The organism is Sungkyunkwania multivorans, assembly GCF_042675645.1.
Taxonomy (GTDB): domain Bacteria; phylum Bacteroidota; class Bacteroidia; order Flavobacteriales; family Flavobacteriaceae; genus Sungkyunkwania; species Sungkyunkwania multivorans.
The window spans coordinates 1-115,343 of sequence record NZ_JBHTJH010000017.1 but is presented as its reverse complement, the minus strand read 5'-3'; the positions used below and the strand labels follow the sequence as shown (position 1 = coordinate 115,343).

Genomic DNA, 115,343 nt, shown 5'->3' with positions numbered 1-115,343 from the left:
AGTGCTTTGATGTCTGTTCGATGATTTCGTGCCAGTTCTAAGAAATCAGAGATATCATTATCCTCAGAGAATTGAGACGCTAGGATGGTTGGAAAGTCGTCTATCGGGTCGTTGATGCTTTTACTTTCGGCTTCCTTAATTCCAATGACCCTACCTAGGTTGAGCCTTGCGTTGTATAGATTTTGTTTTGCGACAGTGGTTTGGCGTTCTTGCTCGGCGAGATCGGCTTTTATTTGAAAGAGGTCACTGGCTGGTTTTTTATCGGCTTTTACCAATTCTTCGGTTATTTCCAATACATGGCGAACGCGATCTTCATTTTCTTTGAAGACCTCTAGGTTTTTAAAGGCGGCCAGGTATTGCCAATAAGCGTTGCCCATTTGTAATACTTCAAATGCGCTATTCAATTTGAAATTCTCATTGGCACTCTTTATGTCTAAGGCTGCTGCCTTTTCAAAGGCAGTGGTCACCTTAAGGCCATTTCCGCGCAATAGGGGTTGTGTTAAGGAAAGTGTTGCGGACGTGGCATGTTCTGGGATGTTTGCCTCTACGTTTTCATTGAACCTATTTAGGGGGAGATTATCTGAACGTTTAGAATAATCTGTACTGATATTTGCGATGAGGCCGGTTCGGAATTTTTTTTGTAACCCTAATGAAATCCCAGTGTTATTTGTCTCCAATCTGCTAGAAAGAAGTTGTTTTCGGGGATCGGCATCAAAAAGTGTAAGCCTATCTTTCCTTACGTTTACTCCCGAAGAGAGTTGGTAATCAAAAGAGCTTTGCTGCGCTCTGAAATTTGCCATTGAACGGTCAATTTGTAATCTATTGGATCTTATGATCGGGCTTTCTTCAATGGTCAATATCGAAAGTGCTTCCAGTGTGCCACTAATGTGGTTTTGTCCAAATGAATTAAAAATGGCCAAAAAGAAGCTTAAAAATAAATAAGAAAGAGTGTTTTCTTTAGCTCTCATATTGTACGTTGCTTATACTTCAGAGAATTTCTTTAGAATTTGGCTGAATCGTGCTCCAGCTCGTGCGACCCCATCCAATACGTTGATATCAATGAGGTCTGTTTCTTCTGGGGTACCAAAACCCAACTGATCCGTTGTCTTACGTAGCCTATTAGAAAGAAATAGGGCCATGGCATAATAGAAATTGGCTTTAAATTGAAGGTCCATTTGCATACGATTTGTAATCAGTGCCTTGGAGATCACATAAATCTCACAAACTTCTGTTGCGATGACGGATACGGAGGGGGGCCTTGCCTCTAAGAAAGACATTTCTCCCAAGACTTCACCTGGGCCTACAGAAGCAATTTCATTGATGTTGGTAATGCCATCTCTAATAGAAAGTTCCCCAGACAGAATGATATAAAGATTCTCTATTTCTTCATCCCTGTGGATCAAAACATCACCTTTTTTTATGGTTTCTTTATGTCCGTTATTCATCATCCACTCGATATCCATATCATTGAGATGCCCTAGTAAAAAGAGTACACGTTTCATGGGTTTATGGTTTTTTTGGTTATTACTTTCTTATTTTGATACTGCTCAAAACTAGTTAAGGGATGAAACCTAAAAATGACAAGAAAGCGGTGAAAACTGACCAGAGGGGTGTATGATGAATATCTAGTGAGGCTTTGTAGGAAGGTTGAAAAAAATGATATTGGAATTAGATTGGTCTTCTACCTTTATTCGCATCCCTTTTGGGAAATGACTCGGTTTCCCGGTCACCTTTTCGATGGTCTTTATGGGGTTCTCGATCAATTTCTTTTTGAATCTGGGATTTTCCCAGCAGTTTTTTATCAAATGCGAGATAATGTGTTGTGCTTGGCGTTGTTGTCTTGTTAATTTCAAGGGATTGGTGTATTATCTATAAGACAAAAATACTTTTGCATGGAATGATGCAAATGCCAAAAAGTCTGATGTATTGAAAACTTCTATACAGGAAGAAGGTCTTTTGGCATGCTGCCATATTGCTTATAGAAGAGGTTAGAGAAATAATGGGCATCACTAAAGCCTACGGCATAGGCTACTTCAGAAATGGTGCGGTATGTGTAGTCTTCTATAAGTTTCCTTGCTTTGTAAAGCTTAAGGATGCGAATGTACTTATTGGGTGTTAGAGATAAAAACTTTTTGATGTTTCTATGCAATTGTCGCTCACTTACGGACACCTCAAATGCCAAAGCAAATAGACTTAGTTGATTTGGCTGGGTTTCATTAAAGACGATATCCTCTACATTTACCAACCATTCGATATCTGTTTTTGAGATCTTTTTTGGGTCAATGGCTCCATTGCACATGGCTTGTATCTGCGGATTTTTTCTGTAAAGCTCAAAGATTACAGGCTGTTTTGGTTTGGTGGCTTTTTCAGCGGCCTTTTTTATGACCTCCTCGACCAGTGCTGCTATCTTCTTGCTATTTTCCAAAGTTATTTGTGCAGTTTGCTCGTTGGAGGTGTTGCCATTGGCAGCAATGATGGTATCGAGTGGATTTTTGATACCGTTGGCCAGCTCCAACAAGAAATCTGGAGAATTCCAGTCTATGATGTTGGTTTGCGTATTCATGGATAACGATATCGGTTTTTGTTTTGGTCTCTTATCACTGTAAAACTAGCCTGCACAACTAGTATAGAACTGCCAATGAAGGTGTAAAAACTGCCAATCCTAATTACAAACCAAGATAGGGTCGTAGGTTGCAGAAAGCTTGCAAAGTAGTAAGGGATTGGAGGGATTTATGAATTGTTGTGAGAAGATATATACTTACTGGTACTTTTTTAAACCTGTAAAGTATATTGCCAGCCTAGAGAAAGTTATTATGTACATACGGGACACTTATCATAAAACAAAAAGATTGAACCCACTGGTGGTTCAACCTTTATGTTAAGTCCGAGTCGAAATTAATGACCAGACCCTTTGTATCAGTCCTGGTTCTTCTAATACTCTGCGATCATACCTACAACAAATCCAGCTGCGAATGCTGCGGCGAGACTTACCCATCCTCCAGCGACCAACTCTAACTCTTCTTCAGTTAACTCAAGATTGTCAAAATTTACTTTTGCCGGGATGTTTAGATATACGATATTCGAATCTGTTTGGTCAGATACTTCAATACGGCTCTTTCCGCTATCTAGTTGAAGTGTTCTTCCAAGGTGTTCCTTGATACTATCCAAAGGATTTTGTTTTAACGCTTCAATAAAGCTAGGGTCTTCCCATGCTTTTTTATACAATATGCCCAAGAAATCTTGGTTCTCTTTAAGTTGATGCATTGTAACTCCCATAATTCTAAGAATTTAAAGTTTTGTTTTAAAATATCTTTTTAAGAATAGCCATAAAAGCAGCTCCTGACGCTATTCCAGATGCAAATGCGCCAGCATGGGCTCCAAAATCTCCTCCGGCTATAAGTTCTAATTGCTCTTCACTTAATTCTAAGTTTTCTAAACTAACCTTTTTAGGAATGTTAAGATAGATAGTAGCACTATCGGTTTGGTCTTCTACAACAAAGTGTGGCATATCGGTGGCATCGATACTTTTCCCTAAAAATTGTTCAATAGCTTGTACAGGTTTCTCAATTAAAGTTTTCTTAAAAGCACTATCTTTCCATGCTTTAGATATAACTGACATATATAATTCTTGTCCTTCTTTTAATTCTTCTGATGTGATTTTCATATTATTTGTTTTTAATTTGGACTTTTTCTTAACTTTTCGGATTGTAGATTGGCAATGGATAGGTGGGTAGTGTAGGAATAATGATTGGTAATCCTACAGGAAAGATCTGCAATCCCCCAGCAACGGCTTCTAATTGTTCCTCGTTGAGTTCCACATCATCTGTCCTTTGTTCTACCGGGATGTTGATATAGACGGTAGCGGCATCGGTCTGGTCGCGCACCACCAAGGTCTTTCCTTCGGGAAGGTTTAAACGCTCTCCGGTTAGTTTTTCGATGGCCGCTGCAGGGTCTTTTAAGAGCTCGGCTTTAAAATCTTCGTTCTCCCATGCCTCATTGACGATGGTCTGATACAATTGTTGTTCTTTAGATAGTTCCATTATTTGTAATTTGGTTTATACTCTGAATAGGTCTTTCAATATGTCAATAATTGATGGGCCGTTATAGCATCCTCCGGCAACGGCTTCCAATTGCTCTTCATTTAGTTCTACATCCTCCATCTCGGGTTTTGCCGGAATATTGATATAGACGGTAGCGGCATCGGTCTGGTCTCTTACTACCAATTTTTTGCCTTCTGGGATGTTAAGCTTTTCACCAGTTAACTTTTCGATGGCTGAAACAGGGTTTTCTATAAGGTCAGCCTTGAAGGTTTCATTTTCCCATGCCTCGTTGACAATGGTTTCAAATAATTGTTGTTCTCTAGTTGTTTCCATAAGAATTTTGTTTTGATTTTTACGAATTAATTTATTTATTGTTAGAGTGTTCCCATGGGCCCTTTAGGAAATGTTGGTAACTTGGGATATGGGAAAAACGGATAATCGGTCAAAGGGATTCGTAATCCGCCGGCTACCGCCTCTAATTGTTCCTCGTTGAGTTCTACATCATCTGTCCTTTGTTCTGCTGGGATGTTGATATAGACGGTAGCGGCATCGGTCTGGTCGCGCACCACCAAGGTCTTTCCTTCGGGAAGGTTTAGACGCTCTCCGGTTAGTTTTTCGATGGCCGCTGCAGGGTCTTTTAAGAGCTCGGCTTTAAAATCTTCGTTCTCCCATGCCTCATTGACGATGGTCTGATACAATTGTTGTTCTTTAGATAGTTCCATATTTTTGATTTGAAATAGTTTAGATATGTTGAGTAAAAATATCTTCGATAGGGGGGATAAAAGCGCCAAAAAGACTGATAAAAACAATCTTTTAGCTTTTGGTCATTTAGGCTTTGCAATAATGATGTCTGGGATACAACCGCCCTCGTCGACACCTCCATATATTTTTATAGATTCTTTTTTTGTCAGCGTCATATTCTCAAATGCATAGCGCATTGTTTGTCTTGTTGATTTTTGGCTATTTGTAAATTCCATGATTCTTTTTGTTTGATTAATTTGTTGTTGTAAAACTAGGCGTACGATTATTGATAAAAATGCCAAACAGGCTGCCATTTCAGGCATATTTATTATAAGAAGGTTATCGAGGTTAGAGGATATGGGATATCAAATCAATAATGGCATCTATTGCAATAGCAACGATACTTTTTCTCATGTAATGGCTTCTAGCTGTTTCTCGCTGAGTTTGAGATTATCGATTTCTGGTTTTGCTTGAATATTGAGGTATATCTTGTCACCATTAGTTCGGTCACGTATCACTAATTCTATTCTATATGGCAATCTAACTTTTGTTCCGGTCAATTTTTCAATGGTAGTGCCAAGGTCCTTTAATAATTCAGCTTTAACGATTCGTTGTCCCATGTCTTGTTGGTCATAGTTGGATAAGTCCATTGTTCTGATTGATCCGTAATTACTTGGTAATAATATTCGTGATGAAGTATAGAGAAATGCCAAAATGTTGATGAGAAACTTGCAATAACTCCTAGGTTCTTACATTCTTGTTTAGAGACTTTACCTTATCGCAGTATGATCCCTATCCTCTGACAAGGATTATTGGTTAGATGCTTCTCGGCCCTATGATTTGATCGCATTGCTACTGATCATTCTATTGTGAATTCTATTATTGTGGATATTCCTCCGGCTACTTTTTCTAACTGATATTGGTTCAATTCTCCATCCTGACGGATAGCATCTTTTGCTGGTAGAGTGAAATATATTTTTGTCTCATCCTCGTCATCTATAATTGCCAATTCTTTTGCTTCTGAAAATTCTAAAGTTCCTCTTGCTAGTTTCTCATTAGCTTTGATCTGGTTTGAGATGAACTCTTTTTTTTGAATTGCGAACCTTCAAATGCCCTCAATGTATATGCTCTAAACGATTTTTGGTCTTTCATAAGCTCCAGAATTGTCGAAAAAAAAATACCAAAAAGACTATGGCATTTTCTTGAAATTCTCCTCAGAGGTCTGGTGTCCTTGTCCTATGGTAGATATTTAGTATTCGGGGATTGTCTTAGGATTTTGAACCTTATTGTTTACAGGGTCCATCGAATTTTGCTTGAGCAATTTTAGATGGTTCTAAATTAAGAACACTAACCTTATTATCAACAAAATACATATCCATAGCCCCTTTTCCTTTGACAGCTCCTTTTCCACGATATTCAAAAGAAAGATTTTTTTCGTTCTTAATTATCTGGTAGACGTCTTCACTAATATTCACCTTACCAATTACCCCATTGCTTTCCATTCGGCTTGCGATATTTACGGTATCTCCCCAGATATCGTATTGAAACTTCTTCACCCCAACGATACCAGCCACTATTGGTCCCACATGAATACCAACGCGCATGTCAAAAGCTGGTTTATCTACTAATTCATTTTCTGATTTTCTTTTAGTAATAAATTCTTGCATTTCGATACCTGCCAAAATGGTTTTTTTTACCGAACTGGTGTCTGGCTTGGGCAATCCACCAGCGGCCATATAGGCATCGCCAATAGTTTTGATTTTTTCAATGCCGTAATGGTCTATAATGGCGTCAAATGCCTTAAAACAAATATTGATTTCTTCCACTAATTCTTGAGGACTAAGGCGGGAGGCTGTTTCTGTAAAGGATTTAAAATCTGTAAAGAGAATAGAGGCAGTATCAAAATCTTGCGCATCAACATAGCCTTTTTGCTTTAGTTCTTCTGCTATCTCTTCAGGAAGAATGTTACGGAGTAAATGTTCGGACCGATCTTTCTCTATTTGCAATATGGCCTTTGATTTTCTAACATAACTTAATCGACTTAAAAGACCAATGGCAAGTATTGATACGATAAGGCCTAGACCAAAACCTATATTTCGCTGCGTTTCTTTTTCATGTAACACCTGCTTATGTTCGATTTTTAGTTGATGTCTCTTTTCGACATGGGCAATACTATCTAAGAGCAGTTGTTTTTCGAACTCCATATTTAGGACGTCCTTAGCTGTTTCTTTCGCACGTAAACTATCTTTAAGTTGAATTGCCTGTTCATAATATATCAAAGCGGCAGCTTCATTATGTATAGATTTATATACATCGTATAAACAATTACATCCATCTTTTTGAACTGACACGGTATTGATCTCTTTGGCTATGTTCAATCCTTTTTTACAATCGTTAATTGCCAATCGATTCTTACCCATTTTATAGTTTACCGACCCTATCGCTATCAATGAAAGGCTTTGGTATAGCAAATTTTTCAGTTCTTCGGCAAGTTTTAAGGAAAGGTCGTAATAGTAGAGTGATTTTTTATACTCTTTTTTGGAACTGCTGAGTTTACCAAGATTAAATGTTGGTTCTAGTATTCTTTGTTTATCGCCAACTTCTTTTGCTAGACTTAGGGCTTTTTCAAAATGGACCAAGGCATCAGAAAATTCCTGCTGCCTCAAATAGATTTCTCCAATCCCATTTAGAACTTGAGACAGTGCTTTTTTATCTGAAGTACTTTCATATGTTTTTTTTGCAATTTGAAAATGCTTCATCGCATTGGCATGATCGTTTAGTTCTAGATATATCCCCCCTATATTTTGAATAGTGGCGGCCGTCTGTTTTTTGTCATTTAGATTTTCGTTTAATTTAGCGGCGCTCTTGTATTGATGTAATGCTTTCGGATAATTCCCCAAATAATAATAAATAGCTCCTTTATTATTTACTGACGAAGCCACGCCTTTTTTAAAATCTTCTTTGTCATAAGAGCATATACTTTTATCAAAATAGGCAAGTGCCGTGTTATAGTTGCCCTGAAAATAATGTATAGACGCTATTTTATTATAACAATGCCCTATAGCTTTGTGGTCGGCAAGTGTTGTATATAAATTCAATGCTTGCTGAACGCTACTTAGCGCTTCACGGAAATCTCCTTTTTTTATATGTGCATTTGCATAGTCAAAAAGGCTGTCAGCTAGTTTTTTGTCTGTAGGTTTTTGCGGCTTTGAAGCTGATGCCATTTTTTGGGTAATGCTGAGCGAAAAATGATTGACCGTTTTAATGATTTTTATATTTGTCATGCCCAAAGCAATACCCGCATGCAAAACAAAAAAGAGAAGCATACTTACTTTAAGATACCTCTCTTTTTCTATGCGATACTGTTCATGCATGCTATTAGGTCCATTTTTCAATTTGCTATACGTTAGTGCATTATCGATGAAGTTATTTACTTTATCAATTTTTTTTCAATAGTATCGCTAAACGAGAAGAAGGGTCTGTAATAACAGGGTCTGTAAGTTTTCCACCTCCGGCAATGACTTCTAATTGCGCTTCATTTAATTCTATATCATCCATATTGGGCTCCGCGGGGATATTGATATATATAGTTGACGGGTCGGTTTGGTCTCGCACTATCAATTGTTTGCCTTCTGGCATGTAAAGCTTTTCGCCAGTAAGTTCTTCAATAGCTTCAACAGGATTCTCTATTAAAGCATGCTTAAAGGCATCATTTCCCCAAGCCTCATTGATAATGGTTTGGAATAGTTGTTGTTCTCTGGTCGTTTTCATATGGATTTGTATTTTAGCAATTAAATCTCCAACGCATCTCTAATGGCCTCTAAAGTGTCTAAGACAAGATCAGTGATGATGCCATGTCCGCCAGCAACCATTTCTAACTGTCCTTCATTTAGTTCTTTATCGTCATAAACATTGTAAAGAGCGTGGTAAGTGTCGAAAGTGGTTTCAACATGGTCGCGTCTCTTCAATGGCCTTTCGTTTGAAATGTGCAATGTTTCCGAAGTAAGTTCTTTGATAGCTTTTGAAGGATTGCTGATCAATGACAATTTGAAAAGCTCATTGTTTTTTGCTTCATTGACGATATTCTTATAAAGCTGTTCCTTTGATAACCTCATGATTCAAATGATTATTGGCTTGAGGTAAAAATATTTACGATTACTTGGACAGAAATGCCAAAAACCCTGAGAAGATTAACGTTTTCTATATGGTATATTTCTGATAATAAAATTGATATTATCAATCACGATATTTTTTGCAACCAAAAAAAACTGCTAGGATGATACTTCCTACAATAAGGCTCAGAAGAAATTGAGGTTGAATTTTTAATAATTGGATCAAAGATAAATCCTCGAAGAGTACTTTTATGAGTATTCCATTTATAAAAGTCATGGTAATCAAGTACAAAAAGAACCTTATGATAAGACATCGTATATTCATAGCTGCTATATATAACTTCCCCCAAAAATTTCCATGGCAGTATTTTTATTTCTAACAGAAACGGAGATGTTCACTTCAAATTGAAAGTCATCTTTGTAGTAATAGGTTTTTCGTCCTCTATCATACAAAATTGCTGCATTGAAATCTTTTAGTTGTTCCATTAGGCTGTAGACAAGACGCTGACTTATGTGCATTCTACGGGCTAATTCTAACGAGCCTCCAGTTTGTTCTTTTTCAATAAGGGAATGTAATTGTTGCAAGCGTTCTAAATTTTTAATGGATTTCATTTTCTTATTTTCACAGGTTATTGAACAGTACAAACATATACATGCAAGTACGCTTGTAAAAGTGTTCATTGTTTCAATTCATGAATAGTAATGGTGCAATTCATGAATTGTGCAGTGGGCATTTTCAAAGAAAAGATGATAGTAGAAGTAAAGGATATCGACAAGTTCAGTAATTGGAAATAGGCTATCCTTTTCTCTAATTATTAGGTCATAAAACAGAAAAACCTTGATTTTTAAAATAAGATTCATAATTTCACCTTCCCAGCCTAGAAAGCCAAAGATTTAGATTCTATGAAAAGAATATTTTTGTTTTTAGTGCTGATCGCCCTCAATACTTCATGGGGATATGGTATAATTCAATTAGATAGTCTTGGTCAATATTCATTTGAACAATTAGAGCAGAAGATCAATGCCAATAAAGAAAAAAATGAAATTGAGCTGGCTAATGTCTATGCCTTAGCATATATAAATAAAGCCAGGAACACGGGAAAGGATGGATTGTTGGTAAAAGGCTATTATTTTATTGTCGACATTGATTCTAAGGTTCAGAAAGTAGGAACTAAAGAAACAAGCATTTTATATTCTGATAGCATTATTGCTCTTTCTAAAGCCAAAGATCATGGCTTTTTTACAGCTTATGCTTATTATATTAGAGGAAAAGAGTCGTATAAAGAACGTCATTTCAAGAAAGCACTAAATGATCTGATCATTGCCGATAAGATAATAAGTGATAAGGATAGCTTGGAGGTGAAATATTGGATAAAGCAGGCTATGGGAATTCTTAAACACAGAACCGGGGACAATGATGGCGCTTTAAGAGAGATGTATACTTCTTTGGCATATTATAAAAAACAAAAAAAATGGAGTTCTTATGGTTTAACAGCATTTTCTCTTTCGCAAGTTTATATAAAGAAACGAGAATTGGATTCTGCAAAATATCATATAGATACTGCCAAAGAATATCTAAAAGGGACGGACCATTTTATTTCCAATCACCTTCATATGGGTTCTGGAATGCTCGAATATTACAAGGCTAATTATGGTAATGCAATTAAAATATTTGAAGAGGCAAATAGTGGAATGAAACGGATCAAAGACCTTTCTAACCAAGCTTTTTGTGAATATTTTTTAGGTGAATCTAAACTTAAGTTGGGTGACACCGCCATAGCGGTTAACCATTTTAAGAGAGTGGATACAATTTACCATGAACAACATTATATCAATCCAGAGCTGAGAGGTGCTTATACATCGCTAATAGCATACTACAGGAAGAAAAAGCAATACGAAAAAGAACTTTATTATGTAAAGAACCTTTTAAAAATAGATAGTTTAACTAAAGATTATAGTTCTTACCTACAATCCAATATCATTAAAGAATATGATGTTCCAAAATTATTGGAAAGGAAAGAGAAACTGATCAACATCTATAAATCAAACGAGAAAAAATGGAGTATTGCTATTGTGATTTTATCTGTTTTTATGGTATTACTTGCATTTACATTTTTTAGACATCGGAGAAATGAATTTAAGAAAAATGAAAAATACGAACAGATTATAGCAGAATTTACAAAAGAAAAAAATAACGACCCACCAAAGCAGGTTCGATCTAGTAAGATACCTGAGAAAGATGTAGAAAAGATAAAGGCCGCTTTTGAAAGCTATGAAGAAAAGCGTACCTATGCCAAAAGTACCTTTAATAAGGATTTCATTCGGAAGGACACAGGAATCAATGATCATTATATTACCGATTATTTAAGGGAATATATTGGGAGTAGTCTAACAACCTACATCAATGATAAAAGGATCGCATTGTCAGTAAAAAAAATTATAGAAGATAAGAATTATAGGAAATATACCATGCAAGCTATGGCTGAAGCAGTAGGGTATAATAATGAAAGCACCTATAAGAGGGCTTTCAGAGAACGTATTGGGATGAGACCTTTGGAATTTATCGATAAGAGGAAAAAGGAGGAGGGGTCTAATTCATGAATTACCCTACGTAGCTGCGTGTAAGGTTGAGTTTCATCGATTATTTGTCTTACTTTTATTACATCAAAATCATTTTATTACTAACGCTTTCATAAATATTAATAGAAGATGAAAAAGAGAAACCTAAGCAAGACTAAAAAAGGAATAAGCGAACTTAAAACTTTTACCATTACTAAATTAAATAATCCCAATACCATCTTTGGAGGTTGGGCTGGTGATACAATTTGGGACACTACAAGTAAAAATATATCAAAATAAATATATCATCTTAAAACCAATAGCCAATATTATGAAAAAAAGAAATGTCAAGAACGCAGAGCAGGGAATAAGTAAGCTAAACACTTTTACCATTGCTAAATTAAATAACCCAAAAGTTATTTACGGGGGAACTTCAGATACAATTATAGATACTGCTACTAATAAGAAGATGTCAAATTAACTTTCTTAGATATTTAAAACAAGGGTTAAGGCAAAAGTAAAATAAACAAAGATAGTTCAATTATAGAATTTTGCTCTTGCTAATTTTGACACTATGCAGCATATTGTTGCTGGATCTCTCGATCATAATAATCTTATTGCAGTATCTGATAATGATATCATTCCTACTATTGGAGATATAGTAATGACAACCACATGTCTACCAAGAGATCATCTAGCACTTTGATTAGATTATTTAGGTTATACCCGAAATGGATACTTTCTATTGCCGTAGTAGCAACAAATGGGAAATCAATTTATAAAAGAAATGCAGGTTGAAAAACCTGCATATTTTAATTATAGACCTTAAGGGTTAGTTCGTTAAATTACAAGATCCATCACCATTTATTCTTATTCGTTTCGAGTAAAGTTTCAAAATTGATCCTAAAAGAAGTTTGGTGGCAATACTTGCACTCTCTAATGTGGCAACTTACCCCTCAAAGCCCCATATAAATAGGTTCCAAGTACAGCAAAAAGGATCACGATCAAGATAGGCCAGAAGCCAGCACCTACCAAGGTGAACATCGGTCCGGGACAGGCGCCTGCCAAGGCCCAACCAAGACCAAAGATGGTACCGCCTAGCATATAGCGATAGAAACTTTTGTCTTTGGGGGCAAAGGTGATCAACTCGCCATGGATAGATTTGACCTTTCCTCTTTTGATAAGTTGCACCATGATCACGCCAATGACCAGTGCCGACCCGATGATGCCATACATGTGAAAGGCCTTGAACTGAAACATCTCGTAGATGCGGAACCAAGAGGCTGCCTCCGATTTGAACATGGTGATTCCGAATAGGATTCCAATGAGTAAGTATGATAAAAATCGCATGGTCTAAAAGATTAAAGGAAATAAAACATGAATCATAAAAAGGCCTCCGGCAAAGAAACCGATCACAGCGATCAACGAAGGTAACTGCAAATTGCTCAATCCTGAGATGGCATGCCCAGAGGTGCAACCACCTGCGTATCGCGCACCAAAACCAACCAATAGCCCGCCAATCGCTAAGATGGCTAGACTCTTCATGTCCGTAAAGGCACTATTGTCAAAAAGTTTTGTGGGCAAATAGGCTTTCCCTGCACTTTCAAAGCCCAATTCGTTGAGGTTGGCCACCACATCTGGGTTGATAGCCACTGCGGTATCCGTTGACAAAAATTGAGAGGCAATAAAACCACCGATGATGGCGCCGAGTACCACAACAAGATTCCAGCGTTGTGCCTTCCAGTTGAATTTGAAGAAATCCACGTTCCGCCCTGCACCACAAATGGTACACATGGTCCGGAGATTTGAGGACATCCCAAAGTTTTTTCCAACCATTAGCAATAGAAACATGACCAAGGCGATCATGGGGCCGGCAATGTACCAAGGCCAGGGTTCGTATAGTATTTTCATGGTATTTTATGTTTTAGATGCAAATTAACGATTTCTGCCACAAGCGCTAAGTAACCTTGGTTACAATGGCTTGTAAGTTATTTAAGTTCTTCCAATAGTTAATGAGCATTTGACTTTTTTGAAGTTTCAAACCAATAACTGATACCCAGCGAAATAAAGAAGGCGTTCTCTAAATCCTCTTCGAAAATGACATCCTCTGCTGTAATGATGGCGGGATTTTGTGGAAGCGAAACGACCGGATTTAACGAAAAAATATATTGATCGTGATAATAATAGATGGGCAAGCTCAGGTCAAGACTCAATATAGAAAAGTCGGTGGACTGTGCAATCGCTATAGTGGACAGGTCAGTACCTCCAGAACCTTGTCCCTTTCGATTGCCCAATCGATTGTTTCGATAATATTCTTCATAGAAATTTTGAGATCCTGCGTTAAGATCTATTGTTGGGATGATGTGAAGATTGTTTTTAAAGGCTTCGATCTGTTTTTCGAGTGAGAGCGATAAGAAAAAGTCGTTTTTGCTTTCTTGAGTGAAGTAAGTGATGGCCGATAGTTTTGCTTGAAGAATATCAAAATCATATCCCAAGCTTGCCGTTAGATCCGCATTCACTTCAGATTGTACATTATAACTTTCATCATTATAAAAATAGGCCGTAGCAGACATATCTCCATTCAGTTTTTTAGCATTATAGCGATAGCCGACAGTTAGCAACATAAGGTCGACTCTTTTTTCTTCAGTACCTACGAGATATGAAAGAGAGGCATCCGCATAGATCCCTGAGCGATCATAATACCCTATGGAGGGTATTATGTAAGGAGCGGCAATAGAGTCGCGACGACCCATAAATACCGCATCGCTAATGTAGGTTACATCTGCTAAAAAATAGGAGGCTGACTCTTGTTTGGTCGCTTGCGCATGTGTGGGCTGTTGTGCTATAAGTATCTTAGACAGCAGGCAAAGCAACCCAAATAGGATGGCGCTTGTATTCTTCATCGTTCTATGTTTTAAAAATTAAAGGCCTTGCTTTAATAGCAAGGCCAAATAATTTAAATGATCAGCTACCAACCTTACCCTTCTTGTTGGATACTTTCTTCTTTACCTTTTTATTCATCTTTTTCTTATTGGCTTTCATATGCTTTTTAACATACTCTTTTCGATATTGATGCTGGTTTTGAAATAGTTTCCCATCCATATTCAAACATTGCCCATCCTTCAATCTTACCTGCTGTCGTTCTCTGGTCTGGTAGGAACCATCGGGGTTCACTACCGTCCCGTCGTTGAGACTCATAGGTTGTTGCAGGCGTTGCTGCATCTGATTTCGAATTTGAAAGGCTTCGCCATCGACCATCATCACATGATACCTATTCCGATTGCGTTCTCGTATCTGTGATTGATTTAGCCCTTTGTTCTCTTGTTGCACCTTGTAACGATACTGATATTCGTTGCGATACTTAATGCCGTCCATATCCAAACATTCACCGTCTTTAAGTCGTAGACGTTTTTGATTGGGTGTTTGATAGCTACCATTGTTATAGACTTGCGTGCCATCGTTGAGCTCCAATCGATTTTGGATTCGAAGTTGTTCTCTATCTCTAAGTTGAAGAAGATCTCCATCTACCATCATCAATCGTGTCTGGTCTCGTTCCTGTGACCTTACTTGGTCTTGATCCTGTGCCGATAGCGCCAAGGTTCCGAGAACCAGAAACGCTGAAATTAACATTACTCTTTTCATGGTCATTGGTATTTAAGATGCTTTTTAAGCATTTGGTTTATTATTGGTCTCCGTGCATTCACAGCTTTGAGTTGAGCCATGGTACTTAGCGGGACAGCTGTCTCTTAAAAGCTCTCAAATGATTGTTTGAGGCCCTTATTAAGTTGGAGAACACCATTTGTGCATATCCATTATTTGTTTGGCTTAAAGCTGCCTTCAAATCTTGAATGTCCTTTTCCTCTATCAAAATGCCAACTTTGAAGGCCTCTTGACGAGATATAGAACCTTTGCTGATGAATTCGTCGTATAGTGATTGGAGTTCTTTATTAGTAAAAGTGCCTTTACTGTCACTTATCTCGAATTCAATTCGATTTGCGTCCAGTAGGTTGCGTAAAACATCCATATGCCGTTGCTCACTTTGCTTAATGTTATGAAATACTCGTAGCTCCCACTTTTCGTCTAAATAGGTATAGACATCACGAGCTAACTTTTCCTCTTCTAACAGATACTTTAGGTTTTTAGCGGTCTCAGTTTCTAATTTTTGGTCTTGACCAAGAATCAGCATATTATTCACCACCAATAGCAGCAAGCTTATTTTCAGTGTAGTTTTCATCATGCGTCTTTTTAGGATACTTCTATAAAGTTCTGAAATAAATTACCGCTACACAGCCACTTTGGTTACAGATGGGCATAAAAAAGAAAATTCTAAAGGAGTAATTCAATGAGCTTTTACCGTTGCTCTTCTAAATGCGCAAAATAGAAAGCTCTGAATGCTGCCAGAAGGTGTCTTGTGATCTACCTTGAGGCAATGTATTTTTTCGAAGAATCTTTTCATGCGGTCGGTCAATGAGGCTTCAGAATACTGTTTGATCTCAATGCCACTGCATTTGGTAGGGCCATCTTCGGAAAAGGTGCCCATTATTAAGATACCATCAGGACTCAAACTACGATAAGCGGTTTCGATGTACTTCTCGATTTCTTTTTCCTCCGTCAGAAAATGAAAGGCGGCACGATCATGCCATACTTCATAGGTGTCTTCGGGCATAAAATCAGCAATATCTGTTACAAGCCAATTCACTAGATCAGCTCGTTCGCCTAGGCGTTGTTTTGCCTTTTCAATTGCGACTTCGGAGATGTCAAGAACAGTAAGGTTCCTATAGCCTATGTCAAGTAAATGATCTACCAAAGAACTATCGCCGCCACCCACATCGATAATGTTGGACTTTAGTGGGATATCTAATTGTTGAAAGAAGTTGAGAGTGATTTCGGGTGTTGGCTGATACCAACTAACCTCGTGGAGACTTTTTGTTGAATAGATATGTTCCCAATGTTGCTTCCTGTCAAAGTCGTTCATTTGTCAATGCTTCTTTACGAATTAATGCGTAAGTCTTATTTGGCGCTGATCTTTGGTAAAAAACGTCCAGTTGTTTTCATATAGCCTTCGTAATCTGGAAACTTCAGCTTCAACTTTTTCTCTTCGTACTTCGATTTAAAATAAAAGAGGGTCAACAACAATAAAAAGATCAACAATTTAAATGAAGATCCAATAAAAAAGGCATAGCTGAGCGCTGCCAGCAATATTCCAGTGTAGATAGGGTGCCTTATATACTTGTAAAGTCCTGTTTGTACGAGCTGTGCATCCGATTTTGGGGTAGGAAATGGTGAAAGGTTTTTGTTCAATTGTGCCATGGCCATAATTCCGATGAGTATTCCGACCCAGATCATCGCAAGTGCCACCCAAAAAATTATTGGAGACGTAGGCATTTCGAAAAGTGGCCAATCTGCAAGATACAAGACCAGCAATCCGCCTTGGGCGATCACATATAGATAGTCTTTCAGTAACGGCTTCATATCATTTCCAAAAAAGGAAAGGTGAATCTTTAGAGATTACACCTTTCGTTCAACAAATCATCTAGGTCAAACATTTTTCCCTTTCAGCATCTTATTCCAGTATAGATAGGGCAACATGTATTTCTTCAACATCCACAATCTCCAATGCTCTTTAGAGCTGTCGAAGATCAACATTTGTTTCAGTTTTGGGTCTGGCGTAAAGTTGCTATCGTAATCGAACTCACCTAGTACCATTTTGCCATAGGCAGTGACCAACGGGCAAGAAGAATAGCCATTATACGAACGATTGCTGGCTTCTTTGTGTTGTTTAAGCAAGAGAATGTTTTCTACGACTACGGGAACCTGTTTTCTGATAGCAGCTCCGGTTTTTGCTGTTGGTAAGGCAGCAACATCCCCAATACCAAAGATATTCTTGTATTTGTTGTGTTGCATGGAATGATGGTCCACGTCCAGCCAGCCGGCCTCATTGACCAAAGAGGATTCTTTAACAAACTTTGGTGCCGTTTGTGGCGGTGCTAAATGAAGCATATCAAAAGGCATTTCAATAACATCGTCTGCAGTAAGTTTTTCACCTAAAACATTGTCTGATTCTATGGTAGCGCGCTTTTCCGCAGGCGCTGTATATTTAAAATAGATGATCTGTTTGTCTGCATCAATTTTAAACGGAGCATAGAAAGGTTTGAAATGCATATCGTAACGTTTGATGACCTTTTCTAAGGTCTCTCTGATGGGCTTTACTCCAAATATGACTGAGCCAGGAGTAGCGAAGACCACATTGGTCTTGTCCTTTAGACCATGTTTCCTAAAATAATCGGCAGCCAAATAGGCGGTCTTCTGTGGAGCGCCACCACATTTTATGGGAGTGGTCGGTTGTGTAAACACAGCATTACCACCTTTAAAATTTTGCATCACCTTCCAAGTATGTTCTGGATCGGTGTAATTGCTGCAAACGACTCCTTTGTCCAGAGCTTCAGGAAGCCCTTCTATCAAGGATGGGTCCATGACGAGTCCTGGTGAGACCACCAAATAGTCGTAGGTGACGTCACCACTTGCTTTGGTGGCTACTGAATTCTTTTCTGGGTCAAATCCAGTAGCATGATCCTTTATCCATTTAACACCATTTGGTATAACGGATGCCATAGGCCTGGCCGTCTTTTTATAATTATAGGTGCCTGCGCCTACTAAGGTCCATGCAGGTTGGTAGTAATGGGTGTCGGCAGGTTCGATGATAGCAATATCAAGGCTCTGGTCCTTTTTAAGTAGTTGAGCGGCTGTCATAATACCTCCAGTACCTCCTCCAATGATAAGTATTTGATGATTTGTTTTCATTTTTAGATCAGGTTTTGTATTCCTTAAAGGTAATCTTCAACCGAGAAACTTACAGTAACTTTTGTTACGATCAAAGCAATGGATCATTACTTTCAATGCCTAGGGTCAACGTCATCTTCGATGAGGGCTATTATTGCTTCACTTTACAGGTATTCAAACCTACCAGTGTATATAGTGGACAAAAACTCACGAAACTTGTGAATAAAAATACAGCGCTTAACCCTAGTAGTACATAGCCCAAGGTGCCTCCAATAACTTCAAAATAGTAGAGAGCAATCACGACTGCGGCTACCAAGAATCGAATAATGCGGTCCATGCCGCCCATGTTTTTTTTCATCTCAATTAATTTAATTTAATAACTAAATGTTTCTATTAACAAAACCACCCCTGTTACCAGGCAAATACAAATGACACAGACAATGATCAGTTTTTTTATGCTATCTCTTTTCAACGGTCAATATTTTTTGTCAAGTGTTTGGGATGCATTTTTTTGAATTTAAACTACTCAAATGTAACAGGTCTTTGTTTAAAAACCTGTGACATTTGTCACATGTCATCTTCAAAAATTATTCTGATTATTGAATGAATGTTCACGAAGGAAGGGCTTCCTATAGCAACATCATTCTCGCCACGTAGCTTGTTTTCTCTAACGGTAATGAAAGTGTGCCTAAAGTGTGTTATTCTTCGGTCTTTAAAATTTTGATGGCCCCTTGTTTTAAGGACACAATACCTTCGTTTTCTAGTTTTTTTAGAAGTCGTGATATTACTTCGCGAGAAGAACCAAGTTCATAGGCGATTTGCTGATGGGTAGTCTGTAAGATGGTATTTCCTTTCAATTTCGCTTCTTTCTTTAAATAGTCAAGCAGACGTTTATCTTTATTCGAAAAGGTAAGCGTCTCGATGGTCGTAAGCAATTCCTCAAATTTTAAATTGAAAAGGTCATAGATAAATTCATTCCATTGTGACTGGGTTTTAGCAATTTCCAATGCTTTGTTAGATGGAAGGACCACCACTTCGGCATCCTGTTCAACAATGGCTTTTATACTGCTGGTCTCTCTTCTCATTAGTGTCGTTACAGACATCACGCAACTTTCCCCAGGTTTTATGTAGTATAAAAGCAACTCATTGCCGTTTTCTTCCTCTTTATAGACTTTGATAAGTCCGGATATCACCAATGGGATGAGTTTGATGTAGGCTCCTGTTCTAAGAATGGTGGTTCCTTTTTCTAGCTTTATGAGCTGGCAAGCAGCGGCCAGTTCTTTTTTCAGGGCGGGCGATTTAGATAACTGAGGGAAATACTCTTCTAATGCTTGAACGATCACGAAATACTTTTTTATAAAGATATAGAAATGCAATTTAGAAAAGCGTTCCTTATCATTGGCACCATAGTTTTTTTGGAAGTGGTATATCATACAATCTCACACGGAATATCATATTGTAACCTATGTTACAAAAATTGCAGGCGAAAACGGCTAACTTTATAAACTGTAGGTTATACATATGCAGCAATGAAGAGACGAAGTTTTGTTAAGAAAGCGGTTCTAGGATCAATGGCAATGGCCATTGGTACTGATATCGTTTTTGGAGCGACGATGCCAAAGGGCTATCGTCCTTTGGTCTTACAAGATCCCGACCCCTATAAGTTGTTTGGTAAAGACAAGGAAATGGTCGTACTAAACGATAAACCATGGAATATAGAGGCCAAGGCGCACTTATTGGATGATAAGATCACCCCCAACAAATACATGTTTATAAGGAATAACGGTCTTATCCCTGAAAATATTGATGTCACCAAGTGGACATTGACAATAGATGGCGAGTCCGTTAAACAGAAAAAAACCTATACACTTGCTGAATTGAAATCCAACTTCAAACAATATACGTACCAACTTACGCTCGAATGCGGTGGTAATGGCCGTAGTGAATTTGATCCACCGGCAAAAGGGAATCAATGGACGGTGGGAGCAGTATCATGTGCCAAGTGGACAGGGGTGCGTTTACGGGATGTATTGGAGGATGCAGGTATTAAGAGCGATGCCGTTTATATTGGATATCATGCCGCAGATGTGCATTTAAGTCGGGACCCTAACAAAGAGCCGATATCGCGCGGTGCGCCGATCTCCAAAGCCTTACAGGATGAGACCTTATTGGCCTTCAAAATGAATGGAGAGGACATTCCGTTAGCACATGGGTACCCATTACGGCTTGTCGCTGGTGGTTGGCCAGCCTCTGTCTCAGGAAAATGGATTACCAGAATTAGCATACGCGACAAAGTGCATGATGGGCCCAAAATGACCGGTACGGCCTATCGCGTACCCTGCAACCCCGTAGCACCAGGAGAAAAGGTCAAAGATGAAGAGATGTGCATCATAGAATCGATGCCAGTAAAATCGTTGATCACCTATCCAAAATCGGGAGCCACCATCAAAAAAGGAAAAAGGCTTAATATTCGCGGACATGCTTGGGCTGGAGAATTGGAAGTGGCAAAAATGGAATATTCCATAGACTTCGGGGCCACTTGGAATGAATGTTCCATTGAGAAACCAGTGAACCGTTTGGCATGGCAGCATTTTTCAGCAACGGTAGATTTCCCAAGGAAAGGATATTATGAAGTTTGGGCACGTGCCACAGATAGTCAAGGTAGCAGTCAGCCGATGCTATTACCCGGTTGGAATCCCAAGGGATATTTGAACAATGCATGTCACAGAATTGCAGTTAAAGTCGTCTGACCATGGATAAGCACGAAGAATTCAGAAAGAGTGTTCGACAAATTCGTCGTCTTTTTGTCCTTTTATTCACGGTATTCGGGCTTATTTCGGGGGGAGTCTTATACCTTATGATGGACCCAGATCTTTCGATATTCAAAAAAACTTCTTCCGACCCGACTTTTGTCGTCATTCCAGAAGAAGATGAGGATCGTATTGAAAATGGCATTCATGTTCGTACTGGTTTGAAAGATGCCGAGGGCTTGATGGTCGTGGTTTATAATTGTACCAATTGTCATTCGGCAAAATTGGTCACTCAGAATAGAATGAATAAAGAGCGGTGGGCTGCCACCATCGATTGGATGCAAGAAACACAGAATCTTTGGGATTTAGGAAGTAACGAAGAGGTGATCATCAATTATCTCGTAACGAATTATCCACCAAGGGAGAAGGGAAGAAGAGAGCGCTTAATAAACATAGCATGGTATGACCTGGAACAATAGTTACATACTGATCCCTCTCTTATTGTTTTCCTGTAAAAACGATACGATAAAGCAAGAAGCGAAGGATATTCCGGCAGTTGTTTTGAACAACAGGCCAGGGAACTATGTTAATGATTTTCATCTCATAGAGGCAGAGGAGCTTCAAAGGATCTTAGATTCTGATCGTATCAAAATCATTGATTTTAGAAAAAGGGAAGCATATGATAAAGGGCACATCGAGGGAGCGATCCATGTATATCGGTCCGATATCGAGGACGATTCCTATCCTTACAAAGGAATGATGGCAACGAAGGAGACCATCGAGCGATTGTTCAGCAAGTTAGGAATTAGAAATGACGATACCTTGGTGATCTATGACGATAAAGGGGCAAGTGATGCCGCTCGTTTGTGGTGGGTATTGCAGAATTATGATTTTGACGCAGTAAGGCTCCTAAATGGTGGTTTATCCACATGGAGATATCAAGGCGGGTCCCTAAGTGTAGAAGTGAATGCGGCGGTAAGTTCCGATTTCAAGTTGAATGATAACCCTTCATTAAGGTATTATATCAATAAAGAACAGCTTATAGATCAAGTCAGCGCAAACCCTGAGACCGTTTTGCTAGATACTAGAAATAGAGATGAGTTTAGTGGAAAGCGCAGGAAAAAGGGTGCTGTAAGAGGGGGGAGAATACCCAATAGCGTATTGATCGATTGGGCAGATGCCATTGATTATCACGGCACCAAGAAGTTTAAGACATTCAATGCCTTACAGAAACGATATGGGACATTAGGCGTTCCCAAATCGCACCCGATCATCACCTATTGTCACTCTGGGGTTCGATCTGCTCACACTACTTTTGTGCTCACACAGTTGTTGGGCTATGAAAATGTAAAGAACTATGACGGCTCTTGGACAGAATGGAGCTATTTTGAGAACCTGCCTTTTGAGCAGGATAGCATAACTACGATTAATGAATGACTATGGAAAAATATATTGACGCATTTGTAAACGCTTTTATGGGAACCGTACAATGGACCTGGAAGTCGATCATTTTTGAAGTGCCATGGTATACCAACTATTTTTGGGGCCTTGTGGCAATCTCGCTTTTTGTTTGGGGGTTAGAGATCCTATTCCCGTGGCGTAAGGAGCAATCTATTTTTAGAAGGGATTTTTGGTTAGATGCATTTTATATGTTCTTCAACTTCTTCATCTTTGCCATCGTTATCAGTGGGGTGTATAAAATATTGGGGCTCCTGTTTGGTGAGTTTGGGCTCACCGCGAAATCATTCGCCATTGTTGATATTGCGGCATGGCCTATGTGGGCGCAATTGGTCGTCTTTTTCATCCTATTGGATTTTGTACAATGGTTTACGCATGTACTTCTGCACAAGTATCGCTTTCTATGGCGATTTCACAAAGTACACCATTCTGTGAAGGAAATGGGCTTTGCGGCACATCTGCGCTACCACTGGATGGAGAATATCTTCTATAAACCATTAAAGACATTTGGGGTATTGATCTTGGGAGGGTTTGAACCCGAACAGGCTTATATTGTTCACTTTGCGGCGGTTGCTATCGGGCATTTGAATCATGCCAATATCAAGATCACTTGGGGTCCACTAAAGTATATCTTCAACAATCCTGTGATGCATTTGTATCATCACTCGTATGTGCTTCCAAAAGGGAGCTACGGCGTAAATTTTGGTATTAGTCTTAGCATTTGGGATTATATTTTTAAGACCAACTATATTCCCGAAGATAGCGGCACGATAACGATAGGCTATCCTGGTGACGAGAAAATGCCCAAAGGATTTTTGAGACAGCTTATTTATGGTTTTAAGAATGATAAAAGATAATTAGATATTCTTCTTCATGATAAACGGGTCAAATAATTGATATCCTTGGGATAATTTGTCTTCATATCTTTAAAATACATAAGGTCATCTCCCCCTGTTTTTAAAAGAATTAAAATGGACAAAAAAGCGCGATATTTCTAGCATTTTTGATGATAAAGGTCATATGTTAAGACCGATTTGGCTAGTAATTTAGAGTAGCTTTTGAGCTATGATCTAGTGGTAAATATCCTTGGTTTTACAACCATTTTGCCATTAGAATCGATCATTGTTAATCTAAATTTACAGTTATGAGAAAAGCTTTAGTTAAGTGCACTTTTTTACTTGCTACCGCGATGACCTTTGCACAGGCGGGTCACATCATGCAAGGTGTAGGTTCAGTCAATATGTCCATGGGAGGTGCTGCAACGGCTCAGCCCTTAGATATTTCTGGAGCCTTGCAATGGAACCCTGCAACAATATCATCTTTCGATGGAACCATCTTGAAGCTAGATGCGGGATTCTTCTTTTCTTCTCCAGAATTGAGTGCTACAGTGCCAGAATTCGATAACACAGGACAACCGACAGGGAATTTCTTTAGTGGTACTACCAAGGATGACCGCGGGGTTTCTATTCTTCCGGCACTTTCTTTGGTATGGGGGAAGGAAGAAAGCAATCATACCTTTGGTGCTTCTGCATTTGGTATCAGTGGTTTTGGTGTAACGTTTCCCGAGAACATGAGCAATCCGATCAACGCGCCACAAAGCATGGGTGGGTTTGGTAGAATTGAATCAGATTATGCGCTATTACAGGTGGGATTTACATGGGCATATAAGGTATCCGACAAGTTTTCGATAGGTGTGGCACCAACTTTCAATTATGCCAGCTTAGAGTTAATACCAAATCCCACAGCGAATCCCAATCAATCGGGATACCCCACTACAGATAAGGCTTCAGCTCTAGGTTTTGGAACACAATTTGGGGCCTTCTTTGATTCAGGATCTGGCATAAAGGCAGGTGTTTCGTATAAGACAAAACAATCTTTCAGTGATTTTGAATTGGAAAATACGTATTTGGATAATTCAACTTCGACAAATGATTTCAATATAGAATATCCTGCAATTTTATCTTTAGGAATGGGATATTCAAAAGGAAACTTTGATCTAGCAATAGATTATCGTACCGTATTCTATGAAAATGCTAATGGATTTTCAACAACAGGATGGACACAAACTGCTTCGGTGGCAGGTTTTGGTTGGAAGAATATTTCAATTCTTTCCGCAGGCCTTCAATTTAAAGGAATAGACAAGCTGCCTTTGCGTTTGGGGTATACTTACAGTACGAATCCTATAGATGAGGAGGTCACGTTCTTCAATATTCCGGCTACTGCAATTATCGAAAATGCATTTCAATTGGGCGTAAGCTACGAAGTAAATGATAGATTTTCTCTAGATGGTGTTTTTCACTATGGGATGAGCAATGGCAGTACCACTGGCCCCGTACTTAACCCAGCGTTTATACAGAATTCACCACCTTATGGGGCCATTCCAGGAAGTAGTGTGTCCTATGACATGACCACATCGATGATAATGGTAGGAATAACTTATAATTTTGCAAAAGAAGGAGATAAATAATGATGCTCTTTGCCTAAATTGAAGTTAAGTTTTAAATCTAAGCACAGAAGCTGCTATAACATACTAATGTATTCAATGTGGTTTTTGTGCTTGGTGTAGATAGAAATATATTTTCTATAGCTGATGGTCATGAAGATGACCTAAGATAAATTCTACCGCCATTTTAGCGTGAAGGTCCGTAGTGGCAAACATGGGAATATCAAAGTCGTTCTTGGAGATAAGGATTGGCAACTCTGTGCACCCCAAAACGATTCCTTCAGCTCCTTTGCGTTTTAGCAACTGGATTTGTTTAATAAAGAAGTCTTTAGCTTCTGAAGTGAATTTACCTTGCGTGAGTTCTTTGGACACATAATGATGCGCCACATCCAAGTGTTCTTCATCGGGAATTATGGTATCGATTGAATAGTTCAATGAAAGATGTGTTTGTATAAACCCTTTGGTCATTGTGGGTTTGTTTCCCAATAGTCCCAATCTTGAAACCCCTCTCTTAGAAGCTTCTATGCCCGTGGCATCCGCAATATGAAGAATGGGAATATCAATTTTGGGTTGCACGAAATCATAGACCTTATGCGGGGTATTGGCACAAATAATGAGCGCCTCTGCACCAGCTTGCTCAATTTTGTTGGCGACCTCTAAATACGTTTTATTGATCTTTTCCCAATTTTGCGAGCGCATCAACTCGATATTGATGCTATGTAGTATTAACGGAGGGTTCCCCTGCGTCCCTATTTCCTTGCCGACCAGTTCATTGATCAATCGGTAATAGACTATGGTCGAGTGCCAAGAGGTGCCGCCAATCATTCCCAGTGTTTTCATCGTGTATGTTAATTAAGCGTTATTTTTAAGAAGAAAGTGGCTAAGATGTGCAACCACCAGCCACTTTCTAAAAAAACAATCAACCTCGGTTGGGGATTAGCCAACCAATTCTTTTTTTGCCAAGTAAAAATCAACCTTCTCAATCGAATCATCTTCGATCCTTGCATTCATTTCTTTTAAGGTTTTGGGCGGAGGTATGATGACTTTATCTCCCTTTTTCCAATCGAGTGGAAGGGCCACTTTATATTTATCAGAGATCTGTAGGCCTTCTAAAGCCCTTAGGATCTCGTTCATATTCCTACCTACATTTAACGGATAGTACATGATCAATCTTATTTTTCTTTCTGGATCGATAAAGAAGACCGCACGTACCGCTGCTGTTTCACTTTCGTTAGGCTGAAGCATTCCATACAGTTTGGCAACTTTCATATCGATGTCTGCAATAATGGGGAAGTCGAAATATACTCCCGTTTTTTCTCGAACATTGTTCACCCAACCGAGATGTGCATGAACACTATCGATGCTTAAACCGATGAGTTGGGTGTTCAGAGCATCGAATTCGGATTTGCGAGTTGCAAATCCGCTCATTTCTGTAGTACAAACTGGTGTAAAATCGGCGGGATGCGAAAATAATAGCACCCACTTATCACTTGCGATCTCCGAGAATTTGATGTTGCCCATAGTGGTATTGGCTTCAAAATCGGGCGCGGTATCACCAATTCTAGGCATGGTGTTAAAACTCTTATCAATGGTTTCCATGGTTATAGGTTTTTAAAGGTTGTCCAAAGTTACCTATAATCACGACCGAAGACAGTAACCCTTGTTACATAGTGAGTTAATGTAATCACAAAAAAGGAGCAGCTTTTTAGCTACTCCTTTTAAGATCAAAACGAATTTTTATTTTCTGTCGATGCTTATTTCAAAGTGGAAGGACAAACATAGTCCGTTACTGGGGCCCCTGCCTCTTTGATCGCTTTAAAGCCTCCTGCTACATCGATGAGATTGTGAATACCTCTGCTTTTTAAGATTGAAGCAGCGATCATGGAACGATAGCCTCCTGCGCAATGCACATAGAAGGTATCATCGCTTGGAAATTCGGCCAAATGGTCGTTGATGAAACTAAGAGGAGTATTTGCCGCTTTATCAACATGTTCTGAGACAAACTCACTTTCTTTGCGTACATCAAAGACTGGAACTTTTCCTTCTGATAGTGCTTTCTTAAAAGCATTAGCCGATACGGAAGTTACAGTGTCATAGTCCTTCCCTGCTTTTTTCCATGCGTCAAAACCACCTTTGAGATACCCAAGGGTATTGTCAAACCCTACTCTCGATAGTCTGGTAACGGCCTCTTCTTCTTTGCCTTCTGGAGCGATCAGAAGAATTGGTTGTTGTACATCGGCGATCAATGCTCCAACCCAAGGTGCAAAATCTCCCGATAATCCAATAAATATCGATCTTGGTACATGTCCTTTTACAAAATCATCTTGATGGCGAACATCCAGCACCACTGCACCAGTTTCATTCGCGGCCGCCTCAAAGGCCTCCGGTGAAAGCGGTTGTGTGCCACGCTCCAAGATCGTATCGATATCTTCGTAACCTTCCTTGTTCATTTTTACATTTAGAGGGAAGTATTGAGGTGGTGGAAGTAGACCTTCCGTCACCTCTTTCACAAATTCTTTCTGAGTCATATCTGCCCTCAGGGCATAATTCATTTTCTTTTGATTACCTAAGGTATCGACGGTTTCTTTCATCATGTTCTTTCCACAGGCCGAACCCGCGCCGTGAGCTGGATATACGATGACATCATCGGCAAGCGGCATGATCTTGGTACGCAAACTGTCGTACAATGTCGCTGCCAATTGTTCTTGGGTCATATCTGCTGCTTTCTGTGCCAAATCAGGGCGGCCTACATCTCCTAAGAACAATGTGTCACCGGTAAAAATAGCATGGTCCTTACCTTTTTCGTCTCGTAAGAGATAGGTAGTGCTTTCCATGGTATGTCCTGGTGTGTGCAGTGCAACTATGGTGATGTCACCTAACTTAAACTCTTGGCCATCTTTGGCGATTATAGCATCGAATGAAGGATTGGCATTCGGACCAAAGACGATCGGCGCCCCTGTTTCCTTAGAAAGTGTGAGGTGCCCACTTACAAAGTCGGCATGAAAGTGTGTTTCAAAGACGTACTTGATCTTGGCATTTTCCCCCGCTGCCTTTTCCATATACGGCTTTACCTCACGCAATGGATCGATGATAGCCACTTCTCCATTACTTTCAATATAATAGGCTCCCTGGGCGAGACATCCTGTGTATATTTGTTCAATTTTCATCTTTTCAAGGTTTTAATTCGGCAGTAAAATTAGAATTATTTAGAGGTCTTTACAGTAACATTTGTCACAAATGTCATTTGGTAGGAGAATGTAATGATATCGGCTTTAAAAAGCAAAAGTCTCGAAATGGATTCTCGAGACTTTTTTTATCAATCGGCTCCTTAATGCTTATAGCATGGATGTTGGCTCTACGAACTCAGACCTCGGTATATCTGTTTCTTTGATGGCATTAAAACCTTCGATCACATCCACAAAATTATCCCATCCACGTTGCTTTAGGATTGATGCGGCGATCATACTTCGATATCCACCTTCGCAGTGTAGCACAAAAGATCCTTCTTTTGGAAATTGCGCTAAATGTTGGTTGATCTCATTTAAAGGAACATTAACCGCATCGACAGCGTGTTCAGAATCAAATTCGCTCTTCTTGCGCACGTCAAATATCAAGTGCTTTTTCCCCTTCTGGATTTGCTCCAAGTCCGAGGCGGTGATTCTATCGATGCTATCAATTTCTTTATTGGCCTTCTTCCAACTTTCAAACCCACCTTCCAAGTATCCTATCGTATTGTCATAGCCTACTCTAGAAAGTCTGGTAATCGCTTCTTCTTCTTTTCCTGGATAAGTGATCAAAAGAATATGTTGTTTTACGTCTGGGATCATCTCGCCTACCCATTGTGCAAAATTTCCTTCTAGACCAATGTTTATGCTGTTAGGAATAAATCCTTTAGAAAAATCTTGGGCCTTACGTGTGTCTATCATTAGCGCATGGGTCTCATTTGAAGCAGCTTCAAAGGCATCAGGTGATAATGGTTGTTGACCTCTTTCCATGATGGTATCGAGACTTTCGTACCCTTTGATATTCATAAGTACATTTTGAGGAAAATATCCAGGAGGTGCTGTCAATCCGGTAAGTAACTCTTTGATAAATTCTTCCTTGGTCATATCTGCACGAAGTGCGTAGTTGGTCTTTTTTTGATGCCCCAAGGTATCGCTGGTCTCTTTGCTCATTTTCTTTCCGCAAGCCGACCCTGCTCCGTGATTGGGATATACGATGATATCATCACTCAGCGGCATGATCTTGTTCCGCAACGAATCGTAGAGATGCGCTGCTAATTTTTCTTCGGTCAATTCAGAGATCACATGTTGAGCGAGGTCTGGGCGTCCTACGTCACCGATAAACAAGGTATCTCCTGTAATGATCCCGTGTTCTTTTCCTTTCTCATCTATAAGGAGATAGGTGGTACTTTCCATGGTATGTCCAGGGGTATGGATCACCTTTACCTTATAATTCCCAACCTTGAAGATCTGTCCGTCCTCAGCTACGGTTGCTTCATATGCAGGTTTTGCTAAAGGCCCAAAAACGATCTCTGCGCCAGCCTTTTTCTTAAGATCTAGATGGCCGCTCACAAAATCGGCATGGAAGTGTGTTTCAAAAACATACTTGATCTTCGCATTGTCCTTTTTTGCGCGTTCCAAATAAGGTTCAACTTCTCGTAAAGGGTCAAAAACTGCAGCTTCGCCATTGCTTTCAACATAGTAGGCGGCGTGTGCCAAACATCCGGTATATATCTGTTCTACTTTCATAATTATATGTTTAAAACTTTTGGTGTCATAAATGTATCAATGGTCAAATACATCTACAGCAACCTAGGTTACAAAACTCGTTGATAATTAAGAAAGCGCTACTGACAAATATCAGTCAACGGGTCGTGAAGGAGGTTTTTTGTTTGTTGTGCTATTCTCTTTTGAATCTCACTTTTGGATACCTTTCCGTCGAAATGCGCGACTGCCTCATAGGTCTTCACAAAAAGATTTTCAGCCCCTAGGAGTTGAATGAGATCACTACTAAAGATGATATCGCGTGTCGGGCCGATAGCGCCTGCAATCATAAAACGAAGGCCCCTCGCATTTAATTCTTTAATGATGTGTTGTAGTTGTAGCGCTGCGCTACTGTCGATATAGTTAATGGCCTCGGCATTAAGAATGATTCCCTTCAGACCTTTTCCTTTCTTTTCAATTTGCTTGAAAAGCTGATTTTTAAAATAGTCCTTATTTCCAAAGAACAATTGGGCATCAAAACGCAAAATAAGCAGATCGGCTCTTTCTTCAACTTCCTTATTGAAGCGGTCGATATTTTTGAAATATTCCGTTCCTTTTATTCTACCGAGAATGGCGATATGAGGTTTTGAAGCTCTGTATACCATCAATAGCAATGAGATGAGCACTCCAAGAAGGATCCCCTCTTTTATACCGATGACCAACGTAATGAGAAATGTAAGAATGAGCAACACAAATTCGTCCTTTCTATATTTGAATAGTTTTATAGGGTATTTTAAATCGATAAGCCCAAAGACGGCCACCATGATGATCGCTGCTAGCACGGCATTTGGTAGATAATGGAACAGGGGTGTTAAAAAGAGCAATGTCAACCCCACAATAAGCGCACTAATGATTGCTGCAACTCCAGTTTTTGCTCCAGCCTGCTCGTTGACTGCTGTTCTCGAGAAACCGCCGGTAGTAGGGTAGGATTGAAAAAATGCACCGATGATATTGGAAGTTCCCAAAGCAACCAATTCCTGATTGGCATCCACCTCGTAATCGGTATGTTTTTCCTCAACGGCCTTTGCTACCGAAATGGCTTCCATAAAGGCGATGAGAGCCAAGGTCAACGCTATAGGAAGAAGTTCTGAGATACGACTACCATTGATCGAGGGTATTTGAAACTCTGGGAGACCTTTTGGTACGGCACCTACGATCTTTACGCCAAAATCTTGCCACCCACCCAGATAGACGATCAAGATGCCCAGCACAACGACCAGAAGAGCCGCTGGAAATTTCTTATTGAGCCGTTTTAATCCAATGATCAGCAAAATAGCGACCAATCCAATGCCGAGCGCGTATCCGTTCGTCTCGGAAATGGTATTGAGAACATTTCTCAATAAAAAATGAATTTGGTTGCTTTGAGCGATTTCGGCTCCTATGAGGTGTTTTAATTGACTAAGCCCTATAATGATGGCCGCCGCCGAGGTAAATCCACTGATGACGGGTTTTGAGAGAAAATTCACTAAAAACCCCATTCTCAAAAGGCCTAACAGCAATTGGATCACACCCATGAATAACGCCAGGAAAATGGCCATGCCTATATATTCCTCAATTCCCGATAGGGACAAAGCTCCTAAGCCTGCGGCAACCAACAAGGAATCCATAGCCACAGGTCCAACGGCAAGCTGTCGGGAGGTTCCCATCATTGCATAGATGATCTGCGGAATCAATGCGGCATACAATCCAAATACTGGTGGCAGCCCAGCGATCATCGCATAGGCCATCCCCTGTGGAACCAGCATAATACCCACAGTAAGACCTGCTACAAGATCTCCACTGAGATAAGATCTCTTATAAGCAGGAAGCCATGTAAATATGGGAAAGACTTTTTTGAGCATCGCAAAGTTTTAATGCAAAAGTAGTATGATGAAGGTTAAAGGTAAGTAACCTAAGTTACAGCTCCAGTAAATTGATGTGATTTCGATGCAATTCGATCTTCCCGAGATTCTCTAGTTTTTTTAACAGTCTAGAAATGACCACCCTCGAAGTATGCAGGTCATACGCAATCTCTTGATGCGTGTTTCTAATGACCATTTCATTATTTACTCTAGACTTTTCCTTTAAGTACTTAAGTAAGCGATCGTCCATTTTTAAAAAGGCGATGTTATCGATGGTCTCTAGCATCTCATTGAGGCGTAGATGATAGCTTTCTATCACAAAATTTCTCCAACTTTTGTATTTCATCATCCATTCATCCATTTTTTGTACAGGCACCATGATCAATTTGGTATCCATTTCGGCAATGGCTCTGATCTCGCTACGTGTTTGTCCCAAACAGCAGGTGAGGGTCATAGCGCAAGTGTCGCCAGGTTCTAAAAAATAGAGCAGCAGCTCGTCACCATCCTTATCTTCTCGTAAGATCTTAATGGCTCCTGAAACCAACAATGGCATCGAACGAATATAATCCCCGATTTCCAATAATTTAAAGCCTGCTGGAATTTCTTTGAAAGTGCCCACCTGATTGATCTCTTGTAACAATTCAGATTCAAATAGATTTCCGTATCGATCTTTTAGTTCTTGAATCATATGACAGCTTAGTGGTTTTTGAAAGTAAGTTTTTAGATATATCCATTTTTTGCCAGGAACCTCGACCTGATAGCATCAAAAGATCAAACCTAGTCTAGAACAATAGCAACAAATGCAACTAAAGTTACATAAAAGATAGAAGATTAGCTGTGTATAAGCTGGTCTAAAAGACCTAGAATTGAAGAAGTCGAAGGAGTGGATTAAAGTATTCCTAGTTTTTCTAGCACCCAATTGCTTGCGTGGTTCAGGTTAACGAAAGACTTAATATTCCCACTAAAAAAGATGTTCTCTATGTCAATATTTAGTAATTGAACCTCATCGTAGGCTACAACTGCAAACGCCTCGAGATTTGGAAAAGTTTCCTTTAAGGACAAATAATCGGTTGGTACGACCGAATAGGAGTTGATGCGGTGGGAGATGTATCCAAAAGACCTTCCTTTAAAATGTGTGTGCACGAGTTTTGTCAATTCTTTAGCCGTTCTGAAGCCAAAACAAGTACCTTCGGCAATTTCTGTGATAAGGTAATTTTCGTAGAAAAAGACTTTTCCCACATCAAGGTTGTATTGCTTGATCAAGCGTTCTTGTGTTATGATATTCTGCACTTTAAGCATATGGTTAAGGGGGCACTAAAGACAAAGATAGGACAAGAAAATAGCCCTCCGAGGAGTTTTCGTCCAAACATCAATTTGTCTCGATAAGAGGTTGATAATTCAAAAATAACCAAAGTGATGCGTAAAGAGCACCGTTCATAATATGAACTGATAACGATACGCAAGATCTCAACGCAAGTGTTAGGGATTTTTCAGAAAAACTATACAGCACCTATACGATCTTTTTAAAAAGAAAGACTCATTTAACTTGAAACTGATATCTTTATAGGAATCAACTAAACTAAATACATTATGATTGGAATTCTTTCCTTTGTCGGGTTTACGGCCTTGGTGGGCATTATTTCCTATTATGCCACCCGAAAGACCGACGAGAAATCTTCAGATGGTTATTTTTTAGGGGGACGTAGCTTAACAGCTGGTGTTATTGCCGGTTCCTTGTTGCTTACCAATCTATCAACCGAACAAATTGTTGGACTTAACGGAAATGCATATTCCGAAGGAATATTGGTCATGGCTTGGGAAACACTAGCGGCTATTGCCATGGTGGTCACTGCGGTATTTCTGCTTCCTAGATATCTCAAAGGAGGCTTGACAACCGTGCCCCAGTTTTTGGCAAGTCGATTTGATGTGAGTACCAAGACCATCACGTCAGCACTTTTTCTAACAGGATATGTGGTGGTATTATTACCAACCATCTTATATTCGGGGTCGATCGCCATAAGCGGGATGTTCAATGTGCCAGAAATGTTGCAAGTGAGCGAATTACAGGCGCTGGTCATCTGTGTATGGGGAATTGGAATTATTGGATCGATCTATGCGGTATTTGGTGGCCTTAAAGCTGTTGCCGTATCGGATAGTATCAATGCCATAGGTCTATTGATCGGCGGAATCCTTATTCCTGTCTTTGGATTGATGACAATAGGAGATGGAAGTATTTTTGAAGGGTTGAACATTCTTACGCGTGAAAACCCAGAAAAATTTGATTCCATTGGAAAAGTCACGGATTCCGTTCCATTTGCAACCATCTTTACTGGAATGATGTTGGTTCAGCTTTTTTATTGGGGCACCAACCAACAGATCATTCAGCGGGCCTTAGGGGCGAAAAACCTTCAGGAAGGGCAAAAAGGACTGCTTTTGGGGTCCTTTATCAAAATTTTAGGGCCGCTTATCGTCGTACTTCCAGGAATTATCGCATGGCATCTTTTTGAAGGAGGCTTGGAAAATGCAGACGAGGCCTATCCCAGATTGGTCAATGAGGTGCTGCCACCATATTTGATCGGATTTTTTGCTGCCGTGTTGTTTGGAGCTATTCTCAGTTCCTTCAATAGTGTGCTAAACAGTTCCGTTACCCTATTTGGAATCGATATCTACAAGCAGCATATCAACAAAGAGGCCAACGAGCGGACCACCGTCAAGTATGGGAAAATATTCGGGATCATTCTGGCAGTGGCAGCCATGCTTATCGCACCGCTCATTGCTAATGCTGGAAGTCTGTTCGAGTACTTGCAAGAAGTGAATGGTATTTACAGTATTCCTATTCTTACGATCATAGTAGTTGGTTATCTCACCAAGCGAGTACCTGCTATCGCAGCGAAGATCGGAGTGGTCTCTGGATCGGCATTGTATATTCTAAGTCAGTTTATCATGAAGCCATATTTTGTAGAAAACGCATTGAAGGAGGCTTCTGCGAACGGGATAACAGACCAGGCTGCTTTGTCATTGGTAGAGGCCGAGGCCTATCCACACTTCTTGCATGTTATGGCGATCCTCTTTGTGGCAAATGTGCTGATCATGTTGATCATCGGGGCGATAAGGCCGCGAAAAGAAGCATATGTTCAGGAATATACCCAGCAGGTAGACATCACGCCTTGGAAATACACCAAGATAGCAGGTCTTGCGATTTGCGCAATTGTCATCGCAGTATATATTTACTTCTCTTGATGTAATAAGAGTTTATGTATAAATATTTCACCATTTTCATTTTGTGTCTTTGCGGATTTCTCAAAGCACAAGAATATCCTCCAATCTTAAACTACACCACCGAGGAATACGGCGGTGAAAATCAGAATTGGATGATCTCTCAGCATGTTGATGGTACCGTCTATATTGCCAATAATAAAAGTCTTTTGTCATTCGATGGTGCGCGTTGGCTTTTAGAACCATCCCCAAACGAAACCATCATACGTTCGGTAAAGGTGGTAGAGGACCGTATCTATACTGGCGCCTACATGGAATTTGGATTTTGGCAAAAGGACAAACTCGGAAAACTTCGCTATACGTCGCTGAGCAAAGCTTTGGATATTCCGATGGTAGAAGATGAGGAATTTTGGAATATTCTAACACATGAGGAATGGATGCTCTTCCAATCGCTAGACCGCATTTATCTATACAACCGAAAGACCAAGAGCTTTAACAGCATCTCATCAGAAAATGTGATCACCAAAGCTTTCAAAGTGGGAGAAGAGATTCTTTTTCAAGTTTTGGGAGAGGGACTTTATAAAATAGAAAGTGGAGAGCGCAAATTGATAGCCTCCAACGATCTATTGAAGAACGAGCGGATCATCAATATATTCTCCAAGAATGGTGACAAGCTGATCTTAACACAGAGCAAGGGATTTCATTATCTTAAGGAAGACGGTCTTGAACAATGGGATATTTTGTCCAATAGTAAATTGCGGTTTGCAAGTATTTATAGCGCAATCGCATTAAGAGAGGGCGGATATCTTTTAGGAACTATTTCGAACGGTATATTTTATATAGATGATGACGGCGATCTGTCATATGAATTAGACCGAAAGAATGGCCTTAGCAATAATACGGTGCTGTCCCTATTCCAAGATGTAAACGATAATCTATGGTTGGGATTGGATAATGGTATCGACTGTATCAACAACGCCTCCCCGCTAAGGATCTATTATGACAAGAATGGAGAATTGGGAAGTGTCTACGCTGCTGCGATACAAAATGGTAATCTCTACCTGGGTACCAATCAGGGCTTATTCTATAGGCGAATGACAAGCAATGAAACCTTTACGTTCATTCAAGGGACAAAAGGGCAGGTGTGGTATCTGGGGATTCATAACGATCAGTTGATCTGTGGTCATGATTCTGGGACATTCGTCATAGAGAAGGATCGTGCCGAGAATATGGTCGATATCGCCGGCACATGGTCTGTGAATAACTTCCCAGGTGATAAAAATGTCTTGATACAGGGAACATACAACGGACTTTATATCTTAGAGCAGTACGACAAAGGATTGAGACTTAGAAATAAGATCGCAGGGTTTGATAATTCGTCAAGATTTGTTGAGGTAGGACCAACAAATGAAATCTTCGTTTCTCATGAATATAAGGGTGTCTTTAGAATTTTGCCCAATGAATCCTTATCCGAAGCCAAAAGCGTATATAAAGATTCGATAGTAAGAAAGGGAGCGAACTCTTCACTTGTGAGCTTCTATGATAAGATATACTACGCCTCTAGGGATGGTATTTTCGTGTATAACAATACCACTTTAGCTTTTGAACTGGATAGTATAGCAAGCAGCGTCATTAGAAGTGATGCATATACTTCAGGAAAATTGATCGCGGATAAAACAGGTAAACTTTGGATGTTCACCGAGAACAATGCCAATTATCTGTCAAAGTCTCAACTAAGTGAGAAGCTCAAGGTAAATCGAGTTTCATTTCCTTATAGTTTGATCAAACCGATCGCAGGTTATGATAACATTCAACACCTCGATGGCGAGCGATATTTGATCGGAACCTCTGATGGCTATTTGACCGTTGACCTAAATGAATACCGAGAGTTTGACTATCGCGTAAGCCTTAGTACCATTGAGCTAAACCTTATAAAACAAGGGGTAATGAAGCATCTTCCTATTGCTGAAGTCGGAACCTTCAAAGCTGAAGTGAATCATATAGAATTCAATTACAACGTACCAGAATACGAGAAATATCTCATCACCGAATTTCAATATAGACTGAAAGGACTATATGATAAATGGAGCGATTGGAGTACACAGCCCAAAGCACAGTTCGAAAATTTACCACATGGCGAATACACATTCGAAGTACGTGCAAAGATCGGCAATAAGATCTCAAAGAATATAGCAAGCTATAGCTTTGTAATTCAACGGCCGTGGTATATTTCAAATATTGCCATCGTCATCTACTCGCTATTGCTCATATCACTGTCTTTAGTGATCCATAATTTCTATAAGCGATATTACAGGAAGCAGCGAGAGCGAATATTGATGAAGAGTCAGAAAGAATTGGCATTGAAAGAATTGGAAAGTCAACGCGAGATCATCGAACTCAAGAACAAACAACTGACGGCGGATATAGATAACAAGAATAGGGAACTTGCGATCTCTACCATGAGCTTGGTAAAGAAGAACCAGTTCCTAAGCAGTATAAAGGATCAACTTAAAAACATCGATGCGGATAGAAAAGTGAGTTCCGTTATCAGAACTATCGATAAGAACTTGAATAACACGGACGATTGGAAATTCTTTGAAGAGGCCTTTAATAATGCAGATAAGGATTTTCTCAAGAAAATAAAGACGAAACACCCAAGTTTAACACCCAACGACTTGCGCTTATGCGCCTATTTGCGCCTCAACCTCTCCTCGAAAGAGATTGCACCCCTCCTTAATATATCGGTTAGAAGCGTAGAGATCAAACGCTATAGATTGAGAAAAAAAATGGAGCTTCAACACGAAAATAGCTTGGTAGAGTATATTCTTGCCATATAAACCTAGGCTTTTAGGTATGCACCAATATCAAAACTTTAACTTCTCGTACTTATCCCAAATCCCCCAATAGGCACCCACATCTCCTTCTGCGGCTACTTTCCAAGATTCATCGAATGACGTGAAATACATCATCTCGATATTATCTTTCTTGGACCACATTTGGGCATTTATAAAATACTTCATAAAATTGATGCCATTAGGATGTGAATCTTTAAAATTGGTACCCTGACTAGGCCACCCTGTCTCAGAAATGATCACTTTCTTGCCTTTTGCAGCAGCCAAGGCTTGGTAATACATATTTTTCATATACGGCAAGGAATAATCAATATGGCAACCTTCCCAAAAGGGATAGCAGTTGATCAATAGGATGTCGCAGGCATCGGTAAGTTTTGGATAAACGGTGAACTTAAAATAGGCATCCACATAGCTTACAGGGATATGCTTAGGTATGGCCTCTTTGACATAGCGGATGTGGTCGATGATCTCATCGACGGTCAGGTCCTCGCGAAGTAGTACCTCATTGCCAACCGCAGCTATATCAACATTGCCCTCTTTGGCCAATGTGATAAGCCCTTGAATTTCTTTTTCGTTTTTGTCTTTATCTTTTCCAAGTTCAGCACCGACCATCGTCTTGATACCTAACTTTTTTGCCGCCCGAGGAATATGCTCATGACCTTCTGTGCATGAGAACGAACGCGTCCATTTCATATAAGGTTTCATGATGTCTACTCGACGCTGTATCTGCGATTCAGGTAATATTATGCCTGGACTTTGCCCTTCTTGATAGGCACTAAAGCAAAGGCCGTGCATCCCTTGCGCCAAAATTCTGTTATATAGTTCTCGGATGTCTTTTTCGGTCATATCCGAGAAGTCGTAGCCTCTTAGGGTTGGTTGTTGGTTTCCACTAATTGATGACATCTTTCTAGTTTCTTAAAGGTTATAAAAATTCTAACGTAAAGCAATGTAGCTTTAAAGCTCTCCTCTTCGTGCAACTAATTCTTCTTTGATTTTTCTTGCCTTGTCTTCTGTAAGGCTATATTTCCACATGACCCATACAGCGAGCGCCGCTGTGACAGATGGAACCACAATATCGGCGATCCGAAGGTTGTTCATCGTCTCAAGACTCTGTTCGGTAGTGTTAGGGTCGAAGCCAACAATGCTTAGGATCAATCCTCCAAGGACCAATGCTATAGACTGGCCTATCTTCACCATCAACCAATAAATGGCTCCAAAAGTTCCTTCTTTCCTTGGCATTCCATTTTCCAATTCGTCCAAATCACAAACATCAGCGGTCATAGACATCATCAGTGTAAATAGCCCGCCCATACCAAAGGCAAACAATGGAATGGGTACAAATATGAGCCAAGGTATTTCACTACCTGGATCGATACTAAACCAAGACATACCTATCTTCTCCAGTACTGGATTCAATGATTCAAAGATGGTCCCTATTCCAGAATTCAGGGATTTTCCCAAGCCTGTTTGGCTAAATTCACTGTTCAGCTCTTTATCAAATCCCCACCATTTTAACAAGTATCCTACGATAGATAAAATAGTAGAAATGATGAAGGCTTTTCTCTTGCCCCATTTATTGGCCATTCTAGAAATAATTGGGATGACAATGAATGCTGTGATGATCGCATTGATCGTGTTGAACCAAGCAGGCCATGTGCCTGCTTGCTCATAGCTGCCATTGTACATATAGAATACGATGATAAAGACGCCAAATGCTGCCACGAGTTGAAATCCGTTAAAAACTAAAAAGGTGGCGCCACATAATTTCATGAAAGGCTTGTTCTTCGAAACTTGGACTATTCCCGCAAGTAGGTCCTTCAAATTGGCAACAAGCGTCCTAAAATTGATCTCTTTTCTATTTTCCATATGTGACGCATCAATACCCTTGCAAAAGAGCGCAGGTAATATCCCAAAAACGATGCATAGGGCGCCAACAATGAGCGCCATGGTTCGGACACCCTCTGTTTGCGTGTTAAAGGTATTTGTATCGGGAATGATCACATACAACCAAGGGACGATCATCCAAGCAATTTGACCCATGGTGTTGGAAAACGCCATTAAACGAGTTCGTTCGTTATAATCCGATGTCATTTCATAGCCGAGACCTACCAAGGGCGTGGCAAACATGGTATTACCTATTAGGAATAGCAATTGAAGCACCATAACGTGCCAGATAATGTATGATTGGGAGGCGTCGTCATCCAGTTGCCACATTAGGAAGAAGAGAATACCACTAATGATAGCACCGATGAAGATGTAAGGTCTACGTCGCCCCCATCTAGACTTGGTGTTGTCCGAGATGAAACCCATGATCGGATCCGTTATCGAGTCAAAGATTCTTGGCAAACCACCTAAAAGGCCCGCCCATAAAGGATCGACCCCCCAAGCGGTTAAAAGAAAGAATTGAATAAAAACTCCTAGGGTTCCTGGTAAAATATTCAGTATGAAATGGCCTGCGCCAAATGCTGCTTTTTGCCCCACAGGGACTTTATCTTTGGCGGCGGTTTTGTAGTGTGACATGATCTAGTGTGTTATGATTGTTGGATTCATTGGTCTATTTTATAATTAACTGCTGGTATCACGATGGTTTGAAGAGCCATTTCACTTATTTTTATGTTCACCTTTTTTTCACCCAGTTCTAGCTGAAAGTGTTTTACAGTTTCTTCAGGGTTGAAGATCACCACTGCAATAGAGTTGTCAGGATTCTTAACGGCTGTGACCATTAACGAATCATCAGAATTCTCAAATCCAATACGCACTGCTCCAGGGCGTATGTATTTACTAAAATGGGCTAGGGTGTAATATAAAGGGGTAAAGTATACCTCGTCCTTTTCTGGATCCACGATCACCGGTGCCACACACCAGTTCTTGAACCAATTAGGCCCTCCCTGTTTGTCTAGAACCATATTCCAATCGATCCAACCATCTACCCAATTGTTAAGACATCCAATAATATCGCGGGCATAGCGAAATACAGGAACGTATTTTGGATGTAGCGGTTTTTCGTGTTCGGGCGCCCAATCCCAACCCCAATCGGTTGCTTCTTTGCGCCAATACCAAGCATCGTCTTTCCATTTTGGCACTTCGGCGTCAACACATGCCTCAGTTTGTATTAGATACTTTTCTGGTGCTTTTTGGTGTGCATATTGCAATGCCTCAGGAAACACCTCAAAGGTACTGGCATACCAGTGAATTGCTGTTCCATCAAAATATTTTGAGCTAGCCTCATTCGCAAACATCGTATCGACCCAATGTTTTAAATGTTCGCGATTCTGGTCATACCCCAAGATCTTTATATCGCCCTTACCTTCAGCTTCTAATTTTGGGCCGAGATGATTTTGCACAAATGCTGTCATTTCCTCTGCGGTAAAATGCATACTCTCCCAATTATTTCCGTTGCCTAGCGGCTCATTCTCAACTGTAAGCCCCCAAATATCGATACCCTGTTGTTTGTAGGCATCAATATATTTTGCAAAGAACAGCGCCCATGTATCATAGTATTTAGGCAGTAACTTACCACCCACCCAATCATTGTTGTCCTTCATCCACGGAGGCGCGGTCCAGGGAGAGGACACGATCTTAAATCCATCCTTTGAGGTTTTCATCGCCTGTTTTATGAAGGGAATGATATCTTGAAGATCTTCCTCTATTGAAAAGTGTTGCAGGTCCATATCATCTGCTATGGGAGCATACGAGTAGTTCTTCAACGAGAAATCGCACGAATTTATATGGGTACGGGTAAGTGAATATCGAGCGCCGCTTTCACTAAAGTAAGCATCGATGATCTTCTTTCGATTTTCTTGGCTCAATTGATTTAGCAGATGAGCTGAAGCTTCTGTAAATGACCCCCCAAATCCGGTGATCCGCTGGTATTTTTCTTCAGGTAATATCCTTATTTGAGAATTGGTATGCGCCGTTGCAAATTCGTTGATGTTGGTGAGTTTGTTTCCTCCGGCTGAAGTTTCATATACCTCTATCTCTAATCTTTGTTCTGTTTCACAAGCAATAAGCATAGCAACCAATGGTATTATCAAATTTCTATTGAGCATTTCATTTTTTGGTTTTGTGCCATCTTACGGGCTATTGGTTAATCGGTAATCGGTTTTAATGGGTGGAGACCAAGATCTTTTTCGTGGGAGGCAAGGACACTTGGCTCATCATTAATTGCTTATTGCCATTATAGGTCTTTTCGATGCGATTTCCATCTCTTTTCAATCCCTTAAACACACCATCATCCACCAATGGCCATAAGGCATACTTCGCCTTTCCGTCAATCGTGAAAAGCCCAAAATGATTTTCCGACCCCTCAGGATTTTGTGAATCTTTCCATTGTTCATCAAAACCTTCAAAATAAAAGCAGGTGATGCCTGAAGCATTGGTCCAATCGCGCATTTCCTTATAATACCTAGCTTGCTTGTATTCATCGGTCGCTTTGGAACCATCTGGGCCATAAAATTCATCGGAGACACTGGCCCAACCTGTTTCTCCGATATGAATCGGTTTGTCGATGCCTAAGCTTTCGATGTAATCGACGGTGCTTTGGTATTGCGAAATGGCATAGTCTCTAGCACGTGTCATGGCCTTATCAATTTTTTCAGTGTAAGACAAGTGTTCTTCCTCTTCCAAAACACCCCAAAATTGCGGATTGTAATGCGTATCGTGCATCGGATAGGTATGCAGCGATACGAAGTCTACAGCGCTGATCAGTTCTTCTAGATCTTTATTATGATAGGTAGATTCTCCACCGCCCCAAGAAGCAAAATTATCCGAACTTGTGATCCAGAGTTCTTTTGGTAATTCTCCTTTAAGTTTTAGATCTTGGAGATGATTTACCCATTTCAGTATAACCCGAGGTTGCACGTAGTAGCTCGCTGCCCATTTTACCATGGCTTCGTTGCCAACAGCTAAGATCTTTACGATATCTGGATACTCCTTGGCCAAGGCAACTGCTCTGGCGATCTCTTCTTCATTTTGGGGGCTTTCCTCTTGATGGTTTGGGGGAAGAGGCGTCCATGCATTCTTGCAATCGATCCACGCTCCGAGCATTACATACATTTCGAAACCGGCATCTTCCTCTTTCAGTTGGCGAATCGCTTTTAGAATATTTGGAGCTTGCGGTAGCTGTACATTGTATGTTCGTAATAATTTTATGCCCATGGCAGACAGGATCCTCATATCTTCTTTGAGTTGCTCGATGGTGGGTTGCACATCGCGTGATTGCTGTCGATACCCTCCATATGAGATCGCCAAGTAGTTGGGATTACCAAGAATCTCTTTTGCAGTCACTTCTTTTTCCATTGGGGTCTGATACATTCCTTTTTCCTTTTTCGTCTCTTTACACGAAAGATGTAGCATCAAGAGCATTGTGCCAATGACTATCTGTATCATGTATTTAATTGTCCGTTTCATCAATATGTTAATTTATCCGAAGGTCAACTCAAGAGAGAAAATAGATAAAGATCTAGCCATATTATGGCTGTTGTTGAAATGGGGCTAGCCATGAGCTAGCCCCATTATTTGTGTTCAAAATATTATGTCTTATTGAACATTTACTGTGACATTGTCTATATAGACTACTCCATTACAAGATGCCGCACCTCCACAGACCACTTCGATAAGCAATGAAATACCACCACTGACATCTGGTCCGATGGTCGTAGACAACGTATTTGTACTCCAAGTATTGGCGGTACTCACTGCGCCAAGGTTATGCAAGGTGGCGGGATCCCCATTGGTGGTCTCGGAGAACAAGAATGCATTGATCACAGCACCATCTACAAGAGCTTCAGCCCTAGAATCGAAGGTAACTTCTATGGTCTGTCCCGCAGATACCTGCCCTGCCGCGAACCGCTCTACTTTTATGCCTGGGTTATTTGTGGGTCCCGATGTTATCTTGGCGGAAAAACTACCTCCGTTCTGATCCTCGTTGGTAACTATCGCAGAGCCGCCATTGTCAAAGAATAGCCATCCGGTGGTATCTCCTGTTTCAAAGTCACCGTTGGTGATCAAACCACTTCCAGATCCAGAGCCGCCTGCGACTTGTTGTATGTCATCAAAATAATACACATCGCCATCACAGGTTGCATTTCTCTCGAAGTAAATGATCATGCTCTTAAAAGTTCCCGTGGTCACATCCGAAAAATCAAATGTCAATTCTTGCCATGCGCCCAATTGGGTGATACTGGCAACCCTATCTTGGGAGGGTTCTGTATCGGGGAAGGGTAGGCGTTCTAAACGCAAGGTCACGTCTGTTAGTTGTGTCTCTGCCAATACCTTCATTTTAAATATTTTATTAGAGATCACTGAAAAATCAAGCGCCGTTGCCAACTCGGTCCCTAGACCGGCAAATGTTTGACAACCATTGGTCTTTATGAACTGTTGTACGTTGCAGCTACCATTGACCGCATCGATCACCGGATTGGCCACAATACTGCCGGCAGTATTTCCAAAGGCATCAAAGGTGGTGGTGGCATCATTGGTCAAGAATGTCCAATTGATATCTCCTGCGGCAGGGTCGATATTCTCTGAACTTTCAGGGGTACAAGTTGGCGGTGGTGTTGCCGAAACTTGTTCGATATCGTCTACATAGAATGTGCCAGCGGCGGTACCTGGACCGTCAACAAAGATCACCATATCATTATACGATGCGGACGACGAGAAGACAAATGTCAATTCTTCCCAACCTGTTCCACCGTGATTCTGTGGGTTTTCGACCGGAGCCTCTGTCCCGTCCTCGAATTTTAGTAGAATTGGTAATGCTTGATCAGAATATAATTTCATCCTTACACCTTGTTCTGTTGCAAAATCGATGGGTGTGTCCAAATTAAAGAAGGCATTTTCCCAGTTAGCTCCAACATTGGTGATCTGTCCTACCTTTGTGGCTTCGCTGTTGATCCCTGACTGCTGAGGGTTGTCAACAACCATGAATGACACATTTCCTACAATTTTGGTGGTATAGTCGATACCTTCACAGTCAAAGTCTATCGGGATTTCCAATTGTGTGTCCGTACATGGAATATCTTCGGTAGCAATTTGCGATATATCGTCAATATAAAATGTACCAGGCGTTGTTCCAGGACCATCGACAAACAGGGTGAATCTAGTGTAGGACTCAGATGAGTCAAAAGTGAAATAGATCTCTTCCCATCCAGTTCCGCCATGGCTTGCGGTGGTCTCGGTATCGGCACCAGTTCCTTGTTCGAGCTTTAAGAGAACGTCTACTGGGGTATTGGACCAGAAATTTACCCTCACAGATTTTTGCTGGGAAAGATCCAGTGCGGTCCCTAGGTCAAAGAAGATACCTTCGAAGGAAGCCCCACTATTGGTGATAGCACCCACTTTTGAAGCGCTGGTATTTGAGCCTGATTGATCTGGATTGTCGACAATTTCAAAACTTGTTCCACCGAAGGTGGAAACGTCGTAATTGACGTTGACGTCGTCAAAATTGACTGGAAATCCTATTGGAAGTGGAATGTTGACGATAATTTCATCCTCAAAGCTACTGGAAGCTCCAGCAGCATTTTCGGCAGTCAGTGTCACGGTATAGTTGCCAGTATCATAACTTTTTATTGGATTGATTTCTGTGGAAGAGGTCCCATCTCCAAAGTTCCAGACATAGCTATCCGCATTAGAGGATAAGTTGAGAAACGCTACGGTACCCGTATCTGCATTCAATGTAAAGGCAAAGGCGGCTTCGATTCGCGGTAGATTTGCATCATCATCATCTTCACAACCCAAAAAGGAAAGGGCCAGTAAGAAGAGGCAAAGTATTTTAGTTTTTTCGATCAATTGCTTCATGATTTCTTATGAGTTAATTTAGTTTTGTTGTTATTATCGATACACGCGTACGTAATCTACGACCATGGTCTGCGGAAAAACGGTTTCGGCATTAGGAGGTCCATCAAAAACGCCTCCTACCGCAAGATTGAGTAGGATATAGAAAGAACCGTTGTCAAATACCCACTCTCCTGTCACATCTTCGGGAGTTATGGTGTTGTAGAGCACATCGTCCACATAGAAGTTGATATTGCCAGGGCTCCATTCTATGCCATAAATGTGAAACTTGGTATCTACGCGTTCATTTTCAAAATCATATTTTTTAGTGATCGCTAGACCAGCGTTGTACCCTGGCCCGTGAACGGCACTACTTACTACTGTAGGACTTGCTCCAGCATTCTCCATCACATCGATTTCGCCACATTGGGGCCAGCCTACTTCATCTATATTGGATCCTAGTAACCAAAAAGCTGGCCAATATCCCTTTCCATAGGGTAACCGAATGCGTGCTTCAAAACGTCCGTATTGTTGTTCGAACAAACCTTTGGTCAAAATTCGTGCAGAGGTATAATTGGAACCTTCAAAAGATTCTTCCTTTGCGGTGATTAGAAGAAATCCGTTTTGAACCCGAATATTCTCAGGACGATCAGTGTAGTATTGTAGTTCTTGATTGCCCCAACCGTCATTATTTGGACCTCTTCCTATGTCGTAGTTCCAAAGGGAGGGGTTTGGCGCTCCTTCAGTATCAAACTCATCGGCCATGATCAGGGTATTGAAGGTGGTGACAGTCTGTGACTCGTCCGTCTCGCAGCCCAACAAGCCTAGGAACATAAACAGGAAAAACGGTTGGTGCAAGAAGGTCTTTATGTTGTCATACTTAAATGAATTGTTCATATCTCTTGGATTTTATTATTCTTTGTATAGGTAGATATTGTCTACGAGTATGGACGAGACATTGCTTGAGACAAAGCTTATCTGTGCCAGATTACTTGTGCTGCTAAGCCCCGAGAATCCACCTCCTGTGCCATTGGTAAAGCTATTAAGAGGAATCTCAACCGTGATCCATTGATCGGCTATCAAGGTAGAACTGTCAATAGGCGCAGCTCCTCCGGCGGAGTCGTCACTGCCCGGACCACCAAAAACACCATCTGCACCAAAATCTCCTAGCTCAATAACGATGGCATCTCCACCTTGAACGGGTTCTTCTACTTTGATATTCACATGTAAATGTGTCATTTCGGAAGCATCTACAGTTGGATTGCTGAATTGGGTGGTGACAAAATTTAGGTTGGTATAACGCAATACATTATCTCCGGCAACATCGATAGCGCCACCAAGGGTAGTTTGACCGCCAAAAAAGCCATTGAAGAAATCAACATTGATATTTTGATATGCATCACTGAATACGGAGATCACGTTGTTGGGATCACGCTGAGGTACCGGAGCGGAGTCGAAAGGCCCTACAACATTGAGCGCAAGAGAACCCGACGCAGCCACGTTAGCTAGTGTAGCAGAGATCGTGGCTTCTCCTGTATCGACAACCGTTACAACGCCCAACTCACTGACCCTTGCAACTTCTATATCACTAGATTCAAAATTGAAATAGGAAGGTTTCGCTGTTACAGTGACATTCTGGCCAGATGCGGTGTTGAATGTTTGCGTGAGGCCTGCCAATTCAATGGTGATATCAAGAAATGTATCTTCAATGATGTCTGCACCGAAGAGAATTTTCGGCTGAGGTTGCGCCAAAGTGCCAAGCTTCTCAAATTTCACTTCGTCCAACCAAAATGTATAACCTGTTTCTTGTCCTACAGGACCTACGCCCCCGGCAGCATACCAAAGCATGCCACGTTCTTCTACAAGTTTTGAAGGGTCGGGTATGGGAATCACGTATTTCGCCCAGTTCGTACCTAGACTTATGTTATTTCTAGTTACTTGATATTTATTTTCTAAAAAGTCTTGTCCAAATCCGATCTCACCTATAGTAACTCCCTGAGAAGCTTTGGCCCAAAAGGTCAAGGCATCAAAACCGGTCAGGTTTCTTCCCGCGCCATCTATTCTGAAGATTGCCCCGGCGAAGTTCCCTTCGGGATCATTGGCATTGGGAACGTCTATTCGTATCGATGCACTGCTTTGATAACCTTCGGACTCATCGACAGAAAAAGCGGTTGCTTTAGAACCCAGAAAGGGAAAGTAAAAGTCGCTGCCCAAACCAACGGGAGCATCTGTAAAGATGTCGCCTGTCTTTGGGAATGTCGCGAATACGGCTTCGTCGGACAGCTCTCGTTCACAACTGATTGCTGTTAGGACGACCACCCCTAAGGTCAACACTATTTTCAAGTTAGGGTATTTCATACTTTTTATCTTTATAATATTATTTTCCAATATTGATGTGTACATAGGTTCTGATCTCCCATTCTTGCCCGTTGTCAAACCCTACAGGACTTAAGACGGGTACAGGGGGAAAGGTGTTTTCCGGTACGGCGGTAGGGGCATATCTCGGCGAGAATTCATTCAGTGAACGCCACGTGCCGCGTATTCCAATTCTAGTCTCGGGGAGAATAAACCAATCTGGTTTGCTGATCGAATACGAGATGTCTAACATCTGTTGCACTGGGAATGTCAGGTTAAAGTCTCTATGATAATCATAAGGCCCCCAATCATTTACTTTAAACTCATGTTGAAACATCCATTTTTTGTGAATTACCCGGATGTTTCCACCAAAACGATCAATGGTTCTGTCACTATCGCCATTAGCTTGTGCTGTCCCACCATAAAGACTCGCTATAAGGCCTAGATCCGGTCCAACCTTAGAAACGATACGTGAGTTTATTTCCCAAAGATCTTGGGCAGGGGCTGCATCTGGGAATGCAAAGAACTGACGATTGGCCAAGAAGCCAATATGTGCATCTTGGGCAGTAGGTTGATGGCGATATACAAAACCTAAGTTGAAGGCAAATTTGGCGTCCTCGGCACGATCATTGTCCCATTGATAGAACCACGTTCCGGGAGTCGGGTCGAAAGTAAATAGGATTTCACCAGCAGTCATTTCTCTATTACCTCTTACTGCGAAAGGGTCATCTATAAAATTTCGTAATCGTCCAGGGGCATTAACATCCCTTGGCATAGCGGCTACCAATGGTTTTTGCCAAAGGAAGTTCGGTGCTATCTGTACATTTCCAATACTATAAGTGAAACCCGTTAAGAGGTTCGACTGATTACCACTGCCACTATCTTTGAGTCTCCAACCTGTGAAGAGCTGCGTTGGGTCGGCGCCACCATTGGCTACCAAGCCCATAATGGCTCCTTGTGCATACCAATTGAACTTTCCACCTTCGTAGGTGATCCTTGCTTTTCCGCCCCAGTTATCGTCAGCGTTAATCTTATCTTCATAAACGACATAATTGCCGGGTCCGCCAGTAACGTCTTGAAAGGAGCTTCCATTAAGTGGACTGCCGCCCCAGATACCGCCAAGCATGATGCCAAATTTGCCAAAATCTCGCTCTACTACGACTGTGGCTCTTTCGGTAGGCCATGGGGGAATTACACCACTGCGTACTTGGTTTGGATCTAGTATGCGGCGTCCATTCTCATCAAATTCTAAATTAGTTTCAAAGTCTCTGTGATAGATACCGGTAAGATCCCATTTACCAAATCTTCTACCATATTTGAGGAGTGCCGTAGGGTTAGAGCCCCACCACAATTGCGGTCCAAAAGCAGCTTTTAGGCCATTGAGCTTTCCTCTTCCGTTAACTTCCATTCCAAGGATCTCTCCGTTGTAAATATCTAGATTAGGACCGTAATTTGCCTCTGGGTATAGATTAAAGAAGTCGCCCTCATATCCCCAGTGATAGTGTCCGGTTCTATAAAAACCTTTGACCTCTGCTAGCTTAGTTTCCCAGCTGAATTCGGCATTGTACACACGAACCCTGTTAAAGTCATCGAGCACTACCGTCTCTCCCTCATTGCTCTCAGCACCTTCTACAGAAACGGCCCTTCCGACATTCTCGTAGAAGATCTCATTTATTGGGTTTTCGGCAACATTGCCTAAAATGTTAAAGTTAACATTGGCTCTCATATTCGCAGAGGGTTGCCCTTCGACACCTATATAATAAGATTCCATATGGTCAAAGCCTGTTTCATCTGGAAATACGTTGGTGCTTGGATCTTCATTCTCTGGGGTAGTTAAAAGTTTTCCGCCAGTATGAAAGCTTGTGAATTCTGCCCTAAGGGTTGATAAACGAATTTTACCTCCCCGTTCAGCTTTAAGTGCAGCTTGATCTCCACGAGCTTTAAGAACTGCGTCCATCAAATTGATGTTATCAAAATAGTTGTTCAGAAACTCTGACGTCATGCCTTCGGCATACGGGTCCAGCAGATGTGCTTGTTTAATGGCATAATATGCAGCGCGAGGATATAGCTGGTACAAGCCTCTTTCGTTTGTCGGTCCCTTGGCACAGATGCCAAACCATTCTTCATTCATGTTTTTATCACCAGGCTTGGCCTGATCTCTAGGATATCCGTTATTTGCCCATGTGGCTGTGTTGTTATGTATATCAAGATCTTCAGTTTGTTTATACTTCCACCAGCCATCACTGAATTGAAAGGTAAAACCACCTATAGAGTTTCCAGCCTTGCCCAAACCGGCAGCATTGGCATAGATATCTTTCCAGTTCCCTAGGTCATAGTAGGCTTGAGTGTATTGGTCTTCTTGATTGTCTCTAGCGTTAAATGCATCAGCACCGAATTCGGCAAAGAGTATTGGCATATTCAACTCATCTTTCACTCTTTGAAAGGCATCACCAAATGATACTCCTCGATACATGTTGGTTCCATAGATATCAATATCTGTACATTCTTCTTTGACGATGTCTAAGTAGAGCAAATCACCATTACAGATGGCGACTGGGTGCGATCGGTCAATTTTTTTCACTTCCAGAGAAGCGTCGTTAAGAGCTTTATAGAGTGCTCTGGCCGCTCCTATCTTTCCGGGTTCGGTGGCGCCATCTATTGGGATGTCTTCTGTCTCAGCGGAGGTCCAAGAAAGATGATAGTTATTTTCGTTACCAATCATATACAGCAATAAGCCGGGAGTACTCTTATAGGTATGCGCCATTACCTTTGCTTCGGCCATTAAGATTTCTCTAGTTGCGGAATCAGCATAATTGGTGTTTGGGACCCAAGCGCCATTGATGGTGAGTCCATAGGCACCAAAAGTGATATTCAGCATCGTGTAGATGCCGTAGTTCTTGTAGATGTAAGCAATCCATTTAGGCGGGAGGTTGTAGGTTCGGATGGCATTGACCCCCATGTTCCTTAATAGCGACATTTCGGAATCGAGCGCTGCTCGAATAATGTCATCCGATTCTCTCCATATTCCTGGGTCGGTTATCGTTGTACCTATAGGAACATAATCCCAATTCACTCCATTGATCATGACATCCTTACCATCGATCTGCAATGTCATTCCCTTGGCACCCTTAGAAATCGTCACCTGCTGTGCTTGAGAGAATGCTCCGATAGTAAATAGGAAGAGTACACATTTAAGAAAATAGTTCTTCATAGTATTTAGTGTTAGTTTGGTCTATGTTGCGATAGGCAGAAGAGGTCGCCATTGCTCAGGTGATTGGGGGGAAGTTTAAAATTACGACTTGAATTTGAAGGAATCGCAAAAAACACCTATACAAATTATATACAATGCAAAGAAAAGTTATTGAAAATCATAAAAACGCAGTAACATTGAGTTTTAAATGAATTATCACCAATGAAATAATAGTTCGTTGTTGATATATTTTAGTAGATATTTTCTTAGATGTTGAGGGATCGTATAGTTATTGTTGAGGTATTTGAAGTTTAAAAATCGATGAATGATACTATTTTAGCATATCGATTTTTATTTTCAACTAGCGAGATAGACCAAAAGTTTGATTTCTCTTTATAGGAATCGTTATATTTTTAAAAAATGGATACAGTCCAGAGCATATTTGTTAATAATATAACATCGCCATCGCAAACGCGTAGAAATGGATGAAACTGATTTAGAATTTCTTAATTTTAACATCTTATGAAGAAACATTCACTTTTTACCGTCCTCGTCGCAACATTGATTGCTTGCACTAATTCGCAAAACCAAGACCACATGACTAATACATCTGAGATTGATAAGAAAGTAGACTCCCTTTTATCACTAATGACCTTAGAGGAGAAGATAGGCCAAATGAACCAGTATAATGGTTTCTGGAATGTGACAGGGCCAACACCTAAGGAAGGTGATGCGGCAGAAAAATATGAGGACCTTCGACAGGGTAAGGTTGGTTCTATGCTCAATGTTCGTGGGGTGGAACAAGTAAAGGCAGTGCAAAAGATCGCTGTTGAGGAGACACGTTTAGGAATTCCGTTGATCATTGGTTTTGATGTGATCCATGGATATAAGACCCTAAGCCCAATACCTTTGGCCGAAGCAGCAAGTTGGGACATGGACGCGATAAAGAGGTCTGCAGAGGTAGCGGCCGCGGAAGCTAGTGCGAGTGGAATTAATTGGACATTTGCCCCGATGGTCGATATTTCGAGAGATGCTCGTTGGGGTCGTGTTATGGAAGGTGGGGGCGAAGACCCATATCTGGGAAGTAAAATTGCCATAGCAAGAGTACAAGGATTTCAGGGTGAGGACCTCGCAGCCAACAATACCATTGCGGCATGTGCCAAGCATTTTGCCGGATATGGCTGGGCCGAAGCAGGAAGAGAATATAATACGGTAGATATGAGTGAGACCCTTCTGAGAAATACCATTTTTCCTCCCTTTAAAGCTGCGGTGAATGCCAATGTTAAGACCTTCATGAATTCTTTTAACGAACTCAATGGGATTCCTGCCACGGGAAGCAGCTACTTGCAAAGAGATATCCTGAAAGAGGAATGGGAATTTGATGGCTTCGTAGTTTCTGATTGGGCCTCTATTGCCGAGATGGTTCCTCACGGATATGCTAAGGATACCATTCAGGCGGCTGCTTTTGCAGCCAACGCAGGTTCCGACATGGATATGGAATCTTATGCTTATGTACATCATCTTAAAAAATTGGTGGAAGAAGGACAGGTTGATGAATCGCTTATAGATGATGCCGTAAGACGAATCTTGAAGGTGAAATTTGAGCTAGGCCTGTTCGATGATCCCTATCGTTATTGCGATGAGATGAGAGAGAAAGAGGTGATAGGTAGTAAAGAAAATCACGAGGCAGTCTTGGACATGGCAAAAAAATCCATTGTTCTATTAAAAAATGACCAAAATTTGCTCCCACTTAGAAAGGAGGGACAGCGAATCGCACTCATCGGGCCATTGGCAGCGGATAAAAATAGCCCTTTGGGTAGTTGGCGAATTGCTGCCGAGGACAATTCGGCGGTTTCGGTCTTAGAAGGGATGAAGAGCATTTCTAATAGCGTAACCTACTCCGAAGGTTGCAGATTGCTTGCAGGGGAGGCAGATTTTGTGTGGGAAACAGCGATCAACACTACAGACAAAAGTGGTTTTGATGCGGCAAAGGATCTTGCGCGAAGTGCCGAGGTGGTCGTGATGGTCTTGGGCGAATATAGTTTCCAGAGTGGCGAAGGAAGAAGTCGCTCCAATATCGATTTGCCCGGTGTTCAGCAAGAATTGCTTGAAGAAATATACAAAGTGAATCAAAATATAGTCCTTGTTCTGATGAATGGCCGTCCCTTGGCGGTGGAGTGGGCGGCAGAGCACGTTCCTGCGGTCGTAGAAGCTTGGCATTTGGGTTCACAGAGTGGAAATGCCATTGCCCAAGTGCTCTTTGGTGAGTATAACCCAAGCGGAAAGTTACCAATGACATTTCCGAGGAATGTCGGGCAAATTCCAATTTATTACAGTCAGAAAAATACAGGAAGACCCGCTCCTGTAGCACCTAATCAGGTATTTTGGTCACACTATATCGATGTTGATAATTCTCCGCTATATCCGTTTGGCCATGGATTGAGCTATACCACTTTCGAGTACTCCAATCTGCAATTAGATGATAACTCCTTTGGGAAAGGTGGTAGCATAAAGGTTTCAGTCGATGTTTCCAATACGGGCCAACGCAAAGGCAAAGAAGTGGTGCAACTTTACATTAGAGACCTTTTTGCGAGTGTTACACGACCTGTCAGGGAATTAAAGGGCTTTGAGCAAGTGGCGCTGCAACCAGGAGAAACTAAAACGGTACAATTCATCATCGATGAAGAGATGATACAGTTCTATACCGCAAATAAAAAGTGGGAAGCCGAGGCCGGTGATTTCAAACTGTTCATTGGAGGCAGCTCGGTAACTTCGCTCGAAGCAGCATTTGCCTATACTGATAAGTGACAAACTGAAACACACATAAACTCGCGTTTCTTCAATAACAATTTACACCGAAAAAGTGAGCTTGATCGGGACATCGTGCTGGTAACTTTGTAATAGCCTTGTCACTTAAATTTCATAACTTGCTCATGATAAATTATATGTTATGGTAGTAAGACTATTTCTCACCTTTTGTTTGGTATTATTCAAAACGTATGGCCAAAAGGACCTCGTCAAGATCGTCGAAGAAAAGAAAGCCAACAAGATTCTCTTTTATGCGGTGAACGAATCGGAAACCGATTACGATGCCAAGATCCTCGTCAAGGGTACCAACATCAAACAGAGTTTGGCGAAGCCTAGATTCATTAGAGTCCCATCGGCAACAAAAGTATTGATGAAGAGCATCATCGTGATGCGTGGTAAAACACCGTCTTACACCTATGACCTAGAACTGAATGAAGAGCTTTCTAAAAGGTCCTTGCGAAAACCGGCACAAAAGATTATTATCTATAAGACACCAAAAAAGCCGATCACTATATATGTCACAGAGAATTGTAAGACCTGTGATAGCATCATCAATCCTTTGGATCGGGAGCATTATATTTTTACGAGCTATAACCTCAAAGAAAAACCAGAGGTAAAGGAACAACTCGTCAAAAGTTTTGGGAATCGGGTTCCTTTGGATACCATGGAGAATCCGGTGGTTATTTTAGGAGGAATTCTATATACCGATATAGACAGCTTTGACAAGTTATTGGAAACACTTAATAAGCAAGAGTAAGGGCTCATTTAAGAGGGAAAGTTGTATCTTAATGCAGCCAAAACCTTTTATTATGAGACTTTTAGTTGCTTTCTATAGCTTTGCTTTCTTCTTCAGTAGCACGACCGGCATTTCGCAAAAGATCTCAGAAACACATATTGCCTGGGACACTTGGGGTGTTCCTCACATTTATTCAAACAGTATAGACGAACTGTTTTATGCTCAGGGTTGGGCTCAGATGCACAACCATGCCAACCTCATATTAGAACTCTACGGAAGTTCTCGTGGAAGGGCTGCTGAGTATTGGGGAGCTGTAAATCTTTCTAATGATATCTTGATACATACCTTAGGATTCGAACAATTAGCCTCCAATTGGGCAAAAATGCAAGACCCTGAACTGAAGAGGATCTATGAGGCTTTCATCAAAGGGATGAACGCATACGTGAGTGCGCATCCCGATGCGGTTACAGAAAAGAACAGACAGGTATTACCCATTACGACAAAGGATGTTAACATGCACGCGATGTATGTGATCTTCACACGCTTCATCGCTGGAAACGACCTAGGAAGAGTTCAGCAGTGGCCAGACATGGGGTCCAATACCTATGCCATTTCCCCCAAGAGGTCGGCCTCTAATAATGCGATGCTTGTCCAAAATCCGCATCTACCCTGGTGGCGCGAGTTTTTGTTTTTCGAATCACATTTGAACATCCAAGGTAAAAACCTATATGGGACCACCTTGGTCGGTTTCCCTGGGATCGCCATTGGCTTTAATGATCACCTCGGGTGGAGTCACACCGATAATACGATCGACAATGCCGACACCTATGAATTAGAATTGAAAGATGATGGATATCTACTAGACGGTAAATTGAAACAATTTGTGAAACGGTCAAGGACTCTCAAGGTTAGACAGGATGATGGCTCATTGGTTGAAAAGAAACTTGATCTCTATGAGACGGTACATGGCCCAGTGGTGAATATAGCAAACGGAAAGGCATTGGCCCTGCGAATGGTTGGTATCGATAGACCCAACGCCTTTTTGCAATGGTGGCGAATGATCAACAGCAATAACTTTGAGGAATTTGAATCCGCTCTGAAAATGGCTGAGATCCCTTTTTGGAATGTAATGTATGCCGATAAAAAAGGAACCATCTTCTATTTGTTCAATGGATTGGTTCCCAAACGGGGCTCAGGAGATTGGGACTACTGGAATCGAATAATTCCCGGAGGACGATCTGCTGATATCTGGAACGAAATACACCCGTATAGTGAGTTGCCTAAAATAAAAGATCCGGAAACAGGCTGGTTGCAGAATGCGAACGATCCTCCGTGGACCAGTACGATACCCATCATGCTAAAACCTGATGATTATCCTGCATATATGGCGCCACAAAAAATGGGGTTTCGTCCGCAGCGATCGGCAAGAATGCTTTTAGAGGATAAAAATATCACTTTTGAAGAGTTGGTAGCGTATAAGCTTTCTACAAAACTAGAGTTTGCAGATAGAATTTTAGATGATCTAGGGCAGGCCGTTGAAAACTCCAATTCTGAGAAAGCCAAGAAAGGAATCGAAGTTTTGAAGCGTTGGGACCGAAAAGCTGATGCAGGCAGTAAGGGGATGTTGCTATTCTTTGATTGGGCGAGAAAATTCAATGTATGGAACCCTTCCAATTACAAGATACCATGGAGCATGAAAAATGTTCAAACCACCCCCGATGGCATATTAGACCCTGCCAGGGCCGTGAACTTATTGGAGCAATCGGTAGTCGAAATTGAGAAAAAATATGGAACTCTCGAAGTGCCTTGGGGAGAATATTATCGAATCAACTATAACGGGAAGGACCTGCCCGCCAATGGGGTCGATGGTTCTTTAGGTGTTTTCCGAGTAGCGTGGCCTGCAGACGCTGATGACGACCACCTGTACGTTGGTGGTGGAGATTCTTGGGTTGGAGTCATAGAATTTGGTGAGCAGGTCAGGGCAAAGGTCTTACTTAGCTATGGTAATGCCACTCAAAAGGATTCGCCACATTATGGCGACCAACTCGATCTATTTTCGAAAAAGGAGATGCGAGATGCTTGGATCACAAAAGCCGATGTGGAGGCAAATACAGTGAGAGTAGAGACCCTCACCGAAAATGGCTTCAATAATAATAATGTTGGAAAGAATTGAATATTCCGAATTTTTCTGCTGTATTTTTTTAGGATTCACCATAGACACCTTTTTCTCTTGGCTGTGACTTACGATTCTTTGCTTAAATTTGCAGCCGCAATCACGCTGTTCAATGGAAGAGAAGCAACAAATTAGGATCAATAAATATCTTAGCGAGGTAGGATTTTGCTCTCGTAGGGCGGCCGATAAACTCATCGATCAAGGACGGGTTACGATCAACGGGGTTGTTCCCGAAATGGGCACTAAAATTTCGGCTGGAGATGAGGTAAGGGTAGATGGAAAGCTAGTGGCTTCTCCTCAAGAGGCGCATACGTATATTGCATTTAATAAGCCTGTTGGAATAGTTTGTACCACCGATACACGAGTAGAAAAAGACAATATCATCGACTACATCAACTACCCAAAGCGTATTTTTCCAATAGGACGTTTAGATAAGCCCAGTGAGGGTTTGATCTTTCTGACGAGCGATGGGGACATCGTCAACAAGATATTAAGGGCGAGGAATAATCACGAAAAGGAATATATCGTTACCGTAAACAAACCGATCACAAAGGAATTTATTGAGAAAATGGGCAATGGGGTTCCTATTTTAGACACGGTAACCCGCAAGTGTCATGTTGAAAGGATAAATAAGTTTGTCTTCAAGATCATTCTAACTCAAGGGCTAAATAGACAAATAAGGCGGATGTGCGAATATCTTGGATATGAGGTGCTAAAATTGAAGCGTATTCGTATAATGAATGTCACTTTAGACATTCCAGAAGGGCAGTGGCGGCATCTTACCGAGAAAGAACTGGAAGGGATCAACCGCCTAGCAGCAAATTCTTCAAAGACCCACCACTAGAAACATATCAATCTATCGTATCTGTTAGTTCTTCGCGCTGCTTTTTAAGCTGCGAAAGCATTTCTCTAGAAATATCATCTAATTCGTATTGATGTTCCCATCCCCAATCATCCCTTGCCAAGCTGTCATCAATGCTCTTTGGCCAAGAATCGGCAATTTTCTGTCTAAAGTCCGGACGATAGGTGATAGTGAAATTTGGAAGTTCCCGCTTGATCGAGGCCGCTATTTCCTTTGGCGAAAAGCTAATTCCACCCAGATTATAGGATGATCGTACCCTGATCTCGTCTTTAGGCGCCTCCATAATGCTAATGGTGGCATTGATCGCATCCTCCATAAACATCATCGGAAGATAGGTGTCTTCAGAAAGAAAACATTCGTAAGTGCCATCCTCTAGCGCTTTATGATAGATCTCTACGGCATAATCCGTGGTCCCACCACCAGGTAAGGTCTTCCAGCTGATCAACCCGGGATATCGAATGCTACGTACATCTACCCCATGCGTACGATAAAAGTATTCGCACCATCGTTCACCGGCCAATTTACTAATGCCATAGACTGTGGTAGGTTCCATGATAGTCGTCTGCGGAGTATTATCTTTTGGTGTGGTTGGGCCAAATACTGCAATAGAACTGGGCCAGAACACTTTTTTTATTTTTCCCTCTCTCGCAAGATCGAGTACGTGTGAGAGAGAATTCATATTCAATTCCCATGCCTTCTGGGGATGCTTTTCTGCGGTCGCAGATAGCATCGCTGCCATCAAGTAGACCTCGCTAATGTTGTATTTGTCAACGCAATTGGAAAGTGCCTCTTTATTGGTTGCGTCAATGATTTCGAAAGGGCCAGAACTCATAAGGTCGACATCTCCCTCACGAATATCGCTCGCTACAACGGTATCTTCACCTTTACGCGCACGCAGCGCCAGGGTGAGTTCAGTACCGATCTGACCGCAGGCGCCGATGATGAGTGTTCTAGAGGTCATTTATAAATATAACAGTGTTTTTATTACATTTTTTCGACTCAAACGATGCTATTCGATTATTTTGAATCAATGATAAAATTACGATATTCTTTATTTTTAGATAAGGTTTTTTATAATATTTGAATGTGAATCATGTTGATGTGATAAAAAATGAGATATTTTTACTTTTACAGCCTAAGACTTGCTAGATGCTAAACGAATAATGAAACAACTAAAGCACTATCTTTGTGTGATACCTTCTTTTTTTGATGAGATATATTTATTGTGTTATAGTGATTATTGCTTTTGTTTTCTCGGCTTGTGTAGGATCTTCAAACAAGGGAGAAAATAACGATGAACAGCAAAAAGATTCATTGATGGTCGATCAGACCCCGTTGATAAAGGTCGAAAGTGCCCCTAAGGTCATCGAATTGAACTCGAGAGCAAAAAAAGAGATACGTACTTGGGCTTCCTTCAATAGTTTAAACTCAAAGGTCGAGCAAATGCCATCGGTAAGTCGCTATAGACTCTACACCTTTACAGAAGAGTTAGATGTATTGTATGAAGAGCTCTTTGAACAGGAGTTTCCTGAGAAGTTCAATGTTCCGCCGGTAAAAAGTAGATTATTAGTATTTAGAACCTTTATATTAAAGTTAAAGAGCAAGGCAGATGATCAGCGTTTTTCCGATGAAGAACTTACTCAAGGAATCGTAGAAATTGTCGAGGCATTTAACAATGTTAAAATTCAAGTCAACGAAATCTCGGAGAGTGACTTGGATGATGACGAAATGATCAATTTTCCATAATTATAGTCATGATGAAAACCACTATTCTAGCGATCACCATGTTTGTCGCTTTTGGAACTTCTTTCTGTCAAGCACAAAATACCTTTGTGGAAGAAGAAAAGGTCAGTACGGTATTGGACGCATGGCATAAGGCCGCTGCCGAGGCAAACTTTGAAGAGTACTTTGGCCACATGACCGAAGATGCGATTTTCATAGGCACTGACGCTACCGAGAATTGGACCTTCGCGGAATTCAAGAAATTTTCAAAACCTTATTTTGATAAAGGAAAAGCTTGGAGCTTTTCGGCGGTAGAACGCCATATATTCTTTGCAGACAATGGCAAAATAGCCTGGTTTGACGAGCTGCTAGATACTCAAATGAAATTGTGTCGAGGATCTGGTGTTTTGGAATTGCAAAAAGGTGGGGATTGGAAAATAGTACATTACGTACTTTCTCTAGCTATTCCGAATGAAAATGTTGAACAAATTGTTGGTTTAAAATCAACAAAAGACAGTATTTTGACAAAAATGTTAAAAGAAAAGCAATAACATCGATTTTTTTTTGAAGAATTATCACAAAGGTCTATTTTTGAGAATTTTAAAACCATCACTATGAAAATTCTTACAATAACCATGACCTTTTGCTTTTGTGTGGTCGCATCTGCACAATTCAATCGGAATGCTCCTTGGATGCACGACCTATCTACTGCTGATCGAGCGACCCAACCAACATTTCAGGAAATACAAGATGCATTTAATGCCTATTGGCAGGATAAGGATCCCGATGTTAAGGGAAGTGGTTACAAGCCTTTTAAACGATGGGAGTTTCACATGCAACACTCTGTCGGAGCAGACGGCAAACTTCCTACAGTTGAAGAGCAATGGCAAGCATGGGAGGATAAAAAGGCCTTGATAAATAGCAGTAGTAGGGCAGATCTAAGCAATTGGACGGCAATAGGACCATTTACCCATACAAATACAGGTTCTTGGTCTTCAGGACAGGGAAGAGTGAACGTGATAGCCGTGGACCCCTCTAACAGCAATACATATTATATCGGAGCTCCAGCTGGAGGTATTTGGAAATCGACCGATGCCGGAATAAATTGGACGTCTTTGACCGATGATCTCCCAAGAATTGGTGTTTCAGGAATTGCAATACATCCTACCAATTCTAATATAATTTATATTGCCACGGGTGATGATGATGCAGGCGACACGCCGAGTGTTGGCGTATGGAAATCAGTAGATGGAGGTGCCACTTGGAATCAAACAGGACTAGGACCAACCAACTCGCCAAGCAGAATGAATGAAGTATATATAAATCCTAGCAACACAGATATGTTATGGGTGGCCACCAATGATGGCGTATATCGCTCATTAGACGCTGGTGCGACTTGGACAGAAACACTCGCTGGAAATATCAGAGATCTAAAGATGAAGCCAGGAGATCCGTCTACCTTATATGCCGTGTCTTCAAGCCAATTCTTCACTTCCGCAGATTTTGGAGTTTCTTTTAAGGCAACAGGTTCTGGTTTACCCACAACTTCGGGTAGATTGGTCATCGATGTCACCAATGCACCGACCGCCGAAAACTATGTTTATGTTCTTAGTGCCAACACCGACAACACATTTCAGGGAATCTATCGTTCCACCAGCAGTGGTGCTTTTTTCACGCAAATGGCCAATACTGCAGATATTTTCGAAAGCAATCAGGCATGGTACGATCTTGCGCTTGCAGTCTCTGACAATGATCCCGATGAGATCTATGTAGGCTGTTTGAATGTGTGGAAATCTACAAATGGAGGAAATACCTTTTCAAAATTAAATAACTGGAATGCACCAAGTGCAGCTGCGTATACGCATGCCGATATTCATATGCTTCGATTCTTTAATGGGGTTCTCTATTGTGGAAGTGATGGTGGCATCTATAGAAGCAGCAACGGGGGAAGTAGTTTTTCGGATTTGACAGCTACGGCCGCCATCAGCCAATTTTATCGAATAGCTGTTTCAAAGAACAACTCAACAAAAATGGTTGGAGGACTTCAGGATAATGGAGGACATGCCCTCAACGGAACACAGTGGCAAAACTATTATGGTGCCGATGGAATGGATACCGCTATTTCTCCGAACGATGACAATATCTATTATGGCTTTACGCAGCGCGGAGGTTCGCTCAATATTTCTACCGATGCTGGGGCAAGTCGCGACAGTCAGGTGGGTGCGCCTTCAGGACAGACAGGGAACTGGGTGACGCCTCTCGTCATGAACCAGGATAACGAGTTGTATGCTGGCTATAACAATCTGTACCGATTAGATGGTGGTTCTTGGACGCAACTGGCATCTGCTGGCGCTCGCATAGACTATTTAAAAATAGACCCAACCGATGCCGATATCATGTATATCGCATTGGACAGAAACTTACGGAAAAGCACTAACAGAGGTGCTAGTTTTAGTAGCGTGTATACCTTCAGCACAAATATAAATTCTATTGAAGTTAGTAAGGCAAATAATGATATCCTTTATGTTACTACGGCTGGAACTTCTTCGGGAGGAGTCTACAAGTCGATCGACGGGGGAAATTCATTTACCAACATCACGAACAATCTGCCTAATGAGACCAAATATATTGTCGCCCATCAAGGATTTCATACGCAAAACCCCATTTATGTTGGAACATCCACTGGGGTATATCGTTTGGATGACTCTTCCGCAACATGGGAGCCCTTTGAAATAGGATTGCCAAATGTTCCAGTAAGAGATTTAGAAATCAATTTGGTGGATGGCAATATTACAGCCGCTACCTATGGTCGAGGCATCTGGCAATCGGCCATTCCTACCGAACCGGCACCAGGTATTGATATTGGTCTGGTCAGTGTGCAGAAACTTAATGAAGATAGTGTCGCTTGCGGATCTGTATCTCCAGAAGTTACCGTAGAAAACAATGGCACAAATACCTTAAGTTCGGCAACTATCATTTACACGGTCGATGGAAGTGACAACACCTACAATTGGACAGGATCCCTTGCTTCGGGAGCTTCGACCGTGATCCAACTTCCAGCGCTTGCCCTATCCAGAGGCGCGCATACCTTCAAGGTAGAAACAAGCACCACCAACGATACTTATCCTGATAACAACGTGTCATCAAGATTGACCTTCTATATAAATGATGAGGGTGCTGGACAGCAGCTTAATACTTTCGAAGGACCTTCCGACGAATTGGTCGCATATAATGAAGGTGGGACAAGCGCTTTATGGGAAAGAGGAATTCCCGCAGGCATAGTGCTTGGCGCTGCCGCTGCCGATGGAAATGCTTATGGAACAAATTTGGCTGGTGATCATCCAAATAATACCAAATCATACCTAGTTTCTCAATGTTATAATTTGGCAAGCATGCAAGACCCAGTGCTCAAATTCGATATGGCCTTCGAATTGGAGCTGGATTGGGACCTTGTTTATATGGAATATTCTACAGATGGTGGAGTTACTTGGAATCACCTAGGGAGTGCAAGCGACCCAAATTGGTATAACAGCAATACTCCAGAAGGATTCAATAATACATGCTTTAATTGCAAAGGAGCGCAATGGACAGGGACAGCAGCGACGAAAACAGCGTATAGTTATGACTTGGCGGCGCTAAACGCAGAGACTGATATTATATTTAGGTTCGTCTTTCACTCAGATCAGGCAGTAGTAGAAGAAGGTGTGGTCATTGACAATTTTGTGGTTGATGCTTCGGCCATACTCTCAAATGATACTTTTGAAAAATTACAAGTGGCCATTTATCCAATACCATCGAGAGATATCTTCAATATAAGATGGCGACAAGGTAGCGATGCACAATTTGAAGTATTCGATATAACTGGAAAGCGTATCAAGTCGTTTGCGATCGATCAAAATGATCAACTCTATACCTTGGACATGAGCGGTGCCGGCCCTGGAGTTTATTTGCTGAGCATTCAAACCGAAAATATCAAAGCCACCAGAAAACTGGTCGTAAAGTAAATGAGGCACCCGCATTATAAAAACATGTAAGAGCAGGCTAAATAGGCCTGCTCTTTTCTTAAAAATATGTTAATCAACTGCTATCTGTAACAATCCCACCTTCTATTATACTAACTTACCAAACGTAATTTTCAAACTAATTAAACAATGAAAACATCAATGAGATCTTCCTTACTTTTTGCAGGGACCCTAGCTATGGTCTTTGTCTCTTGTAAGGAAGAAGCCAAGGAAACGGCAAGTGCCGAAGTGGTTCCTGGAATTGAGCTATCTAATATGGATACTTCAGTGAGTCCTAAAGAAGATTTTTATAATTATGTTAATGGGACTTGGATGAAAAATACCGAGATACCCGAAGATCGCACCACATGGGGTGGGTTTAGTGTATTAAGAAAATCTACAGATGCCGACGTGTTGGCCATTATCGATGAGGCCAAAAAAAGTGGGAAGTATGCCCCGGATAGTGATCAAGGCAAGGCCATTCTGCTGTTCGAGTCCATCATGGACGAGGAAGCGCGGAATGATTTAGGCGTAAGCCCTCTAATTGCTACCATCAAAAAGATCGAGGAGGTGAAAAATGTAGAGGACCTTCAAACATTGCTGGCCTCTGATCCTGCGGCAGATTCACCGCTGATGGGCTTTACTTCATTCCCAGACCTCAATGACAGTAGCATCAATGCAGCCTATGTGACTCCTGGAGGTCTTGGGCTTCCAGATAGAGATTATTATATAAAGGACGATGCCAATTCTGTTGAGACGCGTCAGAAGTATGTAGATCATATCGCAAGAATGCTTCAATTTATCGGAGAGACAGAGGCGGATGCCAAGGCCAGTGCCGAAAAGATTCTCGCCTTTGAAACACGTTTGGCACAACCGAGATTGGATAAAGTTGAGCGTCGTGACGCTAGAAACCTGAATAATCCAAGATCGATGGAACAACTTAAGGAAATGGTACCAGCCATCAACTGGGAGAAGTTTTTAGATGACATCGGTGTAGAGAAAGAATTGGACACCCTGATGGTGCTTCAACCTAGGTATATGGAAGAATTACAAAAGGTTCTTGCCGAAGGGGATGTCGAGCTTTGGAAAACGGCCTCAAAATGGTCGACCCTCAATAGTGCGGCAGGAATGCTGAGCACGGATATAGAAAAAGCAAATTGGGAATTCTATAGCAAAGAGCTAAGAGGTGCAAAGACTCAGAGACCTGCTAACGAGCGCGCTCTAGGTAGAGTCAACGGAAATCTCGGTGAAGCTTTGGGGCAATTATATGTGGATGCTAAATTCCCGCCGGAAGCGAAGGCGAAGGCAGAGTTGATGATCAAGAATGTAATTGAAGCCTATAAATCCCGTATTCAGAATTTAGATTGGATGGGAGAGGAGACGAAGACCAAAGCCATAGAAAAATTGGACAAGTTTACTGTAAAGATAGGCTATCCAGACAAGTGGGAGGATTATTCTGAGGTGGCCATCAAGGAAGGAAACTCTTTGTTCGATAATATGATCGCTGTTAATAAGTGGGCCTTTGAAGAAAATATTTCGGAGATAGGAGAGCCAGTGGACAAGACCAAATGGGGTATGAGCCCACAAACAGTGAACGCATATTTTAATCCATTGAACAACGAGATCGTATTCCCTGCAGCTATCTTGCAACCACCATTTTATAACTACCAGGCCGATGAGGCTGTAAATTACGGCGGCATAGGGGCTGTGATCGGACATGAGATCTCTCATGCCTTTGATGATAGCGGGTCCCGATTTGATGCCGATGGGAACTTGACAAACTGGTGGACCGAAGATGATCTAAAGCAATTTACCGAGAGAGGAACAAAGCTTGCTGAACAATATGACGCCATCGAAGTTTTGGACAGCGTTTTTATCAATGGAAAATTCACATTGGGTGAGAATATTGGTGACTTGGGAGGTGTGCTCGGTGCATATGATGGGTTACAACGTTTTTATGAGGAAAACGGAAGACCAGATAATATCGACGGATTTACTCCAGAACAACGCTTCTTCATGTCTTGGGCTACCGTTTGGAGAACTAAGATGCGAGAAGAGGCATTGAGAACTAGGATCAAAACAGACCCTCATTCTCCTGGTATGACAAGAGCAACACAACCATTGCTTAATGTCGATGCATTTTATGAAGCCTTTGATATCAAAGAAGGAGATGCCATGTATTTGGCTCCCGAAGACAGAGTGCGTATCTGGTAATAAAAAACATCTGCTACGCATTTATAGAATATAAGAAGGCGGACAACAATTTGTTGTCCGCCTTCTTACTTTTATAATTGAGCTACTTGTTCGTCTGGCTCACAGGCTAGTGTTTAGACCTACGACTTTCATGTGGCCTCGATTCTTTACCGAAACGAGAAAGTCCTGTGCTGTTTCGCAAGCTTCGATGATGCGACTCCGCTGCGAAAACAAGGTCGCAATGATCTCGTTCGGCAATTCTGAGTTCTTTATAAGCTCGTTCGCAATAGTTATACAGCCGCCATCTTTTTTCAGAGACTTGTTCAATGCTTTTTTACTATCTAGTTGGATGATACTAGAAACAATATCGCTAAAATTGCGCTGCACACTTCCAATGACCGAAGTCACTCGTGGCTTTCCGCCCAATGAGCGAATAATGCCAGTGAGATCATTGACAAATTTATTTCGTAAGGTGATTTGCGTGTTGTAGAAACGTTTGATGTCCAAGTTATGTTCTTCTTCTGAAATATGAACATAGGTATTCTTCGCATCCAAGTAACTTTCTAGAAGATGGTTTAGGCCTTCTAGCTCTTTTTTCAACTTTGCCATGCCCCATTTTTTTAATTAAACAAAGTCTAATATGGTTATTAGACGAGTAATATACTCATTTTTAGCCATATAAGACATTCCAATATAATATCTTAGAGGAAGTGTACGAAAAAATCGACTAAACTTTTATTAACAGGTTTTTTACCTTAAATGTGTAGGAAAGGATGTCATTTATCGACTTGGAGCCTATTTTCTTACCCTTCGAAGGTGTTTCTGAATCGTAAATTGGTGTTGATAAGTTATAAATGGAGGCCATTTTTTCATAGTATCTCTCTTTTTCCTCATGAAATGGGGCGACGGCGTTAAGCAACGTTCCCCATTTATCTTTCTTAAGAATGGCAACAATGATGCCTATAGCATCGTCAATATGTATAAGATTCACCGGTGCATTGGGATTCTTCAATTGACTTTTTCCTGCCAATTGCTTTATAGGATGCCTTCCATTTCCTATCAATCCGCCAAATCTAAGGATGCTGGTCTCAAAATGGAGATTGGCTTTTAATAGCCGTTCCACGACCAATAATTGTTTTCCGCTCTCGGAGATCGGGTGTGGCAGCGTATCTTCATCAACCTCTGAAAATAACGTATCATCGGCATATACCGATGTGCTACTTATAAACAGGACCTTCTCAACTGAAGAGGCTTCGATGTAGGGAATCAAGTGCTGAATTTTTTTCACGAAGCTTTCACTATTGAGACCTCTTAATTTTGGAGGGATGTCGATCACAAGTATCTGAGCACTATTCAAAAAGGTCTCTAGATCGCCGCGTATCTCCTTTTCGGTCAATTCGACTAGGAAAGGAGAAATACCCGCAGCTTCTAAAATGGCCAATTTATCAGCCGAAGTTGTGGTCCCGCTGATACGATGACCTTTTTCGATCAATTCTTTTGCCAAAGGAAGGCCGAGCCATCCGCAACCAAGTATGGCGATGTGTTTGGTATTACTGATCATTGTTTGTGTTGCTCAACGAATCAACGACCACAACAACTGGTTTAGGGGGCAAGGTATATGATTTTTTCACGATGATGGCATCGTTTACAACAAATGGCTTTGGGATCATTTCTAACGTCCTTTCGGGAATAGTGAATAGTGACGATTCTAAAAGATCGTAGGAAGACTCATAAATAATAATGGTAGGGATAGAGTCTTTGTGAAACCGCATCTTGAGGTCTAAGGGCGTGTTTTCATTAAGATGATAGGTGAGCAATCTTGACCGCCATCTTTTGGTGAACACGTTATATGCGGCGCCCCGGTACTCGGAATCTTTTGGGGAGACCCCATTTGCCTTTAACCGCTGAAAATTGAAGTTTGGATCCATATAGAGGTCCAATCGATTCACCGGTCTTTGCGGTGTGATGCATAGGTTCAAGTGACGGCTGTCTTCGATGACGGTGTCATTGAAAATTTCAAACTTCATGGAGGGAATCTCTTTCAATGGTGCTTTGTTCTTATAGGTAAATCTTGTAGCATATTTACTTACAATGGCGTTTTCGATAAATTCCTCACTCTGTGGAACTCCCGTGATATAATTTTTTGTCCAGTTGTCCAAGATGTTATCATAGGTGGCCCAACTAGCTTCATTCTCGTCGGCGTCCAACACATAGACCAAACTATTCGGCTTTTGCCGTTCCGAGTTAAAATCGGAAGAGAAATGAGCTTTTCCGAAATAATAAAGAGAGAGGATGAGAAATAGCCACCCCAAAGTTTTCTTCCGTTGAAAAGAATTAAGGACCGCTAGTACCAATCCAAACAGTAATACTGTAAAGATCGCTGAGATCACTAACATGTTAAGGCCCAATCCTACAGAGAACGATTGGATCATAGGTGGAATGATCCAAAGCGCTGGGGCGGTGAGCAAGGATAGAATGACGATATTAGGCTCTTTTTGAATGATCAACACGTAAAGCATCAATAGGCCAAAATATAAGGGGATGATAAAGAATCCGGCTCCCTTTAAATAGAAGGCAAAAAGGAGATTCAAGATGGTCCATAGCGCCAGCGGAGCCACTGCAAAACTGGCAGTATTTCCTTTTTTATAGAACTTCTTGTATAAAAAGAATGAAATGGAGATACTTAGCAGTGAGAAGAATGCAATGTAATCGTGCCCATTATAGGTAAATCCATGTAAGATCTCGCCATATTGAGGATACAACCATTTCAAAGTTGGCCATCCAAAATATGCGAGCAAACCGCCAATGAGCATTGAGAGCAGAAAGGGAATAAACCCTTTTAATATGGCTACGCCTTGCAGTTTATTTCGCTTTATACCAAGAACGATCAATATCACCAAAAGGACCAACGCAAGAATCGCCATCGGAAGCACCCATAAAAATGGATAAGCGATCAGTTTGAAAATAGGAAGGTTAATGTAGACATAGTCTTCGCTTGCTTTGAGGTTATCAAGTTCGCTCGTTGCAAAATGTTTTAACAGCGGTACCAGATATTCTCCTTGATGTTGCAGTGTATTACGGTCGAGGTTTTCATAGCTGTCATTGACAGTGTGATAGTCGTAATGATCATCGATAAAGGCGAAGAAAAAGCTTTCGACGTTGGCATCCTCCCGTAAGATCGTCGAATCCGTATCATTGGGAAGCATTTTATAGATACTGTACATTAGGGAAGAAGCCATAGGATAGGCGACACCGGCCTCTTGAAATTCTTCGATCATCCTTTTGTTGCCGCCATTGGTCTCTAGTAGGGTATTGCTGGGTCCACCACTGCCGCGTGCCTCGAAATTCAAGGCGAGTTTCACATCCTTTATCCAAGGATGCTCGTTAGCAAATAGACTGGCACCATTGAGTCCCAACTCTTCACTATCGGTAAATAGGATGATGATGTCATTTTTAGGAGTAATATTTTGAGCCAAAAAAGCTCTGACACTTTCGATAATCGCTGCCACTCCCGATGCAGCATCACTGGCTCCCTTAGCCGAATGAGGATCGCTATCGTAATGGGACATGAGTAGGAGCGCATCACCATTGCCTTCTCCTTTTATCCGTGCAAGAATATTTTTCGAACCGGAGAGCTCACCAGATTTGAATATGGAAAATCCTTCTTGAAAACTGACCTCTAACCCCAGGTCGGTAAGTGCCTTTTCGATGTAAGAGACAGCTTCCTTGTGCGCAGCAGATCCATGGTAATGCGGTGATCTAGCCAACTCTTTCACATGCGCAAGAGCACGCTCTGTAGAAAATTCGGTCAAAGGAGCCGTATCTTTCGTATAGTCGCTAGGCATCAAAGCAAGAAACCCCCAGTAAGTAAGTGTTACCAATATGATTGTTGATAGAAATTTTTTCATTGTTCAGGTGCTATCGGTTTTGTTTATGATTGACGGTCTTTGGATCGTCGGTGAGCAGTAGTTTCTGTTCTTTATTGCCTTCCAAGACCATTACTTTAGAATAGTTATAATCAAGATTCAACTCGTCAGGCGGTCTCCACGTGGCATTACCTACCACCGCGATACGTTCCCCAATGCCAATGATGCCTTCTTGATAACGGATGGTTTTGCTAATGCCCAACCAGCCTTTACTTTCATGACCATGTGATGCCAGATAGTTTTCTAGTTTTAGGTCGGCCGCATTCATTAAACCAGAATTGTATTTGGCGTCTTTGACCAAAAAGCTGTCATAGTTTTCCATCTTCACTAGGATATCCTCACCACGGTGGGTCATCATAAAGTCCACTGCGCTATATTCGTCGATGATGGTTTTCCAGCGACTGCTTTTTCCGCTGCTAACTTTTTTATCTACCTTAACATGATAACATACACATTTTCTATTGCTCAATGGGGCATAGAGGCTTTCGGAGTGAAGTTCGGCTTTTCCTATGACCTTGGTCCGTTCTCCTTCTTTAACGGCATATATCTGTTTGGTCGGTATTTTGTTGATCGCTCGTCGCAGGCGGTAAAGTTTACTATAATATAAGCTTAAGAAAAATGCCGCCAACCCCAAGGCTAAAACGAAAAAAACGATAAAGATACTATTGGTGTCCAATGAATATAAATGTTTTGGAAGCTTTTATAAAGATATAAAATAGGTCTTGGATATATCACTTTTGTTACCGGGAGATTAGTATTTCATATAAAAATGAGTATATTTAAGAGAAACACAACCAATAACTTAAACTATTGAACTATGGGGATAAAAAGTTTTCAAGGGCCTCGAGCCAAAGACCGCAAGACTCCTACCAAAGGAACCGAGCAAAAGGTAAAGGTAGCCGATCATATGACTAGAAAGCTCATTACTTTAGGGCCAAATCAGACACTTTTAGACGTCATGGAGATATATCTTAAACATAAAATAACCGGTGCGCCCGTTGTTGATGAAGATGGTACATTGATCGGGATCATTTCAGATAGTGATTGCATGAAACAAATTTCTGAAGGGCGTTATTTTAATATGCCAATCGCTGATCTTACAGTTGAAAAATTCATGACGCGAGATGTAGAAACGATCAGTGGGGAGGCCACTGTATTTGATGCGGCTGCACGATTCTTCAAGACAAGACATAGAAGATTTCCAGTGGTCGAAGGTGGTAGATTGGTGGGACAAATAAGTAGAAAGGATGTGATGGAAGCAGCCATGAAATTGAACGGACAGGATTGGCATTAGACGTTACGCATTTTAAGTTTCTCCAACCTACAACAAAGATGCTATCTTCGTTTTACCAAAGCATAGAAATCATTTTCCAACGGAAGATATCCTTGGTCATAGACAAAATAGTAGGTATTGCCCGATTTGGTCGTGTAGATGCTGGTGAAATAGTTGAAGTCGAATCCTTTGGACAATAGCTTGGTCTTTGTCGTCTTGATTTTCTCTTTCGGGTTTAGTTCTTCAAGAATACGGTAATTTTTTCTGAGTCGGTTGTTGATGTTGCGAACTAGGTTTTTACTGTCTTTGTTTACTTTGTTGTTATAGGCGTTTCTACATTGGTCACCACAAAACTTCTTATCGATACGACCTAGGATCTTTGTTCCGCATTCTAAACATTTTTTTACTTCCATAGCGTTTAAATATATATTTCCCCTTTGAGGTAGGTCACACATTTTCCGCCGATCAGCACACGGTCTCCTTTCAGCTGACACGCTAGAGTCCCTTCCCTTTCCGAAAGTTGTTTGGCACTCATCTTGGTCTTCTGTAATCGTTCTGCCCAAAATGGAATCAATGAACAATGTGCTGAGCCTGTTACGGGGTCTTCAAAAATGGTCGATTGCGGCGTGAAGAATCGCGATACAAAATCGACCTCCTTTCCAGGAGCAGTAACGATGATGCCACCTGGGTCTAGATTTAGCTGGTCTAAAATTTGTTTGTCCGGGCGAAGATCGATGATATCATCTTCATGTTCATAGACAAGCACATAATCTCTTGCTTTGAAAGTTTCTTTAGGAGGCCTATCCATGCCTTGTTCCATAATTGCAACGGGCGCTGTCTTTTTAGGCATTCGGGAAGGGAAATCCAGCCAAATGTATTTTTCATCTTTGAACGCTTTTAGCATTCCGCTTGAAGATTCAAATAGGATTTCATCCTTGTCATATTGAAGATGATTGAATATCACATGTGCGCTGGCAAGGGTGGCATGGCCACATAAGTCCATCTCAATGTCTGGTGTAAACCATCGGATATGAAAGCCCCGCCCTTCTTGAACGATAAAAGCCGTTTCTGGAAGATTGTTCTCTTTTGCAATACCTAAAAGCAGCTCGTCTTTTAACCACCTTCGCAACGGACAGACCGCAGCATAGTTTCCGGTGAATACTTTGCTAGCAAAGGCGTCTATTTGATAGATCGGGATGGTCATTTTTTAATGAATGTTGAATAATGAATAGTAATGTTGGTCATCGTACCCTTCTATAGTTGAATTCGACTTCATTGGTCGTACCGTCTTCGCTTCCAACTGCTACATACATTTTCAGTTGGTCATCGCTTACTTTTTCAATAGTAAAGCCATCGAAGTATAATTTTTTGCCTTCTGCTTTTATCAGTTTGAAATCAACGGTCTCATCTTTCGCTTCCCAGCCCTTTAGGTCGCCGTGAAAATGCTTAAGTTGAAGTATGAGCGTCTCTTCAATTTGCTTTATATAACCTATCTCATAGAAACTTACCTTCCAGTCATTGACCAGTTTGAAGACGAACATCATGGAACCGCCCAATGGCGGGGTCCATACCTCTTCGGCAATGCCTCCAAAAGCCTCACCCTGCCAATGCCCTGCGATCCAACTATAATTCTCGAGTTTGGCATCAGGGCTTTTCATTCCCTCTTGCCATGTCAAGGTCTGTTTTTGGGCGTAGCTAGCCGTGAATACAAAAAAGATAAAATAGCAGAGAGTTTTCATTTTCTATAGGGATTGGTTATTTGATACCAAGTTAATGGAAGATCTTCAACTTCAAAAACAAAATCTTCCACATAAGTGAGTCCGATTTTTTCCAATGCTTTTCGGGAAGCATGGTGGTCAAGCTCGGTCATCCCATAGATGACATCATAGTTCATCGTCTCAAAACCATAGTTAACGGCTGCAATTCCAGATTCGGTGGCATAGCCTTTCCCCCAATAGCGAGGGATAAGTCGATAGCCCACATCGATAAAGTTGGTATGGCCGTTCATTTCATGTTCAAAATTGTTCTTCAATCCTGACCAGCCTACAAAATCGCCTGAAGCCTTTTCGATGACCGCCCATCGACCGATATGATAATTCTCATATTGCATCTGAATGTAATTGATATACTTGATGACCTCTTCCTTGGTTCTTACTGGTTTATTGCCAAGGTATCGATGTACGATCGGATCGGAATCCAACTCGAACATACTGTTGGTATCGTCTAAGGTCAACGCTCTAAGAAGCAGTCTTTCAGTTTCTGCAAATACAGTCATTCTACAAAAAGTTAAAACGTGGATTATGTGAAGATAATGAAAAATATCCGTTTTCAAACGACTACAAACGTTTACAAACGAATACAAGTATTTCCTAACCGAATAATTCTTGGAAGGGCATTCATATTTGCAGTGTCGATGTGATAGTCACTCGATAGTCTTAACTGTTTAACAATTAAATTTATCATTATGAACGCACTTAGAAACAAAGTACAGTTGATCGGAAACTTAGGAATGGACCCAGAAGTCATTGAATTGGATTCTGGAAAGAAATTGGCAAAGTTTAGCATTGCCACGAACGAAAGCTACCGCAACAAAAGCGGGGAGGTCGTAAAGGAGACCCAATGGCATAATGTGGTGGCTTGGGGTAAGACCGCAGAGATCATAGAAAAATACCTTGCCAAAGGAAATGAGGTCGCCATCGAAGGAAAGCTGACCAATAGAAGTTACGAGACCAAGGAGGGGGAAAAGCGTTATATCACGGAGGTGATCTGTAATGAATTGCTTATGCTTGGAAAATGATCAATGGACAAATCAAGATCATAAGAAGTCGGGGATTTAGATCCTCGACTTTCTTGATTTTACTTTTTCCTTTCCTATTTCCATCTGGTAATAGCGCAATAACATGTCATAGCATACCATTTCGTGCAGTCGTTGCTTGTTCTTAAAAGCGCGATTTACGCTCATATGTATAAAACTCCACAGAAGATCATGCAAGGCCAACGAGAGTTTTCCATTCTTGTGAAGCTGTAAAATATCCTTAGCCACAAAACTCATCTTTTCAGAGCGTTGTCTTACTAATTGCTCCAATGGAAAAAGCTCACTCTCCTCAGGAATCGATTGCATCAATTGCCGAAGTTGTTCACGATGGTCTCGATACTTCTGTGCCAATTGTTTGTTGAGATGTTTATTCGCATTGAACTCTGTCTTGAACCCATCAGCTCCCTTTTGTGCAATATCGAGTTTCTCATCTAATGAAATATTGAAGTCATCCAAAAGTCGATCGATCGTCTTTACTATATATAATGCGAAGAGATTTTCGTCTTCGATCAGGTCTATCGCTCCTGCGACCAGTATACTATCATGCATAAAATAGGACTCTGCTAAAGCGATGCTCTCCCCTCCATAACGCTCTAGCTCTCGCTGATAGGTGTCTATTTGCACCTTATAGATAATGCCTTCAGCTATAAATGTCGCCATCGCCTGATGCATGGAACTTATTACTAGCCCAAGTTTTTCCATATCGGATAGATGCAAGCGAATTCGAAGATGGAAATCGGGATCGGCATACCGTATAAAGAACCATTTATCGATATGGCCTTCGGTTAATAGCGCATTGCTAAGCGGCAGAACGATGTCGGTCAAAACCATATTGGCGGAGCGCTTTCCGACATAGATTTTGTAGTACAACCATTCTTCTCCTGGGATAAAAGTTCTTTTCATGTTTTGTAAAAGCCAATTACTAATTCGTTGGCATAATAATTTCCTTGTTCATCTTTGACCGGGCTGTTCTCGCTGAATAAAAACTCTTTTAGAACAAAACGCTTCCTTTGTTTCACTGTATGCAGCAACATTTTAATACTGCTAACATTGTGTAAATTGATTAGAAGGGTATTATCGTTGTCCGCTAATTGTACATGTTGCGGAAGCTGACTCTCTTGTTGCCAATGCTGCACTGCCTTTAAGATTTGTGTATCGTCCTCCTTAAGACTATCGAAAAGGGAGTTCATGTTACTCACTTTGAAATTCCATTGCGCTGCAGATAAGATGATATCTTGAAAAACTACCCTTGGCAAAAATTCATATATGGTAGTAAGACTACCCCAATTGAAATAAACTCCGCTCCGCTTGTTTTGCATATTAAGTTCGCACAAGAACCGATAGATCGGCAATGACTTTGAGTTACTAAAATTATGCGCATTGGTAAGGTATGGACGTACATTCTTATTCAATCTTTTAGAACGCAACTGGATATGATTGCCTTTTACAGAGATCATCAGGTCCTCCACGGGAATTTGCTGGTCTTTTGGAAGTAGTGATTTCCCTAAATAAGGAATCTCATACGATCGCAATGCGGGTCTTTTGATAACGTTACCGACGCGATCCTCGGGAAGATGAACGATCTCTGCCAGAAGGGTATTTGAATTTATATCAGCTTCCTTTGTTACGATTTCTTCAACATGCATCTTTAGATCCTTGTGACCATGACAAAAGCGTCCCAAGAGTTTTGCTGCGCTGCCACCGCCGATAGATGAGCACAATAGGTATTCCTTTCCTTCGATATTCGTCATTGAGACCATTGAGGCCATAGTATCAGGAAGGTCGTCCCAGCGATGCTCGTCTATTTGAAAGTCTTGCTCTTCTAACTCAATGCTTTGGCTGTTATTTTTGATAGCCTGCTGCACCTTTTTATTTAAGACAGCACTGATGGTATTCCAGGGAAGCTTGGTATTATTCGTCGAATCTCGAGAAATGCGGAGATCCTCTACAAAAGGAGTATAAGTATCTCCACGTTGAGATTGTAGATATCCAATTCCCATTTCTACGTCCAACACCGTTGTTAAGGGCATTTCTTTGGTCTCATAGCGTTTTAAAAAAGCATTTTTGAACAGTTGCATGTTGGTTTCTTCGGGGGGCGGAGTCAACTTGTTCAGTAATCGCATACAGCGTTTCATTTTACCCATCCATTTATTGCTGAGCGAGGAGGCCTTTGTTTTTATAAACAGATCGGTCTGAAATAAAAATTTCTCTTTTACGGGGATGTGTAGTTGTTTTACCGCCTCAACAATCGATTTGTAGTTCTCGATATCGTTCCCTAGCTGTTTGTCGAGCTGCGCTAATCTTTGCTCAAATGTCTTGAGCTGGAGTACAATACTCTCGGCATCTTGGATTTTTGCCAATACCGCGATAAGCTGTGAAAGAAAATCAGATCCAGTAAGGCTAGGTTCTAGCTCGCTTATCAATAGCTGATTCTCTATCAATTGATCGATAAATTGAAAAGCTTCTTCCTTGGTCACTTCGTCATCGATAATGATTGCGGAGAGCGCGTCGATGGTTAGTCCTTCTTTGGCGGCTGAGAGGAGTTTCTCCAAGTAGCTAGAAGAGGAGACACCTTCGATACTATGAATTCTATTTCCATTCACATAAGTATATTCCACATACCGCCAATGATCTCCTGTTTTATATAGACTGCTGTTAGGATACCATTTCAGTTGCTTTTTTATGTGTGATTGTTTTTGTAAATACTGCGACAATGCTACTAGAAAGTGCATGTCGAAATGCGTTACTCGATGATGAGCGTCTTTATCGGTGAGAAGCAATTCCGTTTCCCGGTCTAGGGTACCAATGGTACAGCCTGCAAACAACCCAAAGGGTGTGGACCGAGAGGATATTCTGGCAAGGTATTTGAGCAGTGCCAATCGCAAACGATTGACCTTACTTGGATCGCTGAGAGCCCCTTTCTTCCAAAGCAAAAGTTGCGAATGAAGATCTGGGGAAGCTAAAAAAAGTGCCTCATTGATGATCGGATGTTCCAATGCTTCTATAAGCTGGGAGTCTTCAACGACCATATTCTGAGTCAATTTTTTATAGAATGAGACGGGCAACAAGGAAGTGCGAAGGCAGAAACGATCGAAAAAATGATAATGGGTATTGCTCTTAGTCAAAGGGTAGTTGTATATGGAATAATTAGGGCTAAAGATAATTTATCAGGCTCTTACAAGCAAACTTGATTTCCTTGATATTGAAAAGGCGATATCCAGAGTTATCGGAAAAAGGCCGATGATAGAGATTTCCAAGCTGAAAACATTTTCACTACTTTTGGCGTAAAGCTCAACAAGGGATCCCTTATGATTCCAATTAACCCTGTGTTTTAGAGGTCCGATGATGATGATTCAGCGTACACATGTATTTGTTAGCATACTTCTGTTCCTCCTTCTAGTGATCCATCCAGAAGGAAGTTCCGGACAAACTTCAACAAACCCTAGGTCGACTGATGAGTTGATTGCGATGATCAAAGAATCATCTTCTGAGCGCTCCAAGGCTTTAGAGAATGAGCTCATAGATGGGACTACTTCACAACACGAGTTGGCACAGGCCTATTTCGATTTGGGAGATGCTTACTATGTAAAAAATGATTTTCAACGCGCCGAGTATTATTTAACAAAGGGAATTTCTTTAGCCCAGTTGGCAAAAGATATGACGCTGCTTTGTAACCTTCATCTAAAACGGGGAAATATTTATTTAAAGGATTGGAACAACCAAAGCGCATTGGACGAATATCATATGGCTATGGATTATGCCAAAAAGATCGATAGAAAAGATCGAGAGGTGATCGCCTCGATAAATATTGCCATCATTCGACGACGTATGAAACAGTTCTCTAGAGCGCTCGAAGTATGTAAATCCGGTTACAGTCTCATAGATGAGGGCCAACCTAATTACATTAATCTCTTAACTATCACAAGTGATGTCTATCTCGATTTGGAGCAGCCTGATTCTGCCAGTCAGTATGTTGATAAGGGGATCGTTCTAAGTGAGAAAATGAACTATAAGGCCGGCTTGGTTGATCTTTTTATAAAAAAAGCCATTATTCTTTGTCTTAAGAAGAAGCACGATGAAGCCCTGACTTATCTAGATGATACCGAGCAGATGATCTTAGAGGACAGTGCTAGATCTAATAAGGATATGTCCTACCTAAGGTATGCCCAAGCTCGTTGTTTCTATGAGAAGGGAGCATACGAAACCTCTATTGGTTACTTAACGGATGTACTTTCTTTTACTGGTGAAGATAAAGACATACGAAATAGTAGGGTGATCGATGCGCATCTTTTGCTAATAGAAAATTACAAGAAAATAGGAGATGTAGATAAGACCATTGATTGGTATGATAAATACATCGTATTAAACAGACAATCACAACGCAATCGAGATCAGACAGTAGATAAATTGAATGAAAAAGATCTTCAGATAAGAGATTCTGAAATAGAGGCTTTAAAGAAAGACCGTGCTAAACGAAAGAAGGTCAACCTATATACGATAATCTCCTTTTCGGTCATATTGTTGGCACTTATTATATTCTTTATCATTTATAGGAAAAAACAACGCGCCAATAAAGTCCTTTTTGATGAGTTGATCGCCAAGATGGCCCTATTGGAGAGCGCGGAGGAAAATGAAGGTGTGGGCACAACGGGGAGTGATGCGAGCAAAGAGATCGTCATAGACGACGAAAAGGTGAATGAAGTGCTCAAAGGGCTACAGCGGCTAGAAAGTCAAGAATACTTTTTAAGCTCGGCATGTAATCTAAGGTCCATTGCAAAAAAAGTAAAGACCAATACTACGTATCTTTCCAAGATCATCAACAATCATAAAGGAAAAAATTTCAACGATTACATCAATGATCTAAGAATCGACTATACGTTAAAGCGTTTAAAGAACGACAAACAGTTCCGGTCTTTCTCAATAAAATCGATAGCTACAGAAGTTGGTTATAAAAGTGATTATTCCTTTACAAAGCACTTTAAATCCAAAACAGGGCTTAACCCTTCGTATTATATAAGAAATATTGACAAATTAGGAGCTAAGAACACTTAGGTGATCAATGCAAACAAAACCCTAATTTGTTCAATTTAGGGTTCATAAATTATGATATGATAATGATTAATCATACATTGAGCGAGGACTTGCGCGGTCAATATTTTAATCTAATAACCTTATAACACAATAACATGAAAAAGAACGAACGTAACATGTTGAGCATTGAAAAACTTACCATAGCAAAGCTAAGTTCAACGGCTATGCGAAATATAAACGGAGGCGACTGTTTACCCACAGAACATTACGGTGATCCTGGACCAACAACAGAAATAAAGCATATACCTTAGTGAATCTGAATATTTGAAGGCGGTCTGTCTTTTTTTATTTCTATTCATTTGTTTTTGACCTTGCATCGATCAATTAGTACGGTCGATCAAATTGCGTAATATTCACGCAAGTAAAAACCTTCTTGACAAACAAAGAAAAACTGAAAACGATGAAAAAAGATGTGATCAATGACCTACTACGTCTTCAAAAGCTGACCATTGCAAAACTGGATTCAGCTGCAATGCACAAAATTCATGGAGGAGATTGTCTCCCAACAGAACATTACGATGAAGACCATACGGTCTCTGGAGACAAACAGTCACCTTAAGTGAGATATAACATCCAGTATTATAGAAGCCTTGTGAACTCACAAGGCTTTTTTGGTGCCCTATTTTATTTAAAATAAGGATGGTACTTTTTTTCTTCTTTTAGGTCTTGGTTACCTTTAGGTTGACAAGCTTCCATTCTTTGTGTTGAAATCTAGGCTTGTTCGATAAGGGAAGCCGAAAACTTAATACTAGAGTAGGCAATTAGTATGATCAATAATATTAAACATGAAAAAAAGGAATCTCAAAGGTTTAGACCTCAAAAAGAACACGATTTCCAAACTAAATATGGAGAGTATTAACGGAGGAATAATAAGTTTGCCAAGTCGTCCTCAAATTTGTCAATCTAACTAGAAGATATGTCCTACTACACAGACAACACAGACGTTCCTTTGTTGAAAATAGTATAGACATGCCTATAACGGCATGTAAGTTATTCTATTAAAGCCACCGATGGATGGTGGCTTTTCTTTGTATATTGCCTTCAACGCCATCAAAGAATAACCGAAGTAGTATGGAGACCGACGCTCGTATTCATCAAAAACTCACAGAGATCAATAAGATCATCGAAAGTCACTGGCAAGAATCCAAAGACATCGGAGTGCTTTCGGGGATTTCTGGAATTGCACTCTTTCAATTTTATTATTCCCGCCTTGTAAAAGAAGAATCAGTTGCCGACCTAGGTGCAGAAATGATTTCCGCAACCGTAGAGCGTATCAACGACGGGTTTCATCTTCCCACCTTTTGTTCTGGAATTGCTGGAGCGGCTTGGACGATAGAATTACTTAAGGAGGAAGAGTTCGTCGAGCTCGACACTGATGAGCTATTGGGTGACTTGGATGATTTTTTGGAAACTTTTCTGAAGCTTGACAACAATAAGAACTTCTATGATTTTCTACATGGTGTAATGGGCGTTGGCTTTTATTTTCTAAAGCGATACCAACGAACGGCGTCCGCGGTTTTTAAGAAAAAGTACGAGAAGCTTTTGATGAGCGTAATTGATCGATTGAAGGAGACGGCGATCAAAGAAAACGATACTTTAAGATGGGAATCTAACTTAAGAAGAGAAGAGCATCTAATCGGATATAACCTAAGCTTGTCTCATGGTCATTCTAGCATCATCAATTTTCTTTCTCGATTAGCGCGCATCGGGGTTTTCAAAGATGAGGTGACTGCTCTTTTGAAGATGACTGTGAAATATGTAGAAGAGCAAGCCTATATGGGTTCTGAAAATTCATCGCTGTATCCAGATTGGATAACCACAAATGGCCATATTAGCGGTAGCGGCCGCTTAGCATGGTGCTACGGAGACCTCGGCATCGGGGTATCGTTCTGGCATGCAGGCAATGCGCTCAAAAATGATAGATTATCTAAGAAGGGGCTTGACATTTTAAAACACACATCCAAACGAAGAGATTTGGAAGAGGTGAAAATTGTAGATGCTGGACTTTGCCATGGAGCTTTTGGGGTCATGCATATCTATCAAGCAATGTATAGAGCAACGGGGGATGCGGCCTTCAAGGAGGCCGCTGATTTTTGGATGAAACAAGCGTTGGACATGGCTATACACGAAGACGGTTACGCCGGCTATTGCCAATGGAGCGCAGGTGAACAACCGGGTTGGCGTAAAGAACTAAATCTTTTAGAGGGAATAGCAGGTATCGGTCTAGCGATGATCTCCTATATTGCTCCTTTCGATACCAAATGGGACGAGTGTTTATTGATAGGTTGAGAAATTAGTTTTATAATCCAAAAAAGGAGTTTTTCGTTGAACGCCATAGGCCCATGGATCCGATGATCCAATGAAGCAAAAGGACATTGATCATTATGGCCTAAGCGAAATAGGAGCGAAAAGATAATTATTCATGACTTCTTCTTTATATCCAACAAAATAAGGAGAGCTATAAATGAAAAACTTTTAACTTTAACCCCTTTTAATGTATATTCATTGCACTAAGCGAGACCTTTGAAAAAATTTCCATTCTATAAACAAGCCGATTTTAAAGATTGTGGTCCCACCTGTCTGCGAATAATAGCAAAGTACTATGGGCGCAACATGCCTATTCAAACACTAAGAGACCTTAGCGAGACAACACGTATGGGAAGCAGTCTGTTAGGTCTAAGCGAAGCTTCAGAAAAATTAGGGTTTCATTCTTTAGGGGTTAAGATTCCGTTGAGCAGACTAGAGGAGGCGCCATTGCCATGTGTATTACATTGGAACAAACACCACTATGTAGTTTTATATCATATTCATAAGGATACCTATTATATTTCCGATCCTGCCTATGGACTCATCAAGTACGGGAAAGAAGAGTTCCTCAAACATTGGATTGGCAACAATGCCGACGAACATACCGAAGAAGGCATCGCATTGCTCCTCGAGACCACACCGAAGTTTTACGAGCGCGAAGAAGACGATCGAAAGGACAATTTGAATTTTTCCTTCCTGTCCAAGTACGTTATCAAATACAAGAAGTTCATCTGGCAACTCATCATCGGTCTTGTTGCAGCAAGCTTACTACAACTAATTTTCCCATTCTTGACGCAAAGTGTTGTTGATGTCGGAATCAAAAATCAGGATATTCATTTCATTTATTTGATCCTCTTTGCACAACTAGCACTATTTATAGGAAGAACCGCTATCGAAGTGATTCGAAGTTGGATCTTACTGCACTTAAGCGCCCGTATCAATATTTCTTTGGTATCCGATTTCTTTATCAAACTCATGAATCTGCCCATCGCTTTTTTTGATGTTCGTATGACAGGCGATATTCTGCAGCGCATCAACGATCATAAGCGCATAGAACGTATTTTGACCACCTCCTCGCTGAATGTCCTGTTCTCACTGGTGAATCTGTTGGTGTTTAGTTTGGTGTTGGCTTATTATAGCCTGTTGATCTTTGGAATTTTCCTTATAGGAAGCATCCTGTATTTTCTGTGGATCGCGATCTTCTTAAAGAAACGTCGAGAACTGGATTACAAACAATTTTCAAGGGTGAGCCAAGAACAGAGTAAGGTGATCGAGCTTGTTAATGGGATGCAAGAGATCAAGTTGCATAATGCCGAAAAGCAAAAACGCTGGTCCTGGGAATATCTTCAAGCGCAGTTGTTCAATATCTCTATTGAAGGACTTGCGCTGGAGCAATACCAGAGTGTAGGTTCAGGTTTTATCAACGAACTGAAAAATATTCTCATCACCATTCTTTCTGCCAAATTGGTGATCGATGGTGAGATCACTTTGGGGATGATGCTCGCCATAAGCTATATAGTTGGACAACTAAATTCGCCAATATCACAGCTTATAAGTTTCATTAGGCAATTGCAAGATGCGCGGATATCTTTAGAGCGACTTTCAGAGATTCATGTTAAAGAAGATGAGGAGCCGATTGACAAACAAAAGATAGTAGACTTCTCCAAAGACCTCGATATAGACCTAAAAAAGTTGTCCTTTAGGTATGTGGGTTCCGAGCAGATGGTATTGAAAGATCTGGACCTGCATATTCCTGCCAATAAATTAACGGCTATTGTGGGGGTTAGCGGTAGTGGCAAGACCACTTTGATGAAGTTGCTATTAAAATTTTATGAACCCAACAAAGGAGTGATAAAACTCGGCAACTATGATCTAAAGAACATCTCGCAAAAGGCCTGGCGTGCCCGTTGTGGGGCAGTAATGCAAGAAGGTTATATCTTTAATGATACCATCGCCAACAATATAGCCGTTGGTGAAGACTATATCGATAAGGATAAATTAGCGCATGCGGTGGATGTTGCCAATATTGGCGAATTCATCGAGAGCTTGCCGCTTTCTTATAACACGCAGATAGGCACGCAAGGTGTTGGACTAAGTACAGGTCAAAAACAACGATTGCTCATCGCCCGGGCCGTTTATAAGAATCCGGACCTTTTATTTTTCGATGAAGCTACCAGCGCCTTAGATGCCAACAATGAAAAGGTGATCATGGAAAAACTCAATGTATTCTTTAAAAATAAGACAGTGGTGGTCATTGCGCATCGACTCAGTACCGTAAAGAATGCAGACCAGATCGTAGTGTTGGATAAGGGTCGTATCGTCGAGATAGGCAATCATCAGGAGTTGATCAAAACAAAAGGATTCTATTATAATTTGGTAAAGAACCAATTAGAATTGGGTAAATGATGGACGGAATTAGAAATCATAGCACAAAAGAATGCCAGAAAATTTAGAAGACATAGAGTTGCGCAGCGAAGAGGTTCATGAGATCCTCAGCAAGGTCCCGCATTGGATGATCCGGTGGGGGAGTGTTCTATTCCTCTCGCTGATCATTATGGTATTGATTATTTCATGGTTTATCAAGTATCCAGATATTATTGAAGCCGAGGCAATCGTAACAACACAGTTTCCACCTCAAAAAGAATATGCGCAGATCACAGGAAAGATAGATACGATATTGGTCAAAGACAATCAAGAGGTTCGTTCAAATACACCTTTGGCCATCATCGAAAATTCGGCGAATTTCGAAGATGTTTTCCATTTAAAGACAATTACGGATACACTAGCGGTAAGAAAAGAGGATTTTTATTTCCCAATCGAAGAGCTGCCTATCCTCTTCTTGGGAGAGGTCGAAGATGACTTTGCGTTTTTCGAAAATAGCTATGATCAATATGTGCTAAACAAAAGTCTCAATCCATTCGCAAGTGAGGCCACCGCAAACAAGTATTCGATATTGCAATTGCAAGCGCGATTGGATAATTTGGAAACACAAAAGAAGTTGAGTGCATCAGAATTCCAATTCAAAAAAAGTGAATTGGACCGTAACAAGAGCCTATTTGAAAAGGGCGTCATATCAAAGCAGGAGTATGACAATAAACAACTGGAGTATTTGCAAGCAGAACGCAGGTACAAGGATGTAAGTGTTACCATATCACAGATCAAAGAATCGATAAGCAATGCACGCTTATCAAAGAAAAATACCGAGATCAACAGAACAAAGGAAGAGAAGAAGTTGTTTCGAAGTGTGATGCAGTCGTATAATCAACTCAAGAAAGCGATCAAAGATTGGGAGTTGAAATATGTGCTAAAATCCAATATTGATGGAAGTGTCACTTTTCTCAACATCCAGAACAAGAACCAAACCGTGAATGTAGGAGACCTTGTATTTACCATCATCCCTGACCAAAATGCAGACTATGTAGCCAAGCTAAGAGCACCTTCTCGTAATTCGGGAAAGATCAGGATAGGGCAAACAGTAAACATCAAGCTGGATAACTATCCAGATAACGAATATGGAATGCTCAAAGGAACGGTAAAAAAGATCTCGAGAGCGCCCGACAGTGAAGGATATTATTTGATAGATGGGTCGCTTCCAAAGAATTTGGTCACTACCTACAACAAAGAGATCGACTTTAGACAAGAAATGCGTGGTACTGCGGAGATCGTTACTGAGGACCTTAGACTCATAGAACGTTTTTTCTATCAATTTAGAGAATTGGTCAATCGATGATCAACTGGGTTTTGGCGCTAGATTTTCGTAATTTCGAAAAAACCATTGGACCACGATGATAGAGCAAATGCATTTGGCGGCACAATATCTGGCTGCGGCTGGAATAAGTTTCATTGAAAAGAAAGAAGACGACAGCCACACCAATTTGGGGTTCTCTATCGAAGAAGGGAGCCTTAATTCTCGACCGCTGAATGAGATTGGAGATAGACTTTCTCTCAACTATCAACGTTTTGAGATAGTATGGGATGCCAAAGGCGCAAAGGATAGTTTTCAATTAGATGGTAGCACGCATGGCAACGTACTAGAATGGATAAAACATAAAGTTGAAGACGCCAGTTTCGAGACGCCTTACAAATATGATCTTCACTATGACCTGCCATACAAAATCTCTACGGACTACACCTTCGAATTGCAAGATTCAAATCGACTTCAAGATCTGCTACACTTTAGGATATTAACGCAATTAGTACTCGAAACTATCCTGCACGAACACGATTTAGATTCCGAAATTAGAATTTGGCCACATCACTTTGATACGGGAGCTTTTGCAACATTAAACGATAGAGGACTTGCCGTAGGACTTGGTCTTGCCATTCCCGATAATATTTGCGATGACTATTATTTGTATATCAGCGGATATGATGAGAATAAACAGGTAGTTCCGAGGAATTTCTCACCATTGACCTACGGTCGTTGGTTTAGCGATGACTTTAAGGGGGCGGTTCTTCCCGTGAGCAAGGCTGATGAGAAAATAGGGGTGCAATTCTTTGAGGAGGCCATTACGAGTTTTAAAACTCTAGGCTAACAACTTGCTCTCCTCTCATAAAGCAGTTTCAAAAAATGAGAAAGTGGGGTTGTTTTTTAAGGTAGAAAACTAAGCGGCCTTCTTAACCTTAAGCAGATCATAAAGCGGACAACGCTTGCAACGTTTATGCTCTCCTTTCTTGTATTTTTTACAACATTTAGACTTACAGTTCTTAGGAGCCTTTATCTTTTTTAACTTAACTGTAGCTTTATCTTTGGACTTCTTACCCATAGCATTTTACTGTAACGGGGCCAAAGATAATTATTTTAATTGAATCTAAATAAAGGTAAATTGTTAAAGTTAAGGCTGCGGACCGCTAGCGGCACTTTCTACAGAGATCAGTTGTACATCGCGATCAAAGAGATACAGTCCGCCTTTATCATTTCCAATAAGGTTGATCTTATCCAAGACGGTCCGCGCTAACGCTTCTTCTTCAATTTGTTCTGCGACATACCATTGTAAGAAATTATGCGTCGCATAGTCTTTTTCTTCAAGACAAATATGAACCAGGTCATTGATGCTCTTAGAAACGAATATTTCGTGATCATACAACTCCTGAAACATTTTTTGAAAGCTCCCAAATTCGGTCTTAGGAGCACTCAACGTAGAAATTTTAGCATGTCCTCCGCGCTCATTTACATATTTTACCAGCTTCAGCATGTGCAAACGCTCCTCGTCCGAATGCCCATACATAAAACCAGCCACCCCTTCTAATCCTTGCACTTCGGCCCAAGAAGCCATGGAAAGATATACCTGTGAAGACTCCGCTTCGATACGAATTTGGTCATTAAGTGCCTTTTCTAATTTCTTTGATAACATAGCTCCTGTGATTTTATAAGTTAAAGTTAAGAATTTAACGAGGAAAACTAAAAGGTTCCGATAATTTAAAACTGATTTAAAACCTAACGACCACACCTAGTTGGCCAGGGGCAAATTGCAAGTCCCAACGCATCTTTTTTGACTGTGCATTGTATTTCTCATCGTACCGAGCATCCAGATATTTATCGATAGCTTCAACGGTAAAGATTGCAATGACAACTCCAAAGGTGATATCGGATAACCAATGCGCGCCTTCCCAGAGTCTTGTAGCTGGAGGAATTAGACCCACGGTGTAAATACCGGCCTTCACCCATGGATTCTTAAACTGTTTGGCAATGGCATAGGCATTGGTAAAGGCCATAACCGCATGGCCAGAAGGAAACGAATGGAAGTTTTTATCTGAGCTCCATGGGTCAAACGTGTTTTTCGATCGACCACTCTTGGGACGTGCTCTTCCGAATGCAAATTTGCTAAACTGCTGTAAAACGCCTGCAGCAGTTGCCGATGATATCATAAGGACGCCTGTTCTTCGCAACTTGGTATTTTTGGTAAATAGACCTGTCAGATATACCCCTGTGGTGAGCATATAATTATTCTGGGGATTGCCATAGTACCAGCCGTAGTTAAGAAGATCTTGTGGGATATCTTTTTTTTGGTCTCTGAAGAAATCGGAAGTTTGCTCGTCAAAGAGATAAACAAATCCATTGGCAGCTGTGACCATTCCGAATGTTTTCCACTGGTCGCCCTTCCATTGAAAAGGTCTAGAATAGGCATGGCCTATACCTCTAACGATGTTTCCAGCATCGTATTTGAATGATTGCCAAATAGTGCTCTCAGATGAAGGGTTCGATGTTTGTGCAAAAGAGAGGTTAACTCCAACAATAAAGAGCCAAAAGACTTTTTTCATAGCGGTGGTCAAATAAGGTATTGGTAGTCGAAAGATATTGATATCCATTTCAAACTAATCCTAAATTAATCCTAAAAAGACTAAAAATAAAGTTGTTGTGCTACCCGATAGGTATTGGCGTGCGCCTCAATGATCACTTTGATATCAGGAGAATAGCCTCCACCCATGCTACATTGCACCGGAATTTGCAGGTCTTTACAGCTTTCAAGAACAAATCGATCACGCTTGGCGCAACCTTCTATCGTGAGTCCCAACCGTCCTAATTTGTCACCAGCGATGATATCTACCCCGCTTAGATAAAATATAAAATCGGGTTTTTGTGATGCGATCAATTGAGGCAACGTTTTCTCAAGCAAAGAGAGGTATTCTTCGTCACTACAACCGTCGGGCAGTTCGATATCCAAATCGCTTCTTTCCTTTTTAAAAGGATAGTTGTTCTTACCATGCATGGAAAAGGTATAGACCGAATCGTCATCTTGAAAGATCTGAGCCGTACCATTGCCTTGGTGCACATCCAAGTCAATGATAAGGATCTTGTCAGCCAGTTTTTGATGCTGGAGATATCTTGCCCCGATCGCCTGGTCATTTAGCAAACAAAAGGCTTCCCCGCGATCCGTGTAGGCATGATGCGTACCTCCGGCAATATTCATAGCAATGCCGTGCGCTAAGGCATATTCACATCCTTTAATGGTGCCATCTGCAATGATAACTTCGCGCCTTACCAACGCCGCAGAGAGTGGGAAACCTATCTTCCGAGCCGCCCTTCTGTCCAAGGTCAGATTTTGCAGTTGCTGATAGTAGTCTTCTGAATGCACCCTTAAGATATGGTCATCTAAAGGGATTTCAGGTTCAAAAAAGTTTTCCGCGGTGCATGAACCTTCATGTAGCAGTTGCTTGGGCAGTAACTCGTATTTCAGCATAGGAAACCGATGTCCCTCTGGAAGCGGATGGGTGTAGATTGGATGATAGGCAATTTTGAGCATATTCATTTTTTTGACGCTCCTAGTGTCCAAAATCATTCTGGCCGGCAATTGGGGCAACATTTAGTAAGCTTCGGTCTACAAATAACCCAAACTGATTCTTAATTTATCGATTCCCCATTGTTAACGCCAGCGTCATCCGGATTTACAAATACCAATTTACCTTCGGCATTCTCGGTCATCAATATCATTCCTTCACTTTCCACGCCGCGGAGTTTTCTCGGAGCTAGATTTATCAATACGGTTACTTGTTTTCCCACGATCTCCTCAGGTTGAAAGCTTTCGGCAATGCCTGAAACAATAGTCCGAGTATCGATACCCGTATCTACCTTTAAGACCAATAATTTTTTGGCCTTTGGCATCTTTTCAGCTTCAATGATCGTACCAACACGCAAATCCAATTTGGTGAAATCATCGAAGGTAATGGTCTCCTTTTGTGGTTCTACCGTTTTTTTCGCGGCATCATTGGCTATTTTGGTCGCTTCCAATTTATCGAGCTGTGCCTGTATTTCTTTGTCTTCGATCTTACTAAAAAGCAATTCGCTCTTGCCAATTTGGTGGTCTGAAGGGAGCAGTATGTCTTTTGAGGCAATATCCTTCCATTCAAGAGCATCCTTGCTGCTGCTCGACCTAAAATTGAGGATATCCTTTAATTTTGAAGAAGTAAAAGGTAAAAAAGGTTCACTCAACACCGCTAAGCCAGCAGAGATCTGTAAAGCGATATACATAATGGTCTGCACCCTTGATTCATCTTCTTTGATCTTTTTCCACGGTTCTTCGTCTGCCAAATATTTATTTCCCAGACGCGCTAAATTCATCAATTCTTGGCTGGCCTCTCTAAAACGATAACGTTCTATAGAACTTGCGATCACGACAGGAAATGCCTTTAGCTTTAACAGGGTTTCTTCATCAACCGAAGTGAACTCGTTTGGAGTTGGAACGCTACCGTTGTAATATTTGTGGGTCAGGACCACCACACGGTTGACAAAGTTTCCAAAGATGGCGACCAATTCGTTATTGTTTCTCGCCTGAAAGTCCTTCCATGTAAAATCGTTATCCTTCGTTTCCGGGGCATTGGCCGTTAACGTATATCGAAGTACGTCTTGCTTTTCTGGAAAATCTTCTAAATACTCGTGTAGCCAAACTGCCCAATTCTTTGAAGTGGAAAGTTTATTTCCTTCGAGATTCAGAAATTCGTTCGCTGGCACATTGTCTGGCAAAATATAATCCCCATGCGCCTTAAGAATACTCGGAAAAATGATGCAATGGAAAACGATATTGTCTTTCCCAATGAAGTGTACCAATTTGGTGTTCTCATCTTTCCAATAAGGCTCCCAGTCTTTATTTTCACGCGTAGCCCATTCTTTGGTCGAAGAGATATAGCCGATAGGTGCATCGAACCACACATAGAGTACCTTTCCTTCGCCTCCTTCAACAGGTACAGGAATTCCCCAATCCAAGTCTCTAGTGACGGCTCTAGGCTTCAGCCCATCGTCGATCCAGGACTTGCATTGACCATAAACGTTGGGTTTCCAGTCTTTTTGATGGCCTTTGATGATCCATTCTTTCAAAAACGCCTCATGTTTATCCAAAGGCAAGAACCAATGTTTGGTCTGCTTCAAGGTGGGTACAGCGCCTGTGATGGTCGATTTTGGATTGATCAGGTCGGTAGCATTGAGTGACGACCCACAGTTTTCACATTGATCTCCATAAGCCTCTTCATTTCCACACTTGGGACAGGTTCCAGTAACAAAACGATCGGCCAAGAACTGATCTGCCTCAGCATCGTACAATTGCTCGGTAACTTCTTCGATAAATTCACCTTTATCATAGAGTGTTTTAAAAAAGGCCGAGGCGGTCTCGTGATGAATCTTTGCCGAGGTACGAGAATAGTTGTCAAAGGTGATGCCGAAATCTTCAAAGGACCTTTTAATGATATTGTGATACTTATCTATAACTTCTTGCGGTGTTACCCCTTCTTTTTTGGCCTTCATCGGAATGGCCACTCCATGCTCATCACTTCCGCAGATAAAGGCCACATCTTTGCCGGTCAATCGGAGATATCGTGCATAAATGTCAGCAGGGACATAGACTCCTGCCAAATGCCCTATATGAATGGGGCCATTGGTATACGGCAATGCCGCTGTAATAGTATATCTGCCAGCTGCAGATTGTGGTCGCTCTTGTGACATCGGATCTATTCGTTTGAAGCCACAAAAGTAGCGAATTTAAAGAGAGTTTTTTTGTCGCAAAAGAAAAACCTCCCGTGAAGCAGGAGGTTGATAAAACAATGCGAGATCTATATTATTTTACTAGAATGGATTTGCTAAAGTTATTGTTGCCGGCCGAAATTCGATAAACGTACTGCCCTGTTGCCAAACGTTGACCAGAAGCTTGACGTACATTGATGGCATGCTTACCCTCCAACGAGAAACTATCTTGAAGGGTAGCAACCTCTTGTCCGATGATATTGTAAAGTTTTATGACCACCCTCGATGCCCTTGGCATAATATAGTTGATCATGGTCTGATTACCCTCATAGGTGGCAAAATGTTGAAAAGCTTGGATATCACTGAAATCATCTACAGATAAAGTGCTGCATCCGAATCCTAATGGGGCGGACTCGTATTGTTCTCCCAGTAACGCGTCGTTTACCATTTGCGCATCCAAACACAACCATTCTTGTAAGATGGTGGCATAGATCTGTCTAAAGTCGTTCTGGAAGAACATATTTCCATTTTGATCCAAATTGGTAAGGCTGGGATGATTCCCCACAAAACCATTACCGTTCAATGCTGGACCAAAAAGCATCATGGGGGCACAAGACCCGTGGTCTGTTCCTTGAGAACCATTTTGCTCTACGCGCCTTCCAAATTCCGAAATGGTCATGGACAATACCTCACTATCCATACCTCCAGCTTCCAAGTCGCTGTAGAAAGCGGTGATCGTATCGGCCACACTGCTCAATAGTTGTTGGTGGTCAACTTCTTGATTTGCATGGGTATCAAAACCATCGATTGAGACCATATAGACCTTACTACCTAAGTTTCCTTTTATAAGCCTTGCGACGATCGATAATTGGGCGGCAAGTTCGTTATCGCCATAGGTAGACGCATTGCTTGCGGCTGTATAGGCGTCATGGATGACTCCTGCATATCGATAGGTGGTGTTGGTGATTCCTCTCATAAAACCTAGTTGCTCTCCGTAGGCACAATCCGGAAGGTTATCAAGGTCATGGGCATTACCAGAACTCGCGATCTCATTAAGCTGATCTGGATTGGCCACGGCAAAGGCATAATTGTTATCCACACCATCAAAGATGAGGTTGCCGATACTACCTATTTGAACGGCAGCAGGTTTCTCGGGTGGATTGGCCAAATAGTCTGGATAAAGCGATTCGAAATAACGTCCTAACCAACCGGATTGGATTTCGGTGGTAGGTTCTGCCGAAGCCCAGATATCCGAAGAGCGAAAATGCGAAAGATTTTGATCCGGATAGCCAACGCCGTGGACCACTTTCATCTTTCCATCTCCCCAAAATGATTCTAAGGAATTCATAAAGTTGGGCATCGCATATTCGTCCGAAAGGTTAAAATATGAACCTTCTTGTATTCGAATGTTCGGTCTTAGATTTGCATAATCGTCATATTGCGATAATGGGATGATGGTATTGAGACCATCATTTCCTCCTTTCAAGCGGATGATCACTAAGATTCTATCGGTCTCAGCCGCGCTTAGCGCTGCCGAAAGCGGGGAGGGGTTGGAAGCTGTGAGTGAGCGACTTCCCAGCATCATCGCACCGCCACCAAACAATCCTAAGGCCTGAATGAAGGAACGCCTGCTCCATTCTTCGTGATGTGCATTATGATTACTGTCTTCTTTTCTAAATCCGGGAATGATATGATGATTGCACATAGCGTCTTATTTAAGTTGAAACTCGGGCATTTTAATGATATAAAAGAATAAATTGATCACTTGCCATGGGACGGTATCCCAATAAAGATTCCACTGGCCGCTGTCATAGTAATTTTGTGGAACATCTCCCTTCAGGACATCGGTGGCAGTGTCGTAATCAATTGTAGAGTGTAACTCTTTAGAAACAAGACGATCTATAATATCCTTTGCAATGATTGCCGGGTCGTTGTCGCTAGACGAGACGTTTAACGCAAAGTTTCGAAATGCATCTTGGTTGCTATTCCAGACCCACCAACACATCCATTGCATGATCAGCCAACGCCCGGTAATGGTACTCGTATTGATCCAATCCTTGTCTCGCTGCCATCCTGCTACATCTACCGGCTGAAAAATCTCTTGCCCTAAAACAGAATTGAAATATAGAACCGCTCCTTTTTCGTCTTGTGAGAAAGCGAACTCGGTCTCTTTCATAAATCCAAGTGTTAGATCAAAGGGACTCTTGAGGATGACCCCATCATTTTTCTGATCAAAAAAATGTTCGCTTTTAAAAAGTTGTCGCAAAACAGGGCCTATTTGGAAATAGTTGCTTGTGTCCAAGAAGGTAGTGGCCATTTGCGATACGATGGTCTCATTTACCTCATTCGATACAAAGAACTTATAGAGCTTTCTACAAATAAATGTTGCGATCAAAGGGGCTCTTTCTTCGAATAAAACATCGATGACATCTTTGTAGTCCCAATTACCAGTCCGACCAAAAATGGTCTTTTCTCCATCATCAAAGAAAAAACTGTTGAAGCTGATATCAGTACAATAGCCATTTGTGGCATTGTATCCGGTGAGTGCCCTTGAAGTTTCTACGATATCCTGTTGTGTATATCCATTGTTCTCACCCAAGGTAAATAACTCATATAACTCTCTAGCGTAATTTTCATTTGGACTGAACTTTGTGTTTTGTACCCCATTGAGGAAGATGAGCATTGCCGGAGTCAAGCCAATATCATGAACAAATTGTTTAAAATCCCCTATCGCATGTATTTGTAAGAGATTATAATACTTAAAGAGCTGAGGTGCACAATAGTATTGTTCTAAACGCGTAACGAAATGGTTGCTCCAAAAGAAAGTGAGCCGATCCCTTAGATTGTTATTCAGCATATCGTCCAATGCTTGAATTCGCCAACCATCCAATTGTTGTTGGTTTTCTTCATCGAAATTGGCATAATCCCCATATTCCCAATTTGCCCAGATGGGAGCTGCAGTTGGTGGCATGTTAATCGCTTCATCCACCAAAGCATCTATAAAATCAGAAGGTGATTGCGAAAGGGCAGTGATTATTTGACTTTGAGAGGCGCCAAAACCTAATCGTTTATAGGTATTGATCACTTTTTGCTTGTTCCATGGATTCTCAACAGAAGGAATGTATACAGCTAAGCTAGCCTCGTTACAGGGAGCTAAAGTATTCATAGGCTATTTGTTTAAGGATGCTTAATTTACACGATTTGACTGAAAATAAATGAGTTAGGTTACATTTTTTTATCTTTTTTCAATCATTATTTACATATTGACAAGTTTTTACGCTAATTGGATGTAGACGATTATTGCAAAACAAAAGATTTACTATAATTCCTACCTGCTGTAGAAATTCTATAGATATACTGCCCAGTTGGCAACTCATTGGCAACGGTACTAATATCCACTTTATGGGATCCTTGAGAGACAAACTCATTTTGTACAGTGCTTATCTCTTGTCCAATAATGTTGTAGATCTTGATCACTATCCGAGCTCCTTTGTCAGTCTCATAGGTGATCAATGGAGTTCTATTATCATAGGCAAAAGCATGCTTAAAAGAAAAGCCATTAATGTCATCTCCAGTGGATAAGATGCCACTACAATTAAGCCCAAGAGACAATGGATTGTAATCTTGGCCCAGCAGCGCATTGTTTACAAGCGTCGGATCGATACATAGCCAGTCGGTCATTACAGAGGCATAGATCTGCCTGAAATCGACAGATGGTTTTAAATTACCTCTATTGTCCAGATCGTTCAAATCGGGATGAACTCCTTCAAAACCACTACCATTCAAACCACTTCCAAATAAGAATAATGGTGAGGCAGCACCATGATCCGTGCCATTAGAACCATTCTGCGCTACTCTTCTCCCAAATTCCGAGATGGTCATTGTTAATACTTTATCATCCATGCCAACGGTCTGAAGGTCATCATAGAACGCCTTCATCGAATCCGCGATTTCGGTCAATAGGCTTTGATGCCTGTCTGGTTGATTGTTATGGGTATCAAAACCTCCAAGCGATACCATGTAGACCTTCGTTCCCAACCCTCCTTTGATCAACCTAGAGACAATGCTCAATTGTTCTGAAAGATTCCCGTCTGTGTAATTGCCAGTATCGACTGAGTTTTCATAGGCGCTATTGATGGTGCCTGCATACGTTAATGTGGTGTTGGCAACACCTCTTAAAAAGGTGGATTGATCTCCATAGGTGCAGGGCGATGGATTTTCTAACGAATACAAGATGCCGTTTTGAGCTATTTCGAACAATTGTTGCGGATTGGCTACAGCAAAAGCATAGTTGGCATCATCGCCGTCAAAGATCAAATTGCCATTATTTCCTATCTGTATGGCCGCTGGTCTTTCGGGAGGAGTAAATAAAAAATCTGGATAGATCTCTTGAAAATACCTTCCCATCCATCCCGACGTAATTCCCGTATTTGGATGGTCGGTAGTAGCCCAATTGTCAGAACCTTGAAAATGGGATAAACTCCCATCCTCATAACCAACACCATGAACCACTTTCATCTTACCATCACCCCATAGAGACGCCAAGCTATTCATGAACAATGGCATCGCATATTCATCAGAAAGATTGAAGAGTTCACCTTCGTTGATCCGAATAGAAGGACGAAGGTTGGCATAGGTGCTGTATTGATTGCGAGGAATAATGGTGTTGAGGCCATCATTTCCTCCCTTGAGTCTAAGGATCACCAAAATATTATCGTTTTCAGACTGATTGATAGCTGCTGCCAAAGGCGAAGGCCCAGAAGCTAAGATCGAAGTGTTTCCAAGCATCATGCTTCCCACGCCAGATAATCCAAGCGCTTGAATAAAGGAACGTCTGCTCCAGGCCTGATGTTCTACATCATGATGACTGTCATTGATACCACTATTAGGGGTACCTTTTAAGTGAAGATGGTTGTTGCACATGGTAAAGGTTATTTAAGTTGTAATTCGGGGATTCTGACAATGTGGTATAGGAGGTCTCTCACCTGTTTTGTGGCATTTCCCCAGTTTAGGTCCCAAAGACCTTCTTCAAAATAGTTTTGAGGCACTTCCTCTTTGAAGACATCGGTGGCATTGTCATATTCGATTTGGTTGTTCAATTCGCGGCTAAGAAAGAAATCTATGATCGATTTTGTAATGAACGCAGGATCTGTACTATTACCGCCAATGACCGAGACGGCAAAATTTCTAAATTGCTCTCTGTCGTGTTGCCAAAATCTATTGATCAAATAATCGAGATACTTCCAGCGATTGGTGAAACTGGTAGCATTGATCCATTCTTTGTCACCTTGCCATCCCGCAACATCGGGTGGATCAAAGATCTCTTGCCCCATGGCATCGCACCAAGGAACAAATCGACTATAGTCATCAAAGCTTTCGGAAGTATTCATATCGCAGGAAATAAAAAAACCTATCAGGAGGTCTATAGGGCTTGCGATGATCGCCCCTATAGCATTCTTGTCAAAGAAATGATTGCTCTTAAACAGTTGTTCCAACACTGGGATGATCTCAAAGTTTGCATCTAAGAATGTCTGTGCCAAGCCATCCACTATGGTCTGATCAACCACAGGACTTATAAAATAGGCATAGAGTTTTTCACAAATAAATTGTGCGATCTCCGTAGGGCGCTCTGTAAAAAGAATATCGATGACATCGTCGTACCCCCAATGACCGGTCTGGCCAAAGATGGTCTTCTCACCATCGTCAAATTTACTTGGGTCAAAGGTGATCGGTCCCCATGCTACTTCACGCTCGTTCCATCCGGTAAGTGCTCTAGCAGTTTCTACGATATCATCTTGGGTATATCCCACATTTTCTCCGAGTGTGAAAAGCTCAAAGAGTTCTCTCGCATAATTCTCATTAGGTCGACCCCGCCTGTTTTGATAACCATTGAGATATATCAGCATTGGAGCCGTCAATCCAATAGCATGTGTCAGTGTTTTGAAATTGCCAAGTGCATGCGTTTCTAACGTATGATGGTATTGGAATAAGTAAGCGGCGCTCTGATATACGGGAGCCTCGGTAACAAAATGATTGCTCCAAAATAAAGTGATGCGGCCTCGAAGTCCATCGGTATTTAAGTTTTGCAGGGCTTGTTTTTGCCATGCACGACGATATTGGTAGTTAGGTGTTTCTGAGGCATCAAAATCGGATTTCACCCAGTAGCCCCATTCGGGTGTAGGTGTTAGCGCTAGTGTGCTTGCCTCATTGATAAGTGATTCGATGAGGGTGGTTGGAGTTTGAGTCAACGCAGCTTCGATTTGTGATTTGGAGGCGTAGGCGCCCAATCGTCGATAGAGATGTTGAACTTTTTGGGCGTTCCATGGGTTTTCTATAGTTGGAATGTAAGGAGAAAGGTCTGCTACATTACACGATAAAAGTGTTTCCATAGGGTTAAGTAGTATTGGTGTTTCTTAATAGATATTGAAATCGTATGACTAAAAAATAAAGACGAATAAACACTTGGTTTATTGGGGAATCATTATCTTCAACTTAATGAAGGCACCTACATACTTACGCACAAAAGACACTGTTGGGATCATTTCGACCGCTAGGAAAATATCGATGGAGGAGATCACCCCCGCGATACACCTACTAAATTCATGGGAATTGACCTATAAAATTGGGCAGAGCATTGGCGTTGAGGATCATCAATATGCGGGGAGTGATAAAGAACGTGCCATCGACTTGCAGCGGATGCTCGACGACCCAGAAGTTAAGGCCATCTGGTGCGCCCGAGGTGGATATGGGACCGTTAGAATTTTAGACCTCATCAATTTCAGCAAATTCTTGGAACAGCCTAAATGGATCATTGGTTATTCCGACATCACGGTCTTGCATTCACACCTTCAAAATTTTGGGGTCGAGACATTGCACGCTACCATGCCGATCAATGTAGGTAAAAACACCAAGGAAGCAATTCAATCGTTGAAAAAAGCGTTGTTTGGAAGGGAATTCAAGATTGAAATACCACCTTCAGAACTGAATAGGCCTGGTACTTGCGAGGGTGTTTTGGTAGGAGGTAACTTGAGTATTTTATACAGCCTTTTGGGTTCGCCCTCGGCCATCGATACCAAAGGAAAGATCTTATTCATAGAAGATCTTGATGAATATTTATATCATACCGATAGGATGATGATGAACCTTAAACGCAACGGCTATTTGGATCAGCTGGCAGGCTTGGTCGTTGGAGGATTCACTGACATGAAAGATAATACCATCCCCTTCGGAAAAAATGCACATCAGATCATCCTGGATGCTGTGAAGGAGTTTGGCTATCCGGTATGTTTTAACTTTCCAGCCGGGCATTTGGATGATAATAGAGCACTAAGGTTCGGAAAAAAGTATATGCTTAAAGTCAAGGAAAACCGTGTCGTATTAAAATAGATTCCTAATGGCCTGGCACAACGAGATCGGTAAAATAGGAGAAAAGATGGCTGCCGAACATCTTCAAAAGCAAGGATATCAAATTCTAGAACGAAATTACATCTTTGACAAGGCCGAAGTGGATATCATTGCTCAGAAACATGATATTCTGGTTGCGGTGGAAGTAAAATTGAGAAGCACCACCGATTTTGGAAATCCACAGGATTTTGTCAGTAAGAAGAAAATAAAACTCATGGTAAAGGCGACCGATCATTATGTGGTTGAAAATGACCTTGACGTTGAGGTACGTTTTGACATCATCGCCATCTCGGTGCAAGGAAAAAAGTTTTCTCTGCAACACTTGGAAGATGCTTTCCTATATTTTTGAATACAACTTTTTGTTTTAAATAAAACATTTCGTGCTATTTTTTTGATTTTCGGTACTACTTCATTATTTTTGAAAATGTAAGTAAACACGACAACCTTGTGTCTGCCTCCCACAGACCGATTAGTAACCAATTAATAGCCAACAGATGAAAACCATTTCTTCGGTAGTAGAAGAGTATATCAAGTCCAAACCGTTTTTATTGAGTGCGCTTTCTCAGGGAATTATCAATCTCACTTCCCTATCCAGGGTCATCAAACCCGAAATAGAACAGCAATTGGGAAAAGAAGTGCGAAACGGGGCCATTGTGATGGCTTTGAAGCGACTCTCGGGTGAATTGGAATTTAGGGCCACCCATAAAATTATAAAAACACTTAAGAACATTGGCGAGATCACTGTACGATCTTCTTTAAATGATTATACATTCAAAGTTTCGGAGACCTTGCTTCAAAATATGGCTGCGCTGATCGCTAAGATAGAAGACAATAAGAATGCTTTCTACACCTCCTCTAGAGGAGTGAATGAGACCAACATTGTCGTAAGTCAAAACATTGCGCATCATGTAGAGGCGCTTTTCAATAGAGAGAAGCTCATCGAAAAACAAGAGAATCTCTCATCTATTACCGTACGGCTGCCTAAAGAAAATGTTTCTATTCCCGGTATTTACTACTTTATCTTTCAACGGCTTTCTTGGGAAGGCGTCAACATTTTTGAGGTCATCTCTACCTCTTATGAGTTCACTATTTTGGTGAGTGAAGAGCAGGTTGACAAAGCTTTTAAGACCATTAAGGACCTTAAAATGCTATAACACAACATTTTTTTAGAAAGATTGGGTGATTTTTCTATTTTAGTCGCCTAACCTAAAATCTTACTAAAATGTTTAAGAACCCTTTTTCTTTTGAAGGTCGTATCAGGAGGACCGAATTTGGTCTAAGTTTGATAATTTACCTTGTTGCGTACTTCATTATTATCTTTGCCTCAGGAGCAATGGCACAAGTTGGGGATGGCCAATTGGGACTGGTCGGTCTCATATTATTTCTACCTGCTTTCTGGTTTTTCATTGCCCAAGCCGCGAAACGTTGTCATGATGTTGGTAGCAGTGGTTGGTATCAATTGATTCCCTTTTATAATTTGTATATACTCTTTGCAGATGGGGAAGCTGGTGCGAATAAGTGGGGTCCGAATCCGAAAGGAGAAGGCAACCATGAGGAGATCAATGAGATAGGAAAAATAGACCAAGCATAATCTTTAGCAACTCATAGAAAAAGAACGGCGAAGGCCGTTCTTTTTTGTTTAGGAGACTTCGACTGCGACCTTTTTCTTAAATGGCTGCATTGCTTCCAACGCCTTTTCAACCGAAGTGATATTAGTAAAGGTCAATAATAAGCGTAGTCCATTGCGCGTTTGTTTTTCTTTCATTCGGCATACCTTCGGATTCTGTTGCACAAACTGAAGCACCTTTGTAAACGCCGGACTTTGATAAAAGGAACTTTGCTGATCACTTACAAAATAGCCGATCAGTTTGTTCTTTTTCATTACTACTCTTTCCAGCCCCATGGCCGTGGCGATCCATTTGATGCGCACGCTATCTAGAAGGTCAATGGCTTGTGTGGGCAACTCTCCGAAGCGATCTTCCAGTCTTTCTTGATAGGCGTTCAATTCCTCTTCGGTCTTTATGGTAGAAAGCTCATTGTATAGATTGAGACGTTCCGAAATGTTATTGATATAGTCATCTGGAAACAGCAACGAGAAGTCCGTATCGATCTGGGTGTCTTTCACATACACTTTGTCCTCTGCGTCCTCACCGTCTTCATATAGCTCTTTGAATTCATTTTCTTTCAATTCTTCAATGGCCTCATTAAGAATTTTTTGATAGGTATCAAAACCTATCTCATTGATAAAACCACTTTGTTCACCACCCAATAGATCACCGGCCCCGCGAATCTCCAGGTCCTTCATCGCGATGTTAAAACCAGAGCCTAAAGCAGAGAACTGTTCCAATGCCTGAATTCGTTTCCTTGCATCATCGGTCATTGCAGAATAGGGAGGCGTAATAAAATAGCAGAATGCTTTCTTATTGCTACGCCCCACACGTCCACGCATCTGATGCAGGTCACTTAATCCAAAGTTATTTGCATTATTGATAAAGATGGTGTTTGCATTTGGAACGTCCAAACCACTCTCTACGATGGTCGTAGATACCAACACATCAAATTCACCATTCATAAAGGCAAGCATCAGCTGTTCTAATTTCTTACCTTCCATCTGCCCATGGCCAATACCAACCTTTGCATCAGGCACCAGTCGCTGCACCATCCCCGCCACTTCTTTGATGTTCTCGATCCTGTTATGGATGAAGAATATTTGACCGCCTCGCTGAATTTCGTAGTTGATCGCATCTCTTATGGTTTCCTCGTTAAAGCGGATCACTTCACTTTCGATCGGGTAGCGATTGGGCGGTGGCGTATTAATGGTAGAAAGGTCTCGTGCTGCCATCAAACTAAACTGCAAAGTACGAGGAATAGGGGTGGCGGTAAGCGTCAAAGTGTCCACATTTTCTTTGATGGTCTTTAATTTGTCCTTTACAGCTACCCCGAATTTCTGTTCCTCGTCAATGATCAATAAGCCTAGGTCCTTAAACTGTACATTCTTGTTTACCAATTGATGTGTACCAATGATGATATCTACTTTTCCAGCTACCAATTTTTCAAGCGTTTCTCGCTTTTGTTTGGCCGTCCGGAAACGATTCAAATAATCCACAGTAACCGGAAGATCTTTGAGCCGTTCACTAAAGGTTCTATAATGTTGAAAGGCTAAAATGGTCGTGGGTACCAGAATCGCCACTTGTTTATTGTTGTCCACAGCCTTAAAGGCAGCTCTAATGGCGACCTCGGTCTTTCCAAAGCCCACATCCCCACAGACCAAACGATCCATTGGTCGCTCACTTTCCATATCGGCTTTCACATCTGCCGTTGCCTTACTTTGGTCTGGTGTATCTTCATATAAGAAGGACGCTTCAAGCTCGTGCTGCAAATAGCTGTCTGGGTCGTAAGCAAATCCTTTTTGAAGCTTTCTCTTTGCATATAGCTTGATCAGATTAAAGGCGATATGCTTTACACGAGCCTTCGTTTTTTTCTTTAAGGCTTTCCAAGCGCTACTGCCCAATTTATAGATCTTTGGAGGCTTGCCGTCTTTTCCGTTAAACTTGGAGATCTTGTGAAGCGAGTGGATACTCACATAAAGAATGTCACGATCGCCGTAGACCAATTTAATGGCCTCTTGCTTTTTACCTTCGACATCGATCTTCTGTAGACCACCAAATTTTCCGATTCCATGATCTATATGGGTCACGTAATCGCCAACTTCCAAATTGGTCAACTCTTTTAGAGTGATGGCCTGCTTTTTGGCGTAGCCATTTTTAAGATGGAATTTGTGGTAGCGTTCAAAGATCTGATGGTCGGTATAACAAGCGAGCTTTAGATCGTGGTCGATAAATCCTTGATAAATGGAGGCGACGATCGTTTGATAATATACCTGTTCTTCAACATCTTCAAAGATATCTTTAAAGCGTTTTGCCTGCTGTTCACTCGAGCAGAAGATATAGTTCTTATATCCTTTATCGTGATTTTGAACAAGATTTTCTATCAGTAATTCAAACTGCTTATTGAAAGATGGTTGCGGTGTTGTATTGAATTCTATCAGATTGGCCACGTTAGATCGAGATCGATCGCCGAGCGTGATCAGAGTGTAATCCCGAAGCTGTTTGTCTAGCAGATCACCACTACAGAACAATTCGGATGGTGTTGCATGCCTTATATCTTTGGAAAGTGTTGTAAAGGCCTCTTCAGCTTTGTCAAATAGCTTGTTGGTGCGGCCTGTAAGGACATCTAAGTTTTTGGCAAAAACAACTGTTTTACCGGCGATGTACTCGAGGAAACTTTCGCGTGACTCTTCTAAAAGCTTGTTTTCCACATTAGGCATTATAGAGATCTTGTTCACCTTTTCTGTGGATAGCTGAGTTTCTACGTCAAAGGTTCGAATACTGTCTACCTCGTCACCAAAGAACTCTATCCTATATGGTTCATCGTGAGAGAAGGAAAATACGTCGACAATACCGCCACGAACGGAAAACTCCCCTGGTTCCGAAACAAAGTCTACTCGTTTGAATTTATATTCGAAGAGCACCTCATTCACAAAATCTAGCGACAGGGTATCGCCAACGGCGAGCTTTAAGGTACTTCGCTCCAATTCTTTTCGCGTAACTACTTTTTCAAAAAGTGCATCGGGATAGGTAACGATAAGTGCGGGCTTCCTGCGCGAGTTGATCCTATTCAAAACTTCTGCTCGAAGCAACACATTCGCATTGTCGGTCTCTTCGATCTGATAGGGTCTACGATAGCTTCCAGGGTAAAAGAGAACATTTTTTTCACCGAGGAGTTCCTCAAGGTCATTAAGATAATAGGCAGCTTCTTCTTTGTCGTCCAGGATAAAAAGGAATGGTCTTTCCACATTCATGAAGATGTCGGATATTGTAAAGGAAAGCGCCGACCCAATGAGGTTCTTTATCGAGATCTCTGATTGGTTTTGGGCAATAGCAGTTCGCAGTTTCTGCAGATGCGGAGACTGTGCAAAAGCTTGCGATATCAATGATATACTCAAGTATTAAATTTTGTGCAAATATAACTAGGCGAACAAAATTATGCTGTTTTTAAAATGTTAAGATAAAATTTTCTCTAAGAGTGACCATTATGTCGGATTTTTTGGACACTCATGGATATTAACTTGCATTCTTTTGCGCAATTGTGACTATATTGTATTTTTACTTTCCCGGTTTTGAACTGACCACTCGAAATCGAATTTTTTATTTATGTACATTTAGAGGTACATTTAGAGCGCGCTCAACTATACATATTACATAAAACCATAAACCAATGACAATTAGATTTTTAACGGTTGTATTATTTTCTTTCTTCATCCAGCTCTCCTTTTCGCAAGTCAAAAATGAATATGAAATCTCATTCAAGAATGCGGCACATCATGAGGCGGAGGTAAAGGCGACCTTCAGAAATTTGGAAAGCGGTACAATATCGCTTAGGATGAGTAGAACTTCTCCAGGGAGATACGCCTTGCATGGTTTTGCTAAGAATATTTACAACGTAAGCATCACTAATAGCAAGGGAAAGAGTGTCACTGTAACTCGACCGAACGCGCACCAATGGGATGTGACCGACCATGACGGGACCATCAATGTTTCGTATACGTTGTTTGGCAATAGAGGTGATGGCACATACAATCAAATCGATGAGACGCACGCAATTCTAAACATGCCAGCAACTTTCATGTTTGCGCCTACCTTAAAAAATAGACCTATCAGCGTTAAATTCAATGTAAGATATGACCTCAATTGGGAGGTGGCAACCCAATTGATACCCGATGGAAATTATAGCTATTTTGCACCGAACTTGGATTATTTCATGGATAGTCCAGTGTTGATCAGTGACCATAAACTGAGAGAGTTTAGAGTAGAATCTCAAGGGAATGAATATAAGATCATCATGGCATTGGATCACCAAGGAACTGATGAGGAGTTTGACCAATACTTCGCCAATGTAGAGAAAATAGTAAAACAGCAAAAGGAGGTGTTTGGCGACTATCCAAAGTTTGATTATAGCCAATATATATTTTTGACAAGCTATCGTCCTAGAGTTTCTGGCGATGGTATGGAACATCGAAACTCTACACTTCTCACGAGCCCCACAAGTTTATCCGAAGGAGGATTGTCTTCAAATATCAGCACGGTAGCGCACGAGTTCTTTCACGCATGGAATGCCGAGCGATTGCGTCCAAGATCACTAGAACCGTTCGATTATGAAGACGCCAATCTATCGGGCGAATTGTGGTTCGCAGAAGGATTTACAAGTTACTATGGGCATCTCACCCTGCTCAGAGCTGGGATCATTAGTGAAGAAGAATATCTAGACCGCCTTACCGATACCTATAACAAAGTGTGGAATGCAGCTGGTAGGCTATATTTTGGACCCATCGGGATGAGTCAGAAAGCACAATTTTTCGACGGAGCAAGATGGGTGGACGAGGTCAATAGAGTAAATACCTTCATATCTTATTACGATTACGGTCATATGTTGGCTTTGGCTTTGGATCTGGCACTTAGAGGGGAGAAGGATGATCTTAGCTTGGATGGTTACATGAGTTTATTATGGGCAAAATATGGAAAAGGAGAGATTCCTTATACTATAGAGACCTTATTTTTAACGCTACGCGATTATGCTGGAAAATCTTTAGCGGAGTCTTTCTTCGAAGATCACATATATGGATGGGAAAAGCCAGATTACGAAAAGCTTTTTGATCACGTTGGCTTGGAACTCAAAGGAAATCCGAAAGCGCCTTACATCGGTGCCGAGATCACTTTTAATGAGAGTGATATTCCCGTGATCACTAGTTACACCAAAAAAGGAAGTGCAGCTTATGAAGCTGGCCTGGAAAAGGGAGATGTGATCGTGTCCGTCGATGGCGCAGCATTGTTGGACCAAGATCAGTTAGAAGCTATTTTAGGGGATCTGAAGCCTGGAAAAAAACTGGATGTGAGTTACAAGCGCCACGGAAAGACGCGCCTTACCACCTTAAAACTGGGGAATAATCCATTTATCACCATCGGAGACCAGAAGAAAGTGAATGACAAGGCTAGAGAGGCAAGAAATTCCTGGCTAGGACCTAAATAGAATAAGCCCAATAAGAATAACTCAATGGAGATAAAAAAGAGGGACTTAATTGGTAAGACCCTCTTTTTACTTATTGATATAGTTTGGTCTTAATTCCTATACGCATTCAGCGCTCTCATCGCTTCATTGAGCTCTTGTCTGGTACGATCCAATTCTTCTTTATATTGAGAGATGATCTTATCGGTATCTTCGTAGTTGCGTAACTCTTCCTTGTATCCTTGAATGTCGATATATGAGTCGATGATATTGTTATACATTTTATAACGATAGGTGGAGTCCTTCTGTGGAATTGATTTTTGAAGATCGACGATCTTAGAATTGATCACCGTGTTCAAATAAGCGATATTCTGTCCAGGAACATCGAGTGAATCTATAAGCTCCTTAATATCTACCATGCCATCAGAGAATTTTTTCTGAAATGCCAGTTCCTTTTCGATCATCTCCGATTCGGTTCTCAACACTTTATTCTCTTTAAGCGGGACTCTATTAAAATCAAAAAAGAAAGTGACCACAATCAATGCTGTTGTAATTAGAAACAATAACATAAACCTTAGGAAACTGTTTCTTCTTTCTTTGCTGTTTTTTGGTTTCATGCGAAATAATTATTTAGTCTAATAAAAAGCTTCTTCTACTTTTCACCTCTTCCTTGGCCACTACTTCTTCCTTCACGAAAATATTGGCATCGGATTTTTTGCCAATATAATCCAACTCATTGAGCTTTTTGAACAATAGCATCATTAATTTGGTAAAACTTGCAATTTTTGCGAGGGCCTTGTTCAGATCGGTATGTTGATATTCGATCTCGATCATTTCAATGAGGATATTCTCAAAGGCTCCCTGATTCAGATCTGCCCAGTCCGATAGATAATTTAGAAGTTCTTCCTTCCCGGTTCCTACATATACATCCATCCCATTCTTTATGATACGTGCCAAAGACATAAGTCTGGTGACCATCACAATGGGCGGGGCATACTTGTCTCTTAGCCTGAATTCGGGCAGCATGCTACTAATGTATTGCAACATTCCTTGACAGATGGTAAATGTCATTTTTGCCAGTTCATTGGACTGCTTCTTCTGGAATATCTTTTGTGTGATATTCATGGCATATTTTTCCATGGCATTGAAGAAGGTATGGATCTCGCCAAAAACATATTGAAGGTCTTGATGGCTTTGAATGGACGTACACGGCGGAATAAAGTCTTCCGCCAAGGTGGGCGCACCATCATCTATATGAATTCTTCCTATGGTAATATGATGCAGCCCATATTCCTTTTGGTTGATGTCACTGCTCGGAATTATGCTTATTTGATAGCTTGGTAGAACAAAAGGATGTCTTGGGGGTTCTTCTTGAGGGTCGGAGTCTCCAACAGGAACACGCACATACGGGTTGACGCTCAAAACAACATAGCATTCCGTTTCGCTTTTGTCAAAATTATATTCGGCTTTGATCAGATGTCCCACATTCTCCAACTCAGAGGCTATTTCTTTAGTGATATTAATGACATAGCCTCCAGCTGTTACGGCCTTGCATTTGTTGAGTTGGACGATGATCGTATCTTGCCCATCCATCGATAACTTCAGGTCGATCGCCTCCTCGGCATCGCTCTTCGGAAGTAATCCAAAATTAACCTGGTTGAGACCGACGGCTGTATGGTCTCTAGACAATTGAACGAATGCATTTTCTAGCTCGATGAAATGATTTTTGTTGATCTTCATCCCATCGATCCAATTGACTCTCAAATAATTGTTCTGTTTCATTTTTTCTTCTTAGAATAGGCCGGTTCGGCTATAGTTGATCGTCATGGTACGAACACATTTATTGTCGCCCTTATCGATAAACAGACTCTTGATCTTTATCTTTTTATCTCTTATCTTCTCACAAAGTTCTATAAAGGTCATCTTCTTCTTGTTGGCGACTACAGACAAGTTAAGGTCGCCATTTAAATATGGCTTAAATGCCTCTGGCCCTAATTTGTTCTGCGAAAGGAGGATCAACTTACTTTTCATCGAGTTGGTGGAGATCGGTGTGCACTCTGCAACAGGGGTAGAAGGCGCATCTTTGATGTCTTTTGGGGCTTCTTTGATCCCAGATATCTTTCGTGTTGGGATTTTAGTGATGGTCACCTTTTCTTTTGGTTTTTCAACAGGAAGCACATTCAATTTCTTCTTAGTACTATGTTTTACATCGCCATTCACAACAAGTAATATGGTCTTTAACCCAGGCGTGGCATAGGTGTATTCTGCTACCTTATCGGTAGAGTTAACACTTGCGGTTTCTCCAAAACGCCACTCTCTGGAAACAGAATTCGGAGTTTCATCCTCTACTTTCAATACCGTTCCTAGTTTGATGGTTTCGGGGATATCGAATCTTGCAAGTTTTGATGAATCCAAAACGAAAGGCTTCTCTCGGATGGTAATTAGTTTCACTGCCTCACATTTACCATTTACGGTGAGGGTCACTTGATATTCACCTGGTTTCTTATAAATATGAGAGGGTGTGATCCTTTTACTAATGTCGGTGCTATCACCAAAATTCCAGACCCTATCTTTAACGTTGGCCGTATTATCTTTGAACCGCACGACGTCACCAACGCGAAGTTCATCTTCTGGTACTTCCATCACTACCTCCTCGCAGGGTTCGTAATCTATAAATTTATAGGTGAAAGCAGTGGCCGAGGCCAACATTACCATAAGAAAGAATATGATGACATTCTTGTCTAAATGGTGGTTCATATTTTTTTTATTGTTAGACATGGCTAATGATCATAAAGGTTATTGTTATACGACGGTTATCTTGTAGGCAAAGATATTCAATGACTGCTGATTAAGCGTGGATAGAATGTTGTTTTTCAAAACTTCCCATTCTACATCTAATTTATTTACTTTTTTGCTAGAATGCAAAATAACTTCAACACAGGGAATTAATCCTTTGTGTGTATCCAGATCTGTTTTAAAGCCCTTTCTCGTCTCTATTCGCTCCACTTTGTCACCGCATAGTTCATAGCATAAAGCTTTTATGTCTTCCTTGGTAACAATTCTGTTCCGCGAGAGTAAGGCTCTTCGATATGCATTGAGGCGTTCGTCCATGCTCAGATTATCCTTTCCTTGCATAGAAGTTGTAAGAAGCATGGCACTTTTTTGTCTAATGGCGCTACCTTGATAAATACTCAAAGGGCTACCAGATTTAACATTATTGGCGTCGGCCCCATTGGTGGTCCAATAGTCGATAAGCAAGGTCTCCCGTTTTTTATATGGGGTCACCGAGATATAGTGTGTGTCACCAAAGCGATTTCCTGTTTCTGCCACTTTCTTTTCTAAAAGGGAGATGATCTGGTTCAGCTCGTTGATGTTCGATTGCAGAAAGTCATTGCCTAGAAAGGAGAAAGATGCACTTTCGTCCTTCAGCAATTCGATAAAATGTGTAATATGCTCCTTGGCCCTTCTCGAATCTAATTTGCCAATATTATTTTGTCGAAGAACAAAGGTCCCTTTGTGATCTTCAGAGGAATCATTCTCCCTCAATTTGTACAATTTTCCCGAAGTGCTAGAGACACTTTTGATGTCCAAAAACAAGGACATGGTATCAATTGGCACTATGTCGATAAAATCTTTGAGTTGATAGGAGAAACTTTCCCATTTCCTATTAAGAACTGGGAAGGCGTTAAAAGAACAATAGATGTTTTCGAGTATACTGTCATTCAAGATTCGTGGAAAGGTGATCTTTAACCAGTTCAAGCTTTCAAAATCTTCATGTTGTTCAAGGTCGATAAGGTCTTTTAATTCATCTGGTATCTTCCCCTCTTTCTTTAATTTACCTTCTGACGTGAACGAAATAAAATATTGTTTGTAGATCTCCTTTACCTGATTCTCAATATTGCGGGTCTTATTTGGTTTATAATCGAAGATAGCGGCAAGACTCATCATATCGGACTTACCAGAATTTACATATCCCGGCTTAACCTCCAATGCCTTGCCATTGAGATGAAAACTTGCATTCTTCAAATGATGATAGAATAGTTCGGTCTTTTCGATGTCCTGTAGTTCAAAATACAGCGAGGTTCCCTTTAAGGAAATATTGGTACTATCAGCTTTCAACCCTAAGTAGATGGTCGACTTTGGATGTTCCTTACGATCTTTGAAATGAAGTTTGCTTCCCGTCTTCATTTTGCCACCAACTTCAAAGAGTTGCCCTTTGGCCAACATGTAGACCACCGAGGCATTCATCAGTTTAAATGTTTGTACCGGTGAAAAATAGATGTTGTTTATTTCTTGTCGAGCGTTTTTAGAAGTGTCTTTCTTTTTATAGTAAAGCAGATGCTCTGGTGTGATATTCATCGAAGCGTCTACTGGGGAGGCGTAAGCGATGGCGTGGGCTGGCTTGGATCCGTAGATGGTCTCTGGGGTCATCAATTGGATGAGTCGCTCCGTAATTCTGGTTTGGGACTCGTTGAGCTCCCCCGAGATCTTCTCTATCTCTGAGGCACATGCACCGATCAATAAGGCTACTATGGGATCAAAAGAACTGTTGATCTCATTTGGAGATACCCCCCATAGCGAGGCGGCCTTTTTGATCATGCGATTTTTTATCTGCTGATTGGTCTCAGAACTCATGGTAATGGATCTAGTATGAAAGTGGTGCGATATAGAACTTTTCGAGACTCTGAAATGGTTCGTTGGTCTGCTTGATCACGCCCTTTACTCGAATGTCTACTCTTTTTTTGATTCTGTTGAAAGTACTTTTAAGCTCCTCCTGTTTAATATCGATACGTATGCTTACCTTATCGAGTCGTTTTTCATGTTTTTCGATGCTTTCCTCCAACGACTCTGCAATAATGTTTCTAAGTCTATTGGTGCTGGTCAAATTATCGAAATCAACATTCCAAATAGAGCAACCAAAGGATTCGTCAAATGTGCATTCTCCAAAATATGAGGTGGTGATAAGATGTACGAAGTGTACGATCGATTGTTTTATATCGCACTTCTGTAAATCATTGTTCTTTACAATTTTAGAAACTTCTAAGGGTAACTTGTAATAGGATGTGATCATCGGTTATGGTCAATTGGTCATTGTCAACAAAAAAGGTCACCGCAAGGTACTAAAGATTTTATTTTCGGGTATGCTTTATGCGCATAAAGTGCGATAAAGTGCGATCCTACTCGATAAGATGCACATCGGCCATAAAAATTTAATGTTATGTCCTTATAATCAGTACAAAATCAACACTGTTTTTTATATTTGTCTTTCCAATAACACCAAATTACATAATGAATACCATTTTCAAACCAGCGATTCTATTCATCATAATTGTTGCGCTTGCCAGTTGTGGAGGAAGTAAGAAAGCATTGACAGAAGCATTAGAGCAACAGCGAAGAGACTCCATCGCTTTGGCCAAAAAGAACAAAATACACCCTATTCAGAAAAAATACGCTTCGATCTTAAACGTCAGACCCGAAAAAATAAGCAACATAAAACTTTTTGAATTCATAGACGGTTGGATGAATACGCCGTATAAACTTGGAGGAGAGGATAAGAGCGGGATCGATTGTTCCTTCTTTGTTCAATATATCTATCATGATGTGTATGATGTTCTGATCGAGCGAACTGCCGAAAAACAATTTAATGCGCCAGATACCGATAGGTTCAAAGGGCAAAAATATCTCAGGCAGGGAGACCTTATCTTTTTTAATCCTCAAGGGTCGGAATTTGCTCCGATCACGCATGTGGGTTTTTATTTGGGAAACAACAAATTTGTGCATTCCACGGCTAGAAGGGAAACTACTGGCCCTGGAGTAAAGATAAGTAATTTGAAAGATCCTTATTGGCAACGACTCTTTGTATCGGCAGGTCGAAAGCCCTTGAAGCCAGAAGTTCTTAACAGTAAACTTGAACCTTAAAATCGTGCCACTCCTTTGACTATGAAAAACGAAGAGGTACATCGAGTATATGAAGAACTCTGTTCGTTCTATCAAGGACTAAAGGCTGAGGTGATCGTTGCAGAAGCATTGAAGAAGTCGAAGTTGACAATCAATTATTTCGACATCTATAATAAAAGTACTTTTGCTCGATCTTATCGCAGAGATATCGTTGACTTTGAGCTGAATACTTTAGACAAAAGCGCGGATAGAATTCGACTCAACCTTGCTAGAAATGGCATTTATGACAAGCTTCCCGAAGGCCTGTTCCACGAACAGGTAAAGGGAGGAGAGGAAGTCGAATTTAGTCAGGTCCGTGCAAAGAACAAGACGCAGGAGAAAGAGGCCAGAGACTTCTTTGCCCCCTTGGAGAATGAGTTCTTTCTCCAAAAGGTAAATGTCGAAGAGAATGAACGAAAGTTCATAGACAAATTTACAGACCTGAACGATCGTTTTTTTTATGATTTCTGGCAGCTCGATGAGCGTTTGCCAAAAAGATATACGAGCAAATTACTAAAATTACTACCGTACGCCCACCAGATCGCCGGTAATTTAGAGGTGATGGCGGTCTGCCTAGAAAGAATACTGGGAGAGAGAACGGAAATCACCCGAAATGATAAGACGGTCAAATTTCGGGGAGAGTCGAATAAGGTAACACGACAATTGGGTCTTAATATGACCCTCGGGCTAGATGAGACACGTGTTAGATATCCTGCCGTTGATATTATCATAGGTCCGATAAAAAAAGAAAATGTAGAAGTTTTTGTCCTCAAAGAGACAAGACGATTTATAGAAGTTTTTTGTGATTATTTCTTACCACTGGAATTTGAATACGATATCGTAGTGGAAGTTTCAGAAAAAGAAAATAATTTTGTACTAGAAGCAACCAATAACCCGAGAATGGGTTTAACCACAGCAATATGAACCTTTTTTTAGCAACCACCACTATGAGTCCTGATTTCTTCAAGATAGGTATTATTCTTATAGCAATAAGCGCCATCCTTATGGGATTTGTCGCGGCCCTCAAGAAGCTTTTTGTAAAGAATAGGAAGAAGGTCATTTTGTGGTTTCTCGTGGTATTGCTTCTATTTGCCTTAAATGCGCTCTTAAGCAATGATAAGGTCTTAAATGATATTCCACTGAACAGCTTCATCGGTTTTCAAGTGGTCTTCTTCTGTTTTGGCATATTGCACGTGCTGGCCATGAGAAAGTTTTTTCCAGCGCTCTCCGAAAAAAGCCCTGGCTTTTGGCCCGAGTTTTTGCTCACGTTGGTTACAATAATGATCGGATTGATCTCTTTTGTGGCCGTTCTCGACATCTACGAACCTCAATACAAATATGTTTTTATGGTCGCTGCCTTATGGTATATGATTCCTTTGATGGTGTTGAAAACATACGAGTATGCCGTGGCAATCCCCGTTTCCATCTATAAGAAATGGTTCTATCCGATAGATAAAAAGATGAGTGATCCAAAGGACGAAGAAATGCAAAATCCGCTAGTGATCTCATTTGAGCTTTTTAAAGATAATGCTCAGGAGGACCTGACCAATTTTCGATTGAAAGCACCTGAAAAAATGGAGTTCGGAAAACTCTTCTATTTTTTCATTAATGACTACAACGAATTGCATCCTGAAAGTAAAATAAATTTCTTGGACGAGGCCAATAATCCAAACGGTTGGATTTTTTACTCAAAGCCAAGCTGGTTCAGGTCTAGGAAGCATATAGATTTCTCAAGGACCGTTGAATCCAACGGCATCAAAGAGGATGATGTGGTCATATGTGAGCGCGCTTAGATCCTAGGGCGTTTTCTTGCTTTTCAACTTGCTTCTAGCACTACTTTTTTACACATAATTTGCTGATAATTAGCAGTACAGCTAGGAAGTTTTAATTTTTTTTTATTAAATTAGCTCCGTGCAAGTCACGTTTATTATTTAGTCTTATTTATTATTATTTATTAACTATAACCTTTATTATTATGTCTTTTAAAGCAGTTTTAAAAGTAGGAGGGAAGGATTACAATGTTCTTGCCTGTAATTATGGTCTTCACCAAGAGACCGACGCAACCGGACGCCCGTCTTCTATCACTAGAGGGGGAAAAATCACCATCGAAGTAGAATCCACCAACGACACTGGTCTTTCAGACTGGATGTTTAACAACTTTGAACTAAGAAGCGGTTCTATAGTGTTCTTAAAGAGAGACACTGAGGCGACTTCCAAGGAGTTGAAATTTACAGACGCCTATGCTGTAAAATATGTGGAGAATTTTGATGCCACCGGGAAAAATCCGATGACAGAAACAATCACCTTATCGGCAAGAGAGATAGGTGTTGGGAATGGTGTTCATGAAAACCAATGGGTATAATTAACACCTTTTCGGCATAAGTTTTTTACCAAGGGAGTGATTTCATCGTCACTCCCTTAGTATCTTACTACTATCCGAACAGGACTTTTTGGGCACTAAATCTTCAGGGTCCTATATCGTAAGATTCATTTTATAACCAAAACCATCTCATATGTCATTTTTAGCCAAGCTAAGTATAGACGGTGAAGAGCTAAATATTCTCGACTGTTCGTTCACTTTCCAGCAAGATGTTGATTACACCAATCGTCCAAGCGCAAAGCCAAGAGGCGGCCAAATAAGCGTGCTCATAGAATCCAATGCAAAGACCGATCTTTTAGATTGGATGATCTCTCCAACTCAAACGAAGTCCGGCGAGATCGTTTTTTACAGAAGGGATAATATGTCTAGCTTAAAGAAATTAGAATTTGCAGATGCTTATTGTGTTGAATATACCGAACGTTTCAACTCGGTTGATAGCAGTCCATTACAAATTCATATGGTGCTCTCGGCAAAAGAGATCAAAGTAAAGGGAACTACCTTTGTGAACAATTGGCCTTCGAAATAAGCACCGCGCGGTAAGGGGTTTATTGTATTGCTTTTTCTTCAAAAAGCCATCAGAGGCCTACAACAGAAAGTTGATGAGAGGCGCACGACATATTTAAACGCTCGATCGACTGTATGTTTTGAACCCACTACCGGGATGTCAACCAATATTCAATTTCAAAATAATGGGAGTTAGTCGCAAAACAGATCGGATGGATATCTTCGTCGAAGAAAAGAGGAAGATGATTCTTATTCAACAAAGATGGCAATATACCTGGCTGAATGATCCTGCGACCACCTCATGGACGTATAAAGAGAAAAAAGATTTTCACCATCGAGCGGATACATTGATCTGGGGTCAATGGAGCAATAAGTATGTGGTTAGCGTAAGTGGAAGTTCGAGTTTTGCAAAAACATACAAGCATCAGGATTTCACATTAAATTTTGATATCAAATGGGAATTGTCAAAGCCGCATTGGTCAGTGGAGGTCACTAAGATTCCAAAAGGAAAATTTAAAACCAGCAGCGTTGGTTGGAGCAATAGAAAGATTTCATTGGATACCGAAGACCTCGCAGTTGTAAAAAGAATCAATGGGGGAACCACCTACAAGCAATATCCGGTGAGCCATGAGTTTGGTCATGCCACAGGGAATTCAAAGTATGCATATACTGGCGGTCATGGTGATGAGTACCGAAGCACTAGCGCATACTTCTCAGATAAAAAAAGCATCATGAATATTGGTAATGAACTTAGAAAAAGACATATCGACTTTGTGTTGAAGGAACTGAACAAGATGATACCAAACACCTCTTTTAGTTATGTTTCCCATCGTTAAGTGTATATACAGGTCTTTGTTCTTGTCCATCGTCTTATTAACTATGATGGGATGCAAAGAAAAGGATGCTAAAATCGAACTTTCAGAGAAGATTACGGCACAGCCACCTGAGCAACAGAAAAAATCACCACCAATGCAAAACAAACCCATTGAAATCAAGGTTATCTCTACCATTAATTATTCGGAATCTGTGACCAAATATGGCAAGCCGAAAAATACAGAGGATTTTTTGATTGATGAAGCCTTGCCAGAATCAAGAATAGAACTATACAATATCTACACCAAGGATCAATACACAAGAAGAAATATAAATATTCGTGAAGCGATATGGAGTTTGGATTCATTACAAAATATCACGGTCTGGTACGAGAAAGATAGTGAGATATATAGACCGGTTCATTTGTTAAAATGGGAAAAAGGGTCTGAATTTTGAAATACGATCTACAAAACAACCGATAAAAACCGATAGCCATGGCATTACAATCGACGATAGAGATATACATAGGGGGGGACCAGTTGAAGGCCTTCAAGGAGTTCCGTTTGGAGCAGCGCATCGACGCGCACCACCATCTGGAGGTGGTCTGCCGCACGGACGTTCTGGAGGACGCCTCTGGCGAGCTCTCCACGGAGACGAAGAACTTCCTTGGTGAGGTGCTGACGCTGAAGGTGGGCTCTCTGGACGGCATCAGCCTTTACAAGGAGCTTGAGTTCAAGGGGGTTGTGACGTCGATCACGAGCACACGCGGCTTCCAGTACCAGCACGGGGACGTGGTGGTGATCACCGCGATGAGCGCCTCGGTGCTGACGGACGACGGTCCGCACCATGCCTCTTTCAGCGACACGCCGCTCTCGGGGATCGTGGAGAGGACCTTCCAGGACTATGACAAGTCGAAGGTGGAGCTTTCGGTGTCCCCGGGGAACACGGATGCGCTGCACTACAGCGTCCAGAGCGGGGAGAGCGCCTTCGGGTACGCGAGCCGCCTGGC

104 protein-coding genes (1 of these 104 running past the window's edge) are annotated in these 115,343 nt (G+C 41.1%); 39 read left to right on the top strand and 65 right to left on the bottom strand.

The annotated features are described in order from the left end of the window. The 15 genes from ACFQ1M_RS12075 to ACFQ1M_RS12005 all read right to left on the bottom strand — a co-directional run. On the bottom strand, positions 1 to 968 hold the 5' portion of the coding sequence (locus ACFQ1M_RS12075; RefSeq protein WP_386408545.1) for a TolC family protein. It extends 610 nt beyond the left edge of the window; only the first 968 of its 1,578 coding nucleotides appear in the window; its start codon is at positions 966 to 968; its stop codon lies beyond the left edge, outside the window. Positions 969 to 980: 12 nt separating this feature from the next. After that, positions 981 to 1,502 (bottom strand): cyclic nucleotide-binding domain-containing protein, encoded by a 522-nt coding sequence (locus ACFQ1M_RS12070; RefSeq protein WP_386408543.1) that lies wholly within the window; start codon positions 1,500 to 1,502, stop codon positions 981 to 983. 123 nt (positions 1,503 to 1,625) lie between these two features. Then, positions 1,626 to 1,853, bottom strand: a complete 228-nt coding sequence (locus tag ACFQ1M_RS12065; protein ID WP_386408541.1) for a hypothetical protein — start codon at positions 1,851 to 1,853, stop codon at positions 1,626 to 1,628. Positions 1,854 to 1,936: 83 nt separating this feature from the next. Next, on the bottom strand, positions 1,937 to 2,563 hold the full coding sequence (locus ACFQ1M_RS12060; RefSeq protein ID WP_386408539.1) for a helix-turn-helix domain-containing protein: 627 nt from the start codon (positions 2,561 to 2,563) through the stop codon (positions 1,937 to 1,939). A 368-nt stretch (positions 2,564 to 2,931) separates the two neighbouring features. Then, positions 2,932 to 3,276 carry a class IIb bacteriocin, lactobin A/cerein 7B family gene (locus ACFQ1M_RS12055; protein WP_386408537.1) on the bottom strand — a complete coding sequence of 115 codons (345 nt, stop codon included), beginning with the start codon at positions 3,274 to 3,276 and terminating at the stop codon, positions 2,932 to 2,934. Positions 3,277 to 3,301: 25 nt separating this feature from the next. Continuing rightward, positions 3,302 to 3,664, bottom strand: a complete 363-nt coding sequence (locus tag ACFQ1M_RS12050; RefSeq protein WP_386408536.1) for a hypothetical protein — start codon at positions 3,662 to 3,664, stop codon at positions 3,302 to 3,304. Between the two features lie 28 nt (positions 3,665 to 3,692). After that, positions 3,693 to 4,040, bottom strand: a complete 348-nt coding sequence (locus tag ACFQ1M_RS12045; protein WP_386408534.1) for an NHLP leader peptide family RiPP precursor — start codon at positions 4,038 to 4,040, stop codon at positions 3,693 to 3,695. A 15-nt stretch (positions 4,041 to 4,055) separates the two neighbouring features. Beyond that, the gene (locus ACFQ1M_RS12040) at positions 4,056 to 4,373 is read right to left on the bottom strand and encodes an NHLP leader peptide family RiPP precursor (protein WP_386408532.1); all 318 of its coding nucleotides are present in this window, start codon (positions 4,371 to 4,373) and stop codon (positions 4,056 to 4,058) included. Positions 4,374 to 4,414: 41 nt separating this feature from the next. Then, on the bottom strand, positions 4,415 to 4,762 hold the full coding sequence (locus ACFQ1M_RS12035) for an NHLP leader peptide family RiPP precursor (protein WP_386408530.1): 348 nt from the start codon (positions 4,760 to 4,762) through the stop codon (positions 4,415 to 4,417). 102 nt (positions 4,763 to 4,864) lie between these two features. Continuing rightward, positions 4,865 to 5,095, bottom strand: coding sequence for a hypothetical protein (locus ACFQ1M_RS12030; RefSeq protein ID WP_386408528.1), 231 nt, complete (start codon positions 5,093 to 5,095; stop codon positions 4,865 to 4,867). A gap of 96 nt (positions 5,096 to 5,191) precedes the next feature. Next, the gene (locus tag ACFQ1M_RS12025; RefSeq protein ID WP_386408526.1) at positions 5,192 to 5,431 is read right to left on the bottom strand and encodes a hypothetical protein; all 240 of its coding nucleotides are present in this window, start codon (positions 5,429 to 5,431) and stop codon (positions 5,192 to 5,194) included. Between the two features lie 633 nt (positions 5,432 to 6,064). Then, complete coding sequence (locus tag ACFQ1M_RS12020) at positions 6,065 to 8,155, bottom strand: adenylate/guanylate cyclase domain-containing protein (RefSeq protein WP_386408524.1); 2,091 nt, start codon at positions 8,153 to 8,155, stop codon at positions 6,065 to 6,067. Positions 8,156 to 8,219: 64 nt separating this feature from the next. Continuing rightward, positions 8,220 to 8,552, bottom strand: coding sequence for an NHLP leader peptide family RiPP precursor (locus ACFQ1M_RS12015; protein ID WP_386408522.1), 333 nt, complete (start codon positions 8,550 to 8,552; stop codon positions 8,220 to 8,222). A 20-nt stretch (positions 8,553 to 8,572) separates the two neighbouring features. Beyond that, the gene (locus ACFQ1M_RS12010; protein ID WP_386408520.1) at positions 8,573 to 8,896 is read right to left on the bottom strand and encodes a hypothetical protein; all 324 of its coding nucleotides are present in this window, start codon (positions 8,894 to 8,896) and stop codon (positions 8,573 to 8,575) included. A gap of 327 nt (positions 8,897 to 9,223) precedes the next feature. After that, positions 9,224 to 9,505 carry a DNA-binding protein gene (locus tag ACFQ1M_RS12005; protein WP_386408518.1) on the bottom strand — a complete coding sequence of 94 codons (282 nt, stop codon included), beginning with the start codon at positions 9,503 to 9,505 and terminating at the stop codon, positions 9,224 to 9,226. Between the two features lie 291 nt (positions 9,506 to 9,796). On the opposite strand from ACFQ1M_RS12005, the gene ACFQ1M_RS12000 reads away from it, so the two are divergent. After that, positions 9,797 to 11,494 carry a hypothetical protein gene (locus tag ACFQ1M_RS12000; protein WP_386408516.1) on the top strand — a complete coding sequence of 566 codons (1,698 nt, stop codon included), beginning with the start codon at positions 9,797 to 9,799 and terminating at the stop codon, positions 11,492 to 11,494. A 108-nt stretch (positions 11,495 to 11,602) separates the two neighbouring features. Beyond that, positions 11,603 to 11,752, top strand: coding sequence for a hypothetical protein (locus ACFQ1M_RS11995; protein WP_386408514.1), 150 nt, complete (start codon positions 11,603 to 11,605; stop codon positions 11,750 to 11,752). A 636-nt stretch (positions 11,753 to 12,388) separates the two neighbouring features. Here the strand turns inward: ACFQ1M_RS11995 and ACFQ1M_RS11990 are convergent. The 10 genes from ACFQ1M_RS11990 to ACFQ1M_RS11945 all read right to left on the bottom strand — a co-directional run bounded on the left by ACFQ1M_RS11990 (position 12,389) and on the right by ACFQ1M_RS11945 (position 19,665). Further along, positions 12,389 to 12,802: a DUF6691 family protein gene (locus ACFQ1M_RS11990; RefSeq protein ID WP_386408512.1), complete on the bottom strand. Its 414-nt coding sequence runs from the start codon at positions 12,800 to 12,802 to the stop codon at positions 12,389 to 12,391. Positions 12,803 to 12,805: 3 nt separating this feature from the next. Then, the gene (locus ACFQ1M_RS11985; RefSeq protein WP_386408510.1) at positions 12,806 to 13,363 is read right to left on the bottom strand and encodes a YeeE/YedE family protein; all 558 of its coding nucleotides are present in this window, start codon (positions 13,361 to 13,363) and stop codon (positions 12,806 to 12,808) included. A 98-nt stretch (positions 13,364 to 13,461) separates the two neighbouring features. Beyond that, entirely contained in the window at positions 13,462 to 14,355 is an 894-nt protein-coding gene (locus ACFQ1M_RS11980; protein WP_386408508.1) for a hypothetical protein, read from the bottom strand. 61 nt (positions 14,356 to 14,416) lie between these two features. Next, positions 14,417 to 15,094 (bottom strand): DUF6799 domain-containing protein, encoded by a 678-nt coding sequence (locus tag ACFQ1M_RS11975; protein WP_386408506.1) that lies wholly within the window; start codon positions 15,092 to 15,094, stop codon positions 14,417 to 14,419. Positions 15,095 to 15,179: 85 nt separating this feature from the next. Then, positions 15,180 to 15,689 (bottom strand): DUF2202 domain-containing protein, encoded by a 510-nt coding sequence (locus tag ACFQ1M_RS11970; RefSeq protein WP_386408504.1) that lies wholly within the window; start codon positions 15,687 to 15,689, stop codon positions 15,180 to 15,182. Positions 15,690 to 15,791: 102 nt separating this feature from the next. Further along, on the bottom strand, positions 15,792 to 16,427 hold the full coding sequence (locus ACFQ1M_RS11965) for a class I SAM-dependent methyltransferase (RefSeq protein ID WP_386408502.1): 636 nt from the start codon (positions 16,425 to 16,427) through the stop codon (positions 15,792 to 15,794). Positions 16,428 to 16,462: 35 nt separating this feature from the next. Beyond that, entirely contained in the window at positions 16,463 to 16,924 is a 462-nt protein-coding gene (locus ACFQ1M_RS11960) for a methyltransferase family protein (RefSeq protein ID WP_386408500.1), read from the bottom strand. Positions 16,925 to 16,990: 66 nt separating this feature from the next. Then, positions 16,991 to 18,253, bottom strand: coding sequence for an NAD(P)/FAD-dependent oxidoreductase (locus tag ACFQ1M_RS11955; protein ID WP_386408498.1), 1,263 nt, complete (start codon positions 18,251 to 18,253; stop codon positions 16,991 to 16,993). Positions 18,254 to 18,383: 130 nt separating this feature from the next. Then, positions 18,384 to 18,590, bottom strand: a complete 207-nt coding sequence (locus ACFQ1M_RS11950; RefSeq protein ID WP_386408496.1) for a YgaP family membrane protein — start codon at positions 18,588 to 18,590, stop codon at positions 18,384 to 18,386. 340 nt (positions 18,591 to 18,930) lie between these two features. Further along, positions 18,931 to 19,665 (bottom strand): Crp/Fnr family transcriptional regulator, encoded by a 735-nt coding sequence (locus ACFQ1M_RS11945; protein ID WP_386408494.1) that lies wholly within the window; start codon positions 19,663 to 19,665, stop codon positions 18,931 to 18,933. 96 nt (positions 19,666 to 19,761) lie between these two features. Here ACFQ1M_RS11945 and ACFQ1M_RS11940 point away from each other — a divergent pair, with 96 nt between their 5' ends. From ACFQ1M_RS11940 to ACFQ1M_RS11920, 5 genes are all read left to right on the top strand, one after another. Continuing rightward, positions 19,762 to 20,982: a sulfite oxidase gene (locus ACFQ1M_RS11940; RefSeq protein ID WP_386408492.1), complete on the top strand. Its 1,221-nt coding sequence runs from the start codon at positions 19,762 to 19,764 to the stop codon at positions 20,980 to 20,982. Positions 20,983 to 20,984: 2 nt separating this feature from the next. After that, the gene (locus tag ACFQ1M_RS11935; RefSeq protein WP_386408490.1) at positions 20,985 to 21,461 is read left to right on the top strand and encodes a monoheme cytochrome C; all 477 of its coding nucleotides are present in this window, start codon (positions 20,985 to 20,987) and stop codon (positions 21,459 to 21,461) included. Further along, on the top strand, positions 21,445 to 22,419 hold the full coding sequence (locus ACFQ1M_RS11930) for a sulfurtransferase (RefSeq protein WP_386408488.1): 975 nt from the start codon (positions 21,445 to 21,447) through the stop codon (positions 22,417 to 22,419). Before ACFQ1M_RS11935 ends, ACFQ1M_RS11930 begins: the two co-directional genes overlap by 17 nt. 2 nt (positions 22,420 to 22,421) lie before the next feature. Continuing rightward, on the top strand, positions 22,422 to 23,297 hold the full coding sequence (locus ACFQ1M_RS11925; RefSeq protein ID WP_386408486.1) for a sterol desaturase family protein: 876 nt from the start codon (positions 22,422 to 22,424) through the stop codon (positions 23,295 to 23,297). A gap of 287 nt (positions 23,298 to 23,584) precedes the next feature. After that, positions 23,585 to 24,907 carry an OmpP1/FadL family transporter gene (locus ACFQ1M_RS11920; RefSeq protein WP_386408484.1) on the top strand — a complete coding sequence of 441 codons (1,323 nt, stop codon included), beginning with the start codon at positions 23,585 to 23,587 and terminating at the stop codon, positions 24,905 to 24,907. Between the two features lie 114 nt (positions 24,908 to 25,021). Here the strand turns inward: ACFQ1M_RS11920 and ACFQ1M_RS11915 are convergent, their stop codons facing one another. The 7 genes from ACFQ1M_RS11915 to ACFQ1M_RS11885 form a co-directional block, all read right to left on the bottom strand. After that, on the bottom strand, positions 25,022 to 25,723 hold the full coding sequence (locus ACFQ1M_RS11915) for an aspartate/glutamate racemase family protein (protein ID WP_386408482.1): 702 nt from the start codon (positions 25,721 to 25,723) through the stop codon (positions 25,022 to 25,024). A 96-nt stretch (positions 25,724 to 25,819) separates the two neighbouring features. After that, a complete protein-coding gene (locus tag ACFQ1M_RS11910; protein WP_386408480.1) occupies positions 25,820 to 26,482 on the bottom strand; it encodes a peroxiredoxin in 663 nt (220 codons plus the stop codon). A gap of 155 nt (positions 26,483 to 26,637) precedes the next feature. Then, positions 26,638 to 28,050 (bottom strand): MBL fold metallo-hydrolase, encoded by a 1,413-nt coding sequence (locus tag ACFQ1M_RS11905; RefSeq protein WP_386408478.1) that lies wholly within the window; start codon positions 28,048 to 28,050, stop codon positions 26,638 to 26,640. Positions 28,051 to 28,218: 168 nt separating this feature from the next. Beyond that, positions 28,219 to 29,634: an MBL fold metallo-hydrolase gene (locus ACFQ1M_RS11900; RefSeq protein WP_386408476.1), complete on the bottom strand. Its 1,416-nt coding sequence runs from the start codon at positions 29,632 to 29,634 to the stop codon at positions 28,219 to 28,221. A 98-nt stretch (positions 29,635 to 29,732) separates the two neighbouring features. Next, on the bottom strand, positions 29,733 to 31,490 hold the full coding sequence (locus ACFQ1M_RS11895) for a SulP family inorganic anion transporter (protein WP_386408474.1): 1,758 nt from the start codon (positions 31,488 to 31,490) through the stop codon (positions 29,733 to 29,735). Positions 31,491 to 31,545: 55 nt separating this feature from the next. After that, positions 31,546 to 32,178 carry a Crp/Fnr family transcriptional regulator gene (locus tag ACFQ1M_RS11890; RefSeq protein WP_386408473.1) on the bottom strand — a complete coding sequence of 211 codons (633 nt, stop codon included), beginning with the start codon at positions 32,176 to 32,178 and terminating at the stop codon, positions 31,546 to 31,548. Between the two features lie 200 nt (positions 32,179 to 32,378). Beyond that, entirely contained in the window at positions 32,379 to 32,789 is a 411-nt protein-coding gene (locus ACFQ1M_RS11885) for a hypothetical protein (RefSeq protein ID WP_386408471.1), read from the bottom strand. Positions 32,790 to 33,080: 291 nt separating this feature from the next. Between ACFQ1M_RS11885 and ACFQ1M_RS11880 the strand changes: the two genes are divergently transcribed. Continuing rightward, positions 33,081 to 34,730 carry a solute:sodium symporter family transporter gene (locus ACFQ1M_RS11880; RefSeq protein ID WP_386408470.1) on the top strand — a complete coding sequence of 550 codons (1,650 nt, stop codon included), beginning with the start codon at positions 33,081 to 33,083 and terminating at the stop codon, positions 34,728 to 34,730. Positions 34,731 to 34,744: 14 nt separating this feature from the next. Continuing rightward, a complete protein-coding gene (locus tag ACFQ1M_RS11875; RefSeq protein WP_386408468.1) occupies positions 34,745 to 37,543 on the top strand; it encodes a triple tyrosine motif-containing protein in 2,799 nt (932 codons plus the stop codon). A 27-nt stretch (positions 37,544 to 37,570) separates the two neighbouring features. On the opposite strand, the gene ACFQ1M_RS11870 is transcribed toward ACFQ1M_RS11875, so the two are convergent. The 8 genes from ACFQ1M_RS11870 to ACFQ1M_RS11835 form a co-directional block, all read right to left on the bottom strand. Further along, entirely contained in the window at positions 37,571 to 38,461 is an 891-nt protein-coding gene (locus ACFQ1M_RS11870) for a glycoside hydrolase family 17 protein (RefSeq protein WP_386408466.1), read from the bottom strand. 51 nt (positions 38,462 to 38,512) lie between these two features. Beyond that, positions 38,513 to 40,078: an MFS transporter gene (locus tag ACFQ1M_RS11865; RefSeq protein WP_386408464.1), complete on the bottom strand. Its 1,566-nt coding sequence runs from the start codon at positions 40,076 to 40,078 to the stop codon at positions 38,513 to 38,515. Between the two features lie 26 nt (positions 40,079 to 40,104). Further along, the gene (locus ACFQ1M_RS11860) at positions 40,105 to 41,571 is read right to left on the bottom strand and encodes a glycoside hydrolase family 30 protein (RefSeq protein WP_386410846.1); all 1,467 of its coding nucleotides are present in this window, start codon (positions 41,569 to 41,571) and stop codon (positions 40,105 to 40,107) included. Between the two features lie 91 nt (positions 41,572 to 41,662). After that, on the bottom strand, positions 41,663 to 42,967 hold the full coding sequence (locus tag ACFQ1M_RS11855) for a glycosyl hydrolase family 17 protein (RefSeq protein WP_386408462.1): 1,305 nt from the start codon (positions 42,965 to 42,967) through the stop codon (positions 41,663 to 41,665). Between the two features lie 129 nt (positions 42,968 to 43,096). Continuing rightward, positions 43,097 to 45,355, bottom strand: a complete 2,259-nt coding sequence (locus ACFQ1M_RS11850; protein ID WP_386408460.1) for a carbohydrate binding domain-containing protein — start codon at positions 45,353 to 45,355, stop codon at positions 43,097 to 43,099. A gap of 33 nt (positions 45,356 to 45,388) precedes the next feature. Continuing rightward, positions 45,389 to 46,228: a glycoside hydrolase family 16 protein gene (locus ACFQ1M_RS11845; protein WP_386408458.1), complete on the bottom strand. Its 840-nt coding sequence runs from the start codon at positions 46,226 to 46,228 to the stop codon at positions 45,389 to 45,391. A gap of 15 nt (positions 46,229 to 46,243) precedes the next feature. Then, on the bottom strand, positions 46,244 to 47,689 hold the full coding sequence (locus ACFQ1M_RS11840; protein WP_386408456.1) for an Ig-like domain-containing protein: 1,446 nt from the start codon (positions 47,687 to 47,689) through the stop codon (positions 46,244 to 46,246). Positions 47,690 to 47,708: 19 nt separating this feature from the next. Beyond that, on the bottom strand, positions 47,709 to 50,897 hold the full coding sequence (locus tag ACFQ1M_RS11835; RefSeq protein WP_386408454.1) for a glycoside hydrolase family 2 TIM barrel-domain containing protein: 3,189 nt from the start codon (positions 50,895 to 50,897) through the stop codon (positions 47,709 to 47,711). Between the two features lie 501 nt (positions 50,898 to 51,398). On the opposite strand from ACFQ1M_RS11835, the gene bglX reads away from it, so the two are divergent. The 4 genes from bglX to rluF all read left to right on the top strand — a co-directional run bounded on the left by bglX (position 51,399) and on the right by rluF (position 57,437). Continuing rightward, positions 51,399 to 53,684: a beta-glucosidase BglX gene (gene bglX, locus ACFQ1M_RS11830; RefSeq protein ID WP_386408452.1), complete on the top strand. Its 2,286-nt coding sequence runs from the start codon at positions 51,399 to 51,401 to the stop codon at positions 53,682 to 53,684. 142 nt (positions 53,685 to 53,826) lie between these two features. Continuing rightward, positions 53,827 to 54,441, top strand: coding sequence for a hypothetical protein (locus tag ACFQ1M_RS11825; RefSeq protein WP_386408450.1), 615 nt, complete (start codon positions 53,827 to 53,829; stop codon positions 54,439 to 54,441). 52 nt (positions 54,442 to 54,493) lie between these two features. Next, positions 54,494 to 56,593, top strand: coding sequence for an acylase (locus ACFQ1M_RS11820; RefSeq protein WP_386408448.1), 2,100 nt, complete (start codon positions 54,494 to 54,496; stop codon positions 56,591 to 56,593). Positions 56,594 to 56,705: 112 nt separating this feature from the next. Further along, the gene (gene rluF / locus ACFQ1M_RS11815; protein ID WP_386408446.1) at positions 56,706 to 57,437 is read left to right on the top strand and encodes a 23S rRNA pseudouridine(2604) synthase RluF; all 732 of its coding nucleotides are present in this window, start codon (positions 56,706 to 56,708) and stop codon (positions 57,435 to 57,437) included. Positions 57,438 to 57,444: 7 nt separating this feature from the next. Here rluF and ACFQ1M_RS11810 read toward each other — a convergent pair whose 3' ends face one another. Beyond that, positions 57,445 to 58,416: an NAD-dependent epimerase/dehydratase family protein gene (locus ACFQ1M_RS11810; protein WP_386408444.1), complete on the bottom strand. Its 972-nt coding sequence runs from the start codon at positions 58,414 to 58,416 to the stop codon at positions 57,445 to 57,447. Between the two features lie 356 nt (positions 58,417 to 58,772). Between ACFQ1M_RS11810 and ACFQ1M_RS11805 the strand changes: the two genes are divergently transcribed. The 4 genes from ACFQ1M_RS11805 to ACFQ1M_RS11790 all read left to right on the top strand — a co-directional run bounded on the left by ACFQ1M_RS11805 (position 58,773) and on the right by ACFQ1M_RS11790 (position 65,392). Further along, positions 58,773 to 59,201, top strand: coding sequence for a hypothetical protein (locus ACFQ1M_RS11805; protein WP_386408442.1), 429 nt, complete (start codon positions 58,773 to 58,775; stop codon positions 59,199 to 59,201). Between the two features lie 11 nt (positions 59,202 to 59,212). Then, on the top strand, positions 59,213 to 59,728 hold the full coding sequence (locus ACFQ1M_RS11800; protein WP_386410843.1) for a nuclear transport factor 2 family protein: 516 nt from the start codon (positions 59,213 to 59,215) through the stop codon (positions 59,726 to 59,728). Positions 59,729 to 59,791: 63 nt separating this feature from the next. Beyond that, the gene (locus ACFQ1M_RS11795; protein ID WP_386408440.1) at positions 59,792 to 63,181 is read left to right on the top strand and encodes a T9SS type A sorting domain-containing protein; all 3,390 of its coding nucleotides are present in this window, start codon (positions 59,792 to 59,794) and stop codon (positions 63,179 to 63,181) included. Positions 63,182 to 63,328: 147 nt separating this feature from the next. Then, entirely contained in the window at positions 63,329 to 65,392 is a 2,064-nt protein-coding gene (locus tag ACFQ1M_RS11790) for a M13 family metallopeptidase (protein ID WP_386408439.1), read from the top strand. 99 nt (positions 65,393 to 65,491) lie between these two features. On the opposite strand, the gene ACFQ1M_RS11785 is transcribed toward ACFQ1M_RS11790, so the two are convergent. The 4 genes from ACFQ1M_RS11785 to ACFQ1M_RS11770 all read right to left on the bottom strand — a co-directional run bounded on the left by ACFQ1M_RS11785 (position 65,492) and on the right by ACFQ1M_RS11770 (position 69,973). Then, a complete protein-coding gene (locus tag ACFQ1M_RS11785) occupies positions 65,492 to 65,980 on the bottom strand; it encodes a DUF2383 domain-containing protein (protein WP_386408437.1) in 489 nt (162 codons plus the stop codon). 118 nt (positions 65,981 to 66,098) lie between these two features. After that, complete coding sequence (locus ACFQ1M_RS11780) at positions 66,099 to 66,932, bottom strand: SDR family oxidoreductase (protein WP_386408435.1); 834 nt, start codon at positions 66,930 to 66,932, stop codon at positions 66,099 to 66,101. After that, a complete protein-coding gene (locus ACFQ1M_RS11775; RefSeq protein WP_386408433.1) occupies positions 66,922 to 69,279 on the bottom strand; it encodes a M20/M25/M40 family metallo-hydrolase in 2,358 nt (785 codons plus the stop codon). The genes ACFQ1M_RS11780 and ACFQ1M_RS11775 overlap by 11 nt, the downstream gene beginning before the upstream one ends. Positions 69,280 to 69,289: 10 nt before the next feature. Next, positions 69,290 to 69,973 (bottom strand): hypothetical protein, encoded by a 684-nt coding sequence (locus ACFQ1M_RS11770; protein ID WP_386408431.1) that lies wholly within the window; start codon positions 69,971 to 69,973, stop codon positions 69,290 to 69,292. Positions 69,974 to 70,114: 141 nt separating this feature from the next. On the opposite strand from ACFQ1M_RS11770, the gene ACFQ1M_RS11765 reads away from it, so the two are divergent. After that, positions 70,115 to 70,591 (top strand): CBS domain-containing protein, encoded by a 477-nt coding sequence (locus ACFQ1M_RS11765; RefSeq protein WP_386408429.1) that lies wholly within the window; start codon positions 70,115 to 70,117, stop codon positions 70,589 to 70,591. A 41-nt stretch (positions 70,592 to 70,632) separates the two neighbouring features. Here ACFQ1M_RS11765 and ACFQ1M_RS11760 read toward each other — a convergent pair whose 3' ends face one another. Genes ACFQ1M_RS11760 through ACFQ1M_RS11745 form a run of 4 tightly spaced genes read right to left on the bottom strand, consistent with a single transcriptional unit; the run spans position 70,633 to position 72,845 of the window. Then, the gene (locus tag ACFQ1M_RS11760; protein ID WP_386408427.1) at positions 70,633 to 70,983 is read right to left on the bottom strand and encodes a hypothetical protein; all 351 of its coding nucleotides are present in this window, start codon (positions 70,981 to 70,983) and stop codon (positions 70,633 to 70,635) included. A 5-nt stretch (positions 70,984 to 70,988) separates the two neighbouring features. After that, entirely contained in the window at positions 70,989 to 71,774 is a 786-nt protein-coding gene (locus tag ACFQ1M_RS11755; protein ID WP_386408425.1) for a PhzF family phenazine biosynthesis protein, read from the bottom strand. 37 nt (positions 71,775 to 71,811) lie between these two features. Next, positions 71,812 to 72,309, bottom strand: coding sequence for a DUF6265 family protein (locus ACFQ1M_RS11750; RefSeq protein ID WP_386408423.1), 498 nt, complete (start codon positions 72,307 to 72,309; stop codon positions 71,812 to 71,814). Next, entirely contained in the window at positions 72,306 to 72,845 is a 540-nt protein-coding gene (locus ACFQ1M_RS11745) for a GNAT family N-acetyltransferase (RefSeq protein ID WP_386408421.1), read from the bottom strand. The genes ACFQ1M_RS11750 and ACFQ1M_RS11745 overlap by 4 nt, the downstream gene beginning before the upstream one ends. 189 nt (positions 72,846 to 73,034) lie before the next feature. Here ACFQ1M_RS11745 and ACFQ1M_RS11740 point away from each other — a divergent pair, with 189 nt between their 5' ends. Beyond that, positions 73,035 to 73,367 carry a single-stranded DNA-binding protein gene (locus ACFQ1M_RS11740; RefSeq protein ID WP_386408419.1) on the top strand — a complete coding sequence of 111 codons (333 nt, stop codon included), beginning with the start codon at positions 73,035 to 73,037 and terminating at the stop codon, positions 73,365 to 73,367. A gap of 36 nt (positions 73,368 to 73,403) precedes the next feature. Here ACFQ1M_RS11740 and ACFQ1M_RS11735 read toward each other — a convergent pair whose 3' ends face one another. Further along, a complete protein-coding gene (locus tag ACFQ1M_RS11735; protein WP_386408417.1) occupies positions 73,404 to 74,288 on the bottom strand; it encodes a thiopeptide-type bacteriocin biosynthesis protein in 885 nt (294 codons plus the stop codon). Continuing rightward, entirely contained in the window at positions 74,285 to 76,414 is a 2,130-nt protein-coding gene (locus ACFQ1M_RS11730) for a lantibiotic dehydratase family protein (protein WP_386408416.1), read from the bottom strand. Before ACFQ1M_RS11730 ends, ACFQ1M_RS11735 begins: the two co-directional genes overlap by 4 nt. A 313-nt stretch (positions 76,415 to 76,727) precedes the next feature. On the opposite strand from ACFQ1M_RS11730, the gene ACFQ1M_RS11725 reads away from it, so the two are divergent. The 7 genes from ACFQ1M_RS11725 to ACFQ1M_RS11695 all read left to right on the top strand — a co-directional run bounded on the left by ACFQ1M_RS11725 (position 76,728) and on the right by ACFQ1M_RS11695 (position 85,318). Then, the gene (locus tag ACFQ1M_RS11725; protein WP_386408414.1) at positions 76,728 to 78,437 is read left to right on the top strand and encodes a helix-turn-helix domain-containing protein; all 1,710 of its coding nucleotides are present in this window, start codon (positions 76,728 to 76,730) and stop codon (positions 78,435 to 78,437) included. A 134-nt stretch (positions 78,438 to 78,571) separates the two neighbouring features. Further along, complete coding sequence (locus tag ACFQ1M_RS11720; RefSeq protein ID WP_386408412.1) at positions 78,572 to 78,727, top strand: class I lanthipeptide; 156 nt, start codon at positions 78,572 to 78,574, stop codon at positions 78,725 to 78,727. Positions 78,728 to 78,876: 149 nt separating this feature from the next. Continuing rightward, on the top strand, positions 78,877 to 79,035 hold the full coding sequence (locus ACFQ1M_RS11715; RefSeq protein ID WP_386408410.1) for a class I lanthipeptide: 159 nt from the start codon (positions 78,877 to 78,879) through the stop codon (positions 79,033 to 79,035). A gap of 512 nt (positions 79,036 to 79,547) precedes the next feature. Further along, the gene (locus ACFQ1M_RS11710) at positions 79,548 to 80,765 is read left to right on the top strand and encodes a lanthionine synthetase C family protein (RefSeq protein WP_386408408.1); all 1,218 of its coding nucleotides are present in this window, start codon (positions 79,548 to 79,550) and stop codon (positions 80,763 to 80,765) included. Between the two features lie 234 nt (positions 80,766 to 80,999). Beyond that, complete coding sequence (locus ACFQ1M_RS11705) at positions 81,000 to 83,189, top strand: peptidase domain-containing ABC transporter (protein WP_386408406.1); 2,190 nt, start codon at positions 81,000 to 81,002, stop codon at positions 83,187 to 83,189. A 31-nt stretch (positions 83,190 to 83,220) separates the two neighbouring features. Continuing rightward, positions 83,221 to 84,513 (top strand): HlyD family secretion protein, encoded by a 1,293-nt coding sequence (locus ACFQ1M_RS11700; protein ID WP_386408405.1) that lies wholly within the window; start codon positions 83,221 to 83,223, stop codon positions 84,511 to 84,513. Between the two features lie 55 nt (positions 84,514 to 84,568). Next, positions 84,569 to 85,318: a hypothetical protein gene (locus ACFQ1M_RS11695; protein ID WP_386408403.1), complete on the top strand. Its 750-nt coding sequence runs from the start codon at positions 84,569 to 84,571 to the stop codon at positions 85,316 to 85,318. A 300-nt stretch (positions 85,319 to 85,618) separates the two neighbouring features. Here ACFQ1M_RS11695 and ACFQ1M_RS11690 read toward each other — a convergent pair whose 3' ends face one another. The 8 genes from ACFQ1M_RS11690 to ACFQ1M_RS11655 all read right to left on the bottom strand — a co-directional run bounded on the left by ACFQ1M_RS11690 (position 85,619) and on the right by ACFQ1M_RS11655 (position 96,623). Further along, positions 85,619 to 86,137, bottom strand: a complete 519-nt coding sequence (locus ACFQ1M_RS11690; protein ID WP_386408401.1) for a ferritin — start codon at positions 86,135 to 86,137, stop codon at positions 85,619 to 85,621. A gap of 76 nt (positions 86,138 to 86,213) precedes the next feature. Then, complete coding sequence (locus tag ACFQ1M_RS11685; protein ID WP_386408399.1) at positions 86,214 to 87,044, bottom strand: phosphatase PAP2 family protein; 831 nt, start codon at positions 87,042 to 87,044, stop codon at positions 86,214 to 86,216. A gap of 80 nt (positions 87,045 to 87,124) precedes the next feature. Beyond that, the gene (locus tag ACFQ1M_RS11680) at positions 87,125 to 88,027 is read right to left on the bottom strand and encodes a histone deacetylase family protein (protein ID WP_386408397.1); all 903 of its coding nucleotides are present in this window, start codon (positions 88,025 to 88,027) and stop codon (positions 87,125 to 87,127) included. Positions 88,028 to 88,125: 98 nt separating this feature from the next. Continuing rightward, positions 88,126 to 90,216 carry a methionine--tRNA ligase gene (gene metG, locus ACFQ1M_RS11675; protein ID WP_386408395.1) on the bottom strand — a complete coding sequence of 697 codons (2,091 nt, stop codon included), beginning with the start codon at positions 90,214 to 90,216 and terminating at the stop codon, positions 88,126 to 88,128. A 112-nt stretch (positions 90,217 to 90,328) separates the two neighbouring features. Then, positions 90,329 to 91,939, bottom strand: a complete 1,611-nt coding sequence (locus ACFQ1M_RS11670; protein ID WP_386408393.1) for a DUF1501 domain-containing protein — start codon at positions 91,937 to 91,939, stop codon at positions 90,329 to 90,331. Positions 91,940 to 91,945: 6 nt separating this feature from the next. Next, positions 91,946 to 93,400: a DUF1800 domain-containing protein gene (locus tag ACFQ1M_RS11665; protein ID WP_386408391.1), complete on the bottom strand. Its 1,455-nt coding sequence runs from the start codon at positions 93,398 to 93,400 to the stop codon at positions 91,946 to 91,948. A gap of 131 nt (positions 93,401 to 93,531) precedes the next feature. Continuing rightward, complete coding sequence (locus ACFQ1M_RS11660; protein ID WP_386408389.1) at positions 93,532 to 95,157, bottom strand: DUF1501 domain-containing protein; 1,626 nt, start codon at positions 95,155 to 95,157, stop codon at positions 93,532 to 93,534. 8 nt (positions 95,158 to 95,165) lie between these two features. Further along, positions 95,166 to 96,623 carry a DUF1800 domain-containing protein gene (locus ACFQ1M_RS11655; RefSeq protein WP_386408388.1) on the bottom strand — a complete coding sequence of 486 codons (1,458 nt, stop codon included), beginning with the start codon at positions 96,621 to 96,623 and terminating at the stop codon, positions 95,166 to 95,168. 106 nt (positions 96,624 to 96,729) lie between these two features. On the opposite strand from ACFQ1M_RS11655, the gene ACFQ1M_RS11650 reads away from it, so the two are divergent. The 4 genes from ACFQ1M_RS11650 to ACFQ1M_RS11635 all read left to right on the top strand — a co-directional run bounded on the left by ACFQ1M_RS11650 (position 96,730) and on the right by ACFQ1M_RS11635 (position 99,229). After that, positions 96,730 to 97,620: a S66 peptidase family protein gene (locus tag ACFQ1M_RS11650; protein WP_386408386.1), complete on the top strand. Its 891-nt coding sequence runs from the start codon at positions 96,730 to 96,732 to the stop codon at positions 97,618 to 97,620. 7 nt (positions 97,621 to 97,627) lie between these two features. Further along, entirely contained in the window at positions 97,628 to 97,987 is a 360-nt protein-coding gene (locus ACFQ1M_RS11645; RefSeq protein WP_386408384.1) for a YraN family protein, read from the top strand. A 145-nt stretch (positions 97,988 to 98,132) separates the two neighbouring features. Next, positions 98,133 to 98,792 carry an aspartate kinase gene (locus ACFQ1M_RS11640; RefSeq protein WP_386408382.1) on the top strand — a complete coding sequence of 220 codons (660 nt, stop codon included), beginning with the start codon at positions 98,133 to 98,135 and terminating at the stop codon, positions 98,790 to 98,792. Between the two features lie 68 nt (positions 98,793 to 98,860). Beyond that, positions 98,861 to 99,229, top strand: a complete 369-nt coding sequence (locus ACFQ1M_RS11635; RefSeq protein WP_386408380.1) for a DUF805 domain-containing protein — start codon at positions 98,861 to 98,863, stop codon at positions 99,227 to 99,229. Positions 99,230 to 99,277: 48 nt separating this feature from the next. Here ACFQ1M_RS11635 and mfd read toward each other — a convergent pair whose 3' ends face one another. Continuing rightward, positions 99,278 to 102,643 carry a transcription-repair coupling factor gene (gene mfd, locus ACFQ1M_RS11630; RefSeq protein WP_386408378.1) on the bottom strand — a complete coding sequence of 1,122 codons (3,366 nt, stop codon included), beginning with the start codon at positions 102,641 to 102,643 and terminating at the stop codon, positions 99,278 to 99,280. Positions 102,644 to 102,915: 272 nt separating this feature from the next. Between mfd and ACFQ1M_RS11625 the strand changes: the two genes are divergently transcribed. Continuing rightward, a complete protein-coding gene (locus ACFQ1M_RS11625; RefSeq protein WP_386408376.1) occupies positions 102,916 to 104,724 on the top strand; it encodes a M61 family metallopeptidase in 1,809 nt (602 codons plus the stop codon). Positions 104,725 to 104,813: 89 nt separating this feature from the next. On the opposite strand, the gene tssO is transcribed toward ACFQ1M_RS11625, so the two are convergent. The 5 genes from tssO to ACFQ1M_RS11600 are packed head-to-tail and all read right to left on the bottom strand — an operon-like array spanning position 104,814 to position 109,771. Then, positions 104,814 to 105,317, bottom strand: coding sequence for a type VI secretion system TssO (gene tssO, locus ACFQ1M_RS11620; RefSeq protein ID WP_386408374.1), 504 nt, complete (start codon positions 105,315 to 105,317; stop codon positions 104,814 to 104,816). 13 nt (positions 105,318 to 105,330) lie between these two features. Then, positions 105,331 to 106,482, bottom strand: a complete 1,152-nt coding sequence (locus ACFQ1M_RS11615; protein WP_386408372.1) for a hypothetical protein — start codon at positions 106,480 to 106,482, stop codon at positions 105,331 to 105,333. 9 nt (positions 106,483 to 106,491) lie between these two features. After that, on the bottom strand, positions 106,492 to 107,457 hold the full coding sequence (locus ACFQ1M_RS11610; protein WP_386408370.1) for a PKD domain-containing protein: 966 nt from the start codon (positions 107,455 to 107,457) through the stop codon (positions 106,492 to 106,494). 45 nt (positions 107,458 to 107,502) lie between these two features. Continuing rightward, complete coding sequence (locus tag ACFQ1M_RS11605; RefSeq protein WP_386408368.1) at positions 107,503 to 109,335, bottom strand: hypothetical protein; 1,833 nt, start codon at positions 109,333 to 109,335, stop codon at positions 107,503 to 107,505. A 10-nt stretch (positions 109,336 to 109,345) separates the two neighbouring features. Beyond that, a complete protein-coding gene (locus ACFQ1M_RS11600) occupies positions 109,346 to 109,771 on the bottom strand; it encodes a GPW/gp25 family protein (protein WP_386408366.1) in 426 nt (141 codons plus the stop codon). A gap of 218 nt (positions 109,772 to 109,989) precedes the next feature. On the opposite strand from ACFQ1M_RS11600, the gene ACFQ1M_RS11595 reads away from it, so the two are divergent. The 8 genes from ACFQ1M_RS11595 to ACFQ1M_RS11560 all read left to right on the top strand — a co-directional run. After that, the gene (locus tag ACFQ1M_RS11595; RefSeq protein ID WP_386408364.1) at positions 109,990 to 110,619 is read left to right on the top strand and encodes a C40 family peptidase; all 630 of its coding nucleotides are present in this window, start codon (positions 109,990 to 109,992) and stop codon (positions 110,617 to 110,619) included. 21 nt (positions 110,620 to 110,640) lie between these two features. After that, positions 110,641 to 111,561 carry a hypothetical protein gene (locus ACFQ1M_RS11590; RefSeq protein WP_386408362.1) on the top strand — a complete coding sequence of 307 codons (921 nt, stop codon included), beginning with the start codon at positions 110,641 to 110,643 and terminating at the stop codon, positions 111,559 to 111,561. Then, a complete protein-coding gene (locus ACFQ1M_RS11585; protein WP_386408360.1) occupies positions 111,558 to 112,430 on the top strand; it encodes a TssN family type VI secretion system protein in 873 nt (290 codons plus the stop codon). Before ACFQ1M_RS11590 ends, ACFQ1M_RS11585 begins: the two co-directional genes overlap by 4 nt. A 182-nt stretch (positions 112,431 to 112,612) precedes the next feature. Beyond that, the gene (tssD, locus tag ACFQ1M_RS11580) at positions 112,613 to 112,999 is read left to right on the top strand and encodes a type VI secretion system tube protein TssD (protein WP_386408358.1); all 387 of its coding nucleotides are present in this window, start codon (positions 112,613 to 112,615) and stop codon (positions 112,997 to 112,999) included. Positions 113,000 to 113,150: 151 nt separating this feature from the next. Then, complete coding sequence (gene tssD, locus ACFQ1M_RS11575; protein WP_386408356.1) at positions 113,151 to 113,543, top strand: type VI secretion system tube protein TssD; 393 nt, start codon at positions 113,151 to 113,153, stop codon at positions 113,541 to 113,543. A 190-nt stretch (positions 113,544 to 113,733) separates the two neighbouring features. After that, on the top strand, positions 113,734 to 114,357 hold the full coding sequence (locus ACFQ1M_RS11570; protein WP_386408354.1) for a hypothetical protein: 624 nt from the start codon (positions 113,734 to 113,736) through the stop codon (positions 114,355 to 114,357). 22 nt (positions 114,358 to 114,379) lie between these two features. Next, positions 114,380 to 114,790, top strand: a complete 411-nt coding sequence (locus ACFQ1M_RS11565) for a hypothetical protein (protein WP_386408352.1) — start codon at positions 114,380 to 114,382, stop codon at positions 114,788 to 114,790. Positions 114,791 to 114,828: 38 nt separating this feature from the next. Further along, the coding region (locus tag ACFQ1M_RS11560) for a contractile injection system protein, VgrG/Pvc8 family (protein ID WP_386408350.1) at positions 114,829 to 115,343 on the top strand (515 nt) is incomplete at its 3' end.

What these genes read in the sequence shown, in the direction of transcription:
- ACFQ1M_RS11700 (WP_386408405.1), top strand. Translation starts at nt 83,221, where the DNA reads ATGCCAGAAAATTTAGAAGACATAGAGTTGCGCAGCGAAGAGGTTCAT.
- ACFQ1M_RS11885 (WP_386408471.1), bottom strand. Translation starts at nt 32,789, where the DNA reads ATGCTTAAAGTGCAGAATATCATAACACAAGAACGCTTGATCAAGCAA.
- ACFQ1M_RS11570 (WP_386408354.1), top strand. Translation starts at nt 113,734, where the DNA reads ATGGATATCTTCGTCGAAGAAAAGAGGAAGATGATTCTTATTCAACAA.
- ACFQ1M_RS11955 (WP_386408498.1), bottom strand. Translation starts at nt 18,253, where the DNA reads ATGAAAACAAATCATCAAATACTTATCATTGGAGGAGGTACTGGAGGT.
- ACFQ1M_RS11590 (WP_386408362.1), top strand. Translation starts at nt 110,641, where the DNA reads ATGAAAAACGAAGAGGTACATCGAGTATATGAAGAACTCTGTTCGTTC.
- ACFQ1M_RS12005 (WP_386408518.1), bottom strand. Translation starts at nt 9,505, where the DNA reads ATGAAATCCATTAAAAATTTAGAACGCTTGCAACAATTACATTCCCTT.
- ACFQ1M_RS11690 (WP_386408401.1), bottom strand. Translation starts at nt 86,137, where the DNA reads ATGTTATCAAAGAAATTAGAAAAGGCACTTAATGACCAAATTCGTATC.
- ACFQ1M_RS11950 (WP_386408496.1), bottom strand. Translation starts at nt 18,590, where the DNA reads ATGAAAAAAAACATGGGCGGCATGGACCGCATTATTCGATTCTTGGTA.
- ACFQ1M_RS11725 (WP_386408414.1), top strand. Translation starts at nt 76,728, where the DNA reads ATGATGATGATTCAGCGTACACATGTATTTGTTAGCATACTTCTGTTC.
- ACFQ1M_RS11800 (WP_386410843.1), top strand. Translation starts at nt 59,213, where the DNA reads ATGAAAACCACTATTCTAGCGATCACCATGTTTGTCGCTTTTGGAACT.
- ACFQ1M_RS11645 (WP_386408384.1), top strand. Translation starts at nt 97,628, where the DNA reads ATGGCCTGGCACAACGAGATCGGTAAAATAGGAGAAAAGATGGCTGCC.
- ACFQ1M_RS11755 (WP_386408425.1), bottom strand. Translation starts at nt 71,774, where the DNA reads ATGACCATCCCGATCTATCAAATAGACGCCTTTGCTAGCAAAGTATTC.
- ACFQ1M_RS11780 (WP_386408435.1), bottom strand. Translation starts at nt 66,932, where the DNA reads ATGATCAGTAATACCAAACACATCGCCATACTTGGTTGCGGATGGCTC.
- ACFQ1M_RS11910 (WP_386408480.1), bottom strand. Translation starts at nt 26,482, where the DNA reads ATGGAAACCATTGATAAGAGTTTTAACACCATGCCTAGAATTGGTGAT.
- ACFQ1M_RS11585 (WP_386408360.1), top strand. Translation starts at nt 111,558, where the DNA reads ATGAACCTTTTTTTAGCAACCACCACTATGAGTCCTGATTTCTTCAAG.
- ACFQ1M_RS12030 (WP_386408528.1), bottom strand. Translation starts at nt 5,095, where the DNA reads ATGGCAGCCTGTTTGGCATTTTTATCAATAATCGTACGCCTAGTTTTA.
- ACFQ1M_RS11740 (WP_386408419.1), top strand. Translation starts at nt 73,035, where the DNA reads ATGAACGCACTTAGAAACAAAGTACAGTTGATCGGAAACTTAGGAATG.
- ACFQ1M_RS11775 (WP_386408433.1), bottom strand. Translation starts at nt 69,279, where the DNA reads ATGAAAAAATTTCTATCAACAATCATATTGGTAACACTTACTTACTGG.
- ACFQ1M_RS11880 (WP_386408470.1), top strand. Translation starts at nt 33,081, where the DNA reads ATGATTGGAATTCTTTCCTTTGTCGGGTTTACGGCCTTGGTGGGCATT.
- ACFQ1M_RS11730 (WP_386408416.1), bottom strand. Translation starts at nt 76,414, where the DNA reads ATGGTCGTTGAAGACTCCCAGCTTATAGAAGCATTGGAACATCCGATC.
- bglX (WP_386408452.1), top strand. Translation starts at nt 51,399, where the DNA reads ATGAAGAAACATTCACTTTTTACCGTCCTCGTCGCAACATTGATTGCT.
- ACFQ1M_RS11745 (WP_386408421.1), bottom strand. Translation starts at nt 72,845, where the DNA reads ATGACTGTATTTGCAGAAACTGAAAGACTGCTTCTTAGAGCGTTGACC.
- ACFQ1M_RS12010 (WP_386408520.1), bottom strand. Translation starts at nt 8,896, where the DNA reads ATGAGGTTATCAAAGGAACAGCTTTATAAGAATATCGTCAATGAAGCA.
- ACFQ1M_RS11795 (WP_386408440.1), top strand. Translation starts at nt 59,792, where the DNA reads ATGAAAATTCTTACAATAACCATGACCTTTTGCTTTTGTGTGGTCGCA.
- ACFQ1M_RS11825 (WP_386408450.1), top strand. Translation starts at nt 53,827, where the DNA reads ATGGTAGTAAGACTATTTCTCACCTTTTGTTTGGTATTATTCAAAACG.
- ACFQ1M_RS11840 (WP_386408456.1), bottom strand. Translation starts at nt 47,689, where the DNA reads ATGAAATACCCTAACTTGAAAATAGTGTTGACCTTAGGGGTGGTCGTC.
- tssO (WP_386408374.1), bottom strand. Translation starts at nt 105,317, where the DNA reads ATGAAACCAAAAAACAGCAAAGAAAGAAGAAACAGTTTCCTAAGGTTT.
- ACFQ1M_RS11995 (WP_386408514.1), top strand. Translation starts at nt 11,603, where the DNA reads ATGAAAAAGAGAAACCTAAGCAAGACTAAAAAAGGAATAAGCGAACTT.
- ACFQ1M_RS12040 (WP_386408532.1), bottom strand. Translation starts at nt 4,373, where the DNA reads ATGGAAACAACTAGAGAACAACAATTATTTGAAACCATTGTCAACGAG.
- ACFQ1M_RS11970 (WP_386408504.1), bottom strand. Translation starts at nt 15,689, where the DNA reads ATGATGAAAACTACACTGAAAATAAGCTTGCTGCTATTGGTGGTGAAT.
- ACFQ1M_RS11985 (WP_386408510.1), bottom strand. Translation starts at nt 13,363, where the DNA reads ATGAAAATACTATACGAACCCTGGCCTTGGTACATTGCCGGCCCCATG.
- metG (WP_386408395.1), bottom strand. Translation starts at nt 90,216, where the DNA reads ATGTCACAAGAGCGACCACAATCTGCAGCTGGCAGATATACTATTACA.
- ACFQ1M_RS12070 (WP_386408543.1), bottom strand. Translation starts at nt 1,502, where the DNA reads ATGAAACGTGTACTCTTTTTACTAGGGCATCTCAATGATATGGATATC.
- ACFQ1M_RS12025 (WP_386408526.1), bottom strand. Translation starts at nt 5,431, where the DNA reads ATGGACTTATCCAACTATGACCAACAAGACATGGGACAACGAATCGTT.
- ACFQ1M_RS11935 (WP_386408490.1), top strand. Translation starts at nt 20,985, where the DNA reads ATGGATAAGCACGAAGAATTCAGAAAGAGTGTTCGACAAATTCGTCGT.
- ACFQ1M_RS11625 (WP_386408376.1), top strand. Translation starts at nt 102,916, where the DNA reads ATGACAATTAGATTTTTAACGGTTGTATTATTTTCTTTCTTCATCCAG.
- ACFQ1M_RS11655 (WP_386408388.1), bottom strand. Translation starts at nt 96,623, where the DNA reads ATGGAAACACTTTTATCGTGTAATGTAGCAGACCTTTCTCCTTACATT.
- ACFQ1M_RS11930 (WP_386408488.1), top strand. Translation starts at nt 21,445, where the DNA reads ATGACCTGGAACAATAGTTACATACTGATCCCTCTCTTATTGTTTTCC.
- ACFQ1M_RS11765 (WP_386408429.1), top strand. Translation starts at nt 70,115, where the DNA reads ATGGGGATAAAAAGTTTTCAAGGGCCTCGAGCCAAAGACCGCAAGACT.
- ACFQ1M_RS11975 (WP_386408506.1), bottom strand. Translation starts at nt 15,094, where the DNA reads ATGAAAAGAGTAATGTTAATTTCAGCGTTTCTGGTTCTCGGAACCTTG.
- ACFQ1M_RS11790 (WP_386408439.1), top strand. Translation starts at nt 63,329, where the DNA reads ATGAAAACATCAATGAGATCTTCCTTACTTTTTGCAGGGACCCTAGCT.
- tssD (WP_386408358.1), top strand. Translation starts at nt 112,613, where the DNA reads ATGTCTTTTAAAGCAGTTTTAAAAGTAGGAGGGAAGGATTACAATGTT.
- ACFQ1M_RS11615 (WP_386408372.1), bottom strand. Translation starts at nt 106,482, where the DNA reads ATGAAACAGAACAATTATTTGAGAGTCAATTGGATCGATGGGATGAAG.
- ACFQ1M_RS11685 (WP_386408399.1), bottom strand. Translation starts at nt 87,044, where the DNA reads ATGAAAAAAGTCTTTTGGCTCTTTATTGTTGGAGTTAACCTCTCTTTT.
- ACFQ1M_RS11920 (WP_386408484.1), top strand. Translation starts at nt 23,585, where the DNA reads ATGAGAAAAGCTTTAGTTAAGTGCACTTTTTTACTTGCTACCGCGATG.
- rluF (WP_386408446.1), top strand. Translation starts at nt 56,706, where the DNA reads ATGGAAGAGAAGCAACAAATTAGGATCAATAAATATCTTAGCGAGGTA.
- ACFQ1M_RS11670 (WP_386408393.1), bottom strand. Translation starts at nt 91,939, where the DNA reads ATGTGCAATCATCATATCATTCCCGGATTTAGAAAAGAAGACAGTAAT.
- ACFQ1M_RS11960 (WP_386408500.1), bottom strand. Translation starts at nt 16,924, where the DNA reads ATGAAGCCGTTACTGAAAGACTATCTATATGTGATCGCCCAAGGCGGA.
- ACFQ1M_RS11980 (WP_386408508.1), bottom strand. Translation starts at nt 14,355, where the DNA reads ATGAAGAATACAAGCGCCATCCTATTTGGGTTGCTTTGCCTGCTGTCT.
- ACFQ1M_RS12055 (WP_386408537.1), bottom strand. Translation starts at nt 3,276, where the DNA reads ATGGGAGTTACAATGCATCAACTTAAAGAGAACCAAGATTTCTTGGGC.
- ACFQ1M_RS11760 (WP_386408427.1), bottom strand. Translation starts at nt 70,983, where the DNA reads ATGGAAGTAAAAAAATGTTTAGAATGCGGAACAAAGATCCTAGGTCGT.
- ACFQ1M_RS12000 (WP_386408516.1), top strand. Translation starts at nt 9,797, where the DNA reads ATGAAAAGAATATTTTTGTTTTTAGTGCTGATCGCCCTCAATACTTCA.
- ACFQ1M_RS12020 (WP_386408524.1), bottom strand. Translation starts at nt 8,155, where the DNA reads ATGCATGAACAGTATCGCATAGAAAAAGAGAGGTATCTTAAAGTAAGT.
- ACFQ1M_RS12060 (WP_386408539.1), bottom strand. Translation starts at nt 2,563, where the DNA reads ATGAATACGCAAACCAACATCATAGACTGGAATTCTCCAGATTTCTTG.
- ACFQ1M_RS12050 (WP_386408536.1), bottom strand. Translation starts at nt 3,664, where the DNA reads ATGAAAATCACATCAGAAGAATTAAAAGAAGGACAAGAATTATATATG.
- ACFQ1M_RS11860 (WP_386410846.1), bottom strand. Translation starts at nt 41,571, where the DNA reads ATGCTTATTGCTTGTGAAACAGAACAAAGATTAGAGATAGAGGTATAT.
- ACFQ1M_RS11650 (WP_386408386.1), top strand. Translation starts at nt 96,730, where the DNA reads ATGAAGGCACCTACATACTTACGCACAAAAGACACTGTTGGGATCATT.
- ACFQ1M_RS11945 (WP_386408494.1), bottom strand. Translation starts at nt 19,665, where the DNA reads ATGATATACCACTTCCAAAAAAACTATGGTGCCAATGATAAGGAACGC.
- ACFQ1M_RS11855 (WP_386408462.1), bottom strand. Translation starts at nt 42,967, where the DNA reads ATGAAACGGACAATTAAATACATGATACAGATAGTCATTGGCACAATG.
- ACFQ1M_RS11680 (WP_386408397.1), bottom strand. Translation starts at nt 88,027, where the DNA reads ATGCTCAAAATTGCCTATCATCCAATCTACACCCATCCGCTTCCAGAG.
- ACFQ1M_RS11805 (WP_386408442.1), top strand. Translation starts at nt 58,773, where the DNA reads ATGGTCGATCAGACCCCGTTGATAAAGGTCGAAAGTGCCCCTAAGGTC.
- ACFQ1M_RS11940 (WP_386408492.1), top strand. Translation starts at nt 19,762, where the DNA reads ATGAAGAGACGAAGTTTTGTTAAGAAAGCGGTTCTAGGATCAATGGCA.
- ACFQ1M_RS11850 (WP_386408460.1), bottom strand. Translation starts at nt 45,355, where the DNA reads ATGAAGCAATTGATCGAAAAAACTAAAATACTTTGCCTCTTCTTACTG.
- ACFQ1M_RS12035 (WP_386408530.1), bottom strand. Translation starts at nt 4,762, where the DNA reads ATGGAACTATCTAAAGAACAACAATTGTATCAGACCATCGTCAATGAG.
- ACFQ1M_RS11610 (WP_386408370.1), bottom strand. Translation starts at nt 107,457, where the DNA reads ATGAACCACCATTTAGACAAGAATGTCATCATATTCTTTCTTATGGTA.
- ACFQ1M_RS11820 (WP_386408448.1), top strand. Translation starts at nt 54,494, where the DNA reads ATGAGACTTTTAGTTGCTTTCTATAGCTTTGCTTTCTTCTTCAGTAGC.
- ACFQ1M_RS11875 (WP_386408468.1), top strand. Translation starts at nt 34,745, where the DNA reads ATGTATAAATATTTCACCATTTTCATTTTGTGTCTTTGCGGATTTCTC.
- ACFQ1M_RS11720 (WP_386408412.1), top strand. Translation starts at nt 78,572, where the DNA reads ATGAAAAAGAACGAACGTAACATGTTGAGCATTGAAAAACTTACCATA.
- ACFQ1M_RS11870 (WP_386408466.1), bottom strand. Translation starts at nt 38,461, where the DNA reads ATGTCATCAATTAGTGGAAACCAACAACCAACCCTAAGAGGCTACGAC.
- ACFQ1M_RS11660 (WP_386408389.1), bottom strand. Translation starts at nt 95,157, where the DNA reads ATGTGCAACAACCATCTTCACTTAAAAGGTACCCCTAATAGTGGTATC.
- ACFQ1M_RS11990 (WP_386408512.1), bottom strand. Translation starts at nt 12,802, where the DNA reads ATGCGATTTTTATCATACTTACTCATTGGAATCCTATTCGGAATCACC.
- ACFQ1M_RS11810 (WP_386408444.1), bottom strand. Translation starts at nt 58,416, where the DNA reads ATGACCTCTAGAACACTCATCATCGGCGCCTGCGGTCAGATCGGTACT.
- ACFQ1M_RS11865 (WP_386408464.1), bottom strand. Translation starts at nt 40,078, where the DNA reads ATGTCACACTACAAAACCGCCGCCAAAGATAAAGTCCCTGTGGGGCAA.
- ACFQ1M_RS11845 (WP_386408458.1), bottom strand. Translation starts at nt 46,228, where the DNA reads ATGAACAATTCATTTAAGTATGACAACATAAAGACCTTCTTGCACCAA.
- ACFQ1M_RS11695 (WP_386408403.1), top strand. Translation starts at nt 84,569, where the DNA reads ATGATAGAGCAAATGCATTTGGCGGCACAATATCTGGCTGCGGCTGGA.
- ACFQ1M_RS11635 (WP_386408380.1), top strand. Translation starts at nt 98,861, where the DNA reads ATGTTTAAGAACCCTTTTTCTTTTGAAGGTCGTATCAGGAGGACCGAA.
- ACFQ1M_RS11715 (WP_386408410.1), top strand. Translation starts at nt 78,877, where the DNA reads ATGAAAAAAGATGTGATCAATGACCTACTACGTCTTCAAAAGCTGACC.
- ACFQ1M_RS11665 (WP_386408391.1), bottom strand. Translation starts at nt 93,400, where the DNA reads ATGAATACTTTAGCTCCCTGTAACGAGGCTAGCTTAGCTGTATACATT.
- ACFQ1M_RS11735 (WP_386408417.1), bottom strand. Translation starts at nt 74,288, where the DNA reads ATGAAAAGAACTTTTATCCCAGGAGAAGAATGGTTGTACTACAAAATC.
- ACFQ1M_RS11595 (WP_386408364.1), top strand. Translation starts at nt 109,990, where the DNA reads ATGAATACCATTTTCAAACCAGCGATTCTATTCATCATAATTGTTGCG.
- ACFQ1M_RS11915 (WP_386408482.1), bottom strand. Translation starts at nt 25,723, where the DNA reads ATGAAAACACTGGGAATGATTGGCGGCACCTCTTGGCACTCGACCATA.
- ACFQ1M_RS11895 (WP_386408474.1), bottom strand. Translation starts at nt 31,490, where the DNA reads ATGCTCAAAAAAGTCTTTCCCATATTTACATGGCTTCCTGCTTATAAG.
- ACFQ1M_RS11605 (WP_386408368.1), bottom strand. Translation starts at nt 109,335, where the DNA reads ATGAGTTCTGAGACCAATCAGCAGATAAAAAATCGCATGATCAAAAAG.
- ACFQ1M_RS11890 (WP_386408473.1), bottom strand. Translation starts at nt 32,178, where the DNA reads ATGATTCAAGAACTAAAAGATCGATACGGAAATCTATTTGAATCTGAA.
- tssD (WP_386408356.1), top strand. Translation starts at nt 113,151, where the DNA reads ATGTCATTTTTAGCCAAGCTAAGTATAGACGGTGAAGAGCTAAATATT.
- ACFQ1M_RS11925 (WP_386408486.1), top strand. Translation starts at nt 22,422, where the DNA reads ATGGAAAAATATATTGACGCATTTGTAAACGCTTTTATGGGAACCGTA.
- ACFQ1M_RS11600 (WP_386408366.1), bottom strand. Translation starts at nt 109,771, where the DNA reads ATGATCACATCCTATTACAAGTTACCCTTAGAAGTTTCTAAAATTGTA.
- ACFQ1M_RS12045 (WP_386408534.1), bottom strand. Translation starts at nt 4,040, where the DNA reads ATGGAACTATCTAAAGAACAACAATTGTATCAGACCATCGTCAATGAG.
- ACFQ1M_RS11640 (WP_386408382.1), top strand. Translation starts at nt 98,133, where the DNA reads ATGAAAACCATTTCTTCGGTAGTAGAAGAGTATATCAAGTCCAAACCG.
- ACFQ1M_RS11900 (WP_386408476.1), bottom strand. Translation starts at nt 29,634, where the DNA reads ATGAAAGTAGAACAGATATATACCGGATGTTTGGCACACGCCGCCTAC.
- ACFQ1M_RS11835 (WP_386408454.1), bottom strand. Translation starts at nt 50,897, where the DNA reads ATGAAGAACTATTTTCTTAAATGTGTACTCTTCCTATTTACTATCGGA.
- ACFQ1M_RS11965 (WP_386408502.1), bottom strand. Translation starts at nt 16,427, where the DNA reads ATGAACGACTTTGACAGGAAGCAACATTGGGAACATATCTATTCAACA.
- ACFQ1M_RS11785 (WP_386408437.1), bottom strand. Translation starts at nt 65,980, where the DNA reads ATGGCAAAGTTGAAAAAAGAGCTAGAAGGCCTAAACCATCTTCTAGAA.
- ACFQ1M_RS12015 (WP_386408522.1), bottom strand. Translation starts at nt 8,552, where the DNA reads ATGAAAACGACCAGAGAACAACAACTATTCCAAACCATTATCAATGAG.
- ACFQ1M_RS11750 (WP_386408423.1), bottom strand. Translation starts at nt 72,309, where the DNA reads ATGAAAACTCTCTGCTATTTTATCTTTTTTGTATTCACGGCTAGCTAC.
- ACFQ1M_RS11710 (WP_386408408.1), top strand. Translation starts at nt 79,548, where the DNA reads ATGGAGACCGACGCTCGTATTCATCAAAAACTCACAGAGATCAATAAG.
- ACFQ1M_RS11905 (WP_386408478.1), bottom strand. Translation starts at nt 28,050, where the DNA reads ATGAAAATTGAACAAATATACACAGGATGTCTCGCCCAGGGAGCCTAT.